The sequence below is a fragment of the Candidatus Nitrotoga sp. 1052 genome (assembly GCF_927312905.1).
In the GTDB taxonomy this organism is placed as follows: domain Bacteria; phylum Pseudomonadota; class Gammaproteobacteria; order Burkholderiales; family Gallionellaceae; genus Nitrotoga.
Genome location: NZ_CAKMHQ010000014.1, coordinates 1 through 115,343, shown reverse-complemented (window position 1 = coordinate 115,343; position 115,343 = coordinate 1). Strand labels below are relative to the sequence as shown.

General features: G+C 50.7%; 103 protein-coding genes, 1 tRNA gene and 3 pseudogenes. 44 read left to right on the top strand and 63 right to left on the bottom strand.

Features of this window, described 5'->3' with window-relative positions; genetic code table 11:
* The first annotated feature begins 475 nt into the window (after window positions 1-475).
* On the top strand, window positions 476-1,420 hold the full coding sequence (locus MJ768_RS03035) for an ice-binding family protein (RefSeq protein ID WP_239287877.1): 945 nt from the start codon (window positions 476-478) through the stop codon (window positions 1,418-1,420).
* Window positions 1,421-1,625: 205 nt separating this feature from the next.
* Here the strand turns inward: MJ768_RS03035 and MJ768_RS03030 are convergent.
* Window positions 1,626-1,943, bottom strand: a pseudogene (locus MJ768_RS03030) (IS21 family transposase); the annotation flags it as partial.
* 129 nt (window positions 1,944-2,072) lie between these two features.
* Here MJ768_RS03030 and MJ768_RS03025 point away from each other — a divergent pair.
* A complete protein-coding gene (locus MJ768_RS03025) occupies window positions 2,073-2,462 on the top strand; it encodes a hypothetical protein (RefSeq protein ID WP_239287876.1) in 390 nt (129 codons plus the stop codon).
* A gap of 387 nt (window positions 2,463-2,849) precedes the next feature.
* On the top strand, window positions 2,850-4,820 hold the full coding sequence (gene acs / locus MJ768_RS03020; protein WP_239287875.1) for an acetate--CoA ligase: 1,971 nt from the start codon (window positions 2,850-2,852) through the stop codon (window positions 4,818-4,820).
* A 37-nt stretch (window positions 4,821-4,857) separates the two neighbouring features.
* Here acs and MJ768_RS03015 read toward each other — a convergent pair whose 3' ends face one another.
* Both MJ768_RS03015 and MJ768_RS03010 read right to left on the bottom strand, forming a co-directional pair.
* The gene (locus tag MJ768_RS03015; RefSeq protein ID WP_239287874.1) at window positions 4,858-5,340 is read right to left on the bottom strand and encodes an FMN-binding protein; all 483 of its coding nucleotides are present in this window, start codon (window positions 5,338-5,340) and stop codon (window positions 4,858-4,860) included.
* 22 nt (window positions 5,341-5,362) lie between these two features.
* On the bottom strand, window positions 5,363-5,872 hold the full coding sequence (locus tag MJ768_RS03010) for a DUF2325 domain-containing protein (RefSeq protein WP_239287873.1): 510 nt from the start codon (window positions 5,870-5,872) through the stop codon (window positions 5,363-5,365).
* Window positions 5,873-6,180: 308 nt separating this feature from the next.
* Here MJ768_RS03010 and MJ768_RS03005 point away from each other — a divergent pair, with 308 nt between their 5' ends.
* The 3 genes and pseudogenes from MJ768_RS03005 to MJ768_RS02995 form a co-directional block, all read left to right on the top strand.
* Entirely contained in the window at window positions 6,181-6,993 is an 813-nt protein-coding gene (locus tag MJ768_RS03005; protein WP_239287872.1) for a class I SAM-dependent methyltransferase, read from the top strand.
* A gap of 92 nt (window positions 6,994-7,085) precedes the next feature.
* The gene (locus MJ768_RS03000) at window positions 7,086-8,018 is read left to right on the top strand and encodes a DUF1853 family protein (protein WP_239287871.1); all 933 of its coding nucleotides are present in this window, start codon (window positions 7,086-7,088) and stop codon (window positions 8,016-8,018) included.
* A 133-nt stretch (window positions 8,019-8,151) separates the two neighbouring features.
* A pseudogene (locus MJ768_RS02995) lies at window positions 8,152-8,486 on the top strand (transposase); the annotation flags it as partial.
* Window positions 8,487-8,557: 71 nt separating this feature from the next.
* Here MJ768_RS02995 and MJ768_RS02990 read toward each other — a convergent pair.
* From MJ768_RS02990 to glnE, 6 genes are all read right to left on the bottom strand, one after another.
* The gene (locus MJ768_RS02990) at window positions 8,558-8,926 is read right to left on the bottom strand and encodes a cytochrome b5 domain-containing protein (protein WP_239287870.1); all 369 of its coding nucleotides are present in this window, start codon (window positions 8,924-8,926) and stop codon (window positions 8,558-8,560) included.
* A complete protein-coding gene (locus tag MJ768_RS02985; RefSeq protein ID WP_239287868.1) occupies window positions 8,926-10,191 on the bottom strand; it encodes a ferredoxin reductase family protein in 1,266 nt (421 codons plus the stop codon). The genes MJ768_RS02990 and MJ768_RS02985 overlap by 1 nt, the downstream gene beginning before the upstream one ends.
* Before the next feature lie 139 nt (window positions 10,192-10,330).
* Window positions 10,331-11,191, bottom strand: coding sequence for a hypothetical protein (locus MJ768_RS02980; RefSeq protein WP_239287905.1), 861 nt, complete (start codon window positions 11,189-11,191; stop codon window positions 10,331-10,333).
* A gap of 41 nt (window positions 11,192-11,232) precedes the next feature.
* Window positions 11,233-11,754 (bottom strand): PEP-CTERM sorting domain-containing protein, encoded by a 522-nt coding sequence (locus tag MJ768_RS02975; protein WP_239287866.1) that lies wholly within the window; start codon window positions 11,752-11,754, stop codon window positions 11,233-11,235.
* 418 nt (window positions 11,755-12,172) lie between these two features.
* A complete protein-coding gene (locus MJ768_RS02970) occupies window positions 12,173-12,367 on the bottom strand; it encodes a hypothetical protein (protein ID WP_239287865.1) in 195 nt (64 codons plus the stop codon).
* Between the two features lie 446 nt (window positions 12,368-12,813).
* On the bottom strand, window positions 12,814-15,534 hold the full coding sequence (glnE, locus tag MJ768_RS02965; RefSeq protein WP_239287864.1) for a bifunctional [glutamate--ammonia ligase]-adenylyl-L-tyrosine phosphorylase/[glutamate--ammonia-ligase] adenylyltransferase: 2,721 nt from the start codon (window positions 15,532-15,534) through the stop codon (window positions 12,814-12,816).
* A gap of 116 nt (window positions 15,535-15,650) precedes the next feature.
* Here glnE and MJ768_RS02960 point away from each other — a divergent pair, with 116 nt between their 5' ends.
* The 3 genes from MJ768_RS02960 (at window position 15,651) to tldD (ending at window position 21,992) form a co-directional block, all read left to right on the top strand.
* Window positions 15,651-19,490, top strand: a complete 3,840-nt coding sequence (locus tag MJ768_RS02960; RefSeq protein ID WP_239287863.1) for a YhdP family protein — start codon at window positions 15,651-15,653, stop codon at window positions 19,488-19,490.
* 27 nt (window positions 19,491-19,517) lie between these two features.
* Entirely contained in the window at window positions 19,518-20,372 is an 855-nt protein-coding gene (locus tag MJ768_RS02955; protein ID WP_239287862.1) for a carbon-nitrogen hydrolase family protein, read from the top strand.
* Between the two features lie 174 nt (window positions 20,373-20,546).
* Complete coding sequence (tldD, locus tag MJ768_RS02950) at window positions 20,547-21,992, top strand: metalloprotease TldD (RefSeq protein ID WP_239287861.1); 1,446 nt, start codon at window positions 20,547-20,549, stop codon at window positions 21,990-21,992.
* A gap of 143 nt (window positions 21,993-22,135) precedes the next feature.
* Here tldD and ilvD read toward each other — a convergent pair whose 3' ends face one another.
* Window positions 22,136-23,812 (bottom strand): dihydroxy-acid dehydratase, encoded by a 1,677-nt coding sequence (gene ilvD, locus MJ768_RS02945; RefSeq protein WP_239287860.1) that lies wholly within the window; start codon window positions 23,810-23,812, stop codon window positions 22,136-22,138.
* Window positions 23,813-24,166: 354 nt separating this feature from the next.
* Between ilvD and MJ768_RS02940 the strand changes: the two genes are divergently transcribed.
* The gene (locus MJ768_RS02940; protein ID WP_239287859.1) at window positions 24,167-24,664 is read left to right on the top strand and encodes a hypothetical protein; all 498 of its coding nucleotides are present in this window, start codon (window positions 24,167-24,169) and stop codon (window positions 24,662-24,664) included.
* A 190-nt stretch (window positions 24,665-24,854) separates the two neighbouring features.
* On the opposite strand, the gene MJ768_RS02935 is transcribed toward MJ768_RS02940, so the two are convergent.
* Complete coding sequence (locus tag MJ768_RS02935) at window positions 24,855-25,667, bottom strand: response regulator (RefSeq protein WP_239287857.1); 813 nt, start codon at window positions 25,665-25,667, stop codon at window positions 24,855-24,857.
* Between the two features lie 221 nt (window positions 25,668-25,888).
* Here MJ768_RS02935 and MJ768_RS02930 point away from each other — a divergent pair, with 221 nt between their 5' ends.
* The 21 genes from MJ768_RS02930 to MJ768_RS02830 all read left to right on the top strand — a co-directional run bounded on the left by MJ768_RS02930 (window position 25,889) and on the right by MJ768_RS02830 (window position 49,265).
* Complete coding sequence (locus MJ768_RS02930; RefSeq protein WP_239287856.1) at window positions 25,889-29,215, top strand: DUF559 domain-containing protein; 3,327 nt, start codon at window positions 25,889-25,891, stop codon at window positions 29,213-29,215.
* A 249-nt stretch (window positions 29,216-29,464) separates the two neighbouring features.
* The gene (gene flgB, locus MJ768_RS02925) at window positions 29,465-29,869 is read left to right on the top strand and encodes a flagellar basal body rod protein FlgB (protein WP_239287855.1); all 405 of its coding nucleotides are present in this window, start codon (window positions 29,465-29,467) and stop codon (window positions 29,867-29,869) included.
* Window positions 29,870-29,874: 5 nt separating this feature from the next.
* On the top strand, window positions 29,875-30,279 hold the full coding sequence (gene flgC / locus MJ768_RS02920) for a flagellar basal body rod protein FlgC (RefSeq protein WP_239287854.1): 405 nt from the start codon (window positions 29,875-29,877) through the stop codon (window positions 30,277-30,279).
* A 14-nt stretch (window positions 30,280-30,293) separates the two neighbouring features.
* Window positions 30,294-30,977, top strand: a complete 684-nt coding sequence (locus MJ768_RS02915) for a flagellar hook assembly protein FlgD (RefSeq protein ID WP_239287853.1) — start codon at window positions 30,294-30,296, stop codon at window positions 30,975-30,977.
* Between the two features lie 15 nt (window positions 30,978-30,992).
* A complete protein-coding gene (gene flgE, locus MJ768_RS02910; protein WP_239287852.1) occupies window positions 30,993-32,255 on the top strand; it encodes a flagellar hook protein FlgE in 1,263 nt (420 codons plus the stop codon).
* A gap of 37 nt (window positions 32,256-32,292) precedes the next feature.
* Window positions 32,293-33,036: a flagellar basal-body rod protein FlgF gene (flgF, locus tag MJ768_RS02905; RefSeq protein WP_239287851.1), complete on the top strand. Its 744-nt coding sequence runs from the start codon at window positions 32,293-32,295 to the stop codon at window positions 33,034-33,036.
* A 49-nt stretch (window positions 33,037-33,085) separates the two neighbouring features.
* On the top strand, window positions 33,086-33,868 hold the full coding sequence (gene flgG / locus MJ768_RS02900; protein WP_239287850.1) for a flagellar basal-body rod protein FlgG: 783 nt from the start codon (window positions 33,086-33,088) through the stop codon (window positions 33,866-33,868).
* A gap of 17 nt (window positions 33,869-33,885) precedes the next feature.
* Complete coding sequence (locus MJ768_RS02895; RefSeq protein WP_239287849.1) at window positions 33,886-34,560, top strand: flagellar basal body L-ring protein FlgH; 675 nt, start codon at window positions 33,886-33,888, stop codon at window positions 34,558-34,560.
* Between the two features lie 14 nt (window positions 34,561-34,574).
* Window positions 34,575-35,699 (top strand): flagellar basal body P-ring protein FlgI, encoded by a 1,125-nt coding sequence (locus MJ768_RS02890; protein ID WP_239287848.1) that lies wholly within the window; start codon window positions 34,575-34,577, stop codon window positions 35,697-35,699.
* Window positions 35,700-35,784: 85 nt separating this feature from the next.
* Window positions 35,785-36,696 carry a flagellar assembly peptidoglycan hydrolase FlgJ gene (gene flgJ / locus MJ768_RS02885; protein ID WP_239287846.1) on the top strand — a complete coding sequence of 304 codons (912 nt, stop codon included), beginning with the start codon at window positions 35,785-35,787 and terminating at the stop codon, window positions 36,694-36,696.
* 298 nt (window positions 36,697-36,994) lie between these two features.
* Window positions 36,995-38,908 carry a flagellar hook-associated protein FlgK gene (gene flgK / locus MJ768_RS02880; protein WP_239287845.1) on the top strand — a complete coding sequence of 638 codons (1,914 nt, stop codon included), beginning with the start codon at window positions 36,995-36,997 and terminating at the stop codon, window positions 38,906-38,908.
* Between the two features lie 6 nt (window positions 38,909-38,914).
* Entirely contained in the window at window positions 38,915-40,141 is a 1,227-nt protein-coding gene (gene flgL / locus MJ768_RS02875) for a flagellar hook-associated protein FlgL (protein ID WP_239287844.1), read from the top strand.
* Between the two features lie 124 nt (window positions 40,142-40,265).
* Window positions 40,266-41,504 (top strand): methyl-accepting chemotaxis protein, encoded by a 1,239-nt coding sequence (locus MJ768_RS02870; protein WP_239287843.1) that lies wholly within the window; start codon window positions 40,266-40,268, stop codon window positions 41,502-41,504.
* Window positions 41,505-41,512: 8 nt separating this feature from the next.
* Window positions 41,513-41,881, top strand: a complete 369-nt coding sequence (locus MJ768_RS02865) for a response regulator (RefSeq protein ID WP_173051989.1) — start codon at window positions 41,513-41,515, stop codon at window positions 41,879-41,881.
* Window positions 41,882-41,914: 33 nt separating this feature from the next.
* Window positions 41,915-42,247, top strand: a complete 333-nt coding sequence (locus MJ768_RS02860) for an STAS domain-containing protein (RefSeq protein ID WP_239287842.1) — start codon at window positions 41,915-41,917, stop codon at window positions 42,245-42,247.
* 1 nt (window position 42,248) lies between these two features.
* Entirely contained in the window at window positions 42,249-44,438 is a 2,190-nt protein-coding gene (locus MJ768_RS02855; RefSeq protein WP_239287841.1) for a chemotaxis protein CheA, read from the top strand.
* Window positions 44,439-44,496: 58 nt separating this feature from the next.
* On the top strand, window positions 44,497-46,143 hold the full coding sequence (locus MJ768_RS02850; protein WP_239287902.1) for a methyl-accepting chemotaxis protein: 1,647 nt from the start codon (window positions 44,497-44,499) through the stop codon (window positions 46,141-46,143).
* A 12-nt stretch (window positions 46,144-46,155) separates the two neighbouring features.
* Complete coding sequence (locus MJ768_RS02845) at window positions 46,156-46,695, top strand: chemotaxis protein CheW (protein WP_239287840.1); 540 nt, start codon at window positions 46,156-46,158, stop codon at window positions 46,693-46,695.
* Window positions 46,696-46,842: 147 nt separating this feature from the next.
* Complete coding sequence (locus MJ768_RS02840; RefSeq protein WP_239287839.1) at window positions 46,843-47,649, top strand: CheR family methyltransferase; 807 nt, start codon at window positions 46,843-46,845, stop codon at window positions 47,647-47,649.
* On the top strand, window positions 47,646-48,176 hold the full coding sequence (locus MJ768_RS02835) for a chemotaxis protein CheD (protein ID WP_239287838.1): 531 nt from the start codon (window positions 47,646-47,648) through the stop codon (window positions 48,174-48,176). The genes MJ768_RS02840 and MJ768_RS02835 overlap by 4 nt, the downstream gene beginning before the upstream one ends.
* A 21-nt stretch (window positions 48,177-48,197) precedes the next feature.
* Entirely contained in the window at window positions 48,198-49,265 is a 1,068-nt protein-coding gene (locus MJ768_RS02830; RefSeq protein ID WP_239287836.1) for a protein-glutamate methylesterase/protein-glutamine glutaminase, read from the top strand.
* 175 nt (window positions 49,266-49,440) lie between these two features.
* Here MJ768_RS02830 and MJ768_RS02825 read toward each other — a convergent pair whose 3' ends face one another.
* The 4 genes from MJ768_RS02825 to MJ768_RS02810 are packed head-to-tail and all read right to left on the bottom strand — an operon-like array spanning window position 49,441 to window position 53,953.
* Window positions 49,441-49,788, bottom strand: a complete 348-nt coding sequence (locus MJ768_RS02825) for an Hpt domain-containing protein (protein ID WP_239287835.1) — start codon at window positions 49,786-49,788, stop codon at window positions 49,441-49,443.
* Window positions 49,781-50,170: a response regulator gene (locus MJ768_RS02820; protein WP_239287834.1), complete on the bottom strand. Its 390-nt coding sequence runs from the start codon at window positions 50,168-50,170 to the stop codon at window positions 49,781-49,783. The genes MJ768_RS02825 and MJ768_RS02820 overlap by 8 nt, the downstream gene beginning before the upstream one ends.
* Window positions 50,155-50,556, bottom strand: a complete 402-nt coding sequence (locus tag MJ768_RS02815) for a response regulator transcription factor (protein WP_239287833.1) — start codon at window positions 50,554-50,556, stop codon at window positions 50,155-50,157. The genes MJ768_RS02820 and MJ768_RS02815 overlap by 16 nt, the downstream gene beginning before the upstream one ends.
* Window position 50,557: 1 nt before the next feature.
* The gene (locus MJ768_RS02810; RefSeq protein ID WP_256449821.1) at window positions 50,558-53,953 is read right to left on the bottom strand and encodes a PAS domain S-box protein; all 3,396 of its coding nucleotides are present in this window, start codon (window positions 53,951-53,953) and stop codon (window positions 50,558-50,560) included.
* A 380-nt stretch (window positions 53,954-54,333) separates the two neighbouring features.
* Between MJ768_RS02810 and MJ768_RS15110 the strand changes: the two genes are divergently transcribed.
* Together MJ768_RS15110 and MJ768_RS02805 are read left to right on the top strand one after the other, a co-directional pair.
* Entirely contained in the window at window positions 54,334-54,456 is a 123-nt protein-coding gene (locus tag MJ768_RS15110; RefSeq protein ID WP_256449818.1) for a hypothetical protein, read from the top strand.
* Window positions 54,443-54,787 carry a hypothetical protein gene (locus tag MJ768_RS02805; protein WP_239287831.1) on the top strand — a complete coding sequence of 115 codons (345 nt, stop codon included), beginning with the start codon at window positions 54,443-54,445 and terminating at the stop codon, window positions 54,785-54,787. Before MJ768_RS15110 ends, MJ768_RS02805 begins: the two co-directional genes overlap by 14 nt.
* Here MJ768_RS02805 and fliR read toward each other — a convergent pair.
* From fliR to fliF, 13 genes are all read right to left on the bottom strand, one after another.
* Window positions 54,770-55,558, bottom strand: coding sequence for a flagellar biosynthetic protein FliR (fliR, locus tag MJ768_RS02800; protein ID WP_239287830.1), 789 nt, complete (start codon window positions 55,556-55,558; stop codon window positions 54,770-54,772). The genes MJ768_RS02805 and fliR overlap by 18 nt on opposite strands.
* A gap of 194 nt (window positions 55,559-55,752) precedes the next feature.
* Window positions 55,753-56,022: a flagellar biosynthesis protein FliQ gene (fliQ, locus tag MJ768_RS02795; RefSeq protein WP_239287829.1), complete on the bottom strand. Its 270-nt coding sequence runs from the start codon at window positions 56,020-56,022 to the stop codon at window positions 55,753-55,755.
* A gap of 12 nt (window positions 56,023-56,034) precedes the next feature.
* Window positions 56,035-56,781: a flagellar type III secretion system pore protein FliP gene (gene fliP / locus MJ768_RS02790; RefSeq protein WP_239287827.1), complete on the bottom strand. Its 747-nt coding sequence runs from the start codon at window positions 56,779-56,781 to the stop codon at window positions 56,035-56,037.
* Window positions 56,771-57,253 carry a flagellar biosynthetic protein FliO gene (fliO, locus tag MJ768_RS02785; protein ID WP_239287826.1) on the bottom strand — a complete coding sequence of 161 codons (483 nt, stop codon included), beginning with the start codon at window positions 57,251-57,253 and terminating at the stop codon, window positions 56,771-56,773. The genes fliP and fliO overlap by 11 nt, the downstream gene beginning before the upstream one ends.
* A gap of 1 nt (window position 57,254) precedes the next feature.
* Complete coding sequence (fliN, locus tag MJ768_RS02780; protein ID WP_445082962.1) at window positions 57,255-57,716, bottom strand: flagellar motor switch protein FliN; 462 nt, start codon at window positions 57,714-57,716, stop codon at window positions 57,255-57,257.
* Window positions 57,706-58,707 (bottom strand): flagellar motor switch protein FliM, encoded by a 1,002-nt coding sequence (fliM, locus tag MJ768_RS02775; RefSeq protein WP_239287825.1) that lies wholly within the window; start codon window positions 58,705-58,707, stop codon window positions 57,706-57,708. Before fliM ends, fliN begins: the two co-directional genes overlap by 11 nt.
* 4 nt (window positions 58,708-58,711) lie before the next feature.
* The gene (locus MJ768_RS02770) at window positions 58,712-59,398 is read right to left on the bottom strand and encodes a flagellar basal body-associated FliL family protein (protein ID WP_239287824.1); all 687 of its coding nucleotides are present in this window, start codon (window positions 59,396-59,398) and stop codon (window positions 58,712-58,714) included.
* A gap of 211 nt (window positions 59,399-59,609) precedes the next feature.
* Window positions 59,610-60,671 (bottom strand): flagellar hook-length control protein FliK, encoded by a 1,062-nt coding sequence (locus MJ768_RS02765; RefSeq protein WP_239287823.1) that lies wholly within the window; start codon window positions 60,669-60,671, stop codon window positions 59,610-59,612.
* Between the two features lie 14 nt (window positions 60,672-60,685).
* Window positions 60,686-61,147: a flagellar export protein FliJ gene (gene fliJ / locus MJ768_RS02760; RefSeq protein WP_239287822.1), complete on the bottom strand. Its 462-nt coding sequence runs from the start codon at window positions 61,145-61,147 to the stop codon at window positions 60,686-60,688.
* A 12-nt stretch (window positions 61,148-61,159) separates the two neighbouring features.
* Window positions 61,160-62,602, bottom strand: a complete 1,443-nt coding sequence (gene fliI / locus MJ768_RS02755; protein WP_445082961.1) for a flagellar protein export ATPase FliI — start codon at window positions 62,600-62,602, stop codon at window positions 61,160-61,162.
* The gene (locus MJ768_RS02750; protein ID WP_239287821.1) at window positions 62,599-63,219 is read right to left on the bottom strand and encodes a flagellar assembly protein FliH; all 621 of its coding nucleotides are present in this window, start codon (window positions 63,217-63,219) and stop codon (window positions 62,599-62,601) included. The genes fliI and MJ768_RS02750 overlap by 4 nt, the downstream gene beginning before the upstream one ends.
* Complete coding sequence (fliG, locus tag MJ768_RS02745) at window positions 63,212-64,210, bottom strand: flagellar motor switch protein FliG (RefSeq protein WP_239287820.1); 999 nt, start codon at window positions 64,208-64,210, stop codon at window positions 63,212-63,214. The genes MJ768_RS02750 and fliG overlap by 8 nt, the downstream gene beginning before the upstream one ends.
* Window positions 64,203-65,837, bottom strand: coding sequence for a flagellar basal-body MS-ring/collar protein FliF (gene fliF / locus MJ768_RS02740; protein ID WP_239287819.1), 1,635 nt, complete (start codon window positions 65,835-65,837; stop codon window positions 64,203-64,205). Before fliF ends, fliG begins: the two co-directional genes overlap by 8 nt.
* Before the next feature lie 264 nt (window positions 65,838-66,101).
* Here fliF and fliE point away from each other — a divergent pair, with 264 nt between their 5' ends.
* Window positions 66,102-66,422, top strand: a complete 321-nt coding sequence (fliE, locus tag MJ768_RS02735) for a flagellar hook-basal body complex protein FliE (RefSeq protein ID WP_445082960.1) — start codon at window positions 66,102-66,104, stop codon at window positions 66,420-66,422.
* Between the two features lie 206 nt (window positions 66,423-66,628).
* On the opposite strand, the gene MJ768_RS02730 is transcribed toward fliE, so the two are convergent.
* The 12 genes from MJ768_RS02730 to MJ768_RS02670 form a co-directional block, all read right to left on the bottom strand.
* Window positions 66,629-67,393 (bottom strand): flagellar brake protein, encoded by a 765-nt coding sequence (locus MJ768_RS02730; protein WP_239287817.1) that lies wholly within the window; start codon window positions 67,391-67,393, stop codon window positions 66,629-66,631.
* A 222-nt stretch (window positions 67,394-67,615) separates the two neighbouring features.
* Window positions 67,616-67,906 carry an EscU/YscU/HrcU family type III secretion system export apparatus switch protein gene (locus tag MJ768_RS02725; RefSeq protein WP_239287815.1) on the bottom strand — a complete coding sequence of 97 codons (291 nt, stop codon included), beginning with the start codon at window positions 67,904-67,906 and terminating at the stop codon, window positions 67,616-67,618.
* Window positions 67,890-68,927 carry a flagellar hook-length control protein FliK gene (gene fliK, locus MJ768_RS02720; RefSeq protein ID WP_239287813.1) on the bottom strand — a complete coding sequence of 346 codons (1,038 nt, stop codon included), beginning with the start codon at window positions 68,925-68,927 and terminating at the stop codon, window positions 67,890-67,892. Before fliK ends, MJ768_RS02725 begins: the two co-directional genes overlap by 17 nt.
* Window positions 68,928-69,004: 77 nt before the next feature.
* Window positions 69,005-69,328, bottom strand: coding sequence for a flagellar protein FliT (locus tag MJ768_RS02715; RefSeq protein ID WP_239287811.1), 324 nt, complete (start codon window positions 69,326-69,328; stop codon window positions 69,005-69,007).
* A 209-nt stretch (window positions 69,329-69,537) separates the two neighbouring features.
* Window positions 69,538-70,074: a flagellar export chaperone FliS gene (fliS, locus tag MJ768_RS02710; protein ID WP_320415718.1), complete on the bottom strand. Its 537-nt coding sequence runs from the start codon at window positions 70,072-70,074 to the stop codon at window positions 69,538-69,540.
* 15 nt (window positions 70,075-70,089) lie between these two features.
* Window positions 70,090-72,081 carry a flagellar filament capping protein FliD gene (gene fliD, locus MJ768_RS02705; RefSeq protein ID WP_239287809.1) on the bottom strand — a complete coding sequence of 664 codons (1,992 nt, stop codon included), beginning with the start codon at window positions 72,079-72,081 and terminating at the stop codon, window positions 70,090-70,092.
* Between the two features lie 13 nt (window positions 72,082-72,094).
* Window positions 72,095-72,508, bottom strand: coding sequence for a flagellar protein FlaG (locus tag MJ768_RS02700; protein ID WP_239287807.1), 414 nt, complete (start codon window positions 72,506-72,508; stop codon window positions 72,095-72,097).
* Between the two features lie 66 nt (window positions 72,509-72,574).
* The gene (locus MJ768_RS15230) at window positions 72,575-74,725 is read right to left on the bottom strand and encodes a flagellin N-terminal helical domain-containing protein (protein ID WP_305855906.1); all 2,151 of its coding nucleotides are present in this window, start codon (window positions 74,723-74,725) and stop codon (window positions 72,575-72,577) included.
* Between the two features lie 314 nt (window positions 74,726-75,039).
* Window positions 75,040-76,731, bottom strand: a complete 1,692-nt coding sequence (locus MJ768_RS02685; protein WP_239287805.1) for a diguanylate cyclase — start codon at window positions 76,729-76,731, stop codon at window positions 75,040-75,042.
* A gap of 460 nt (window positions 76,732-77,191) precedes the next feature.
* Window positions 77,192-78,160, bottom strand: coding sequence for an octaprenyl diphosphate synthase (ispB, locus tag MJ768_RS02680; protein WP_239287804.1), 969 nt, complete (start codon window positions 78,158-78,160; stop codon window positions 77,192-77,194).
* A gap of 224 nt (window positions 78,161-78,384) precedes the next feature.
* The gene (locus MJ768_RS02675; RefSeq protein WP_239287803.1) at window positions 78,385-79,881 is read right to left on the bottom strand and encodes a YifB family Mg chelatase-like AAA ATPase; all 1,497 of its coding nucleotides are present in this window, start codon (window positions 79,879-79,881) and stop codon (window positions 78,385-78,387) included.
* The gene (locus tag MJ768_RS02670; RefSeq protein WP_239287802.1) at window positions 79,882-80,145 is read right to left on the bottom strand and encodes an accessory factor UbiK family protein; all 264 of its coding nucleotides are present in this window, start codon (window positions 80,143-80,145) and stop codon (window positions 79,882-79,884) included.
* A 255-nt stretch (window positions 80,146-80,400) separates the two neighbouring features.
* Here MJ768_RS02670 and MJ768_RS02665 point away from each other — a divergent pair, with 255 nt between their 5' ends.
* Together MJ768_RS02665 and MJ768_RS02660 are read left to right on the top strand one after the other, a co-directional pair.
* Window positions 80,401-81,945 carry a bifunctional aminoglycoside phosphotransferase/ATP-binding protein gene (locus MJ768_RS02665; RefSeq protein WP_239287801.1) on the top strand — a complete coding sequence of 515 codons (1,545 nt, stop codon included), beginning with the start codon at window positions 80,401-80,403 and terminating at the stop codon, window positions 81,943-81,945.
* Window positions 81,946-82,064: 119 nt separating this feature from the next.
* Window positions 82,065-82,697: a phosphoribosyltransferase gene (locus tag MJ768_RS02660; RefSeq protein ID WP_239287800.1), complete on the top strand. Its 633-nt coding sequence runs from the start codon at window positions 82,065-82,067 to the stop codon at window positions 82,695-82,697.
* A 158-nt stretch (window positions 82,698-82,855) separates the two neighbouring features.
* Here the strand turns inward: MJ768_RS02660 and MJ768_RS02655 are convergent, their stop codons facing one another.
* From MJ768_RS02655 to MJ768_RS02620, 8 genes are all read right to left on the bottom strand, one after another.
* Window positions 82,856-83,329 carry a YbhB/YbcL family Raf kinase inhibitor-like protein gene (locus tag MJ768_RS02655; protein ID WP_239287799.1) on the bottom strand — a complete coding sequence of 158 codons (474 nt, stop codon included), beginning with the start codon at window positions 83,327-83,329 and terminating at the stop codon, window positions 82,856-82,858.
* A 132-nt stretch (window positions 83,330-83,461) separates the two neighbouring features.
* Window positions 83,462-83,965, bottom strand: a complete 504-nt coding sequence (locus tag MJ768_RS02650) for an Hsp20/alpha crystallin family protein (protein ID WP_239287798.1) — start codon at window positions 83,963-83,965, stop codon at window positions 83,462-83,464.
* A gap of 119 nt (window positions 83,966-84,084) precedes the next feature.
* Window positions 84,085-84,453 (bottom strand): ribosome hibernation-promoting factor, HPF/YfiA family, encoded by a 369-nt coding sequence (hpf, locus tag MJ768_RS02645; RefSeq protein ID WP_239287797.1) that lies wholly within the window; start codon window positions 84,451-84,453, stop codon window positions 84,085-84,087.
* A 33-nt stretch (window positions 84,454-84,486) separates the two neighbouring features.
* On the bottom strand, window positions 84,487-84,936 hold the full coding sequence (locus MJ768_RS02640) for a CBS domain-containing protein (RefSeq protein ID WP_239287795.1): 450 nt from the start codon (window positions 84,934-84,936) through the stop codon (window positions 84,487-84,489).
* Between the two features lie 108 nt (window positions 84,937-85,044).
* Window positions 85,045-85,290, bottom strand: coding sequence for a CBS domain-containing protein (locus MJ768_RS02635; RefSeq protein WP_239287794.1), 246 nt, complete (start codon window positions 85,288-85,290; stop codon window positions 85,045-85,047).
* Between the two features lie 61 nt (window positions 85,291-85,351).
* Window positions 85,352-85,855: a BCAM0308 family protein gene (locus tag MJ768_RS02630; RefSeq protein ID WP_239287793.1), complete on the bottom strand. Its 504-nt coding sequence runs from the start codon at window positions 85,853-85,855 to the stop codon at window positions 85,352-85,354.
* Between the two features lie 57 nt (window positions 85,856-85,912).
* The gene (gene groL, locus MJ768_RS02625; protein WP_239287792.1) at window positions 85,913-87,535 is read right to left on the bottom strand and encodes a chaperonin GroEL; all 1,623 of its coding nucleotides are present in this window, start codon (window positions 87,533-87,535) and stop codon (window positions 85,913-85,915) included.
* 228 nt (window positions 87,536-87,763) lie between these two features.
* On the bottom strand, window positions 87,764-88,213 hold the full coding sequence (locus MJ768_RS02620) for an Hsp20/alpha crystallin family protein (RefSeq protein WP_239287791.1): 450 nt from the start codon (window positions 88,211-88,213) through the stop codon (window positions 87,764-87,766).
* 260 nt (window positions 88,214-88,473) lie between these two features.
* Here MJ768_RS02620 and MJ768_RS02615 point away from each other — a divergent pair, with 260 nt between their 5' ends.
* Window positions 88,474-89,460, top strand: a complete 987-nt coding sequence (locus MJ768_RS02615; protein ID WP_239287790.1) for a zinc-dependent alcohol dehydrogenase family protein — start codon at window positions 88,474-88,476, stop codon at window positions 89,458-89,460.
* Window positions 89,461-89,523: 63 nt separating this feature from the next.
* On the opposite strand, the gene MJ768_RS02610 is transcribed toward MJ768_RS02615, so the two are convergent.
* Window positions 89,524-90,351, bottom strand: coding sequence for an alpha/beta hydrolase (locus tag MJ768_RS02610; RefSeq protein ID WP_239287789.1), 828 nt, complete (start codon window positions 90,349-90,351; stop codon window positions 89,524-89,526).
* A 227-nt stretch (window positions 90,352-90,578) separates the two neighbouring features.
* On the opposite strand from MJ768_RS02610, the gene MJ768_RS02605 reads away from it, so the two are divergent.
* The gene (locus tag MJ768_RS02605; RefSeq protein WP_239287788.1) at window positions 90,579-91,025 is read left to right on the top strand and encodes an NUDIX domain-containing protein; all 447 of its coding nucleotides are present in this window, start codon (window positions 90,579-90,581) and stop codon (window positions 91,023-91,025) included.
* A gap of 88 nt (window positions 91,026-91,113) precedes the next feature.
* Here the strand turns inward: MJ768_RS02605 and MJ768_RS02600 are convergent, their stop codons facing one another.
* The 6 genes from MJ768_RS02600 to MJ768_RS02575 form a co-directional block, all read right to left on the bottom strand.
* The gene (locus MJ768_RS02600; protein ID WP_239287787.1) at window positions 91,114-92,235 is read right to left on the bottom strand and encodes a CapA family protein; all 1,122 of its coding nucleotides are present in this window, start codon (window positions 92,233-92,235) and stop codon (window positions 91,114-91,116) included.
* A 151-nt stretch (window positions 92,236-92,386) separates the two neighbouring features.
* Window positions 92,387-94,141: an ABC1 kinase family protein gene (locus MJ768_RS02595; protein ID WP_239287786.1), complete on the bottom strand. Its 1,755-nt coding sequence runs from the start codon at window positions 94,139-94,141 to the stop codon at window positions 92,387-92,389.
* Entirely contained in the window at window positions 94,141-94,842 is a 702-nt protein-coding gene (locus tag MJ768_RS02590; RefSeq protein ID WP_239287784.1) for a DUF6781 family protein, read from the bottom strand. Before MJ768_RS02590 ends, MJ768_RS02595 begins: the two co-directional genes overlap by 1 nt.
* 279 nt (window positions 94,843-95,121) lie before the next feature.
* A complete protein-coding gene (mscL, locus tag MJ768_RS02585) occupies window positions 95,122-95,526 on the bottom strand; it encodes a large-conductance mechanosensitive channel protein MscL (RefSeq protein ID WP_239287782.1) in 405 nt (134 codons plus the stop codon).
* Between the two features lie 528 nt (window positions 95,527-96,054).
* Window positions 96,055-96,351 carry a hypothetical protein gene (locus tag MJ768_RS02580; protein ID WP_239287780.1) on the bottom strand — a complete coding sequence of 99 codons (297 nt, stop codon included), beginning with the start codon at window positions 96,349-96,351 and terminating at the stop codon, window positions 96,055-96,057.
* Between the two features lie 120 nt (window positions 96,352-96,471).
* Window positions 96,472-96,720, bottom strand: coding sequence for a hypothetical protein (locus tag MJ768_RS02575; protein WP_239287778.1), 249 nt, complete (start codon window positions 96,718-96,720; stop codon window positions 96,472-96,474).
* Window positions 96,721-97,088: 368 nt separating this feature from the next.
* Between MJ768_RS02575 and MJ768_RS02570 the strand changes: the two genes are divergently transcribed.
* Both MJ768_RS02570 and MJ768_RS02565 read left to right on the top strand, forming a co-directional pair.
* On the top strand, window positions 97,089-100,049 hold the full coding sequence (locus tag MJ768_RS02570) for a chemotaxis protein CheB (protein ID WP_239287776.1): 2,961 nt from the start codon (window positions 97,089-97,091) through the stop codon (window positions 100,047-100,049).
* A gap of 141 nt (window positions 100,050-100,190) precedes the next feature.
* Window positions 100,191-102,269, top strand: a complete 2,079-nt coding sequence (locus MJ768_RS02565) for a hybrid sensor histidine kinase/response regulator (RefSeq protein WP_239287775.1) — start codon at window positions 100,191-100,193, stop codon at window positions 102,267-102,269.
* A 61-nt stretch (window positions 102,270-102,330) separates the two neighbouring features.
* On the opposite strand, the gene MJ768_RS02560 is transcribed toward MJ768_RS02565, so the two are convergent.
* From MJ768_RS02560 to MJ768_RS02550, 3 genes are all read right to left on the bottom strand, one after another.
* Window positions 102,331-104,187 carry a patatin-like phospholipase family protein gene (locus MJ768_RS02560; protein WP_239287774.1) on the bottom strand — a complete coding sequence of 619 codons (1,857 nt, stop codon included), beginning with the start codon at window positions 104,185-104,187 and terminating at the stop codon, window positions 102,331-102,333.
* Between the two features lie 62 nt (window positions 104,188-104,249).
* A complete protein-coding gene (locus MJ768_RS02555; RefSeq protein ID WP_256449819.1) occupies window positions 104,250-104,555 on the bottom strand; it encodes an HPF/RaiA family ribosome-associated protein in 306 nt (101 codons plus the stop codon).
* 84 nt (window positions 104,556-104,639) lie between these two features.
* Window positions 104,640-105,089, bottom strand: coding sequence for an Hsp20/alpha crystallin family protein (locus MJ768_RS02550; RefSeq protein WP_239287772.1), 450 nt, complete (start codon window positions 105,087-105,089; stop codon window positions 104,640-104,642).
* Window positions 105,090-105,460: 371 nt separating this feature from the next.
* Here MJ768_RS02550 and MJ768_RS02545 point away from each other — a divergent pair, with 371 nt between their 5' ends.
* A complete protein-coding gene (locus MJ768_RS02545; RefSeq protein ID WP_239287771.1) occupies window positions 105,461-105,625 on the top strand; it encodes a hypothetical protein in 165 nt (54 codons plus the stop codon).
* Between the two features lie 235 nt (window positions 105,626-105,860).
* Complete coding sequence (locus MJ768_RS02540) at window positions 105,861-106,880, top strand: ribonuclease Z (protein ID WP_239287770.1); 1,020 nt, start codon at window positions 105,861-105,863, stop codon at window positions 106,878-106,880.
* A gap of 173 nt (window positions 106,881-107,053) precedes the next feature.
* On the opposite strand, the gene MJ768_RS02535 is transcribed toward MJ768_RS02540, so the two are convergent.
* The 5 genes from MJ768_RS02535 to MJ768_RS02515 all read right to left on the bottom strand — a co-directional run bounded on the left by MJ768_RS02535 (window position 107,054) and on the right by MJ768_RS02515 (window position 114,320).
* Window positions 107,054-110,128: an efflux RND transporter permease subunit gene (locus tag MJ768_RS02535; RefSeq protein WP_239287769.1), complete on the bottom strand. Its 3,075-nt coding sequence runs from the start codon at window positions 110,126-110,128 to the stop codon at window positions 107,054-107,056.
* Window positions 110,129-110,148: 20 nt separating this feature from the next.
* The gene (locus MJ768_RS02530; RefSeq protein ID WP_239287767.1) at window positions 110,149-111,291 is read right to left on the bottom strand and encodes an efflux RND transporter periplasmic adaptor subunit; all 1,143 of its coding nucleotides are present in this window, start codon (window positions 111,289-111,291) and stop codon (window positions 110,149-110,151) included.
* A 15-nt stretch (window positions 111,292-111,306) separates the two neighbouring features.
* Entirely contained in the window at window positions 111,307-112,827 is a 1,521-nt protein-coding gene (locus tag MJ768_RS02525; protein WP_256449817.1) for an efflux transporter outer membrane subunit, read from the bottom strand.
* A gap of 674 nt (window positions 112,828-113,501) precedes the next feature.
* Window positions 113,502-113,861 (bottom strand): transposase, encoded by a 360-nt coding sequence (locus MJ768_RS02520; protein WP_239287763.1) that lies wholly within the window; start codon window positions 113,859-113,861, stop codon window positions 113,502-113,504.
* A 150-nt stretch (window positions 113,862-114,011) separates the two neighbouring features.
* Window positions 114,012-114,320 carry a hypothetical protein gene (locus MJ768_RS02515; RefSeq protein WP_239287761.1) on the bottom strand — a complete coding sequence of 103 codons (309 nt, stop codon included), beginning with the start codon at window positions 114,318-114,320 and terminating at the stop codon, window positions 114,012-114,014.
* Between MJ768_RS02515 and MJ768_RS02510 the strand changes: the two are divergent.
* Window positions 114,315-114,659, top strand: a pseudogene (locus tag MJ768_RS02510) (transposase); the annotation flags it as partial. The gene MJ768_RS02515 and the pseudogene MJ768_RS02510 overlap by 6 nt on opposite strands.
* Window positions 114,660-115,194: 535 nt before the next feature.
* Window positions 115,195-115,268, top strand: a tRNA-Met gene (locus MJ768_RS02500).
* Window positions 115,269-115,343 lie beyond the last annotated feature (75 nt).

Sequence of the window (115,343 nt, the reverse complement as noted above, 5' to 3'; positions counted from 1 at the left end):
GAGTTTAAGACACACGAGATGGAAGTGTAAGTACCACGTAGTATTTATCCCGAATAAGCGCGAACAGATTTTCAGCTGACTATTCTTGCTGTTCATTTTGCAGTTGTCGAAAGATTGCACACTACTAATTACATAGAACCAAAATGTGGAAGCCGTTATTTGTTCAGCAGTTCCCTAATGGGCGATTACTTTCATGTTTATCCAGAATGGCTCGGAGAAAAAAGCCTCGACCCGGGTATCAGAATGGCTTTATCCGGGTATTTCTTCGCCTTCCATCTCATATAATTGGTACCTACTGATTTTTTATGTCGGTAATTTTTACACGTCTGGCCACATGCACCAAAAATTATTTCATAAGTAATTGATAAAAAATATAATATATTTGTGGCATGAATAATGCTTGTATTCTTGGTAGTGTTCATGATGGTTTGTCCAAACTTGATTGTTTTTTATTTAACCCCATACGGAGATCAGCATGAAAATCGCATCCAAATATGCAAGAAGTACACGCACTATCAGCTCACTTAAATCGTTGTCGATACTGTCATTGGCAGTGATTGGTGTGTTTTGCGGCTCCTCCCCTGCATGGGCCACGCCATTGTTGGGTTCGGCTCTGGCTAGCTTCGCGGTTCTGGGTGCCTCGTCGGTAACCAATACCGGTACTCTTCCGACCACCCTTGGCGGAAACCTTGGCGTCTCAAACAATTCCTCAACCACCGGTATAACGGGCTTTTTTGGAACTCTGGCTAATGAAGGTCCAGGAACCTTTACTGGATCCGATGCGTTTGCACACCAAAACGATGCGTTCGCGATTCTTGCTGATACTCAACTCGTCGGGGCGATCACGACTCTGAATCTCATGGGACCCGGCACCACTTTGAGTAACGGGGACCTGACTCTAGCTGGCACGCTCAATCCGGGCGTCTACACGGTACCCTTTGCGACGAGTAATTTGACGGGAGCGCTCACCCTCGACGGCCTGGGCGATCCCAACGCGGTGTGGGTGTTCCTGTTCCCGAGCTCGTCGCTGATCACATCGCCTAATTCGTCAGTGAACGTGATCAATGTAGGGTCCGGCGCCGGTGTCGGGCTGTATTGGAATGTTGGCAGCTCCGCGACCCTCGACGTAAACACTGCGTTCGCAGGAAATATTCTCGCAAGTACGAGCATCTTCATGAACGATGGGGTAACCAACCATTGTGGCAGAGCCTTGGCGCACACGGGGGCTGTGACGATGATTAACGACACCATCTCCATCGGCTGTACGGGTACCGGAATCCCGAACGCGACCGAAATTCAGAACAGCGGCGGTTTTGACCAAGCTGGAGCGCCTGGCCAAACCGTCCCGGAACCTGCAACCTTGGCGCTGCTGGGACTCGGACTTGCGGGACTTGGATTTGCTCGCCGCCGCCGCGGTTGAGATCAACAGTTCTCCGTGGCAGACGCGTATTCACGACTCTAATCCGGCGTGGAAGCGATGCGCAACTTCGCCTACGGCGTCGCGCGCGATCACCGCTTACTTCAATCTCTTTGGGTAAATTCCCCGTTGCTTGCAGCGAAGGCTGGCTATAGCCAGCAGCTTGAAGAGTGGTGTTAATACCCCGTAGCTCGCTGCGGGGTGCTTTATTTTCGTACTGAAAGCGCCTGGTGATGCCACCGAATGTTTGGAAGGTGTACTGGTGGCACGCGATCAGTGTTTCTACTTCATGTCGGTGAATTTAACAAAGCTCACCCAGCTGAACCTAGCGTCGCACAGAAAGCATAAAACGAATTTTTGCTTTTGCTAAACTCGACCCAGTCGACTTGCATCCGCTCGAACCGCACGACCGGAATCATCGGCAAGGTCGCTTAAGGTCGTGCATATAAGCGCGTAGCTGGCTGCGGCTTCCCCGCATATAGTCCAGCGCTACGATCTCGCGCAATAACACCGTTGCTGTTATCCACATCTCGGATGTGATTCTGCCCGCGTGAGGCCAGAATGTACTTGATAGCGCACTTAAAGTCATTGCTTCGGCGACGACGATTGAACAGTTACTACAAGCATAGACGGTTGTTTGTCATTTCAATACAGCATGAGTCTGGAGCAAACAGCCATCGAATTGTCTGAAAGTTGGGCGTGTCGTTTGCGCAACCAGTTCATTGCTGCGGGCGGAGCCGTAGGCGATAAAGGACAGTTAGTGCGCGTTTCACCCTTGAGCGCGAAGTTGAACTACTCAAACCGTTCATGGAGTCTGCCAGTATCGGCGGCATTTGGTGGTCAGCCAGATCAAGCCCCAATTCGAAATGGAGCTGGGGCGGGAGATGGCGCTGTCATCGGTTTACAAATGGTAGGACGCCAATTGAAGTATCGCCAACAAGTTTGGCCAATAAGGCAGAGGTTGGGAAATAATAAAGGTAGCATCTTCTTTTTTTTGAAAGTGGACCAGCGTGTAGTGTGTGGATGTTTATTGGCGGCGATGTAGCGGAACGCACGGAGTCGCAGGCTACACGCTTAATCTTGCGGGTCGATGGAAACAATGAAGCGCGCCGGATAATTCTTGGGAGCCAGTTTTCCACCGATGGCGGCAGCAGATAATTTGTATGACGATCTGCTGTAATAAATCCGATCATTTGCACCCTGTTTGTTGCGTTGCCGTGCCAACCGGTATTTTACTGGGCGGACAATTGATTTTCGAGAAATTGTCCGACAGACTTTCAGGGACTGAGTTAAACCGGACAATTCATGTGATATTAAGACCAGATAGATTATTTGCTTGCTACATCAGTGAGCTTTATTGTTGACGCTACCCGAAAAAAAATCTACATTGATCCCGCCAAATACGAAACATTAACCATACCGAGGGAGCACCATGCCCACCAGCATCAAATCAGTTTTGCAAGAAACCCGCGTTTTTCAGCCTGCCAATGCATTCGTCGAACAGGCTAATATTTCTGGCATGGCAGCGTACCAGGCCCTGTGCACGGAGGCGGCACAAAACTACGAAGGATATTGGGCACGGCTAGCACGCGAGCATATCGAATGGCACAAATCGTTCAATACGGTGTTGGATGAGAGTCGCGCGCCATTTTACGAGTGGTTTGCGGATGGCGAATTGAATGTTTCTTATAATTGCCTGGATAAGCATCTGGCGACGCAACCTGAAAAAACCGCGCTGATTTTCGAGGCGGACGACAGCCAGGTGACCAAGATTTCCTACCGCGAGTTACACGCCCGCGTGTGCCAGTTTGCCAATGCGCTAAAGTCGCGCAATATTCAGAAGGGCGATCGTGTAGTTATCTATATGCCCATGAGCATTGAGGTAGTGGTAGCGATGCAGGCATGCGCGCGCATTGGTGCAATCCATTCAGTCGTTTTTGGCGGCTTCTCTGCCAAAAGCCTGAACGAGCGTATCGAAAATGCGCAGGCGTGTGCCGTCATTACCGCCGATGCGCAACTCCGCGGCGGCAAAATGATGCCGCTCAAACCAGCCGTGGATGAGGCGCTCAGCATGGGCGGTTGCGGTGCAGTGCATAGCGTAATCGTATATAAACGCGCGGGCAATGATGTGCAGTGGAATGCGAAACATGACCTGTGGTGGCATGATCTGATCGCCGATCTCCCATTCACATGCGAACCGGAATGGGTGGGCGCGGAACATCCATTGTTCATTTTATATACCTCAGGTTCTACCGGAAAACCCAAAGGGGTGCAGCATTCCAGCGGCGGCTATCTGCTCGGCACCATGGTTTCCATGCAATGGGTATTTGACTATAAGCCTACTGATGTTTTTTGGTGCACCGCTGACGTGGGCTGGGTGACTGGTCACAGCTATGTGACATATGGCCCGCTGGCGATGGGTGCGACACAAGTGATATTCGAGGGCGTGCCCACTTGGCCCGATGCCGGGCGTTTCTGGAAGATGATTCAGGATCATCAGGTCACCACATTTTATACTGCGCCCACCGCCATCCGCTCGCTGATTAAATTAGGTGGCGAATTGCCGAAGCAATACAACCTTTCCAGTCTGCGTCTGCTCGGTAGCGTAGGCGAGCCGATCAATCCAGATGCATGGATGTGGTATTACACCGTAGTCGGCCAGTCGCGCTGTCCCATTGTGGACACCTGGTGGCAGACCGAAACCGGCTGCCACATGATTGCACCTCTGCCGGGAGCAATGGCAACCAAACCTGGTTCCTGCACCCTGCCGCTGCCCGGCATAATGGCCGCCATTGTCAACGAAGCAGGTGACGAAGTGCATGACCAACATGGGGGTTTTCTCGTCATCAAACGTTCTTTCCCGTCCCAAATCCGCACCATATGGGGCGATGATGAGCGCTATCGCACAGGCTATTTCCCAGATGAAATGAAAGGCGCTTACCTGGCGGGTGATTCAGCACACCGCAACGAAGACGGTTATTTCTGGATCCTGGGACGCATTGACGACGTACTGAAAGTATCCGGCCATCGCTTAGGCACTATGGAAATAGAATCTGCGCTGGCGTCAAATCCGCTGGTGGCCGAAGCCGCTGTAGTCGGCAAGCCGCATGATATAAAAGGAGAAGCCATAGTGGCATTTGTGGTGTTAAAAGGCTCGCGGCCGGAGGATGCCACAACCGCAAAACAAGTTTCGGAAAGTCTGCGTAACTGGGTCAGCAAGGAACTCGGCCCAATTGCCAAGCCAGACGAAATTCGCTTCGGTGACAACCTGCCCAAGACGCGCTCCGGCAAGATCATGCGTCGTTTGTTGCGCGCCATTGCCAAGGGTGAAGAAATAACGCAGGACATTTCGACGCTGGAAAACCCGGCGATTCTTGAACAACTAAAGAACGTAATTCAATAAACCAGGGATTGTGGTCAGCAATGCAATGGATTTGAACTCATTTGGTGCGGCTAAGTTTGTCAAAATACAGTGCTGCACGCGCCATGCGTTCCATGGCATGCACCGAAAGCGTGGCGCCGGAAATACCGTCAATTTGCCGATCAAGATTATTTCCACTGCTTAGAGAAACACCGGTGAATTGTTTCAAAAAAGCTGGAAAGCGCACTTCCATCCCCCTGTGCTCACGGTAAATCAATACCTTAGCCTGTTCGATTCGACGGTCTTTTACGACAAATCCTGCGGTAATTGGATCGTCTTTACCTATCTCTTCTAGAATCCATAACGTTCGCGCACCCTCACTCCAATATCGTTGACGCAACTGCCTGGGTGCATGGCCAAGAATGCGGGAAACCTCGGACTGCATATCTTTAGTCAACAATAGCAATTTTACGTTCGGCTTTACCTTAAATAATTCATCAATGAATTCTTCCGGCTGCGGGTAAACGTGTTCTACGGCTTGTGCTAAGCATGGCAATAGCATGAGCAAAAAAGCGATAAAAAAATCAGGGGTGGAATGGGCAATTTTGACATTTTGATTGATCTACTTTTCTATTAAAACAACATTCCAGCGACTGCGCCAAGCAGCTTGCAGATCGGCGGCAAGCGATAAAAGGTACACCTTGAGTTTGCGCCATGTTACGAAAATGGCGCATTACGTTATGCCCCAAGAAATCCGTGAATAATATCAAAAGTTCCGTATTCTTGGGCAATCCCTGTGGTTTCCGCTGATGTGACACATGCCGTCCAGTGATATGCCGGGTGATGTTTATATCCCAGTCAGAAAGAAGTTTCGGAATATTTCCCAAACTATCCGCACCAATTACCATTGCGTTCATGATTTTCCTTTTATGATTGATATGCATTGACCGGCAGCATTTGCTGTTTATTACCAAATGAGTGGGTAATATGGCCAGCTGCCAAGCTTTTATGCACTTAATTTCTGTTTGCTCTAAATCATGCTGATCAAGAACTGCTTTATATCTGATAACAGCTGTAATAATAATCGTTATCATTTGTAATGTAAATGTATTTGATAATTATTATCATCTAGTGCATCAGGGGCAAACAACAGGAGAGGCATTAATCACAGCATCATTGCGATGCAATTTGAAGAAATTTTTGTGCTCTGGCCAGTTGGAATACGTTATTGCAACCATGTAGTTGCGTCACAATATGGGCACCAACTTTAATATCGTTTTATATTTAATATAAATATATTCAATATGTTATATGATGTTTGTTCTTGCGATGAGCAACGTTCTGCGCTATAAAGGTGTTATCTTTACACCTAATTACCTAACGTGGGTAACGGTTAATGGATATGCAAGAACGAAAATATAAAATCAAAGAAACCTTCAATAATGCGGCAGAAGGTTATGACAAACCTGCGCTGCGCTTTTTTTCAGCGGCGGCAGAACATTTGGCGAACAGCATGAGGTTTACTGGAAATGAACATGTGTTGGATGTAGGTACTGGCACAGGTTCGGTTGCGCTGGCTTGTGCACAGCGGCTGGGCGCAGGGCATGTAACAGCCATTGATTTATCCGATGGAATGTTAGCGCAAGCCAAGGTTAAAGCTCAGGAACGGCAGTTAACCAATCTCGATTTTCTGTGCCTGGATATGGAGGCTTCGAATTATACCGACAACTTATTCGATGCCGCTTGTTGCGGTTTTGGCATTTTCTTTTTGCCTGATATGGAAGTCGGATTCAAGACGATCGCCAAACTTGTTAAACCCGGTGGCGCTATTGGAATCTCAAGTTTTACGGGTGCGGTTATGGAACCCCTGTCGCAAAAATTTATCGAGCGCATTCTGACCTATGGGGTAACTATGCCATCCTTGTCCTGGAAACGACTGGATAGTGTAGAGAAAATCCGCACTTTGTATCAATCAGCGAGACTGGAACGATTGCATACGCAAACATATCAGGTTGGATACCATCTTGCCGGGTTTGAAGAGTGGTGGGATATTTTATGGTACAGCGGCTTCCGTGGCTTATTGAGTCAGCTTTCTTCCTCTGATCTGGCACATTTCCGTCAAGCACATCAGGAAGAAACAGAATTACTTGTCGATGAGCAAGGCATTTGGCTGAATGTTGAAATTCTCATCAGCGTGGGCTATAGACCCGTATAGAGGAATGCCCTGCTGTTACCCAATTGCACTCACTCAGCCGCCATAGCCCAGCAATTTTAGTCTACATGTCTCCTCTCCCAAAAGATTCGTTCATGGACTCATTGCGCGACCCCATTGTTCGCGACCTCGCGTGGGCTATTGGTTCGCCTGGTTTGCTGGATGAAACTTGGGCCGCTTATGCCGGAGGCGTGGTGGACGATGCCTGGTGTCGCACGCAAATAAAAACATGTGCCCAGTGGCTGGCTGCATTGGATGCTGAGCCGCGCAGCTTGCATGACTTTATTACCCAGCGTCCAACACGTCGCCTTGGCCAATATTTTGAATCGCTTATCGCATTTTTGTTAGCGCACATACCTGATACGCAAATCATCGCCACCAATTTGCAGGTTCAAAATGCGCAACGCACCTTGGGTGAATACGATTTTTTGTTTCGTGATGCCGATGGAAATATTTGTCATTGGGAAACCGCCGTAAAGTTCTATCTGCAAGCGGAGCCATTGTCCGAGCAACATGCATTCATCGGCCTTGCGGTGCGCGACCGGCTCGATATTAAATTGGATCGCGTATTCCAGCATCAGCTTCAATTAGGTCACACACCCGCTGGGCGAGCAGCACTGCCCAAAGGATTAGTGCTGAAGAAAACACAGGCATTCATCAAAGGCTACTTGTTCTATCCTGCAACACAAGCAGGAAAGTATTTCATTCCTATCACCCCCATCCCTGGAGTATCTGACAACCATTTGTCTGGCTGGTGGATACGTCACCCGGTTGGCTCACTACCGCAAACAACACCGGATAGCTACTGGACTATACTGCCACGCTTACGTTTTCTGGCTCCGGTACGCTTGGATGCGGGAGCCAGTGTGATGCAGCAGACTGAGATATGCGCTGCACTCGATGCACATTTCGCGGTTTCCGACGAGTCTGTGCAAGTGGTCGAACTCCAGCGTGATATGGATAATAGCTGGCGCGAAGCGACACGCGGATTTGTGATGTGCAGTAAATGGCCAGGCATCAACACCTGAAATATGCTGAAAAAACTGGAGCGGACAATGATCAAACGGGAGCTGGCAGGTGATGAGGTTGCCGTTGGCATCATGAGTGATTGCGTTGCTGTTAATGACAATGTACTGGTTGAGACCGTTGACGCTGTGGGATCAAGAGTGGCGGTTTCTCAAAATGAGCGACCGCAAAACACAAAAGACAAAGGAACTGCACCTCATTGTGGACAACTACGCCACTCACAAACACCCGATGTTCAGGCATGGCTGGTCTAGCACCCTCGCTTTCATATGCATTTCACGCCTACCAGTGTTTCCTGGCTCAACATGGTCGAACGCTTCTTCCGCGATATCACCGACAAGCGCATCCGCCGCGGAGTGTTCACCAGCGTGGCTGACTTGGAGGCTGCCATCAAAGAATACATCGCTGCATACAATGCCAAACCGAAACCGTTCATCTGGACAGCAAAAGCCAGCGACATTCTCGCTTAGGTGATCCGTGCTCGCACTGCCTTGAATAAGAGCTCTTCTAATTGACGCACTACACTAGTGGCGGACAGCCATCAAGGTTTGCCCGAAGCCAATATTCCGATTCGGTATTTGACCAGTAATTCGTCAGCATAGGGGGAGTGCGGACGCCCTTTGGTCTTGGTGTTATAAGCGTCAGTCGCTTCCTTGCCACACCAGGGCAGAAGGATATCCGGCTGCGATGGATGTTCGGGCAAATAAGCGCTTAAATCATAGACATTACCGCGAATGGCCATCCAGCAGTTTTCTGGTGCTTTATGTTTGGCCAATTCAGTCGGTGAAATCGATTTGTCAACAGCGATAGCGGCGTTTTTCTCAGCAGGCGGCAACCACAGGCTCCCGGCCCAGAAAGCTGTCACCAGCAGCCAAAAAATAAGCGTAGCGGATAGGTAGAGTCGACGCATTATCGAAACTCAAATTTTTCAAAGTGAATTTGGTGGGGCGTAACGCCTCGGTTGTGCAGATCTTTTCTAAGTGCTGCAACCATGCCTCGCGGCCCGCACAGATAGCACTCGTAATTTGCAAGTCCTTGACTATCGGGAAGGAGGGAATTGAGATCCGGCGCTTTGTCGCCGGTAGCCAATGCCTTCAGGGAAAGCAGTTGATCCCCCTTGGCGATGAGTTGCAATTCATGTAAAAAAGCAGCGTCCATTTCGGCTCGATAAAGATAGAGGAGTGTCGTCGGCTGATTTACAGGGCCAGCCCGCAGCAAAGCCAGGAAGGGAATAATACCGATGCCGCCGGCTACCCAGAGTTGCGGAGTCGGTGGCCGGTCTGCCAGAAAAGTTCCGAACGCGCCATGCACCCGGACCATCGCGCCGGGCTCGACAGACTGGATGTGCCGCGTACAATCGCCTAGGGCTTTGACCACGATGCATATCTCATGATTGGCACCAATCGAGCTGACAGTGAATGGGTGGAATTCCCCGCAATCACGGAACGCCGGCCCCGAAAAGGCGACCAGAACAAACTGTCCCGGCGTTATGGCAGCAGGGTCTGCCAGAGGCTTCAGAGAAATTTCGACTATGTCTTCGGCAACTGACTTTACCGATCCCACGACGTATGGCCGCGCAGCCAAACCCAAGTCATCCCGAATAACTCGCCACCCCAAGAAAGAGACGGCAAGACCAAAAATCGGCAGAACGGGTTCACTGATACCGAGTAAAACGAGGTGAACCAAACCGAGGAGCACACCTACCCCCAGCCCGAAATGGAGCAAGCGCCAAATCTGATAGGGAATGCGCATTATGAAGGTGGCAGCCAACCCAAGCATCAGGAACAGCAACGACAGCCAACCCGCCCATATTGGCCAGCCCTGACTGAATGGAGAAAGCGTCTGCCATGCCAGCAGTCGAGAATTCGGCCAGACATCGGCAGCGAGCACTAGGGGGTGCGCCAGTAGCAGAACATAAGCGGTCGTGCCGGTCCAGTGATGCCATTGATACATCCTTTCCAGTCCACCTAGCCACTGGGCCAGCCAGGTTTCCCGAAGCATCAATAACAGGCTGGCAAGTAGGAGGCTGCAACCGGCCCAACCCAAGACAATACCCAAGGTCCGTGCCGTTGATAGCCCCTCAGGAAAGGCCCACCAAATAAGGCTGACCGTACAGGTCACGATCAGTAGTGGGATAGATAGGTTGCGCAGTATCGTCATGAGGCCTATAAGCACTCAAGCTTGCCAAGGGCTGGCAGGCCCTATTTTGGTTTTCAGGTGCTCACAAATGTCCTGCGATCCCCCGGGCAATAACATGCCCCGCTGCCTAGCTCGCCTTTCCATCAGCTGATGATGGATTATGTTGTCACAGCGCTTACTTGAATTTGTAGAAATTTTTGTTGAGATAGGCTGAGAGGTCTAGTTTTTCCTGTGTAGTAATCTGTGAGGAAAAATTAGCACGCACATTACGAGCGCATACTATAACTACTGCCGATAGTTGCTGCGGGTCCTTCACCTTGCTGCCGGGGCGCGTGAAAATGGCATTGCCGTTACCGCCCATCATGCCGTCGTGGCAACTGTTACATTTATATTTGTCGAATACTTTTTTACCAGCTTCAGGTTGACCATTGGCAAAGGGATCGGCTTGTGCTGTACCACACATTAATAAGAATATAGCAAAAAATTTCTTCATGGCTAGGCTCCTTGTAAAGTTTGTGATCGGGCAATACGCATCAGAGCAGATGGATGCGAGTCGTGAAATGCAGAGTACAACAGATCTGGCGTAACGACTAGGGGGCCTCTTCCGATATGAAATGAATCTAAAGGGCTGACGTATTTCCAATTGAGAAACTTCAGCCACCTCTGATGCCGGTGGAGTGGGTCGGTCATTGACAGCATCTTGCCATCCAGCATATTCAGTGCAGCAAACAGTGTTGTTATCTTGGTGGCTGGCATGCCCGTCTTTTGCCAGCCGCCGCGAGAAACCGGCTTTGATGGGCGACCAGCACAGCGGATAGTCGGCATTGCCCGGCGGCAAGCGCCGTGTCGCATGCAGGTGTTCGGGTAACGCCACAATCGCCAGGATAGCCAACGGATGCGCGTCTTTCACCGTTTTCATGACGGCACGCAAGTCATCGATATACCGCACCAATACATCGGAGCGCCGTTTGGACGGATTCACAGTGAGAAGATGTGCTTCCCGCTGCATCGGCACGTCGGTAACGCATGTGTTCATCCGTAGCCTGTGATGTTGGGCTTCATTTCATTCAGTACAACCTACCGGGCTATAGCCAACCGCCTCATACCAGTCAGTATCAGAATGCCTGTGCTCATGAGCAATATGATGTTCGGCTCGGGTATCGGGGACTCCGATACGGCAACGTCTATCGTAACTAATTTACCGTCATACAAGATAGTGATTGGGTCATTTGCATCACCCTGCGCGATGTCTGCCTTGCCCGCCTTCCCGCCAAGAGGATCGACGTAGTAAAGGGTGCCCAACAGGTTTGCGGTGTCATATTTGATTCCGGTCACAGTCAGATAGTGACCGTCAACATATATCTCCACGTCTTCCCAATCTCTGAGTTCTCCAAATATGAAATCGATGGTCGGGCCGTTGGGAAGGTTATCCTCCACCCACGACGGCTGGGGATGCGGCATGCCCGAATCGCCTACCCAATCGAACCTGCTTTGCGCCCTATAGGTAGTAGTGGGCGTAGATGACGTATAGTCAATGTATGTTGCTTTGCCGAACACGAACCAACTCCAGTACGTTCCCCTGAGTGGATTAGTATTCATGAATTCTTCGGTCATCAGAAGGTTAGCGATCCTCGCTTGTTCTTCAGTGGTCGGCTTATTGGGGTCGACCGATGGGACAAGTCTCGTATCGTAAACTGTGGGGTATTTTTTTTGCAGGAAGACGTACGAGTTCACCGCAGCCGTTGGGCCACACCCCTTCGCCGGGCATTTCGTCTTTGTTTGGTCGAGAGTTCCATACAACGAGGACGGAATCATTGCTTCAAGAATTTCCGCTCGCAAGATGTGTGGTGACAGACTCAGCAGTACCCCAGCCGCACAAGTAAAGAAAACTAGCTTGTCTACTCTCACGGCCTTGCCCTTTTCCGCGCCACCACAAAACCCTCCTGCCGTACTCGGTTAATACTCAGTAAGAAACCAAACATGACCCTTCCTCCTTTCGTTTCCCCTTCACCCGTGCCTACTGCGCCACCTGATACCGCTCAATCTTCTTCTTCCCCGCACTGGCCGAGACATACACGACGGCATCGTCCTCACGCTTGAGCTCCCCGTCGGGGGCGATAAGCTTGTGCCAGCCGGTAGTTTCGCGTTCCGGCAGGCGCTCGATGAGTGTGGTCATCTGGCCCTTCTTCACCTTGAGCACGAGTGTGATCAATGCTATACCCCCCTGGCAAAAAATAGAATAGGCAATTTCCTTATTTTCAGCGAGGTAAACTTGTGGCTATACCAACTGAATAACATGTGGACAGCCTAACGAATGTAAAGCTATGTGTATTCACTATGTGTATTCACAACTCCAATTCGAACAAGAAGATTTTCGGCTGCTCAGAATTTAAGCTAATTTCAGGGACTAATCCAATTTCCGGTTTTGGCACATTCCCGCGATTCACCAGTATCAGCTTCGGAGTGCCCAAAATTATTTGTTCAGTTTGAAATGAAAAGGCGCGCCCGGAGCGATTCGAACGCCCGACCCCTTTGTTCGTAGCAACATCTTGCGAGTAGATTGTGATAACGCGAGGTGCATGGTCGTGAGCGTCTCCATCTCGAAAAATCCGGGTTGGAGTCGGGTTGTCGTTGTGTTTGGCCTTTGTCAGGCGAGTGCTACTTTTTTTCTTGACGATGTGGCCCCAAGAGTTCTTCCCATAGCGTAATCACCGATGTGGTGTCGATTTCTTTCCTGTCAACCCGACAGGGTGATTGGTTATTCAGGCGCATTTTGTGTTGCAGTGCTCGTAGGGTGCGGTAGCAGTTGCTGGCCGCTTTCGCCAGCTCTACATTTATTAATCCTAATTCACCGGCGAGCATTAGTAGTGCCAAGTTGCCGCTGTTGGCAGTCAATTCTGGCTCGGTGTGAGCATGTGCCAGTATTAAGAATTGCACTATGAATTCGATATCCACCATGCCGCCGCGATCATGCTTGATATCAAATAAATCGCTGTCATTTGGATGGGTGTCCAGCATTTTCTGCCGCATTGCCACGATCTCCTGGCGCAGCACATTCAGATCACGCGGTTTGCACAATACGTTGTTGCGAATGATTTCAAATTGCTTGCCCACTTGCGCATCCCCGGCACAGAAGCGCGCTCGCGTCAGCGCCTGGTGTTCCCACACCCAAGCGTGATGCTGCTGATATTCGGCGAATGCGGGAATGGAGCTGACCAGCAAACCGCTAGCGCCATTCGGGCGCAGGCGCAAATCTATTTCATACAAACGGCCCGCTGAGGTATAGCTGCTTAACAAGGTATTGATGCGCTGAGCCAGCCGGGCATAGATTTCTGCTGCGTCGGGATGTTGATCGTCGTACAAAAAAATCAGGTCGAGATCGGCAGAATAGCCGAGTTCGCGACCACCCAGTTTGCCATAGGCAATAATGGCAAATTGCGCTTGCTGTTGATGCTTCTTGCGCGCATCACGCCAGCACAGTTGCAACACGTGACGCAAAATCAGGTCGGCCAAGTTGCTGAGGTGATCGCTTAGCGTTTCCAACGGCAACAGGCCTTGTAAATCCATTGCCAATAAATGGAATGTTTGGACATGCTGAAACTGACGAAGCACATCCATCTGGCGTTCTGTATCGGTATTGCAGTGATCGAGTTGCGTCAGCAGTTCAGTATCAAGAGCAAGCCAATCGGGCGCACGGTAGATTTCACGCGCATCGAGCAATTCATCCAGCAGAATGGGATGCTTAATTAAGTATTCGCATGCCCACTCACTGGCGCTGGCAAGTTCGACCAAACGTGGCAAAACCTTTGGATATTCGGCCAGAAAGGCCAGATAGGAGGCGCGTCGACTAATGCTTTCCAACAGATTTAGTATGCGCGGCAAGGTTTGGTCACGGTTGTTCGGCACTGCACATAGCGTGATGAACTGCGGGATCAGTTTATCCATGCGTTGGCGGCTTGTGTCCGGCAGTTGGCGGTAACGGCCGCTGTCACGGATATGCAACAGCCGTTCAGCCAAGGTGGTTGTGTCTGCATAACCTAATTTGCCAAGGTCATTTTGCAACTCTTCCGCGTTCAAATTTTCGCGCCAAAGCGCACTTGTTATTGTGTTATCTTGCTGAGTGCTGAAAATTTGGGCGAACTGTTCGCTTACCAACGAGCGATGGTGGTTTAATTTTTGCAACATGGCACAGTAATCCGGATAGCCCATGCCTTCGGCTAGTAACGCCTGATCTGCAATATTTTTCGGTAAATCCTGAGTTTGCTGGTCATCCAGATATTGCAGGCGATGTTCCAGATTACGTAAAAACACATAAGCTGCACTCAACCCGATTACGGTGTCTGGTGTAAGTTGGCCGTTTTCGCGCAGAAGTTGCAACACTTGCAAGGTGGGACGGATACGCAGGCTGGCATCGCGTCCACCCCGTATCAGTTGAAAAACTTGGGCTATGAACTCAATTTCGCGGATGCCACCTGGCCCCAGTTTGATATTATCAATTCGATCGCGGCGCTGCACTTCCTGGCTAATTTGCGCATGCAGTTTGCGCATGGATTCGAATGCGCCGAAGTCGAGATACTTGCGGAATATGAAGGGTTGCACGAGCTGCATGAGTTCTTGTGTAGCGGGATAATCTGTCGGAGAGATTACCCGAGCTTTAATCCAGGCGTAACGTTCCCATTCTCGACCTTGTTCTACCAGATATTCCTCCACTGCTGCGAAACTCATTACCAGTGGTCCGCTCTCACCATAAGGCCGTAAACGCATGTCCACGCGGAATACGTAGCCTTCTTGGGTTAGTTCGTTAATCAGGTTAATGAGGCGACGCCCCAGGCGGGTAAAAAAATCGTGGTTACTTATACTGCGAGAACCATTGCTGTTGCCGTCTTCCGGGTAGACGAAAATAAGATCAATATCAGAGGAAACATTGAGTTCCATGCCGCCCAGTTTGCCCATGCCAATTACCAGCAATTGTTGCGGCGTGCCGCTCAGTACACCTATCGGCTGGCCATACTGTTGTACCAGTGTTTCCATAATAAAATATTGCGCGCGTTGCACGACCAGCTCTGCCAGTGCAGACATGCAGGTCATTACTTCCTCCAGATTGGCCAGTCCGCCCAAATCGCGAGTCAGTAGCTTGAGCATGACGCGCTTGCGCAAGCAGCGTAGCGCGCGTGACAGCGATTCTTCGTTCGTTACTGGTATGGTGGCTAGCCATGCCGTCATTTCATCTATGTTGCAAGGTTGAGCATAGTGCGCGCGCAGCCACGGCAGTAGTTCGCCTTCGCTGTCGAGCAGTCGCTGTGCATATCGACTGCAGCGCAGGGCGCGCTGTAAAGCAATGTCAAAATTAACGGAAATGGGCGTGATGACGGTATTCATTGAGGGGGCTTAGGGTTAAACTGCTCATACTTCATGGTTCATTATAAATCTGCTATGCACGCCTTGGCTTGTTTGTTTACATCACGGGGCCATCCCATTTTATGTTGAGAGCTTGCTTGCGCTTTTTCGGGCGCTGCTGCAATCAATTAACACGATTCGCGCTGTTTGGTGCAGTGTTGCTGTTGTTCGTTGGCGGGGGATTGTTGTTGACATTGCGTTACTGGATATTGCCGGATATCGAACGCTATCACGACAACATCAGTGCTATGGCCAGTCACGTTGTCGGTCAGCCAGTGACTATTGGCAAGATTGAGGCAGACTGGCATGGCATTCGCCCGCATCTGTTGTTTACTGATGTGCTTATTCTGGATAAACAGGGGAAAACTTTGCTCGCATTGCAGCGAGTGGACAATGTGGTGTCGTGGATGACAGCTCTGACGGGCCAGGTACGACTATATAGCCTGGAGATTAACCAGCCGGATCTGTTGATCAAGCGGGACGCGCAAGGCTTGTTGCATATCGCTGGCATGACGATGTCGAGCAATATTCCCGGCCAGCCTGCGGATCACGGGCTGGCGGATTGGTTACTACACCAAAAACACATTGTGGTGCGTGATGCGCGCATTACTTGGCAGGACGAGCAGCGTGCTGCGCCCCCATTGATATTAAATCAAGTGAACATGCTCATTGAAAACAGAGGACGTCGTCACAGTTTTTCGATGCGAGCGGAACCTCCAGCGGAGTTGTCTGCGCAACTGGATCTGCGCGGTGATTTTTTCGGTACCAGCTTTGATAACTTCAATGCTTGGCGCGGGGAGTTGTATACCCAGCTTGACTATGTCGATGTTGCCGCATGGAATACGTGGTTACCGCTGCCCATTGCGCCCAAACGCGGCAGAGGTGCGTTACGCGGTTGGCTGGGTGTCGAGAAGGGAAAAATCAATCAGTTTACTGCTGATCTGGCGCTGGCAGATGTACAGACACAATTGGCCGATGATTTGCCGCTTCTCGATGTAATTAAGCTGCGCGGTCGTGTTGAATGGCACGACGTGGCTCGGGGCTTTGAGATTTCCACGCGAAAATTATCATTGCAGATGAATAATGACCTGGTGTTGCAGCCCATTGATTTATACCTGCGTTTTGCAGATGCTGCAGACAAACAACCTGCTAGCGGTGAGGTGCGTATCAATACGCTGGATATGGACAGATTCACCAACTTGACACATTTTCTGCCGTTGACGTCTAGTCTGAAGCAGCAGCTAACTAAATTCGCGCCTCAGGGACGAATTTCCGATGTGCAAGCAAAATGGCTGGGTGATTTTGACAAGTTATTGGATTACGAGATCAAGGCGCGTTTTGACGGACTATCCATACAGCGCGCGGGTAACATCCCAGGATTTACTCGATTGAGCGGCCAAGTGGATGGTAACGACGTCAATGGCACGCTGTCACTTAACTCGCGCAATTCTGCGGTGGATGCGCCACTGATCATGCCAGAGCCTTTGGCATTTGATTCGCTCATTGCACAGTTTAGTTGGAAAAAACATGACCGCGGGATGGAAGTCAAGTTTAACAAGGTTTCCATTGCTAACGCCGACCTTGCCGGGAATTTTTTTGGTAGCTATCAGTCACTACCTCAAGGCCCCGGTCTGATTGACTTGACTGTTCATCTGACGCGCGCCGCAGTGCGCCATACAGCTCGGTATATTCCGTTGGTTGCGTTGAATAGCGAAGCCCATAATTGGATACGAAATGCCTTGGTCGACGGGCAAGCAGATGATTTTAACCTGCGCCTGAAGGGTAATTTGAAGGATTTTCCATTTGATGGAAACCGTAATGGTTTGTTTCAGATCCGGGCGCGCGCAACTGGCGTGATAGTGGAGTACGCGAAAGGGTGGCCGCGCGTGGAAAATGCCGTTGCGAAATTGGTGATTCAGGGCAAACGGCTTGAGGTGACTGCTCCGACTGCTATGACTGTGGGCGGGTCTCTGAAAAATATTAGTGTGGTTCTACCTGATATAAAAAGCCCTGGCCTGCTCTTGCAAGTGCGGGGTGAGTCGGTGGGCGAAACGAAGTATGGTCTGGATTTTATTCGGCAAAGTCCTGTTCGCGGGTATATCGATGGTCTCACCGACAACATGACGTCGAGTGGTAATGGCAATCTGAATCTACAGGTGGACATACAATTGCGTGGTAGTAAGTCGGCAACGGTTTCTGGCCGTTACCATTTTCTCGACAATGAAGTGAGCTTGGGCAAGAGTGTGCCAATTTTACATAAAGTTAATGGCGAACTGCTGTTCAGTGAATCATCGGTACGCACGCAGAACGTCACTATGCTAGTTCTTGGAGGGCCTGCCACCCTAAAATTGCAGAGCAATAAAGGTAGCGCTGTAAATGCAAAGATAGTCGGTCGTGCAAATATAGATGCCTTGCGTGAGGTAGAGCCGCATTCGTTGCTAAATTATCTGCATGGTAGCAGCGATTGGGAGTCAGAAATTACGGTGTTAAAAAAGCAGATCAGTATGCAACTCACTTCCAATTTGGTCGGGCTGGCATCTGACCTGCCTGCGCCATTTGCAAAGCGCGCTAACGAGATTATTCCGCTGCGCTTCGAGATGAATAGCATGACTACGCAACAGGATCTGTTATCGGTGCAATATGGCAAGCTCTTCAGCGCGAAATTTTTGCGTTTGGATGAGGGTGGTGAGCGGATCGTCAAGCGTGGTACGGTAAACTTTGGCAATGTTGGCAAGTGGTTGGAAAAGGATGGCGTGTGGCTAGTCGGCACCATGCCGCAGTTATCGTTGGAAGGCTGGGGAGCGTTGGCTAGCGCGTCTGACGAGTTGACGCCGGTAAGTCTCGCAGGTGCTGATTTGCTGATCCAGAAAATCAGTGGATATGGCTATATGGCAGATGATGTCCGTATCAACGCACGTAATGTTAATGGTACGGTGGTTGCGCTACTGGCAGCTAAGTCAATTAATGGTGAAGTGAGCTGGCATCCGCAGGGTAACGGTAAGTTTGCCGCCCGCTTGAAAAACTTGTCTCTGGAACTGGATCGGGATGAAAGTGACAAAAAGAAAACTACTTTAACTCAATCTAATGCTATCAAAAAAAATATTGCTGGCATAAAACATCCTGCGCTCGACTTGGAGGTGGGCAGTATTACACTAAATGGCAAGAATCTGGGCAAGTTGGAATTATTTGCACAACAGCACGAGCGCGACTGGCTGTTGGAGAGTTTAATTATCACTAACCCAGATGGTGTGTTGACTGCGGATGGAAAATGGCAGATGGCCCCAAGTGGGGAACAGACTCAAGTCAACCTCAAGCTGGAAATCAGCGATGCGGGGAAAATTCTTGGCCGTTCCGGCTACCCAAATAGCGTGAAGGACGGCAGCGGAAAACTTGAAGGGACGTTTTCCTGGCCTGGCGCGCCAGCTGAATTCAGCTATGCCACATTGGATGGCACGCTCAAGCTGAGCACCGGTAAAGGACAGTTCCTGAAAATCGATCCGGGTATGGGTAAGCTGCTCAGCATCTTGAGCCTGCAAGCGCTGCCTAAGCGCGTTGCGCTGGATTTTACGGATATTTTCAGCACAGGTTTTAAATTTGATAGCATCAACGGAGTGGCGCAAGTCAAGAAGGGGGTTATGTTGACCGATGACTTTAAAATTGAAGGCTCGGCCGCCAAAGTGACTATGAGAGGGCAGGTGGACCTGAATCACGAAACGCAAAACTTGCGTGTGCGCATTCTGCCTACAGTGGGGAACACAGCATCGCTACTGAGCGCATTTGCCGCTGGTCCGGCAGTGGGCATTGGGGTCTTCATTGCCAACAAGTTATTGCGCGAACCGCTCGATAAGTTGGTGTCGTTTGAATACAATATTACGGGTGCATGGGCCAACCCGAATGTAGAAAAAGTGGGTGTAAGCAAATCTGTTGCGTCACCATAGAAGTAATACTATGAAAGAATTGAAAGTATGCAAGACAAAAATGTCACCCAACGACGTGTCGCTGCTCATGCGCAAACTAAGACTTTCAAGGTTGCTGCCGTGCAAATGGCTTCGGGGCCAAATGTTCTGGGTAACCTAAGCGAGGCACGCCGCCTGATCGAAAAAGCTGTGGATCAGGGAGCACGCCTGGTTGTATTACCGGAATACTTTCCCATCATGGGACTGAATGATACGGATAAACTGGCGGTGCGCGAGCAACCGGGTAGCGGCATGATCCAGTCTTTTCTGAGTGAGACTGCGCGTGCGCATAAAATCTGGCTGGTCGGCGGCTCCATTCCGCTGGTGGCGGATGCGCCGGACAAAATGCGTAATGCCTGTTTGGTGTATGACGATAATGGAGAACAGGTAGCGCGCTATGACAAAATCCATTTGTTCAATCTCGAGCTTGGCAATGAGCATTATCACGAGGGACGTACTATTGAGCCAGGTACGCAGGTAGTGGTGGTGGATAGTCCGTTCGGTCGCATTGGTTTGGCGATTTGTTACGATTTGCGTTTTCCTGAGTTGTTCCGTGCTATGCGCGATGTAAATATTATTGTGCTGCCTTCCGCCTTTACTGAGACCACTGGAAAAATGCATTGGGAGATATTGGTGCGCGCACGCGCCATCGAAAATCTGGCTTATGTTGTGGCCGCGGGGCAGGGCGGTTATCACATCAATGGCCGCGAAACACACGGCAATAGTATGATCGTCGATCCGTGGGGTAGGGTACTGGATCGATTGCCACGCGGCTCAGGAGTCGTGGTCGAGGAAATAAATCCATCCTATCATGCTAGCTTGCGCGCCAGCTTGCCAGCGCTGTCACACCGCATCCTTACCTGATGTTAGGTGTAAGACAGGTGAAGCGCCTGGCTCTTGATTTTCAGTGAGGAACGACTTTATGCGAAGCTTGTCTCAATGAAAAGTATTCTTTGTAATTTTGTACAGCTTCAAATACGCGCCTCATCAATGAGCTGAATTTTTTGTAATGATTTTTAAATTTATATGGGTTTGACAATGCAAAATAACGATACTGTATTTGCCCTTGCACAGCAGTCACTGCTTGCACCGCATGCGCTTGAAACTCGCCATCTGGAGCAAATGTTTTCCAAAATGCTGGCGAATAAAGTGGATTACGCTGACCTGTATTTTCAATACAGTCGCGCCGAGAGCTGGTCGCTTGAAGAAGGCATCGTCAAATCTGGCAGCTTCGGTATAGATCAAGGCGTAGGCGTGCGGGCGGTGAGCGGTGAAAAGACCGCTTTCGCGTATTCCGATGACATCAGTTTGGCAGCCTTGGAAAGTGCAGCACTGGCCACGCGCGCGATTGCACGGCAGGGCGGGACGCAAACTGTGCCGCTGTTACGCGCGAACAGCAACAAACATTTCTATCTACCACACGACCCTATCGCCAGTTTGAAAGATGCGGACAAGGTTGCGATGCTGGAACGCCTGGAGCGTTATGCGCGCGCCCTGGATCCACGTGTTACTCAGGTGATAGCTGGACTGGCAGGCGAATATGACGTGGTGCTGGTGGCGCGTAGCGATGGCTTGATGAATGCTGACATTCGCCCACTGGTGCGTCTGTCGGTGCAAGTTATTGTAGAAAGCAATGGTAAACGAGAGCAGGGTTCATCTGGCGGGGGCGGACGTTTCGACTATGCCTTTTTTACGGACGAAGTATTACACGATTACGCCGCCAAGGCGGTACATCAGGCAGTAATTAATCTGGATGCCAAGCCCGCGCCGGCGGGGAACATGACTGTGGTGCTTGGTTCCGGCTGGCCTGGTATTCTGCTGCATGAGGCCGTTGGCCACGGCCTGGAGGGTGATTTCAACCGTAAGGGCAGCTCCACTTTTTCCGGCCGCATCGGTGAACGGGTAGCAGCCGAGGGTGTGACGGTAGTGGACGATGGCACGATTGCTAACAGGCGTGGCTCGCTGCAAATGGATGATGAAGGCAATCCTACGCAACGCACGGTTTTGATCGAGGACGGCATTCTCATGGGCTATTTACAGGATACTTTGAATGCGCGCCTGATGGGCGTGCCAATCACCGGTAATGCTCGGCGCGAATCATTTGCGCATCTGCCGATGCCGCGCATGACCAACACCTATATGCTGAATGGCGATAAAGACCCAAAGGATATTATTGCTTCAGTCAAGCGCGGGCTATATGCCGCGAACTTTGGCGGGGGGCAGGTGGATATTACCAGCGGCAAATTTGTGTTTTCAACCTCTGAAGCATACATGATTGAAGACGGCAAAATAACCTACCCGGTAAAGGGTGCAACGCTGATCGGCAATGGCCCTGAGGCATTAACCCGTATCTCCATGATAGGCAACGACATGGCGCTCGATCCTGGTGTCGGCGTTTGTGGCAAGGAAGGCCAGAGCGTGCCGGTCGGGGTGGGTCAGCCAACGGTAAGAATAGATGGACTGACAGTGGGCGGTACTGCGTAGGGTGTATGCGCAGCGGGATGTGGGGTGCATAAATCGCACCTTACATCCCGCTACGCTTTTCATCCGTGATTACACATTAACTATTGCACTTCTATCAAAAATTATTCATTTGTTGAATAAAAATTGGATAAGCATGCCCATGTTTATGCGTCCGTAACCGCGCCTAAGCTTGCGCTAGATACCAGTCGTGCATATTTTGCTAATACGCCGCGTTTATAGTGTGGTGCCGGCGGTTGCCACAGGGCACGACGCCGCGCAAGTTCTTGGTCGCTCACATTCAGTTGTATCAGGCGTGCTTCAGCATCAATGGTAATGGAATCTCCTTCTTCGACCAGTGCTATGGTACCGCCCATTGCCGCTTCGGGTGCAACGTGTCCCACTACAAAGCCATAAGTGCCACCTGAAAAGCGACCGTCGGTAATAAGCGCGACGCTTTCGCCCATTCCGGCGCCTACCAAGGCTGCAGTGGGTGACAGCATTTCACGCATCCCTGGCCCCCCCTTCGGACCTTCGTAACGGATTACAAGCACTTCCCCAGCGTTGATTTTTTCTGCAAGAATCGCTTCCATGCAAGATTCTTCTGAATTGAACACGCGCGCGGGGCCGGTGATTTTCGGATTTTTAATGCCGCTGATTTTGGCCACCGAACCTTCCGGCGCCAGATTGCCTTTAAGAATCGCTAAATGTCCTTGTGAATATATTGGATTATTCCAAGCGCGGATCACGTCTTGATCAGAACGTGGTTCTGCGGGTATGTCTTTAAGTACCTCCGCGATAGTTTCGCCGGTGATAGTCAAGCAGTCGCCATGCAGCAAGCCGTGCACCAACAGCATCTTCATGATCTGCGGAATGCCGCCGGCTTTATGAAGGTCGGTTACCACGTAGCGCCCGGATGGTTTCATATCGGCAAAAACAGGGACGCGTTTCCGGATCGTTTCAAAATCATCAATGCTTAAGTCAACACCCATCGCATGCGCGATTGCCAGCAAATGCAAGACCGCATTAGTCGTGCCACCTACCGCCATAACCACGGAAATTGCGTTCTCGAAAGCCTTTTTCGTTAAAATTTGAGACGGTAATATTTGCTTCTGGATGGCCTGCACCAGCACTTCGGCTGACCGCGCTGCGCTGTCAGATTTTTCCGCGTCTTCTGCCGCCATGGTGGACGAATACGGCAGACTCATGCCCATCACTTCGAATGTTGATGACATGGTGTTAGCTGTAAACATTCCACCACAGGAACCAACACCGGGACAGGCTTTGCGCTCGACGGCCAGAAGCTCAGCTGCATCAATTTTATGCGCGATAAATTGACCCACTGCCTCGAAACTGCTGACTATGGTCAAATCACGTCCGTTGAGGTGACCCGGTTTGATGGTGCCACCATAAACAAAAATAGCAGGAATGTTCAAACGTGCGAAGGCAATCATGGCGCCCGGCATGTTTTTATCGCAGCCGCCGATGGCGAGTATGCCGTCCATGCTTTGACCACGACAGACCGTTTCGATTGAGTCAGCAATCACCTCGCGGCTCACCAGCGAGCATTTCATCCCTTCGGTACCCATCGAAATGCCGTCAGAAATTGTGATCGTTCCAAACATCTGTGGCATCGCACCAGCGGCGTGGGCCGCTTGCTCAGCCCGTGTCGCTAAAGTACCCAACCCAGCATTGCAGGGGGTAATAGTGCTATACGCATTGGCAATGCCTACAATAGGCTTGTTGAAATCACCATCGCCAAAACCTACAGCGCGCAACATGGCGCGGTTAGGTGAACGCTGCACACCTTGTGTGATGGCTTTACTGTGGATGTTGCTAGGCATGATGCTTCCTTTAAATAAATTATGTTGGTACTTGTTCTGCGCTGCGTAATTGGTGTTATTGAGGTCAAAAAGTGAAATTATCTTGTGGCGCAACGCATGACTAATGGTAGCAGAAATCAAGCTATATCATAGTCAGCAAGTAGCCAAAATGCAGCCATTTCTCATCGCTCTGGATAAATTTTGCGAATTTTTAAGTGCATATTTCATTCCCGGACACCCTTTATGTTTCGGTATGTACGGTCACACACAGACGGAATTTTAAGAATTAAATATACTTAAAAAGTAGATTGGTTATGACAAGTTTGGAAAGAGCGGCGGGCAAGCGCTATTCGTTAACGTGTCTTGGAGAACTCAGTGAACAACAACCTCACAAGCATAAAAGCTGGCCTTGCGTTGGTAATGCTTGGCTTGCTCTTCGGTATTGGTCTTGGCGTAAGCTTTGGGATCAACGAGGCTTTGTTTGAAACGTATGTAACTCAAGGAATCGCTGCGCACCCAGAACTTCATGACGCGAACAGCCCTGAAAAGATATGGCGCTATGTGCAGCGAGCGCACTTTCACGCCACAGGAATAGCCGCATTCTCGATTGGCTTATTGCTGCTTGTTTCAGCATCTAGCCTCAAGCAACGATTCAAAACGATTGCTGCAATATTCATCGGCCTTGGCGGCTGTTATCCGCTCGCGTGGCTGACAATGTTTATTGTCGCGCCGTCTATAGGCACAGGAGCGGCACATACTCACCCGGTGACAGAACTGCTTACCTATATTGGTGTCGGTGGGTTGCTGCTTGGTGTAGGTATCTTGTTTGCAAATCTTTTTTTTGGATTGTTCAGTGAGCGAAACGACACGTAACAGTCCATTTCAGCGACGCGCCGAAAGCGAGTCGCCCCTGAGTTTTGATGTTGGATGTGTAAACAACTTGTAAATCAGCGTCTAATATTTACCACTGCAAATGGACATTCGGCACGGTCTTGGAAAAATGTGATCAGAAACGGATAGTGTTGCCGGGAAATATTGGAATTATCCAGCCGGTGTAATTGGTTTAATGTGCAGACGTAAATATCTGCTCGATTAAGTTTTTAATATGCGATGGATCAAAAGGCTTGTCGCATATCGCTGAAACGCCCGCCTGCTTCACGGCGGCAAGCCGGTTCTCATCCTGTTCGCTGGTGATCATTATTATTGGCAGCGTATTTTGCCAGCTCTTGTTGCGAATAAATTCAACCAGTTCCCCTCCATCCATTTCTGGCATGTTGTAATCGGTAATGACCAGATCGAAGGAATGTCCCTGGACGATTTCCGCCCCCCGCTTGCCGTTTTCAGCTTCGGTAATATTCTTGATGCCGATATTTTTAAGCACCCTGATCAGGTAGGAACGTGCGCTGGAGCTGTCATCCACTACCAGAACATGCAGATTTTCAACGTCGAAGTCATCCTTTTCCAGCGCGAGGCTACCCGGACTGAGATAGTCGAGCGTCGTGAAGATAACTGCGCGTAAGTGTTTAAGTTCAAACGGTTTGGTCAGGATGGCGCAGGCGCCGGATTGACGCACGGGATCTAGGTAAAGCGGGTTGTCCTCGCTGGAAATCAGGATGAAAGCTATGTTAGTTAAGGCTTGATCGGCACGCATTATTTCAATCAGTTTTGAGCCAGACATATCATCCAGGTACATCGAGCTGATGGTTAGGTCAGGTTGTTGCATGCGCATGGCCTCAAGTGCTGAAGTTCCATCCTGGAAAATCTGTGTGTTCAATACACCAAGATCGCTGAGATATTTTTGGACAATGCGCGCCTGCAGGCCGGAAGGTTCGACCAGGAAAACTGAGAGTTCACTCGTGCTGATAGCAGATTTCATCGTGCACCCATTATTTATTGATATTTTGTTGGAGTTATAATCGGCCGTTGCACTCCGAACTTGAATTAGCCTTATTTAGAGCTGTTGTCGCTTGATCGAATTTAGGTTGACCAGAGCTTTGAACGGAACATTGTGCACCCAAGAAAACGGGCCGTAATTGAGTTTTCACACAGCCTCGGTATCCGTAGTACGATACGTCAGTTAAATAGCATGCCGAGCAAATGACTCCTCAACAGTTCATCCAGAAGTGGAAAGACAATCCTCTCAAAGAGCGCGCCAGCTACCAACTTCACTTTATTGACCTGTGCGCGCTAGTTGGCGTTCCTCACCCTTCACCATCCAGTCACGATACCTATTGCTTCGAGCGCGGGGCAACCCGCACCGGAGCCGGGCAAGGCTGGGCGGATGTGTGGAAGCAAGGCCATTTCGCGTTTGAATATAAAGCGATGCGGCGCAACTTGGGCGAAGCCCTGAAACAGTTGATGACCTACGCGCTGGCGTTGGACAATCCGCCGCTCTTGGTGGTTTGCGATACCAATATCATCGAAATCCACACTCACTTTACCAACGCGCCTTCCGAAGTTCATACCATCGCGCTGGAAGAAATCAGCGAACCCGCCAATCTCGACAAACTGCGCTGGCTGTTTACCGCCCCGGACAAGTTCCACCCGCAACGCACCATTTCTGAAATCACCGAAGAAGCGGCGGGCAAGTTCGCCGCCCTCGCGCAATCGTTGAACGCCAGAGGCCACGCGCCACAGACCGTGGCGCATTTTCTCAATCAATGCCTGTTTTGTTTGTTCGCCGAAGATGCCGAACTACTTCCCGGCAAGCTGTTCGAGCGCTTGCTGGATAAAAGCCAGACCGACCCCGTCAAACTTTCCACGCGCTTGGAAGAGTTATTTAACGCGATGCGCAAGGGGGGCGACTTTGCGTTAGAGGATATTCACTGGTTTAATGGCGGATTGTTCGAGAAGGTTGAAGTCCTGCCTATCGATACCGTCGAAATAAAAATCCTTCACGAAGCCGCCAAACTCGATTGGAGTGGCATTGAACCCTCCATATTCGGAACGCTATTTGAGCGCGGCCTGGATCCCAAGAAACGCTCCCAGCTTGGTGCGCACTACACCGACCAGAAATCCATTTTGCGCATCATCAACCCCGTCATCATCGAACCGCTGGCAGCGGAATGGGAAGTCGCGCGGGCCGCGATTGCTGCACACATCGCCAAGCGCAAGAAGAGTGGCGACAAGGCCGAACGCGACGCGCAAGCCGTGTTCATTACCTATCTCGAACGGCTCAAAGCCTTTCGCGTGCTGGATCCAGCGTGCGGGAGCGGAAACTTTCTTTACCTTGCTTTGCGCACACTGAAAGACCTCGAACACCGGGCAAATCTGGAAGCAGAAGCCTTGGGATTACAACGTCAAATCACCATCGAATGTTCGCCCGCCAATGTGCTGGGCATTGAAATCAATCCCTATGCCGCCGAACTCGCACGCGTCACCGTGTGGATTGGTGAAATCCAGTGGATGCTCAAACACGGCTATCCCATTCGCAAGAACCCCATCCTCCAACCGCTCGACCATATTGAAAATCGCGATGCGTTGCTTTCTTGCCCCTCGCCCTCTGGGAGAGGAGTTAAGGGTGAGGGTGCTGTTTGTAGTAATACAAATATTCCGCCCGAATTAAGAGCATTCGCCAGAGAGTTAAGAAAAAACCAGACTGACGCAGAAAATTTGCTTTGGATGTTGCTTAGAGACCGGCGATTTGCAGGTAAAAAATTTCGTCGTCAACATCCAGTGCCGCCTTATGTGATTGACTTCTATTGTCATGAGGCAAAACTCGCTGTTGAACTTGATGGCGGTCAGCATGCGGACAATATTGAATATGACGAAGCCAGAACAAAATTTATAGCAGAGCAGGGCATTCGTGTCATTCGCTATTGGAACAACCAAGTGTTGCAAGAAACAGAATCGGTTTTGCAAGATCTTTGGAATGAACTAGCTGCATCACCCTCACCCCTAGCCCCTCTCCCAGAGGGCGAGGGGAATAGAGTAAGAAGCAATTTGTTTGACGAAGCCCAATGGCCTGCCGTGAATGTCATCATCGGCAACCCGCCATTTTTGGGCGACAAGAAGATGCGTAGCGAGTTGGGCGATGAATATACTGAAGCACTGAGAAAGATTTACGCAGACCGCGTGCCGGGCGGTGCCGATTTGGTTACATATTGGTTTGAGAAATCGCGTGCACAAATTGAAGCGGGCAATTGTCAGCTTGCCGGATTGGTTGCCACACAATCTGTGCGCAAAGGCTCAAACCAAAAAGTGCTGGCGCGAATCTGTGATACCACCCGCATCTTCAATGCCTGGAGCGATGAAGAATGGATTAACGAAGGTGCTGCGGTGCGCGTGTCGCTGGTGTGCTTTGGTTCCCTCTCCCTTCGGGAGAGGGCGGAGGGTGAGGGCGCTGTGCTGGATGGCAAGGCCGTTGAGAACATCCACGCCGACCTGACCGCAGGTGAAGGGCTGAATCTCACGCAGGCTAAGCCGCTGAATGAGAATACGGGCGTGGCCTTTCAAGGTCCGGTCAAAGTCGGTTCATTCGACATTCCCGGTGAACTTGCGCGGCAATGGCTCAAACAACCCAATCCAAACAGTAAGCCGAACAGCGATGTGGTGCGACCGTGGGCGAACGGGCAGGATGTGACAGGCCGACCCTCTGATAATTGGATTATCGACTTTGGAACAAACCGCACAGAGCAAGAAGCCGCTCTCTTCGAGATGCCATTCGCTCTCGTATTGCGCGAGGTGAAGCCGATGCGTGATGCCGGTAATCGTGAAGGTCGTAAAAAATATTGGTGGAGGCACGGTGAGACTGTGCCAGCCTTACGCGCCGCATTCGCCCCGCTCAAACGCTACATCGCTACTCCACGCGTCGCCAAGCATAGGATGTTCACGTGGCTGGATGTTAGCGTGCTGCCGGATAGTCGCCTCTACGCTATCGCGCGCGAGGATGACGTGACCTTCGGCGTGCTTTCCTCGCGCATGCACGAAATCTGGGCATTAGCGAATGCGTCTATGCACGGAGTGGGTAACGACCCAACCTATAACGCCAAATCGTGTTTCGAGACATTCCCCTTTCCCGAAGGACTGACACCCAACCTCAAACCAGCCGATTACACCAACCCCTCATCCGCCGAGATTGCCACATCCGCGCAAGAGTTGGACAAACTGCGCGAGACCTGGCTTAACCCGCCAGAGTGGACGGACTGGGTGCGTACACCCGAGGAAGAAAAAGCAGGCTACCCAATGCGCCCCGTTGCCAAACTCGGTCACGAGGCCGACCTGAAAAAACGCACCCTCACCAACCTCTATAATGCCCGCCCCGCATGGCTGGATAATGCGCACAAAGTATTGGATGCGGCCGTCGCAAAAGCTTACGGCTGGAACGACTATGCATCGGAAATGCCCGACGAAGAAATCCTGCGCCGCTTGCTGGTAATGAATCTGGCGCGAGCGAGCTCTCTGCTTAAATCCCCCACAGTTTAATTACTGCGAATCAGCTGCAGAAGTCGCTCCGGAAATTCGGACAGGCTGATTACCCACTTTGATGTACGTCTCGTCTATCCGCTAACCTCCTCCCACAGGCATCTTGTGCCCGACGCTTAAATATTTTTGCATTTATAACGCGGAAATTAAGGCGGTTTCCCACGCTTATTCGTTCAATAGTCATAGCGCATTGGTGCTTAGTATGTGCGTCATGGAAGAAGTAAAAAAGTAATGAAGGAGATAAGCAGTATGGTCAGCAAAATTGATAGCGCATTACAGTTTAATCGAACCGTGCTGAACCTGCGCTCGGCGCGTCAGGAACTTATTGCTTCCAATATCGCTAATGTCGATACACCCAACTACAAGGCAAAAGATATTGATTTTGCCAAGACGTTGCAAGGCGCAATGTCAGGTAACGGGGCGAAGTTACAGATGGCGGGTACCGTGCCCCATCACTTGAGCAGTGGCACAGGTGAAAACGTAATGGGTGCGCCGGTAATGTTTCGCAATGTAGTGCAGCCTAGCGCGGACGGTAACACGGTGGATATGGATGTCGAGCGCGCGCAGTTTGCTGACAATGCCTTGCGTTATGAAGCCAGCGTGAAATTTGTGGACAACCAGATCAAAAGTGTATTAACCGCGTTGCAAGGATAATCATTATGTCGTTATTTAATATTTTTAACATTTCAGGTTCTGCAATGGCAGCGCAGTCGCAGCGTCTGAATGTGGTGGCAAGCAATCTGGCCAACGTCGACAGTACGACCAGTTCAAACGGCCAGCCCTATCGTGCCAAGCAGGTGATGTTTAGCGCCACGCCGATGGGAAGTGGAGGCGGTGCCGGTGTACAGGTGTCGGGGGTGGTTGAAAGTGCTGCACCGATGAAAATGCTTTACGACCCCAAGCATCCCATGGCCAATGAAAAGGGCTATGTCACGCTGCCCAATGTCAATGTGGTGGAAGAGATGGTGAACATGATTTCGTCTTCGCGTTCCTATCAAAATAACGTGGAGGTGATGAATACCTCCAAGAGTTTGTTGCTCAAAACTCTGTCCATAGGTCAGTAACGAAAGGATAAACCATGATTAGCGCAACTCAAGATGCTAGCCCCGCTTCCGCACTTATTTCTTCGCTTAATGCCAAGAGCAATTCTGCGTCGAAAACTGAAACCAGCGCCGCTGATACGGAGGATAGATTTTTGAAGCTGCTAGTTACCCAAATGAAGAATCAGGATCCTCTGAATCCGATGGATAACGCGCAGGTGACATCGCAGATGGCACAACTTAGCACGGTAAGCGGCATTGATAAGCTTAATGCTACCTTGCAGGCCCTAAGTGACAGTATGTCCATTGGACAGTCTTTATCAGCCACCAGCATGATAGGGCACGGGGTTTTGATTTCAGGCTCTTCAATTACCCTGAAAGATGGCAAGGCAATTGGTGGGATAGAACTGGCTCAGCCCGCTGACAGCGTAAAGGTGCTGATACAGGATGCTGCGGGTAACACTGTGAGTACATTGCAAATGGGACCGCAGAAGGCTGGTGTGAAGCCGCTGGCATGGGATGGTCAGACAGACGCGGGTACACCTGCCGTAAATGGAACCTACAAATTTTCGGTAGAAGCAATGCTGGCTGGAAATAAGATTGACGCGAATGCTTTGACCTTTGGCATGGTAAATGCTGTAACACCAGGAGCAAATGGAGCTACTTTGGATGTGGGTACGGCAGGTAGCGTTGCAATGTCTGCAGTAAAGCAAATTATCTAACGTAAGGAGAGTGTCATGGGATTTCAACAAGGATTAAGTGGATTAAATGCTGCGGCAAAGAGCCTGGACGTAATCGGCAATAACATTGCTAACGCGAGTACTGTCGGTTTTAAGCAATCGCAAGCCCAGTTTGCGGATGTGTATGCCAATACTATGGGCGGTTCAGGTGGCTCGGCAGCGGGGATTGGCACGAAAGTTTCAACTGTGGCTCAGCAATTTGGGCAAGGGAATGTCAGTGTAACCAACAACCCTCTGGATATAGCGATAAGCGGCCAGGGGTTTTATCAAATGGACAATAATGGCGTGGCATCTTATAGCCGAAATGGCCAATTTCAATTGGACAGGAACGGTTATATAGTGAACGCGCAGGGCCATAAGTTGACTGGTTTCGCGGCTAATCCGCTGACGGGAGCCATTTCACTGGGCAGTTCAGCGCCATTGCAAATATCTACTCAGGCTCTTACTCCCCAGGCTACTGCCACGTCATCAGTTGGCGTAAATCTGGATTCTCGTATGTTAGTGCCTGCCACGGCTGTTTTTAGCCCGACTGATTCAACCTCTTACAATAGTTCTACCGCATTGACGCTATATGACAGTTTGGGCAACAGCCATATTGCAACTCAGTATTTTGTGAAAAATGCGACTGCGAATACTTGGGATGTCCATATGACCGTCGACGACCGCGGTTTAGACGGAACTGCTGCGACTGCAGCGAATACCCTGTTAGGGACATCTCCAACCTTAACATTTAACACAACCGGTGCACTAATTACTCCAGCGACAGGGGCAGTTACCGTACCTGGTGGCATTGTTTATGCGACAGGTTCGACTACGCCTCAGCCTTTGACGTTCAATTTTCTTTCTTCCACGCAATTTGGTGCGACATTTGCAGTGAATCAGCTGGCTCAAAATGGTTATACATCCGGTCAGTTGAGTGGTTTTAGTACAAGTGCAAACGGTACCGTTATGGGACGCTATACCAATGGGCAATCCAAGGCATTGGGACAAATTTTACTCGCTAACTTTGCTAATCCGCAGGGCTTGCAGCCTTTGGGAAACAATGAATGGGATTCCTCTGCGAGCTCTGGCCCACCATTGATAGGTACGCCTGGTAGCTCAAGTTTGGGCGTGTTGCAGTCAAGCGCAGTGGAAGATTCCAACGTGGATATGACTGCCGAGTTGGTGAATATGATTGTGGCGCAGCGTGTATATCAGGCTAACGCACAATCCATCAAGACGCAGGACGCAGTGCTGCAAACGATTACCAACCTGCGCTAATTAGTTACCTGGCTGCTGGCTAACTGAGGAGAAGAGGGTGGACAGACTTATTTATACCGCCATGAGCGGGGCATCGCACACGCTGCAACAGCAAGCGACGGTGGGGCAAAATTTATCCAATGTCAACACTCCAGGTTATCGCGCTGCCGTTAATGCATTCCGTGCAGTGCCGATTGTTGGCGAAGGTTTGCCGACGCGTGCTTTTGTGGTGGATTCCACGGCCGGTGCCGATTTTTCACCAGGGGTAATGCAGCCAACCGGACGCAATCTGGACATGGCGGTACAGGGTAAAGGCTGGATTGCAGTGCAACTGGAAAACGGCAGTGAGGCCTATACCCGTAACGGCAGTTTCCACGTTTCGCCCGAAGGTATTCTGCAGACCCGTAACGGTTTGAATGTGGCAGGTGATACTGGCTCGATTACTATTCCGCCAAATACCGAAGTTACCGTAGCCAAGGATGGCACCATCTCCACCGTACTTAGCGGAATGCCACCTAATCAGGTTGTGGTGGTTGGGCGGATCAAGCTGGTGAATCCGGCGGAAGCGCAGATGGTGCGCGGTGATGACGGCTTGTTTCGCACCAGGGATGGCAAGCCTGTCGAGGCTGATATAGAGGTGACTGTAGCCCCCGGTAATCTGGAAAGCAGCAATGTGAATACTGTAGAAGTAATGGTTAACATGATTTCGCTGGCGCGGCAGTTCGATATGCAGATGAAGATGTTGCAGAGCGCTGACAACAATGCCAAGCAGGCTAGTCAATTGCTAAATATGAACGCTTGATTTCGGCGCGACTAATCGCGCTCCTATAAATTTTAAAAGGATAGTGACCATGATTCGTTCCTTATGGATTTCTAAAACGGGACTGGAAGCGCAGCAAACTCAGATGGACGTAATCGCTAACAATCTTGCGAACGTCAGCACCACCGGTTTCAAACGTTCGCGTGCGGTGTTCGAGGATCTGCTGTACCAGACTATACGTCAGCCTGGCGCGCAATCTTCGCAACAGACCCAGATTCCGTCCGGCTTGCAGATCGGCACCGGCGTGCGTCCGACTGCCTCCGAGCGCATTCAAACCCAGGGCAACCTGCAGCAAACCAGTAACCAGTTTGACATAGCAATACAAGGCGCGGGGTTTTTTCAGGTACTCATGCCGGATGGAACGACGGCTTACACTCGAAGCGGATCATTTCAGACTGACAGCCAGGGACAACTGGTGACTTCTAGCGGTTTTGTAGTGCAGCCTGCTATAACTATTCCTATCAATGCTACCAACGTTACCATAGGCCGCGACGGCACGGTGTCGGTAACGCAGCCCGGGGTTGCGGCACCGGTGCAGATCGGCAGCATGCAATTGGCTGTCTTCATTAATCCGGTTGGCCTGCAAAGCCAAGGAGAAAACCTGTATGTAGAAACCGCATCGTCCGGAACTCCCAACACCAATGTACCGGGCACCAATGGCGCCGGACTGCTGAATCAGGGCTATGTGGAAACCTCTAATGTGAACGTAGTTGAGGAGCTGGTTAATATGATACAGACGCAGCGTGCTTATGAAATCAACTCAAAGGCAATCACGGTTTCGGATCAGATGTTGCAAAAATTAACGCAGATGTAAGTGGAGTGAGATGCGCGATGTGGAACTTGTCTAGCTGGATTATGTGTGGAGTGATGTTAGTTCTTGCGGGTTGTGCGCATACCCCTTCGACCAACATTCATCAGCCGATGACTGCACGTGCGTCCGATAAAAAAGCAGGGGCTGATAACGGTGCCATTTTTCAAGCCGGGCAGAACGAGCGGCCACTGTATGAGGGGAAACGCGCGCGTAACGTGGGCGACATTCTCACCATTATCATTTCAGAAACGACCTCGGCTACCGGAAAATCCAGTAGCGGCGCGGAACACAAAGGAAGTATTTCTATGCAAACGCCTGTTATCACGCAAATTCCAGGTGCCGATTTGATGATGCATGGCATAGGCGTTGCTGGTAGTTCAAACGGCAGTTTGGCTAACAAAAGCAATAATGCGGGTGACAACACCTTTGCCGGCACCGTTACAGTGACTGTGGTTGAAGCGTTAACAAACGGCAATTTATTAGTCAGCGGTGAGAAGCAGGTAGCGATTAATCAAGCTAATGAATATATCCGGTTTTCCGGTGTAGTCAATCCGTACACCATAACTGGCAGCAATACCGTGTTATCCACCCAAGTGGCAGATGCGCATATTGAATACAAGGGTGCCAATCATATTGATATGTCTGTAGTCATGAGCATGCTGGGACGCGTCTTTTTGTCTGTATTGCCGTTCTGAAAAGGGCTAATGCAATGGATATATTACAAATTATTATTCGAATTGCCAAAATAATATTACTGACACTGCTAGTTGCTGTGCCTGCTTCCTCATACGCTGAGCGCATCAAGGACCTCGCCAGCATTCAGGGTGTGCGAGAAAACCAGTTGCTTGGTTACGGCTTGGTTGTTGGCCTAGATGGCAGCGGTGACATGACCACACAAACGCCATTTACCGTTCAAAGCGTGATCAGTATGTTGACGCAAATGGGAGTAAGTCTGCCGCCCAATATCACCCTGCAATTGAAAAATGTGGCGGCGGTAATGGTGACGGCAATGCTCCCACCCTTCGCGCGTCCCGGACAGGCCATGGACGTCACAGTTTCTTCGATGGGTAATGCAAAAAGCCTGCGCGGAGGAACACTTTTAATGACGCCACTCAAAGGTGCAGACGGACAGGTGTATGCCATGTCGCAGGGCAATTTGCTGGTTGGTGGTGTGGGGGCGGCAGCCCCCAATGCCAAGGTGCAGATCAATCACTTGAGTGTCGGGCGCATTCCCGGTGGGGCAACAGTAGAACGATCCGTGCCGACAGTATTGGGGCAGGGCGATTACATCCATCTGGAATTAAAGACCATGGATTTCACTACTGCAACTCGCCTTGCCGCTGCAATCAATTCTGCACTCTCGCCGACTACGGAAATTGCTGCTGCATTGGATGGTCGTACTATTCAGGTGCGCGCGCCAATAGGCAGCTCGCGCGTGGCTTTCGTTTCTCAGGTCGAAAATTTGCAGGTTGACCCTGCGCAGGGTGGGGCGCGCGTGATTGTAAATGCACGCACCGGTTCGGTCGTTATGAATCAGATGGTGACGTTGGATAATTGCGCGATCTCCCATGGCAACCTGACGGTGGTGATCAGTACCGATGTCATGGTGAGTCAACCCCCCCCATTCTCCCAAGGTAAAACTGTGCAGATCGCTAAATCCACAATCGACATTCAGTCCGATAAAGGGGGGTTGGTCATGCTGAATAAAGGCGTGTCGTTGGGCGAAGTGGTGAAGGCATTGAATTCGATAGGTGCAACTCCGCAGGATCTGCTGGCTATCTTGCAGGCGATGAAGTCTGCCGGGGCGTTGCGCGCTGAACTCGAGATCATTTAATGAACATCTCTATAAACGCAACAACACCTGTGTTGCATCAACTATCTATCATTTTTAGAACCTTGAATGCATTGAGATACTGATAATGATCAACCCAATCGATATTTCTGGCAGGGCCGATGTTTCCGGCAGCTTGGCGGTGAGTGCGCAAAGCTTGGACAAGCTGCGTATGCAGGCCAAACAGTCGCCCGACCAGGCACTAAAACTGGTTGCGCAACAGTTCGAAACAGTATTTATGAACATGATGCTGAAATCCATGCGTGATGCTACACCGCAAGACGGCATGTTTGATAGCGAACAGACCAAAATGTTTACCGGAATGCTGGATCAGCAATTGGTGCAGAGCATGTCCAGCCGAGGGGTGGGTTTGGCTGACATCATGATAAAACAGTTGAGCCGGCCGGCCAGCTCTAATGCTGCTCAGGCAAGTCCAGAAACTGTTTTGGCTACGCCAGCGCGCTCTGCCAGTGCGATGCCTGTGCCGGTTGGTGACAGTCTTGCGAATGGGATCAAAAACAGTCCATCCCAGCCCACCCCGTTTCAGCAAGATTTTGTGCGTCGCATGAGACCTCACGCCGTGCAAGCGAGCCAGGAAACCGGTGTGCCGACGCATCTGGTAATGGGGCAGGCTGCGCTGGAAAGTGGCTGGGGCCGGCGGGAGATACGTCTGTCTGATGGCAGCACCAGTTTCAACCTGTTCGGTATCAAGGCTGGTGGTAACTGGAATGGAAAGGTAGCGGAAGTGGTAACTACCGAGTACCACAATGGAATAGCAAGCAAGCAGGTAGAAAAATTCCGTGCTTACTCATCCTATACCGAAGCATTCAGCGATTATGCACATCTGTTACGAGATAATCCCCGCTACGCTCAAGTACTGCAGTCAGGGCAGGGGAGCCCCGAGTTAGCCCATGCCTTACAGCGAGCGGGTTATGCGACTGATCCTGATTATGCGGACAAATTGGTGAAAGTCATGAATCGGATTAATACGGTAAGTTAATGGTGTCGCTAAATTCAAGAAATTTTCCGGGGCGCCGATAATTTGTAAAACGTCCTGCAACTATTCAGGTTAACGTGAAACTCGCGCAGCGATTCATCTGCACCCTCTCCCACCGGGAGAGGGTGAGGGAAGCGGGCATGGGGAGTTTTATCATCGGGGGCGGCATCATTGCCATGCACGTTAGATGGAGCATTCTCTTTCTCGCAAATGAGGGGAAAAATAGTGATTATTTATCACCCTTCATTCTGGGCTGAGTACATACGATAAGTTTAAACACGCAAAGTGTGGCAAGGAATTTATGGGAATCGGTATTTTCGGAAGTGGGGTCAGTGCATTGAATGCAGCCCAAATTGGGTTGTTGACTACTGAGCACAACATTGCCAATGCAAATACGCCCGGCTTTAATCGGCAGGAGATCGTGCTGGGCACACGCTTACCCCAGGCGACTGGCGCAGGGTTTATTGGCCAGGGAGTAGAGGTCAGCACTGTCAAACGAATATATAACGAATTTCTGTCTAATCAGGTTATGCAAGGGCAGGCGCAGGCCAGCCAATTGGAAACCTATTATCAGCAGATCGGACAGATCAACAATATGCTGGCCGATTCCGATGCCGGTTTGTCGCCTGCATTGCAGGAGCTTTTCAGCGCGGTAAATAATGTTGCCAGCTCGCCCGAGTCGCAAGCCGCGCGGCAAGCCATGCTGGGTAGTGCACAGTTTCTGGTGTCGCGATTTCAGTCGTTAAATCAGCGCATGAGCGACATTAATAGCAGCATCAATGGCCAGATTAGCAGCAGCGTAACAACCATAAATAGCTATGCGCAGCAGATTGCATCAATGAACAAGAATATCGTGCTGGCACAAGCGGCATTCAATGGGCAGACGCCTAACGATTTGCTGGACCAGCGTGACCAGCTCGTATCGCAGTTGAATAAGGAAATCAAGGCGAATGTAGTTAAGCAAAGCGATGGCACTTTCAACGTATTCATCGGAGCGGGCCAATCACTGGTGGTGGGGGAGCAGACCATTACTTTGCAGGCCGTTCAATCGTCTAGTGATCCCTTCAGGCTTGAAGTGGCGTATGGCTCAGGTGCAAGCGTTATTCGCGCGCAGCAAAATAGTTTTCAGGGTGGAAATTTGGGGGGGCTTTTAGCCTTCCGTAGCGAGTCGCTGGATGTTGAACAAAATGCCTTGGGCCGGGTGGCCTTGGTATTGGCAGATACATTTAATCAACAGCACAAGCTCGGGCAGGATCTGAATGGCGCTCTGGGCGGTAATTTCTTTGCTCAGCCTGTGCCTTTAGTCAATTCCAATACTGCAAATACTGGTACCGCTACCATTAGCGCCAGCGTTGTCAGTACTTCAGCGTTGACCGGCAGCGATTATTCGTTGCGGTTTAACGGGGGAACTGCTTATACGTTGACGCGTCTTTCGGATAATACGGTTACGGCTTTCGCTACTTTGCCACAAACAGTGGACGGTCTTACGATAGCCACCACTGCGGGAGCAATAACGGGCGATAGCTACATGATACGCCCGACCATAAATGGAGCACGTGACATTGCTGTTGCCATCAGTGATACCTCCAAGATCGCAGCAGCGGTGCCAATTCGTACCAATGCATCATTGGCAAATATCGGCTCGGGGCGCATTAGCGAGGGCACGGTCAATGCAGCTTTTCCTGTCAATGCCAACTTGCAGCAACCAGTCAGCATTGTTTTCGATAGTCCACCGACTACATATACTGTGACAGGTACAGGGATACCGGGCTCCCCGGTTGCAGGCGTGGCTTATACCGTGGGCACCGCTATCACCTATAACGGCTGGACCATGCAGATCACCGGTGCCCCAGCCGCTGGGGATACCTTTACGGTGGCAAGCAACACCAATGCTACAGCTGACAATCGTAATGCGCTGCTGCTGGCAAACTTGCAAACCAAAAATACAATGGCGGGTGGAACTGCCTCTTATCAGGGCGCTTATGCGCAATTGGTCAGTCAAGTTGGTAATAAAACTCGCGAATTGGAATTAACCAGTCAGGCGCAAACCAGCATGGTTAATCAGATTATTCAAACGCAACAATCGATCTCCGGAGTGAATCTGGATGAGGAAGCGGCCAACCTGATGCGTTATCAGCGTGCCTATCAAGCTGCGGGTAAGGTGATTCAAATTGCCAATTCCTTGTTTGATACTTTGTTAAGTTTAGGGGAGTAGCCAGCCATGCGTATTAGCACTAGCAGCCTTTACAATGCCAACGTAAGTTTGCTTAATCAACAGCAGGCCCAGCTGTTGCACACCCAACAGCAGATTGCCACTCAGCGGCGCATCCTCACTCCGGCAGATGATCCGATTGCTTCAGCGCGCGCTCTGGAAGTATCTCAATCGGACGCTTCCAATTCACAATATGCGATCAATCGAAATGCTGTGCAGCATTCCGCCTCGTTGGCTGAGAGCGTTTTGCAAAGCGTAACGGATTTGCTGCAGGACGTCAGAACGGTAGCGGTTAATGCCGGTAATGGGGGGATAAATAATTCTGATAAGCAAACCTTTGCGACGGATTTGAGTGGACGTCTGGAAGAATTACTGACGTTGGCAAATAGCACAGATGGAATAGGTAATTACCTGTTTTCTGGTTTTCAGGGCAGAACACAACCTTTTGCCAACAACAATGCTGGTGTCCAGTATCAGACTGATGATGGTCAGCGCATGATTCAGGTCAGCAGCTCCAGGCAATTGGCGGCCAGCGATTCCGGCGCAGACATTTTTATGCGCGTCAAAAATGGCAATGGAACGTTTAATGTCCAGGCGGCAGCTCCGAATACCGGGAGTGGCATTGTCAGCTCAGGGGTGGTTACTAATCCGGCGTTGCTTACTGGGAATAATTATCAGGTGACGTTCAGTGTGGCAGCTGGTGTGACAACTTATGGTGTGACAAATATTACGCCGGGGGCATTGGTGCCAGTACCAGTAGCAGCAGGTACTCCTTACGTCAGCGGACAGGTAATCAGCTTTGATGGCTTGCAGCTTGATATCACAGGGGCGCCAGCTAGCGGAGATGTCTTCACCGTAGCGCCCAGCTCCAACGAAAGCATATTCAAGACCATCGCTGATTTGATTACTGCGCTGAGAACGCCTAATCCACTGGGGGGGGCGGTAGCAGCAGCGGAATTTACCAACAGTCGCAACAAGGCGTTAAATAATCTGGATCGCAGCATCGATAATGTGCTGACAGTGCGCGCATCGTTGGGGACACGCCTGAGCGAGCTGGATGCTCTGCAAAATGCTGGTGAAAGTATGGGGGTGCAGTACAAAGAGACGTTATCGCAATTGCAGGATGTGGATTTCAACAAGGCGATCAGCGATCTAAACCAGCAAAAAACCAGCCTGGAAGCTGCGCAGAAATCTTTTATGGCTGTGTCTGGACTGTCTCTCTTCAACTATATGTAGAAACTCTGTATCCAAGTTCCTACATTGTCAATTTTAGCATTAAAGTTTATTGAGAAATCGCCGCTAAATATTTGACGATTTCATTTTTAAATAAAAGCTGAAAAGAAAGTGGGGGGACGAAATTATGGCCGCAAAAAAAGTTAATTCAGTAGCACACAAAGCTACCGCAGCATTCTGTTGGGGAATTGCTTTGGGAGTTGGTATTGCCGGCGCTTCGCTGTTGCTTATTCTGGGTGGATTGGGCTGGGCTAACATTGTGTCTGCTGTAGTCCTTGTTGGAATATCGGCTGCTGTCGGAGAGTGGGGAGTTCGCCGCCATCGCACTTTGCTTAAGTTGGCCGTAGCACAAGAGCTGGACAATGCCAAAGCAAGATTTGAAATCGAGCTTGCGAATGCTGATGCGGGTGGCTTGGAAGATGTCTGCACGGAGGTGGTGCCTATCTGGTCCAGACAAGTTGAAACTACTCGGAATCAGACCGAAACAGCCATCATGGACTTGGCCAATCGTTTTGTCGGTATTAACGCAAAACTGGAGGCGTCGGTCCGTGCTTCGCAAAGCGCCGCTAATGACTTAGCAGGTAGTACAGAGGGCGGGGCAGTGGCGGTAATGACGCAAAGCGAGTTATCGCTGAACAGCGTGATCGATTCCCTCAGGGAGGCGCAGCATAGTCGCAACGACATGCTGGAACAAGTTAGAAGCCTCAATGATTACACCGGTGAACTGAGAGCTATGGCCGTCAAGGTGGCGGAGATTGCCGCTCAAACAAACTTGCTCGCTTTAAATGCCGCGATCGAAGCTGCGCGTGCCGGAGAAGCAGGGCGCGGGTTCGCTGTGGTGGCGGACGAAGTGCGCAAATTATCCAGTCTTTCCAGTGAAACCGGTAAAAAAATGTCAGGTACAGTGGATATTATCAGCAACGCCATCGCCAGCGTATTCAAGATTGCTGAAAGCTCTTCCGAACATGATCTCAAATCAGTTGCGAATTCTGAATTGATTATTCAACAGGTACTGCAAAGCTTTACTAACGTCACTTCGCATTTGTCAGACTCCGCTGACCAGCTACAACAGGAAAGCGCAGGTATTCGCGACGAATTATCTGACGTGCTGGTTTCACTTCAATTCCAGGATCGTGTCAGCCAGATATTAGTTCATGTGCGCAACAACATGGAAAAGCTGCATCAGCACTTGAAGCAATTCAAGCAGGATAGAGCGGCATCCGTCCCGGTTAAGCACCTCAATATCAAAACATGGTTAGCTGAGATGGAGGCACTCTATGCCACTCAGGAACAAGTCCACACTCATCGCGGGATTCAATCCAGCGAGGCCACGAAAGCCACGAAACAAGAAATCACATTTTTTTAGGAGGGAATATGGGCAAGGCAATACTGATAGTTGACGATTCCGCAAGCGTGAGGCAGGTCGTCGGCATCGCATTAAAAGGTGCAGGTTATGACGTGATTGAGGGATGTGACGGCAAGGATGCGCTGACAAAACTGAACGGGCAAAAAATCCACCTTATTATCAGCGACGTGAACATGCCCAACATGGATGGGATTACCTTCGTCAAAGAGGTAAAAAAACTACCTAATTACAAATTCACGCCGATCATCATGCTCACTACCGAGTCTCAGGAAGGAAAAAAACAGGAAGGCCAGGCAGCGGGTGCCAAGGCTTGGGTAGTTAAACCGTTTCAGCCGGCGCAAATGCTTACTGCGGTGGCCAAATTGATATTGCCTTAGAACCTGGCAATGAGGACTAAATAAGGAAATACCATGCCTATCAGCTCAACAAATAAAAATGGACAGTCATTACTGCATATGGAAGGTGACATGACTATCTACACTGCCGCCGACATGAAGAATGAACTGATGACCCATATGGCTCAACCGTGCGAGCGAGAAATTGATTTGTCAGAGGTCAGTGAGATGGATAGCGCTGGCCTGCAAATTCTTATCTTGGCTAAGCGCGAAGCCGAAAAGCACGGAACAAGTTTGCGATTAACCGGGCACAGCCGTGCGGTGCTCGATGTGCTGGATATGTGCAACTTGGCGTCTTATTTCGGCGATCCGGTGGTGCTTTCTTGCAATGAGAACAAAGGACAATAAAATGAGTTTAGATCTCGATCAAGCACTGCAAACTTACATCGCCGAAGCACGCGAGCTTCTGCAAGATATGGAGGACTCGCTGTTGCGGCTTGAAGTTGATCCGAATGATGCCGATACGATCGGCGCCATATTCCGCGCCGCGCATACCATCAAGGGGTCAGCCGGTTTGTTCGGATTGGATCCCATCGTCAGTTTCACTCATATTGTTGAAGACGTGCTGGACCGAGTACGCGATGGAGACGTTGTTATTGAGGCCAATCTGATCGCAGTATTGCTCGAAAGCGGCGATCACATGTTGCACCTGGTTGACGTAGTCGCCGCCCAAGGCGGGCAATTGGATGCAGAAGCCATTGCCCGAGAAAGTGGTTTGCGTGTTCGGTTGCAGGCTTACCAAGATGATTCGGAGATGAGTCATGCCGTTCAAGTGGAGACAGAAATTCCATTGCAATCCAGCGGCGGTGGTTTGGTAGAGACGGACAATTGGCACATCTCCTTGCGCTTCGGCCAGAACGTAATGAGAGATGGAATGGATCCGCTTTCTTTCCTCCGCTATTTGTCTACACTCGGAGAAATCGTCTCTATCACCACCATGTTTGATGCTCTGCCGCCTGCCGATGAAATGGATGCGGAATCGTGTTACCTCGGTTTCGAAATTGATTTTAAGTCAGATGCGGACAAGGCGACAATAGCGGGAGTGTTCGAATTCGCACGGGAAGGCAGCCTAATCCATATTCTGCCACCCCACAGCAAGCTGACGGAATACATCGAATTAATCCGCTCGTTGCCGGAAAGTGAAACGCGTTTAGGCGAAATTCTGGTGACCACTGGAGCACTCACCCAACAGGAACTGGAAGCTGGGCTAAGCGAACAGCAAACCAGTGCCCGTCCGGACGGTTCGACAACGCCACTGGGCGAAATTTTGGTAGAACAACGTTCGGTTGAACATGAAGTTGTGCAAGCGGCCCTGGATAAGCAAACTCAGTCCAAGGATAGTAAAAACAAGGAAAACCGCTACATCCGCGTGCATGCCGACAAACTGGACGAATTGATCAATATGGTGGGTGAGTTGGTCATAGCCGGAGCTGGCGTAAGTTTGCTTGCTCAGCGCGTTAGCGATAACGGACTACAGGAAGCCACCTCAGTGATGTCGGGGCTAGTGGAGGAAATACGCGATGGGGCACTGCGCCTGCGCATGGTTCCAATTGGTGAAACCTTCAACCGTTTTCAACGCGTGGTGCGTGATGTAGGCCGCGAACTCGGCAAGGATATTGAACTGGTAATTACCGGTGCAGATACCGAGCTGGACAAGACCGTTGTGGAAAAGATTGGAGATCCACTCATGCATCTGGTGCGTAATGCCATGGATCACGGTATCGAGTCGGCTTCAATTCGACAGTCAAGGGGTAAGTCAGCCAAAGGCACTCTGCGGCTTAACGCCTATCACGATTCGGGCAGCATCGTGATTGAGATTGTCGATGATGGAGGTGGTCTTAACCGTGACCGAATTCTGCAAAAGGCCAGGGAACGCGGCCTGATTGCCCCTAACGTAACGCCGCCTGATCATGAAATCTTCAACATGATTTTTGAAGCAGGATTCTCTACCGCGGAAGCTGTAACCAGTATCTCAGGTCGAGGCGTAGGGATGGACGTGGTTAAACGCAACATCACCGCACTGCGCGGTACCGTGAATTTGGACAGCGCGGTAGGCCAGGGCACTACAGTCAGTATTCGTTTGCCGCTTACCCTCGCGATTATCGACGGTTTTCTGGTTGGTGTCGGCAAATCCAGTTATATAGTGCCGCTGGACATGGTACAGGAATGCATTGAGCTGACCGAAAATGACCGCCAGTTAACGCGCGAGCGCAGCTATCTCAATCTGCGCGGCGAGGTATTACCTTTTGTAATGCTGCGCGATCATTTCGAAGTTGAGGGTGCCGGGGCGCGGCGCGAGAACGTGGTCGTGGTGACCTGTGCAGGTCAAAAAGCAGGGCTGGTGGTAGACGAGCTAATGGGTGAATTCCAGACCGTAATCAAACCACTGGGCAAGATATTCAGTACCCTGCGCGGCATCAGTGGCTCCACCATACTCGGTAGCGGCGAAGTAGCGCTCATTTTGGATGTGCCATCATTGGTTCAACAGGCAGTCAATCGGGAAACACATCAAGTTTCAACCAGGCAACTTACTCATTAATTATCGTGTCGCTAAATTTTACAACCTTTACTTAGAATAATCACTTGGAGAATAAATGATGTTTAAAAATATGAAAATAGGTATGCGTTTAGGATTGGGTTTTGGCCTTGTGGGGATTTTGCTGTTAATCATCGCGGCCTTAGCTATTTCGCGGCTTTCGCAGCAAAACACAATGCTGGATGTGGTAGTTAATGATCGATATATGAAAACGGCTTTGATCACTGAGATCAAGGGCGAAACCACTGCCATTGCTATTATGCTAAGAAACATGATGCTCACTGATAGTCGCGATGACATGAAGAAGCAAGAAGCAAAAATTCTTGAGTCGAAGAATAAAATTGGAGAAAGCGTAGAGAAATTGCAAAAAATTGTTGTTCTGCCAAAAGGTAAGGAATTGTTGCAGCAGGTTTTGGATAATCGAACAAAATATGTAGATGGCTACAAGACCTTGATAAATCTTACTAATGAAGGGAAGAAGGATGAATCACGGGCATTCTTGCAAAATGTTCTGCGTCCCATCCTGGGCGCTTATCAGGCTAGCTTGAATACACTGAACAGTTACTTTGTAGATTTAATGCAGGTAGCCGCTAAGGAAGCCGCCGAAAGCTATAACATGGCACGCAACGTGATGCTGGCGCTGGTAGGGATTGCCTTGGTATTGGCTGCAGGTATTGCCTTCTGGGTCACGCGCAGCATTACCGGGCCGTTGAATATCGCCTTGAACGTATCAAACCAGTTGGCCGAAGGAAATCTGACTGCAAATATCGAGGTGACTTCTAAAGATGAAACCGGCCAACTGCTCGCAGCCATGCAAAACATGGTGAACAAATTGTCGCAGGTTGTCACCGAAGTACGCAGCGCCTCGGACAGTCTTTCAAGCGCTTCTGAAGAAGTAAGCGCGACCGCACAATCCATGAGTCAAGCCACTAGCGAACAAGCAGCCAGTGTGGAAGAAACCAGCGCATCGGTCGAGCAAATGAGTGCTTCCATTAATCAGAATACCGAAAATGCTAAAGTCACAGACGGTATGGCCAGCAAAGCTGCCAAAGAAGCTACCGAGGGTGGCGAATCAGTGCAGCAGACAGTGTCTGCCATGAAAGAAATCGCCAAAAAAATCGGCATTATTGATGATATTGCCTATCAGACTAATTTGCTGGCGCTCAATGCCGCTATCGAAGCAGCACGTGCGGGTGAGCATGGCAAGGGTTTCGCAGTGGTGGCGGCGGAGGTACGTAAACTGGCAGAACGCAGCCAGGTAGCGGCGCAGGAAATTGGCGAGCTGGCCTCCAGCAGCGTAGGGATGGCGGAGAAGGCCGGCAAACTGTTGGACGAAATGGTGCCTTCCATTAACAAGACTTCTGACCTGGTACAAGAGATCAGCGCCGCATCGGAAGAACAATCTTCTGGTGTAAGTCAGATCAATACCGCCATGAGTCAGTTGAGCCAGATCACCCAGCAGAACGCATCTGCATCTGAAGAGCTGGCTGCTACCGCTGAGGAAATGAGCGGCCAGGCGGAGCAACTGCAACAGACGATGGAATTCTTTAAAGTCGAAACGAATGCCAGCAGCAGTCAACGCAAGACTGTCGTGAGCAGGGTGGTGGCCGATATTAGCAAAGCGACGCGTCCGGCCAAGGCCAAGACAAAGTCTGCCATGCATGCCCTCGCTGGCATCCCAAATGAAGCTGAATTTGCCCGATTTTAATAGGAGACAGCCATGGGCGCACTAATTAAAAAAGAAATTCATGCGGCCGTTTCGCAGCAGGAAGAGGGGCAGTATCTAACCTTCCTGATCGGAGGCGAAATGTTCGCCATCAGCATCCTCGGCATCAAGGAGATCATCGAATACGGTAACCTTACTACCGTACCAATGATGCCGGATTTCATCCGTGGAGTGATTAACCTGCGGGGCGCAGTTGTGCCGGTGGTAGATATGTCGGCGCGCTTCGGTCGCACAGCATCCGAAGTAACGCGGCGTAGCTGCATTGTCATAATTGAAGTCGAAGCGGATGATGAAAAGCAGGATGTTGGAGTAGTAGTAGACTCGGTATCAGAAGTGCTGGAAATACCTGCCGCTGAAATTGAGCCGGCACCGAGCTTCGGTGCCAGGATCCGGGCTGACTTTATCAGCGGCATGGGTAAAGTGAACGGCAAGTTCGTCATTATTCTCAATGCTGACCGTGTGCTGTCGGTGGATGAAATGGCCATGCTTTCAGGGGCAAGCAGTACTGAGATTGCTCAGGCAGAATTGGTGTAAGCAAGCAGGAAACGCAAGGTGAACGATGGATGGGAGAAGGCTGGCGTAATTTACCAAAATTCTCCCATCCTGATGTTCTCCACTCCGGCAGTTTTGCACATCCCTGGTAGACCAAACATTTACAATAAACGGTAGAACAAAAAATCAATGAATGCCGAAACTCTTAGAGATGATGAGTTTAACCAGTTCCGGACATGGTTGCATCGTACCGCCGGGATTAATCTTTCCGATGCAAAGAAAGCGTTGGTTTCTGGTCGTCTGTCTAAGCGGCTGAAGCATCATGATTTGTCTAGCTACGGTGATTATTTCCGGCTGATTACTCAGAGTACCGAAGCAGCGGAATTACAGATTGCACTGGATCTGCTTACCACCAACGAGACCTATTTTTTTCGTGAGCCCAAACATTTCGATTTTCTGCGAGGGCAGATTTTGCCCAAGGCGCATACAGGCAAAACATTTCGTTTATGGAGTGCAGCCAGCTCGTCCGGCGAGGAACCTTACAGTCTCGCCATGACACTTGCCGACGGCCTGCCTCGCACGCCATGGGAAATCGTCGCTTCCGACATCAGCACTCGCGTTCTCGAAAAAGCCCGCTCTGGCCACTATGACATGGAACGGGCGCACAATATTCCGCAGCCTCTGCTCTCTAAGCATTGTCTGAAGGGCAACGGCTCCCAAGACGGCACTTTCATGATTGAGCGCAGCCTGCGCAGTCGCGTGCAATTCATGCAAATCAACCTGAATACAACGCTGCCGAAGCTAGGCGAATTTGACGTTATTTTTCTGCGCAATGTAATGATTTATTTTGATATAGATACAAAACGTCAGGTTGTCGCACGAATGTTGCCGTTATTGAAGCCAGATGGTTACTTTATTGTCAGTCATTCTGAAAGCCTCAACGGAATCACCGATGGCCTGAAATTAGTCGCACCGTCTATATACCGCAAGCCATGAATCAACCTGAAAGTTTTACCGAGATATTTTTACAGCCCGGAGATTTTTATTTCGGTGATGTGAATACTCGCCTTCGCACCCTTCTGGGATCATGTGTATCTATTACTATGTGGCATCCGACAAGATTGATAGGCGGCATGTGTCACTACCTGTTGCCATCCCGGGAAAGCGCATCGGTGACTCCTCTCGATGGTCGTTACGCGAAGGAAGCCATGCAAATGTTCGCGCATGAAATTCGAGCAGCAAAAACGCACCCTTCAGAATATTGCGTGAAATTATTCGGGGCGGGCAACATGTTTCCTGGTATAAAAAAAAATAATCCATGTGATTCTAATGGCTGCGAAAATAATATTAATGCATGCAAAAGCGTACCCTGCAAAAACATGGCCATTGCCCGATCGCTGGTTGCTTCGCACGGATTCGTGGTCGCAGCCGAAGATTTAGGAGGGAATAGCCATCGGCAGATTGTATTTGATATTTATAACGGTTATGTCTGGGTGCGCAAACCCGGTCCAATCCATGCATGATTTAAGAGCGTCACTAAATAAATGAAAAAAATTAAAGTCTTATTAGTCGACGACTCGGCTGTAGTGCGACAGGTGTTGCAGGCTGTATTGGATCAGGAGCCGGACATTCATGTAATTGGCGCAGCATCCGATCCTATTTTTGCCATGGAAAAGCTTACTCGCGAATGGCCGGATGTAATCGTGCTGGACGTGGAGATGCCGCGCATGGACGGCATCACCTTCCTAAAAAAAATTATGGCTGAACACCCCACACCGGTGGTGATCTGTTCTACGCTTACGGAAAAAGGTGCGGAAACCACCATGCAGGCGCTTGCCGCTGGGGCAGTTGAAATTATTACCAAGCCCAAAGTCGGGTTGAAAAGTTTTTTGCTAGAATCATCTAACGATCTAGTGGGTGCAGTCAGGGCGGCTGCCCAAGCCAATGTCAGGCGTCAGGTCAGAGCGGCAGCACCGCTACCGCAAGTGGCTGGAAAACTTAATGCCGATGCTATTCTTTCTGCTGCCACTGCTCACTCCATGGCACAAACCACTGAACGCATTGTTGCCATCGGCACCTCGACTGGAGGCACACAGGCTCTGGAAGCCGTGCTGACAGCACTGCCGCGAGTTTGCCCCGGCATTGTTATCGTGCAGCATATGCCTGAAAAATTTACTGCTTTATTCGCCGAACGCCTCAACGGCCTGTGCCAAATAGAAGTGAGAGAGGCAAAAAATAACGATCGAGTTATTCCAGGTCTCGCCCTGATTGCTCCCGGTGGCAAGCATATGCTTCTTAAGCGCAGTGGCGCGTACTACCATGTTGAAGTGGTGGATGGCCCCCTGGTTAACCGCCATCGCCCGTCAGTGGATGTGCTATTCCGCTCGGTAGCCAAGTTTGCGGGAAAAAATGCCACTGGCATCATCATGACCGGCATGGGCGACGATGGTGCACGCGGCCTGAAAGAAATGCTGGACGCTGGTGCTCCCACGGTGGCGCAGGATGAAGCTACGTGTGTTGTGTTTGGTATGCCCAAGGAAGCCATTAAGCTGGGCGCCGCAAAAAAGGTGGTGCCATTGCATGAAATGCACTGGGCCATTTTGGGGAAATGAACACAACTGCTCGGTATTGAGTTTAATCTCTGCGGGTTCAATTCCCATCCCTCTGGGCGAAAGCTGGTTGAAAACCAGCAGATTGAAGAGCGCAGTTAATACTCCGCTGCATGTGGTGGGGTATTTTATTGGCACTTCCGTTTCAAGTTTAACAAAACGTTGGTGCCCATTTTTCTCAGCTTACCTCATCCCTGTGCAAGGTTACTTGGTGCAGCTCACTTATCAACCCATGGATGTGGCTACGTTGTTGATCACTCAATGCAGTTTTTGCTTGTGCAAGCTGCTTGAGATGATCTTCCAGGTTGCGTGCCACGTCACTGAGCAAGGAAAACCCGAAGGTCTTTCCCGATCCGGTTAGGCTATGCACCATGCAATGCAAGGTTTGAAAGCCTTCCTCATCCCAACTATCCTGGGGCAACTGCTCCCACACCTGTTCGAGGTGTTTCAGTTTTACAGGCAATTGCGCGGCATAGGTATTGCATAGAATTTTTAGTGTTGCTTGCAGTTCGTTCGAATCAGCCATGACAACGTTCCCATATATCCTGCACCCTGCTTGCCAGGGTCATCGGATCGAAAGGCTTGGGAATGACATCGACTGCTCCGAGGTCCTTGTAGCCAGCAACTTCACCGGGCTGAACCTTGGCGGTCATGAAAATTACTGGTGTGTAGGAAAACTGAGGTAGTGCACGCAGCATCTTGAGCGTGCTCGGCCCATCCATACCCGGCATCATCACATCCAGCAAAAACAACTGTGGTTTAAAACCAGGTGCTCGTTGCAGAGCCTCATCACCCGAGCTGCATATTTCCACGGTAAACCCGCCCAGTGCTTCCAAGGCGAGCCGCGCCACCATTTGGATATCAGGCTCATCTTCTACATACAAAATGCGCGTCAGATTGTCTGCCATTGCTGTCCTTTTCTCTTAAGACACATCGCTATATTGTCCAGAACGCTGGCAGAATTAAGCGGCTTAACCACGAAGCCATCCGCTCCTTTTTTTATCGCTTCACGGACTTTATCCATCGTTGCCTCGGCACTCACCATCAGCACAATCGTTGCCGGGCTTATTTTGCGAATTTCTTCCAGCGCTTGTAAACCATCCATTTTTGGCATATTGATGTCGAGCAACACTAGGTCGGGCTTCTTTCTCGCACATAGCGCGATTGCATCGTGGCCGTTGGATGCTTCGCCAATAACCGGATAATCCTCGCTACGCAGGATGAACTTCAGCATCTCTCGCATCATGTTGTCGTCATCTACCACTATTACCGAATGCTTTTCTGATTTCTCCATGTTATTCAACTCCGATCAATCGTTTTATGGTTGCCAGCAGCTGTGCATCGCTGGTGCGCGACTTCACCAGAGCTGAAGCCACGTTCTGGATTTCCTCCCGTTCCATTTCACGGGCTGAAAATACCATAACCGGGATCGGCGGCGTCGCGCCATTCAACAATGACAGAAGCTCCTGGCCCGAACCATCCGGCAAGGTGAGATCGAGAATTACCAAGTCGTAGCGGCACCGCTCAAGTAATTGCCTCGCCTCGGTAAGCATGCCTGCATGGTCGAGATCTGCGGTATCTCCTACTATGCCGTGCATCACCTGAAAGATATCAGGGTCGTCTTCGACGTGCAGTACACGAGGGCGTATGTCAGAAAACTGTCCAACTGCCCGTCTTACTGCCAACACCATATGCTCCTGGTTGATCGGCTTGGTGATCCAGTCAATCACGCTGTACGCCTCGCCGTTCAATTCCAGGCGACCCTCAATCGCCCTGGCCGAAACCACTATGATGGGCAAACTCGCGGTTTTCTTTTCCATGCGAAGTTCACGGATAAATGCGATGCCGTTCTGGTCAGGCAGCGCCAGATCTAGCGTCATTGCCGCATAGTTGCTCTGTGCCAGCATTTGTTTTGCCTGTTCTGTATCGTAGGCGATATCGGCCACCTGCCCATCCTGTTCCAGCATCAAGCGCAGTAACGCGGCGATGTCGTGGTCATCTTCACAAATCAGTACCCGCTTGCCTTTTCCTTCATTCTTGCCAAAAGTAGTAACGACAGTTTCTTCCCATATCGGAAATTCGATGAAGAAAGTGGTCAATACATTGGGTTCTGAACTGAAACCTATGTTACCGCCCATTTTTTCGACAATCGCCCGAGTGATGGAGAGACCCAACCCAGTGCCGCCTTTCTTGCGGGTATCAGAGGAATCGCCTTGGGCGAATTTCTGGAAAATCTGGCTGCGGAATTGCTCAGAGATGCCGCTGCCCTGATCCTTCACTGCCACTCGAACTTGCTTGCCACTGACAATAACGGCAACCGTCACCTTGTCGCCGGCGGACGAAAACTTGGCGGCATTGGAGAGCAGGTTGGTCAGAACCTGCATCAAGCGGTTGGCATCCACGTTCACCATGATGCCTGGCAGATCGTTTTCCAGTTCGTAGCTCACATTGAACTGCCTGCCATAGGCGCAGTTTGCTTCCAATGCCTGATGCAAAAGAGGCATCAGCTCAACCGGTTTGAATTGAAGCTCCATCTTGCCGGCCTCGATTTTTTCCATATCGAGGATGTCGTTGACTAGTAGAATCAGGCGCTCGCTGTTCTTGTGCGCAATGTCCACCAGCATCTTCGCTTGCGGTGGCAATTCACCCGCCACTCCGCCGACGATAAGTCCGAGGGCGCCGCGGATCGAGGTCAGCGGCGTACGCAGCTCATGGCTGACAGTAGAAATTAACTCGCTTTTCATGCGTTCGATATTTTTGCGCTCGGTGATGTCTTGGATGATAGCGACAAATACCGGCGGGAATTCATTAGCTGACAAGTGCATGCAAATCTCTATGGGGTAGAGGCTCTTGTCCTTCCTTTGGTGTTCAACCTCGTATGTCACAACGTCCTTCTCTCCACGCCTGAGAGGACCGATACGCTGCTCGAACATTTCATGCGTAAGATTGGGTTCGAGATTGAGCTCCGTCATTCCCCTGAGTTCATCCATGGAGAAATTGAGGTTGCGCTGCGCCCTTGCACTGACCATGGTGAAATGCAACGACTGCGCATCGAACACGTAAATTTCGTTTAACGACTCGTCGAGAACACGCCCTAAGCGGATCAATTCATGCTCACCTTGCTTGCGTTTCGTTATGTCAACTCTGACCGAGATGTAACGTTCAATCTTCCCATCTGCATCCTTTACTGGCACGATAGCGCTATCCACCCAATACAACTCGCCGCTCTTTGCGCGGTTACAAATTTCATCGCGCCAGATATAGCCACGGGTGATAGTGGCCCACATCTCGGCGAAGAAAGCGCTTGAATGCGTCCCGGAATTTACCATGCGATGATCATGACCAAGTATCTCATCCCGGCGGTAGCCGCTGATTTCACAAAACTTATCATTGGTCTGAATGATGCGCCCGGAAGGGTCAGCGACAGAAACGATGGCGTGCTGGTCAATCGCGTGGATATAGCTAGTTAACTCTGCGGAAATCCGCTTGGCGTCTTCTATGGCATGCAGTAATGCGTTCTCAGATTCCTTGCGTGCAGTCAAATCCCTTGTCACAGCAATAACAAGACGTTTTGTATTTATACAGACTTCATTTGCCTTGTATCCCAGCGGAAAATGCGTGCCGTTCTTGCGCACGCCGACCACTTCCCTGCGCACTCCAGGAATCGTGGGTTTATCCAATTCCTGATGTTGTTCAAGAGAGTCATTATGCTGACCTTGACCTGGCTCCTGCGTCAGCAGACTGATATTTTGACCAATAATCTCGTTTCTTGTGTAGCCAAAAATCTGTTCCGCGGCCGGGTTGAAGATTTCAATCACACCGCCTTCGTTAATTGCAATGATGCCTTCATCCACGTTGTCCAGCACTGCACGGGTACGCGCTTCGCTGTCGCGCACTTGGCCGATGACCTTCACCAAGTTATCGTGTATTTCCTTCAGGGCTTTCATCAGCTGGCCAATCTCATTTGTTGAGCGAACTTCGATTAGCTGCGTCAAATTGCCTGCGGCAACGCCTCGGGCAATCCTCACTACGTCCTCCAGCGGCCGGGAAATGGCACGGACAAGCAAAAAGCCAATCCATAAAGCCAATCCCAAGCCAATGATTGCCGTAGCGATGATAATGTTGCGAATAGTCTCGTAACGACGCTGTACATCTTCGTACTCCTGCTTAGTCACAGTTAATTGCAGCTTGCCAAGTTTCTTGATACCTTCCCCAACTGGTTGATAGAGGGGGCGGATAGCTTCCACGACGATTCGGTTTGCCTTCTTAATTTCATTTGCCCGTAAAGCGGCCACTGCTGGATTCAAACCCCGGGTAACTAATTTATTGCGGTCATCGACAAATTTAGCCGCCAGTGTCTTTTCTTCGGTTATGAGAAATGTGGCCATATAGGCTTCCCATATCCTTTCAATTTCCGTGATGTTTTTTTCGATCTTTGCGGTATTAATGCTAATTTCATCGGGCGTCGGCGTTACAAGGCTAGCCGCTATGGCGAGGCGGTTTTGCAATATCAACGATTCAATGTCCGTCAATTGATCGAGTGCAATGATGCGATCCTCATAAACGGTTTTTAGACTGTCTCTCGCCTTGCTCATTCCAAACAGGGCACCTGTCTCGACTCCAAGCAGGATGACTGCCATGAAACAAAAGAAAAAGATTAAACGCGATTTAATAGTCAAATTTTTAAACATATTTTTAGATGGGTAATGCTGCATGTGGTGGCGATGCATAAGAATTGGTAAAGGCTCCTTGAGTTGGCTCCTTCTTGCGAATTATTTTGCTCGGCGAAAAAACGTGTGCCTCTAAATATCTGGTTGAGAACCACTTCCACCAGCTTTTTTACAGCAGTTTGCGGGCTCAATGTCATAATTACACTTGGATATTACGACAAATAGCAGAAACACTTTAGGGCTCAACTAATTAAGCCCACCGTCCCCGGCAAACCAGCTCCGATCTGGCCGACCTGGAAGCTGCGCTGGAAATGCAGGACCGTTTAGCGTCTGTGCGCATTGCACATCACATGATGGGCGTGAGACTGGTTGTAGGTGCGTGCGAGCTGGCGACCACTTGAATGGTGATTGATAATTCGGTGCGACTTGTAAATCCGGAGAGTGTGGATACAGTGATGGCATCGCTAGAACGGCTCGTGGCGTACCTTGCCGAGGCGGCCGGCAAGAATAATGACCTTGGCTAAGAACATGGCCGTTATTACCGCGCATCAATTACAAGCGGGGTTCTGGTTGGTCAATTGCCTGTTGCGTTGCAGGCAATTGAGCGTTACGGTCAAAAGATGTCACTATGCATCAACGCAGCCTGATTATGCTACCTTCAGTGTGCTGAATGGAGCTGGCTTTACCCTTTTGCACCATGATTACTCGTTGCATCCGTCGAACAGCGTGATCGCTTTATCCACAGTTGTTGGTTCAAAAAACAGCGACCGGCTCTGGGACCGGCTCTGGGTCAATATTCAGTCTGCACAAACATGTAATTACCCGGCCTTGAGTTTCTTACGATTTGCCAAATAGTTGCATGACGCGCAGCACAGTGCCCAAGCTGGAGTGAATGATGTTTTCCAGTAGCGGAATGATGTGAGGCAGTAGCAGCATCACCGTTGCAAAACCGATTGCCAAAGTAACCGGGAAGCCGACCGCGAAGATATTAAGTTGTGGGGCGCTACGCGTTAGGATGCCAAGTGCCAAATTGGAAATTAACAGCGCTCCGATCACTGGCATGCTCAGTTGTAGTGCGTTAGAGAAAATGCTACCGCCCCATGAGGCCAGAGTATGCAGCGCAATTGCCGCAGGGATTGTGCTATTAACGGGAAAGGCGCGGAAGCTGTCTGCTAGCGCTTCCAGCATTATGAGATGTCCATTCATGCTGAGAAAAACGAGTGCGGCGAGGATGCCTAATAATTGCGCTATCACTGGCGTGTAGGACGAGTTCTGCGGGTCATAGAAAATAGCGAAACCTAGCCCCATTTGAATCCCGATAATATCCCCGGCCATTTCTATTGCGGTAAAAATCAAGCGCATGGTGAAACCTATTGCAATACCGGCTAAAAGTTGTTGAATAATAACTAAAAATCCAATAGCTGAAGCTGGGTCAATATTGGGCTGCACGGTCAAGGTAGGCGCAATAATTATGGTTAATAGTACGGACAAGCCGATCTTGATGCGCACCGGAGTTTGCTTGTTGCCCAGTATTGGTGCACTGGCGATCATGGCTAGGATGCGCACAAACGGAAAGACAAACAGTGCGAGCCACGATGATAACTGGGCGCTGGTGACGGTTATCATTGAGATTATTTAACTGATGAAATCGTAATTTAAAATCAATAAATGCAGAGCGTCATCTCTCCCCGCTTTAGGAGAGAGGATGGGCCCAGACTGACCATCTTGCCGTAGGAAGAAGAGGTGAAAGACATAATGATTTCAAGCCGGAATTGGAATAATGACGGGATCATGGCGTTGTGCGTTTGTCTAGAACTTCATTACCCAACCAACCAGGGAATGCTGCTGAACAGGCGCTGGATATAATCCAACATCATGCCCACCATCCACGGGCCGGTGATGATTAGCACACCGAACATGCCGATCAGTTTTGGAATAAATGACAGGGTCATTTCATTGATTTGGGTAGCGGCCTGGAAAATGCTGATCAGCAGCCCGATGATTAGAGCCGTCAGTAGTACCGGGGCCGATACCATCAGGGTCAGCTCCAGTGCTTGGCGACCAAGTGTCATTACGCTTTCGGGGGTCATCGTTGTTTGGCCTCAGGTATAAAAACTATGCACTAGCGACCCGATCAGCAGATTCCAGCCATCTGCCAGCACGAATAGCATGATCTTGAATGGCAATGAAATCATCGCTGGCGATACCATCATCATACCCATAGACATCAGAATGCTGGCCACCACCATGTCGATGATAAGGAATGGGATAAATATTACGAAACCAATCTGGAAGGCGGTTTTTAGTTCGCTGATGACATAGGCTGGCACCAGGATTTTTAGGGGTACCTGGTCCGCGCTTTGCAGTGGCTCGCTATTGGAAATTTGAACGAAAAGGGCAAGATCCTTTTCACGCGTTTGTCGCAGCATAAATGCCTTGAGCGGTACGCTGCCGGTATCGAATGCTTGTGCCAGCGTAAGTTTGTTCTCGCTGAATGGCAGGTAGGCGTCAGTATAAATTTTATCCAGCACCGGCGACATAACGAAGAAAGTGAGAAACAAGGCTAGTCCGACCAGTACCTGATTGGGCGGAGAGGAGGGCGTGCCGAGAGCGGAGCGTAACAGCGACAGTACGATAATAATGCGGGTGAAACTGGTCATCAGCAGCATTACGGCCGGTAAAAAACTTAACGAGGTGAGCAGAAGTAGAGTTTGCAAGCTAAGCGAGTAGGTCTGCCCACCACCTGCTGTGGCGGTGCTTGTAAAAGCAGGTAGGCCAGGATCGGCCGCAAATGCTGCGGGGATCAGGCCAAGTAGCAGAGTTGCCACTAGAAACGAACTACGGCGCATTACGCTTTTCCATCATATGTTTCAGCCAATCCTGGAATTTTCCATTTGTACTTGTAGTCATACTCATTTGTGTTTCGCGTAACTCGGCTTTGGGCATGCTGTGCAAGGCGCGTACCTGTCCGGGAGCAACGCCTACCACTAGCCAGGTGTCATTGATTTCCACCAGCACGATGCGTTCACGTTGGCCTACCGCCACTGTAGCTTGCACTTTAAGCAGGTTACCTGCGGCATGTTGAGGCAGATTGATGCGTTTTAATATCCATGCAACTAGTACTACTGCTGCCAATACCAGTAGTAAGCTGAAAATGACCTGCAGTATGCTTCCGGATGACATTGCTGCAGGTGGTGGAGGGGTGTATGCAGGGCGTGTATTTTGCGCTGTTGCGAGCAGTGGCGTGTATAAGCTGGCAATGAGGCAGAGACGCGCGCAGATGAAATTTGGTTTGGTAAACCAGTTGCCGGAAATTTTCATTTCAACGGCTGAGGCGGCGTAAACGCTCAGATGGGGTGATAACGTCGGTGAGGCGGATACCGATCTTTTCGTTCACTACGACAACTTCGCCTTGCGCGATCAGAAAGCCGTTGATCATTACATCGAGCGGTTCTCCTGCCTGGCCGGTCAGTTCCACAACTGATCCTTGCGCCAGTTGTAGCAGATTTTTGATGGGCATCTTGGTGCGGCCAAGCTCAACCGTTAGTTGAACCGGGATGTCCATGATCATATCGAGATCGTTGTGCACGGCTGTGCCAGTCGCGCTGGCGAATTGCGCGAATGCATGCGGTTGAGCAGCAGGTTGGGATGGCGTGCTGGTAGCCTGTTCAGCCATTGCTGCACCCCAGTCATCGGCTTGGGATGGTGTGCTGGTAGCCTGTTCAGCCATTGCTGCACCCCAGTCATCGGCGCTAATTTCATCTGTATTTTCGTCAGTCATCATCGTCTCCATTAGCCAAATCGCCACTTGTGTTGCCCAATATTTTTTCCACTTTAAGGGCATACTGGTTGTTGAAAATGCCGTACTTGCATTTCATTACGGGCACTTCATCCACTAGCGCCGTGATGCTGTCTGCAATTTCTAACGGGATAAAATCGCCGTTGCGCATTCCCAGTACCTGTTCAAATTTAATTTGAGCGTGACCGAGAACTGCAGTCAATTCAATTTCTGCGGACTGGATCTGTTTGGACAGCGTGCGCAGCCAGCGCTTGTCTACAACCATATGGTCGCCCTGCATGGTGCTATAGAGCAGCTCGCGGATTGGCTCTATCATGGAATAGGGTAATAACACATGAAATGCACCGCCTACGCCGCCGAATTCAATGTCGAAAGTGGTGGTTACAACTACTTCGTTCGGCGTGGCAATATTGGCGAACTGAGGGTTCAATTCCGAACGTACAAACTCAAATTTCAACGCATATACCGCTTGCCAAGCTTTGTTATAAGACTCGAATACGGCAGCCAGTAGTTGCTGGATGATGCGCTGCTCGGTCTGGGTGAATTCGCGTCCCTCGACCCGGGTGTGAAAGCGCCCATCACCACCAAACATGTTGTCGACTACCAAAAAAACCAGGTTGGGATCGAAGATAAACAGAGCATTGCCACGTAAAGGTTTGGCTTGCACGATGTTGATGTTGGCAGGTATAGGCAGATTGCGAAGGAATTCACTGAATTTCTGCACGCGTATGGGTCCCACTGAAATTTCCGCAGTGCGCCTAATCAAGTTGAATAAAGTAATTCTGAACAGACGCGCAAAACGTTCATTGAGGATTTCCATCGTGGGCATGCGCCCACGCACGATACGTTCCTGCGTACCCATGTTATATGAGCGCACAGTGCCTGCTGGTTCGATTGGCGCAGCTACCTCATCCGGCTCCCCGGTTACTCCTTTGAGCAGCGAGTCAACTTCGTCCTGAGAGAGAAAATCGCTCATAATCTTACTGGATGATAAAAGAGGTAAACAGAACGTCCACGATGCTGCTCTCCTTTTCGCCGTTGGGCTTGGCGGATTCCTCTGTTGAATCTGATGTCACGGATGATTCTTCGGAACTTGTGGCGTCTACTGAACTAGCTGCTTTCACTGAACTAGCTGCTTCCACGCTGGATACAACACCGGATTTGGCACTTGCATCAGCAATCGAATTGAGGAGGGTGGGTGCAGTGCGCAGGCCAAGCACGATCTCGGTTTCAGCAATAATTTCATTGACGAGCTTTTTTTTGCCTTTGGACGCAGTCAGTTCTGAAGGGTATTTACCGGACAGCAATACCAACAGGCGGCTGCGAATTTCAGGCAGATTTTGCTTAATTTTTTCTTCCAGCTCTGGCTGAACGATTTTTAGTGTGATGCCGATTTGTAAAAATTGGTCAGCTGTCTCGCGTTGCAGGTTAACCGTAAAAGGCTCCAATGCAATAAATTTTGGCTGTTCGGATAATTTTGAAATCTTTTTGGCGCTTTTGCCATTGTGATTTTCGCCCTTGGTAAAATACCATCCTGCGCCGCCTGCAATCCCTAAAATCAAGACGCTACTCATAATGATTAGCAACATTTTTTTGTTTTTAAATTTTGACTTGACTTCAGTTGGCACGGGATCCGACTCTTCTTTTTTTTCTATTGGTTTTGCCATTGCTGCTCCTTATTTTCTGAGTTGAATTATCAGAGAAATTTAATCGGTGTGATTAATGGAATAAGGCAGAGAATCACCCCCAACTTGACATTTAGTAATGATCTGGTTTGGTAGCGCGGTTATCTTTTCTGTTGAGAGGGGCAATACCGTAACTATTTCTAACTTCCCAAAATTTGGACTGGCATAATTACTGTATTTATTGCGATGTCCATCAGGCAAACGTATCCACTAATCCCTGATGGTGACGCCCGGACCTGACTTGGGTGCCGCCGATGACGATAGCTTGATCCATTTTTGCTTGCCAGCCTTCCCTCTTTTGCTGCTGGTCAGTCTGTTTAGTTTGTTGTTCTCTGGGAGATTGGTCGCTTACTGTGGCATTCCCCAGCATAATTCCGTTATCGGCCAGCATTTCACGAAGCTTAGGCAGTGCCTGTTCAATCGCATCGCGTACAACGGCATGCGGTGAAGTGAAGAGCGCAGTAGCTTGGTCACCGTTAACTTTTATTAATACATCAAGCGGGCCGAGTTGCGGCGGATTCAGGTGCAGCTCTGCACTTTGTCCGTGCTGAGTAGCCACCCAAGTGATTTTCTGGCTAAAATCATCAGCCCATGCGTTATTTGTCACTGGCATGTCTATGGAAAGTGATATCGGTGAATGCAGATTCGCGGCACTTAACACTTGGGCTTGTAACGCAACGAGAGCCGTTGCATTAGACGGTGGCGCGTTGAGCTGCGTGGAGGATTCAGGTGTGAGTTTTGAATCTTCCAATAATGTCATGCTTTTGCTGCTATGACCGGTATTCAAGATTTCCAGTGCAGTGGCAGGGGTGTCGTACTCCAAGGACGCTTTTGCAATGGCGGGCGCATCGTACCCCAAGGACACTTTACTTGTAGTGATAGATTGTGCTCGATTGTGTGAGTCAGCTTCTGGTTGAGTAGGCTGCGTGCGGCTCATTGATATTTGCGTGGCAATGTTAGGCGGCAACAATGCTGCCAGCATATCGCTGGGTAATGCGCTGACACTATCCGGTGTGGGTACTTGCAGTTCGATAGGCTGCTCATTGCTGACAGTTAAGGTAAGAATGTTATCTGTGGCGGCAGTTATAGGCAGGCCGGTGTCGGAAGTATTGGTTTCGCCAAGCTGGACACTATCAGCGAGTTGACGCGCCAGCACGTTGCCGAAAAGCTCTGTCTGCGCTGTGCTGTTGTCCACTACTGTGGGCGTATATGCCGACACGGCAGGTGAGGTCACTGGGATGACTGTGTTTTGCATGATGTCTCCTGAGGTTAGATTTCGTCTTGTGCGGCCCTTGCCTTGAGTGCAGAGTGGCGTCCTGTGTGTTCGTCCTGTTGTCGCTGTTCTAATTTGTCTTCCAGTTTCTTTTCGCTTTCTAGATGACGCTGTGCCAGCGTATCGAAGGATTTCATGTTGCGCTGCGTATTTGCCAGTTCGTTGCGACCAGCTTGCATCAAGTGGTGCATTTGTTCAATGGCATTTAGTTGTTGTGCAACTGCTTCGTCCAGACGGCGGATGAAATCTTGAAAATTGCGCAAGCTAGTTTGATCAATGCCGTTTCTTACTGCTTGCTGCAAGCGCGTCTGGTAGTCTTCGCGATATTGTTCCAAGGTATGCAGCTTGGTTTGTGCGGCCTGCTGTTGCTGGATTAGCTGGCCGAATTTTCGGGTGGCATCATCATTTTTCTGATGTGCTAAATGTACTAATGGTTGCATGGAAAATATTTTGGCCATGATTTAGCTGCCTCAGTGTAAATTCTCAAATAGATGGCTAAAGGCGGTGACGCCACTTGAGTAGGATTCACGCTCGAACATGCCTTGCTTGAGGAAACTTTCCATATATGGATAGAGTGCAAGCCCTTCGTCCAATAGCGGATCGCTGCCGCTGACATATGCGCCAACACTGATTAAATCGTGGTTGCGTTGGTAATGTGCATACAAGTGTTTGAAGCGGTGTACCAGTGTGAAGTGCTGTTCTGAAACAAGGCTGCTCATAGCGCGGCTAATGGAGGCCTCGATGTCTATGGCCGGATAATGACCTTGTTCAGCCAAGCGGCGCGACAACACGATGTGGCCATCCAAAATGGCACGTGCGCTATCAGCGATGGGGTCTTGTTGGTCGTCGCCTTCAGTTAGTACAGTATAAAACGCGGTGATTGAGCCGCCACCTTCCGTGCCGTTACCGGCACGCTCCACCAACTGAGGCAGCTTGGCGAATACCGACGGCGGGTAGCCCTTGGTGGCGGGCGGTTCGCCAATCGCCAGTGCAATTTCACGCTGCGCCATGGCATAACGGGTGAGCGAATCCATAATCAGCAATACATGCTTGCCCTGACCACGAAAATATTCGGCGATCGTTGTGGCATAGGCGGCACCTTGCAAGCGCATCAGTGGGCTGGTGTCGGCGGGGGCTGCGACTACAACTGAACGCGCCATGCCTTCTGGCCCCAGAATATTAGTAATGAATTCCTTCACCTCGCGCCCGCGCTCGCCGATTAATCCCACCACGATTACATCGGCGCTGGTGTACCTTGCCATCATGCCGAGCAACACGCTTTTCCCTACTCCACTGCCAGCGAAGAGTCCCATGCGTTGGCCGCGTCCGACAGTGAGCAGATTATTAATAGCTCGCACGCCAACATCCAGCACGTCCTTGATCGGTGCGCGGTTCAGTGGATTGATGGGACGGCTTTGCGAGGGTGCGGTTGTTGCTGCCACTAGCGGCCCGAACTGATCCAGTGGACGACCAGCTCCATCCAGCACTCGGCCCAGCAACTTGTCACCTACCGGCAGGTGGCGTGTGTGATCAGTCGCACGCCGCCGGAATGTACGCTGTTTACTTCCCAGCAGTGGTGTACTCACCGGTTCTAGCGGCACTACCCGCGCGCCGGGTATCAGGCCATGCACATCGTTTTCCGGCATGAGAAATATTTTTTCCCCAGAGAATCCGACAACTTCCGCTTCGACTCGATTGTTGGGTAATTCGATAACACAAGTGCTGCCAACCGCCATCTTCAAACCGACGGCTTCCATTACTAGCCCGGTGACCTTGGTCAAGCGGCCACTGATTAACAAAAGTTTGCTCTGTGCGATTAATTCCTGGTTGTCTTGCAGGCAGGCTTGCCAATGCTGGGCATGGTCGCCCATGGGAGCCAGAATGGCTGAGGGGATTTGGGTAGGGGAGGTCATGATTCCAGCCATGCGTTGTCTTGTCCGATAGAGGCGACGACTCGTTGCCAGCGTTTGGGCAAAGTAGCGTCAATCTGGCTATGTGCTGTTTCCACACGGCAACCCCCGCGTTCAATTTGGTTATCCTCGAAAATTTTCCAACCGGTATGGTGCAGCTGCTCACCCATGCTTGTGCGCAGTAGTTTTGCATCGTCAGAATGCAATACAAGATGGGCATTTTGATTGAAATACGGCAGTTCATTAATAGCTGCGCGTACCACGCTTAGCAGCAGCTCGGGCTTGATTTTGAGTGCTTGTTGAAGCATCTGTTTAGCAATTTCTAATGCCAGGTTCAGCAAGTCCTGTGCGATCTGCTGATCCACTTGCTGCAATTCTTTGTTCAGTGATTCCAGCATCTTTGCCATGCGCTGCGCTTCAGTGCCGGCCTGTTTTTTGCCCTCGGCATAACCAGCCTGATAGCCTTCTTCATGCGCCTGTATATGGATATGTTCAAGCTGGGCTGCAGTGGGCAAGTCGATCGTGGGCGTTGTACCCGCCTTCTTAACCATATCGAAGGCGGGCAGCTCCCAGCGCTGATAGGCGGTGAGTTGTTCCTTGGGGGTGACAGCGTCAGACATAGGATTCTTCTCCCCCTTTTCCACCTAGAGCGATCTGCCCTTCGTCCGCAAGGCGGTGTACTATCCTGAGGATTTCTTTTTGTTCCGCTTCTACTTCACTGACCTTGACTGGACCTTTTCCACTCAAATCTTCGCGCAGCATTTCGCCAGCACGTTGGGACATATTTTTGAATATTTTTTCACGTAGTTCTTCGCTCGCGCCTTTAAGTGCAACAATTAAAGATTCGGACTGGACCTCACGCAGAATGAGCTGAATACCGCGGTCATCCACTTCCAGCAGGTTTTCAAAGACGAACATTTCATCAAGAATTTTTTGCGCCAAGTCGGCGTCATGACTGCGGACAATTTCAATGACGACACCTTCCTGCACGCTGCCCATGAAGTTGAGGATTTTAGCTGCGGTGCGAACGCCGCCCTTGATGCGCTTCTTGTTGACCGCGTTGCCAGTCAACAGCTTGGTTAATACATCGTTCAGTTCACGTAATGCGGTGGGCTGTACCCCATCCAGTGTGGCAATGCGCAATAGTACGTCGCTGCGCGTACGTTCGGTCAATAAACCCAGGATGCTGGCAGCCATATCCGGTTCGAGATGCACGAGGATGGCGGCTATGATCTGCGGGTGTTCATTGCAGACCAGTTCGGCGACCGATGCCGGATCCATCCACTTCAGACTTTCAATACCGCTAGTGTCGCTATTGTGCAAGATGCGATCGAGCAAGCCGGCCGCCTTGTCGTCGCCCAGCGCCTTGGTCAGCATGCTGCGGATATAATCGCTGGCGTCCATGCCGATGGTTGTTTTTTGTGAGGCAATCTCGTGAAATTCATCGAAAACATTGCTAACCTGTTCGCGTGTCAGGTTCTTGAGCGATATCATCGCTGAACTGATCTTCTGCACTTCCCTGGGTTCGAGATATTTAAGCACCTCTGCTGCCTCGCTCTCGCCGAGTGTCATCAGCAGAATCGCGCTTTTAGTAATTCCTGCATCACTCATTACTATTCACCCATTCCTGAACTACTGATGCCACGATCTTTGGATCTTGTCCCGCTATTTTTTTTGCGATCTCTAAATTATTTTCATAGGAGTTATTTGCCTGCTGTACTGCGTATTGCGCTGCGCTACGTTCCTGAGCCGCAGCTTGCGGGACATTATTAGTTTTGCTCGCCACTGCTGCTGCAGACGTGGCGGAAAAATTTCTAAAAGCTGGGCGAATGACACCGAACAGCAGGTACAGCCCAATGCCTGCGATCAATAGATATTTCAGTAAGTCCTTCGCCAACGCGATCATTTCTGGCTGTTTCCAGAAGGGTTCTTCTGGAGTTATAGTTTCTTTTTCAACATTGAAGGCGCTGTTCAGAACGTTCAGACTGTCACCGCGGCTGACGTTGAAGCCCATGGCGTCTTTCACCAGTGCGGTGATTTGCTCCTTCTCGCTATCGTTAAGCGGTTTGGAGCTTTTCTTTCCATTTTTGTCGGTAACGGTGCGATTGTTTAGTACCACTGCAACTGACAAGCGCTTAATGCTGCCTACAGGCAATTTTGTGTGGCGGATGGTGCGATCCACTTCATAATTGACGGTGGACTCCTTGAGAGAGCTCGTCACACCACCAGTTGCAACTGCCACTGCGCTGGACGGGGCGACGATGGGTGCGGTGGCAGGGACTGGCGGCTGATTCGATAACGCACCTGGTACTCCAGACGCATTTTGGCCGCCGGCATTCGTCGAAGCCATGGTTTGCTGACTGCGCAAAGTGGATTCTTTTGGATCTTGGTTGGGTTTGTAACTTTCGGCAGTCTGCTCGGTTTGCGCGAAATCGACGTCTGCCGTAACTTGCGCTCGTACATTGTTAGCGCCGATCAATGGCGCGATGATGGCTTCAATACGATTGATATAGGCCTGTTCAATTTGCCGCACGTAACTTATTTGAGTAGCGTCCATCTGCCCATTACTGCCCTCTTTGGCAGAGCTTAGCAACGCGCCGCTTTGGTCTACCACGGTAACATTTTTGGCGGGCATATTTGGTACGCTGCTGGAAATCAGGTGCACGATGCCGCTTATCTGGCTGCCATCCAAAGTGCGGCCAGGATGCAGTGTCAACACCACGGAGGCGCCCGGTTGCTGCTGCTCTTTCACAAATACCGTCGGCTTGGGTATGGCCAGATGCACGCGTGCGCTTTGCACCGAAGCCAGCGTTTGTACCGACCGCGCTAATTCACCTTCCAAAGCACGTTGGTAATTCATCTGTTCGAGAAATTGGCTGGTGCCGAACTTTTGATTTTCCATCAATTCGAACCCGACCAAGCTACCTTTGGGCAGGCCCTGTGAAGCCATGCGCAGGCGCACCTCATGCACCTGGTCGGCGGGGACCAGCAGGGCACCGCCGCCTTCAGCGAATTTATAAGGCACGTTCATTTGTTGCAGCGATTCGATGATAGCCCCGCCATCGCGATCGGAAAGATTGCCATACAACACGCGGTAATCAGGAGTTTTACCCCACATCCACATGCCGAAGAGCAGCGCGGCCATGGCCGCAGCGGCGACCAATAGACCTATGCTTTGCTTGCTGTTGAACCCTGCCAGCGATTGCATCAACGTAGGGGTTAGATTTTGCTCTGCCATTTTATTCGCCGAATTTTTTGCTTAATCGATTATGGAACAAAAGGTGAAATATCATTAGTTGTGCAAGCACTTAAGGTAACAAAGTGGTGTGCAAGTGCTCGCTGTAAATATTTGAATTATTAATTTAGTAACACGCATGCCATGCATTATCACCAGACGCTTCAGACGCGGTACTGTGAAAAGCGGGAAGATCCTCCTGCTTTTCTGGCGCTAAAATTTTGAGAGTGGGTGATAAGGTGCATGTTCAAATAGTAGAGGTGAATCATGAATGTCTCTGGAGTGGATAGTTTGCTGTCTGAAATGCGCGCTGCAATGGCCGTCGCGCAAGGCGGGGCTGCACCGAAAGCCGCCGCGATTACAACGACAGATTTCGCCAGTGTGCTGAAATCTTCACTGGATGGTGTAGCTCAGGCGCAGAACCACGCCGAAACCATGCAAAAGGAATTTGTACTGGGTAATGATAAGGTTAGCTTGAGCGACGTAATGATAGATATGCAAAAGGCGAACATTTCCTTCCAGGCTACTGTGCAGGTTCGCAACAAGGTGATCGCTGCCTATAACGATATTATGAACATGCAGGTGTAGCACTTAAAGAGCGCAGCATGAGTTTGATCTGATCGGTGCAGCTTGAGTATTTGTAAGAGCGATATGCGGCCATCCAGTAAAATTCCATCATGCAATTTTGGTGCGAGGGTATATCTTGCAGCAACTTGGTAACTCAGAAATTTATTATTGTTCAGTTTTCTAAGCAACGAAGCTGCATGAAAATGGTTCATGAAAGTACGCGCTATTTATAGCCGCTGTGTCAGATTTTCGCTTTGCAGTTGGGTAAGATAGCGTTGTAGCAGGATGGCCATCGTGCCATTCAAGTGGATGAATTCGCAGCCTGCACGTTTCCTGATCTCGCCATTGTGCATGGTAATTATAAAAATATTTTTTACTAGAATCGTAGTAGTCAGCATGCCAATATTCGGCAGATGAATATTGCAGACTGAATAAACCTTCCCCGGCCGAAATTCGGTGTCGTGCTCTTGGCATTCCAATGCCAAGCCTCCGCCACTTATATCCATGATGGTTGGACAGTTCTTGAGAATTGGCGCGCCCGGCTTGGCTGGAATGACACAAGTGAGAGGTTTTTTTACGGGGACGAGCAAGCGGAAATAATCGCGTCGCTGTAAGTGCAACAGGCTATTGGGCATCGGCAAACAAAATGCTTTTTTATTTTTGAACGAAGTGTACTCGATGCGGTGTGCTATGAACTGCACTTTCACCTGTAGGTGCGAACTGACGAAGATTAATTTATGGCTCGGCAGAATGCGCCGATTGTCTGTCTCCCTGGGGCTTACATCCAGCCACACATTTTGCTCGTCTACTCCAAGCAGCGTGGTTAGGATAAAATCATTTCCATCGTCGTAGTACAGTGCCGCGAGCGAGCTTGCCCTCGCAATGCCGCGCAGGATGGACTGAATTTCCTTATTCGAGTGTATGCGGAATTCACTATCCTCACCATCGGAAAGCAGCTCAATTTTTAACGGAATTTCTTTTTCTTTGGCCATGCTGCACCTAATTAAAAATCAAAATCAACACATCGCTTAATTCTACAGGGACGTTTTTTTCGGTAATGCTTAAATAAACGGTAGTTTTTTTATGCTCCAAATAGAATAGTCAAATGAAGAGTTTTGCTACGGCCAAGGTAGAGTCGCGGCAATAGGTATTGATTCAGTTCCACTTGAATCACCTGAACCACCACGTTTCTCGATTTACGGACATATACATTTTCAATCAGGTTTTAAATTGGCGGGAATTTCCCCATGTTCCAAGCGGTATAGCCAGGCTAGTAGTTCCGCCACAGCTAAATAAAGCTGCGGTGGAATGTGCTGATCCAGCTCAACCTGCATCAGTAATCCCACCAGATCCTCCGATTCATGCACAAACACACCGTGTTCTTTGGCGCGTTTTATTATTGCCTGCGCGATCAAGCCCCGCCCCTGTGCCACAACTCTAGGAGCTGATTCGTGACCTTGATAAGCTAGTGCGACAGCCATTTGGCGTTTATTGGGTGGGTTCATGTTGAGTGACTAGCGTACTGACAATTGGAATTCCACGGTCGGACATGGTGGCGACCAGTTGCGAACTGGCATTGCCTAGTGCAGTACGTGTTGCCGTGGTACTTGCATTCAGAGTTAGGCTCAGGCCCGCACTATTGAAACTTAACGTGGCGGAGACTCTGCCCAGATTGGGCAGATCAAGATGGATTTGTGTGGTCCATTTCTGCTGGTCTTCAGTAGCAGGAGTTTGTGAAGTTTGTTCGTGAATTTCCCATTGCATGGCCTGGTTTGGCCAGATGTTGCCTTGCCATAGCACCTGCCGTGTTTCAAGTGCATTGATTTGCTGCTGTACAAGTGGTTGCAGGTGGTCAGGAATAATTGGCATTTTTCCTTCCGTTGAAGCTGCCGTATCCAGTTGACTTGCAGGGGAAATATTGCCGCTTGGTATAGATGATGCTTCCATGTTTGTTGAAGGATTTGCTCTTGTGGAATTCTGTGGTTCTTGCAGAAGTTGTGAAGTGCTACGCGCACCCTCCAGCCATTGAGCCTGGTGTGATTCGTAGAACAGACCGCTGTTACCCAAAGCCTCGTGTAACAGTCCGGCCAATTGCACGCTTTGCATGTTCTGCGGCGTTGTCCATAGCGGTGTGCTTTGCATGGCGCGCATATCGGATTTTTCGCGCGGTTGCTGTGACAGGGAAGACAGCAGTCGTGCAACCGAACTTAATTGCTCATCTGTGGATAACGGGTTGGTCGAAGCGGACATGCTGAAGGTCAGGCGGGGAGTCGTGGCGATGACTTGCAGCTTGATTGTGTCGCCAGTGCGGATAAAAGCAGGAAGTGGCATTTGGGTAAGCTGCTCGCCAATACGCACATTGAACAAACCGGGGGATACCTGGGTTTGCACAATGCCCTGAATTTTTTGTCCCGGCTCAAGCTGCCCCGTTTTGGGCGTAGCGTCAGTTGTAGCAGCAGGAAGTGTTTTTTGCGCTAATGCAAGTACCTTGAGTGTGTTCAGGAGTTTGACAGGCAGCATGTGCATTTGGCATGTTATGCAGAGTGCTGCAGCATTACGCCAGGTTCCTGAAGTACAGTCATGTTCGCGCGCACTCTAAATTGTTAATATTCGCTGGAGTAGGTTTGCTGCAAACGGCGCTCTTGCCCCGTGCTATGCATAATGCGTTGTAATTGAGCCACCCACGGTTCAGTATGGTTACGGATTTCAGCATCGTCTGCAAGAATTTTACGGATCAATTCCATTTTACGCAATCGTGTGTTCTCGTCAGGAGGGATACCTACATCTTGAGTTTTCATGATTTCTACATGCCGGCTACACTCTTTTTCCAATTCCACTAACTGATCCCACTGGCCGTGTGTGGCGGCCACGCGCATCTGGGCAGTGATGGATGAAAGAAATTCATAATTTTCAATGACTGGATCCATGGTTTACATCCTTTAATCTTGGTTTGTCGATCGCGGTACTGTGTCGCTGACCGTTTCGATTTGTCTTATGTTGTAGGTACAATCAAGCGTCGCTATTCAGCATATCGAGTAGAGTTTCGATAGCTGTGGCTTGGTTCCAAGCATTTTTTCATCTTCATTCCATAATATGTAAGAGGGAGGAAGTAAGCGAGTAGGCACTTGTTCACTACTTATACACTTCCATAAGCTGACATTGCATGTCTGCCGATTGCTGACTGTAGCGGCGTGGTTATTGTTGTTTGGGCGATGAGTACTTGCGACTTAACAGTAGGGATAGCCTGTTGGCGGACGATGGCGGGGGTAGTGGGCAAGGTAGATGGGACTACCGAACGTATGCTTTCCCACGCCCCTTTTAGTTCGGCCAGCAATTGGCTTACTTCGTCCAGGATGTCGGTGTCGCTTTTCAGATTGGCAATCAACAGGCGCTGGTTCATGTAGTCATACAGGGAGGAGAGATTCAGCGCCAGCTCGCCACCGGCGTTCTTGTCGAGGCAGGCTTTCAGCCCTTCGTCAATAATCGTGATGGCCTTGGAAATGGATGCGCCCTTTGCGGCGGTTTCCTCGCGCAAAATTTGGTTCTTGGCCGATATTATCGCCAGTAATGCACCTTGATATAGCATCAAAATGAGCTTGTGCGGGTCAGCGGCATTCACGCCTGATTCGATATCAACTTTATTGTAGGCCTTGATTGCAGTAGTGGTGTTCATGGTAATTCTCCCAAGTTATAGTTTGGCGATTTGTGCAAGTTGTTGGGTTAAATAATTGCTGGTTTGATTCATGCTGCTCAGCAGCATATCCAGCGATGAAAATTGGGCGCGATAGCGCTTTTCGATGCCTAGTAAACGGGTTTCCATTGCAGTGCGGCGGCTGCCTACGTCCTTGATGGAGGTGTTAATTCCATCAGTGCGACTGGCGAGCGCGCCGTCGGTTGTCAATACTGAGCTTGCCCATTTGTCGAGTGAGAATGCATAGCCATTCGAAAAATTCAAGCTTCCACGGTTGCCTAATGCGCCGCCGTTAATGGTGATATTCAAACCTTGCGAGTCGCTCAATATCTGGCCGGAACCGATGCCGATTGCCCCACCGATGGATCCTGCAACGTCAACTCCAGCGGTTTGCGTGGGAATCGCGCCGAGCAAGTCACTCACACCAGCCCCGCCGACAGCAACGCTGGAGGTGGAGCCATAGCTGGACGAGGTTACTGATAACACACCGCTACTTTGCGTAACCGCAACCGTAATACCCGAACTGCTAAATGTGCCAGCACCATTTATTTTGGCTTGCAATTCGGCAGCCAATGTTTGAGCTGTGTAAACTCCCACATTCAACGTCACTGAAGTGCTGACACCATTGACGGTCAAGTCCAGTGCTTTATTTGCATTTGTGATGGTGGTGTTGGCCGCAGCATTTCCAACGGTATTGCCTTGAGTGGCAATTTGGGCCACATTTACTGCATAGCTACCGGCCTTGGTGTTGCTGGTTACGGAGTTATAACTGACCAAACTATCCGTTCCCTTGCCGACAGCGGTAAATAAACTGGCAATGTCGCTGACATTATTGGCTATTGCGCTATTGAGCTTGTTGTTGTCCAGCCCGAGGGAGCCATCCTTTTGGAAAGAAATGCCTATCTGGGATAGCGTAGTCAGCGCGCCGGAAGCCCCCGCAACTGGTGATCCAAGCGCGTTTCGCAACTGCGATTGCAGTGAACGCACGGTGCTATCGCCCTGCAAAATCGCCGCTTGTTTGGTTGAAGGGTTGTAAGCAGAAATATCTTTTAATGTTTTGGCAAGGTCGTTGTAAGCTTTCACAAAGCCCGAGACCGAGTTGCTTACAGAGGCATTGTCATGAGCTACGGTCAAAGTTGTCGGTGACGTGGTGATTTTTTTCAGATTGAGCGTAACTCCCTGTATCACATCGGAGACAGAGTTTGAGGTCTTGCTGACTGATACGCCATTCACCTTGAAGTCGGCATTTTTTGCGGTGACAGTCTCGGACAGATTTTGCGTAGCCGCAGGATCGTGCGCCAGCAGGTTACTCACGCTTGCATCGCCGCTTACGGAAATTTTCAGGCTATTGCTCACGCCATTGCTGTCCGATGACAGCGCAAGGCGGTAAGGTGCAGAGCCGCCATCGTTGATGATGGTCGCCGTTACTCCCATCTTGGCAGCGTTGATGGCATCGCGTATGCCTTGCAGAGAATTATTGCTGCTGTCTATGGTGATGCTCTTGGTGCCATTGCCGTTTGAGCCGAACGAGGTAACACCGGTATATTTTTGGGTTACCGGATCCAGCGTCCCGCCGTTAATGGTGCCAAAATCGAAAGTGACCGTAGTCGCAGTACCATCGCCGATGGCAGCAGAGCTACTGGCTTGCCCAGTGGCGACAAGTTTTTGCGCCTGGGCCAGGCTGGTCACTTCCAAAGAATAAGTGCCCGCCACCGCGATACTACTGGCAGTAGCGGACAAAATGGTGTCATCAGAAGGAATGGCATCGAGATTGGTAAACTTGCTCGCGCTGCTCAAACTCTGCATTGCAGTTTGAAAGCCGGCCACTGCCCCTTTTATGCTGCCGTAGGCGGAAAGCCTGGTTTGGTAGCCCGCTTCCTTGACGTTGAGTTTGTTAATTGGTTGCCGCTCGACCGTCATCAACTGACTTACAATGCTATTGACGTCCAGATTGGTTGACGAGGTAGCTGATGTGGCTGCGGTTGCCATGATTTGTCTCTCCTTAGGCCTTTTGTTTCAGCAATACGCCCTGCTGAAACTGGTCTATTGCGCTGGAAATAGCCAACATTTCTTCCGTGGGATATTGACGAATCAAATCACCGGTGTCTGTCTCTATCAGTTTGACTATAGGCTTTTGAGTGCCAGTGTCCACACTGAACTCCAAATTCTTGTTTGACTGCTTCAGTACCTTGTTGATGTTGTCTGCAGCATTTCGCAATTGAGAAGAAGAGGCTTGTTCTTCGGCAATCTGCACTGCTGCTACCTGGGGTAATTCAAGTGACACGCCAAGCTTGACTGCACTATCAGAAGATGGGGCTGAAACGACAATAGGCTTGCCATCGTTGGCGAGCCCGTTGCTTGAAATTTTGCCAGACGGTGAAGCCTGAGCCATGTTGCTAGTACTCTGGATAAGCATTTTGCCTCTCCTTTCCTGTTAAAGGCCCGGCCGAATTTCTTCAGCCGGGATTAATCACCTAACTTATTATCTCAACAGAGACAATACGTTGTTTGGCAACTGATTGGCTTGTGCCAGCATTGCCGTACCCGCTTGTTGCAGGATCTGGTTGCGGGTCAGTTGCGCAGTCTCTGCCGCAAAATCCGCATCTAAAATCCGGCTGCGCGCAGAAGAGAGATTCTCTGACGATGCAGACAGACTGGATACCACGCTTGAAAAGCGGTTTTGCAAGGCACCCATGCTGCCGCGTATCGTGCTGACCTGACTTAGCGCACCGTCAATCAGCGAAATCGCATTATTTGCACCTGCAAGCGTCGAAATATCCACAGTGTTAATTGCAGTCAGACCAACATTTGCTCCACTCAAGCCCGCAGCAGCGGGAGATGTTCCGCCAATGCTGAACGTGTTGGCAGAGTTAAGTGTCAATGTTCCCTTGGTGCTGCTGCTGGCATAGACCCCACTCACGCCCGCCGTATCAACGCTGGCCACTGCACCAGCGGTGCCGAGGGTTACCGGTTCCGTCGGTGCTGCCACGACACCAGCGGTGCCGTACAAAGTGTTGGTCACGGTAACCGCACCAGCGGTTCTGGAGGTGAACCCCACCGTGCCATTGCCCGCAGCCTGCTGGGCGGAGACGGCTGCAGCAAGGTTGGTGGCCGTCAGAATATCGTCATCGGTGCTAGCAGTGCCGCCAGTACCCAGTTTTACCTGGATGTTGCCTGCGGTAGCCACAGCGGTCGCATTGTGCCGCGTGAATTCGTAAGTAAGGCCACCGACTTTCAAGGTGTCGCCAATTGCAACCCCTCCACCTGCTGTACCTTGAGCCCATGCGCCCGCATTGGCGGTTGCCGCTGCAGAAGCCAAGCCGTCGGAATATGCAGTCGACTTCACATTGCTTTTTGCCGTCAGAATAGCGTCTGTTGTCGCGCCAGTAATAGTGAAGGCGTCCGTTACCGTGCTGTTCAAGGCAAGTGCGGCTCTGACATTGGCTCCTTGGGTATTCGCTACACCGCTGATTTGAATGTTGGTAGCACTGTTGGCTCCCGCGCTATAGGTGAAAGTAACACCGGCCACAGTCAATGTGTCGGCGGCAGTGGATGTGGCAGTTGAAGTATGGGTGACTACTTGGCGGGCACCTGCGGCAACGGTGATGACGCTGTTGCCAAATGTTTTCGCGACACTCGCTAATTCCAACCCGGTGGCATTTTCCACCCGGGTAGCACCGTCAGCCGTTGTGGCTGCATTGGTGGTAATGTCAATAGTTTTGCCGGTGTTGGAAGTGAGTGTCAGCGCACCAGTACCGCCGTTGGCTGCTGCTGTCACGCCGGTTTGGGTCGATACAGCATTGATTGCGGCAGCGACGTTGCTGCCTTGTGTCGCAACGTTGCTGGAGCCTGCAACCGCACCAATGCTCACGCCATTAATGACCAAGTCGCCGGATTGCAGCGATTGGTTGCGTAGCAAAGGATTGGATACAGAGCTGGTTACTACAGTGGAGGCTGAAGAGGACACGCCGGTTTGGTTAGTTACACCGTTGATGGCAGCAGAAATCGCTTCGGCTGAACCTGAAGTTGAGCTACCCACATCAATGCCGTTGAGCGTCAATTGACCCGCTGTGAGTGCAGTGCCGCTTACCGCCGAAATACTGTTGCTGGCGACCTGATAAGAGCCAAGCGCTGACGTTTGAGAATTTCCCGTACTGGCAGTAATAGTTTGATTGGCGTTCGCGCCGACCTGGAACTGGGCTGCAGTGAACGTGCCATCAAGTATGTTCTGACCGTTAAATTGGGAAGTGGTCGCTACACGCTGTATTTCCGCAAGTAATTGTGTAACTTCAGCGTTAAGCGAAGTACGGTCAGATGCAGAATTAGTCGAATTGGCAGATTGAATGGCCAGTTCGCGGATACGTTGCAGGTTGTTGCCAACCTCTGACAATCCACCTTCAGCGGTTTGTGCCAAAGAGACGCCGTCGTTGGCATTACGCGAAGCTTGATTGAGGCCGCGAATTTGTGATGTCATCCGTTCAGTAATCGCCATACCAGCTGCATCGTCTTTGGCGCTGTTGATGCGCAGGCCAGAAGATAAACGTTGCAAAGAGGTTTGCAATGCGCTTTGTGAAGAGTTCAAGTTGCGTTGTGCATTCAGGGATGCAACGTTGGTATTAATAACTGCAGGCATATTAATTCTCCTTTAACTGGTTTTTTTTACGGCGTGATTGCCGTTTACTTTGGTTTGCCTTGTTTTACCAGGCTAATCAACCGTAGTTAGTTCAGTTAACGGAATGAGTGGAAAAAACTTTAGTGCCCACTTGATTTTTTGTATGATGCGTAGAATGCTTTATAACAATTGGCCTCGGTCTTTCCGCGAATAGAGTAATTCAGATGCATGAAATTACGCCAGATTCCCGCCTTAGTGGGAAGGCTGAACGCACTATTCGATGGTGGACTTCATATAATAAGTACACGCCTGCCAACCTGAATCACACTTCCTTGTCAATCGGCCGCGAATACACGATTCTTACCAGCCCGCTTGGCTTTGTACATGGCTCCGTCTGCACGCCCGATTGTTGATTCAGGATCTTCGCCGCTAGTATGTAGCGCGACCCCGGCGCTAAAGGTTATCAGCTGTCGATTATTGTTATGCAGGAAAAGATTTTTGGTGAGCTCGCGCTGCAGGCGTATTACGGTCGTCATTGCCTCTTCCAGGCTGGTATCTATCAGGATAATCAGGAATTCTTCACCGCCATAACGTGCTACTTCATCGGTCGGGCGCAGGGCATTTTTAATTACCTGGATTAAATGCACTAGTGCCTGGTCACCGGTCTGATGGCCCAAGGTATCGTTAAGTTGCTTGAAGTTATCAATGTCGAGCAGCACAATGCTGACAGGCGTCTGCTGTCGGTCAGCGCGTTTTATTTCGCGATCCAGCACATCATCGAGGCCGCGCCGGTTGAGTGCTCCAGTAAGTTGGTCTTCGCGTACTAATTCGCTTACTTGTTCCAGTTCTTGCTCCAGTTGCTTGACACGTTCTTCGGCAATGTGCGCTTGTTGTCGTGTGCTGACCAGCTCTTCGTGTGAGCGCATTGAGCTAGCCTGGATAATGCGCGTATCTTGCATGATGTCAGACAGGATGTGGCTTAACTCAGTGAGGTTATCGGCCTGCCCGATTTTCAGGCTGTAAGCTTCAATTTTAGTGTGATATGCACCAGTACTGTCGGTCATTTCACTCAGGCGATCGATGAAGCTGGTCATCAGGCTTTTAAGAGTGGTCTTGGCATCGATCATGTTTTGTCTTAGCAAACTTTGCTTGATGATCGTGCTGCGCAGGTTGCGTTCTGCATTGGCGATTGTGTGTTTACTGATGGGATGCTCGATGATTTCTTGCAGGTTAAGAATCTGGTCGTGCAGCCACTTGTCTTCGGTTACCAGTTCGCCGACGTTTTCTACCAACAGGCGTAACAGGCGCATCAATCCTTCCTGGATGTTAAAATTGTCGCCGCTGCGTAATTCCAGCTTGACCCAGAATTGGCGCAGTTGCTTACTCAGCTTAGTGGCCTGACCATAATTGCTGATGGCGCGTGCTTGTTGCGCCAATGTCTGAATTTCACTTGTCAGCTCAGGTTCTTTGCTGAGTGTGCTTTCCAGAGTTTGCGCCAGCTGCTCGCGCAGCTGTTCTACCAGTTTAATATCTATTGTGGTATCAATGGCTATGTCAGGAATGCCAGTAATGTTTACTGAGGCAGGGGATATGATATTTTTCGCTGCTTCTGATTCCAGTTTTGCCGGGATTGGTTCATCAGGATTGGGCGTAGTTGTATTTCCCCAAGAATCTATTAACCCCTGCAATTTTGAGAATAAAATATTAGAGTCATCGTTGAATTTGTTCAGTACGGTTCCCACGCCTTGTTTTTTGCGCGTAATAGTGATGCCCTTATGCGAAGTTTCCAGTTGTGTGAGCAGGTTACGGATTAGGTTCGGCCATGCTAGTTTCAATTTGCCGTCGGTTGATTCCTGAAGAGGTTGCGCCTCCAATGCCAAAATTTGGTCCGCACTATTGGCATCTGGTTTGCCGCTAATTTCCTGATACAGGCGCGCATAGTTATCCGGTGTTGGAGCGATCTTGCGTGCGGCCAAGGTGCTCAGGGTTTTTTTCGCGATTTCAGAAGAGGTGATGTCATTAATCATAATTTTATTTAAAAATTAAATAGACGAAAAAATTTCTCTCTCACAGTTCTCTCTGGAGGAATCGGGAGAATGTTTGTGTTAGCGTGCGAGTGAAAATTTAAATCGAAAAGCGTCATAAAACACTGTTGGTTATCATCGGATGGTGCCCATTGTAGGTTATGCAGTGGGTGATTTAAGCTATGATTAAAAGCTGTTTTCCGTTGTTATTTACCCTGACTGTTTTACAAGTTCGCGTGATGATCATGCATCAATCTTGTGGAATGGATAGCTTAAGGCGTCAGTTTTGCCGCTGGCGAGAGGTTCTTGCGATTTTGTTAAATTTTTTGGGAATTGTCAGCTGCAGAATTCGGATCCGCGAGATGGGAGACACTAAATAGTTCAGTATTTGTTCAAAGATGGGACGAGTAACAGCGAAATCCCGTGTGCAACATTCGGGGTAATTTACCCAAGATTAGCCTAATCAAAATTGCCGTGTGGCGGCAAAATCAGCTAATTGCAGTAAAGATTGCTTGTAAGCCGTATCTGGCAAGATGGATAGTGCCGCACATGCCGCATCTGATTCTCTTTGTGCCTGCTGCCGGGTATATTCCAGGGCACCGGTTTGTTTGATCACCTGCAATACTTCGGCAAAACCTTCGATGTTGCCTTGCTCAATGGCTAGCTTTACCGTCGCAGCTTGGCTGGTGTCACCGTGCTGCATGGCATAAATAAGCGGTAATGTGGGTTTGCCCTCAGATAGGTCGTCGCCTAAGTTTTTGCCGGTTGCTTGCTCGTCACCAGAATAATCCAGAGTATCGTCCACCAATTGGAATGCTGTTCCCAAGTGCATGCCATATTTCGCCACAGCTTCTTCGGTGGCGCTGTCAACCTGCGCCAGGATAGCGCCGAGCCGCATCGCCGCCTCGAATAGTTTGGCTGTTTTGCAATAGATCACGCGCAAATAACTGGCTGCATCCACACTCGCGTCATGACAGCTCAACAATTGCAATACTTCACCTTCTGCAATTGTGTTGGTAGCGTCAGCCAACGTTTGCATCACACGCATGTTATTTACTTCGACCATCATTTGAAAAGCGCGCGAATATAAAAAATCGCCAACCAGTACACTCGCTGCATTGCCAAATAAGGCGCTGGCAGTTGCTTGTCCACGGCGCAGCTCTGATTCATCCACCACGTCGTCGTGCAGCAACGTGGCGGTATGAATGAACTCTACCACTGCCGCCAGGCCGTGATGATATTCGCCGGTGTAACCTAATGCCTTGGCGGATAACACCACCAATGCCGGGCGCAGCCGTTTGCCGCCATTATTGATAATGTACTCGCTCATCTGATTGACCAGTGCCACATCTGAATGTAAGCGGGTACGTATAATTTTGTCCACAACGGACATATCTGAGGCAAGAGATTGTTTTATAGCTTCAAACGACACAACAAACCCCCAATGATGGCAATTAAACAAACGGTGGTAATTAACAAAAGTCCGCGATGGTATGGACTGTATTGATGCCATGTCAAGCAAACATGATTTTGCGATAGCATTCTTGCATGGAATCACGTGCCAGAATTTACTATGGAAAATTCATTGCGAACTCCATTTGATGATGTTTATACCAGCCGAAAATGAGACTTGAGGTATAGATCTGCTGTTCCCAACTATCCCTGTCTGCCCATCCTGCGATACTGTACAGCCTCAGCGATGTGAGAAGCAAGAATGTTCTCGTTGCCTGCCAGATCGGCAACAGTGCGCGCCACTTTGAGTACGCGGTGATAAGCTCGTGCAGATAAATTCAGGCGGCTGATGGCTTGCTGCAACAGTGCGGCACCTTGTGCATCGGGCGCACAGAGAACGTCAATCTCGCTTACCGTGAGTTGTGCATTCGGCTTGTTCTGGCGGGTTAATGCACGTTGCCGCGCTACGTTCACACGCGCTTGAATATCACTATTTGTTTCACCATCAGCCTGTTTAAGCAAGGTTTCCTGTGGCACTGCGGGAACTTCGATCTGAATGTCTATGCGATCTAACAGCGGACCAGAAATTTTGCCGCGATAGCGTGCAATTTGATCGGGTGTGCAACGGCACTTGCCGTTGTAATGGCCAAGATAGCCGCACGGGCAAGGGTTCATTGCAGCAAGTAACTGAAATTGCGCGCGGAAATCGGCGCGGCGCGCAGCGCGAGAGATGGTGATGCGTCCACTCTCCAGCGGCTCGCGCAGCACTTCTAGTACATGGCGTTCAAATTCCGGCAATTCATCAAGAAACAGTACGCCGTGCATTGCGATAGAGATTTCACCGGGACGCGGATTGCTGCCGCCGCCGACCATAGCTACTGCTGATGCAGTGTGATGCGGTGATCGGTAAGGTCTTATTTTCCAGCGGCTTACATCAAACATGCCGCCTAACGATTGCATGGCTGCGCTTTCCAATGCTTCAGCTTCAGTCATTTGCGGCAGGATGCCGGGGAAACGCGCCGCCAGCATCGATTTGCCGGTGCCGGGCGGGCCGCTCATCAGCACGCTATGACCGCCAGCGGCGGCAATCTCCAGCGCGCGCTTGGCCTGCCCTTGACCCTTGACTTCGCGCATTTCCGGATAGTCCGGCATAACAGGTTGTGCACTGGCGACTTGACGGGTGAGTGAAGCGCGACCAGATAAATGTGCTGCCACCTGCAACAAAGATTGCGCTGGATATACTGCTGCATCTTCTACCAGCGCCGCTTCGACAGCATTTATTTCAGGAAGGATAAATGCCCGTCCGTTGGACGCTGCGTGATAGGTCATTGCAAGCGCACCACGTATCGGTCGTAGCTCCCCGGTAAGCGCCAGTTCACCGGCGAACTCATATTCGGCAAGGCGGTTTGAGGGAATCTGTCCAGATGCGGCGAGAATGCCTAGCGCGATGGGTAAGTCAAAACGTCCGCTTTCCTTGGGTAGGTCCGCAGGTGCGAGATTAACCGTGATGCGGCGGCTGGGAAATTCAAACTGGCAAGTCAGCAAAGCCGCACGGACGCGGTCCTTGCTTTCTTTCACTTCGGTCTCAGGCAGGCCGACAATGGTAAAACTGGGCAGGCCATTGGCGAGATGCACTTCGACAGTGACCAGCGCGGCATCCATGCCGGAGAGGGCGCGGCTATATAAAACCGCGAGGCTCATTTATTGAGGGGTTGCTTGTGCTTCTTTTGGGGTTGCTTGTGCTTCAAGGGCGGCGACCCGTGCTTCCAGTGCCGTCAATTTTTCAATTGTGTGTGATAACAGCTGGGTTTGCACATCGAATTCTTCGCGTGTCACCAGATCCAGCTTGGTAAAACCTTGCGCCAGCAAGGCGCGGGCATTCTTCTCAACATCTCTTGCCGGGCTGTTAGCCACCGCTTTGCTTAATTTGTCGGAAATTTCATCAAAGAATTTTGCATTGAACATCGTGTATCTCCATACCTACGCATTAGGCATATAGTGTAGCAAACTTTGCTTGGGTTGTAGTTGAGTCTGATAGCGCAAGTACAAACAATGCCGCATGAAATGGTATGCCGCTTCAGCTAGTTACTTTGTTTATAACAACCAATTGTTTAATTGTGACAAAGTCAGGTAGCATGAAATTTGTTTGCGGTCATCGCACTAGCCGTTGCAGACAGAGCACAGTCTGAATGATAAAGCAGCTCCCCACTTGTACAGGCGATGAGTAAATTAGAGAAACTGCCAACGCTCATTCGCGCGCTGATCAGCCCGGCCTGCTATGACCACGCAGTTGAAAAAGTGCAGTTGATCGAAACGCATATTTCCTGGGTGTTACTCACGGGAGAGTATGCTTACAAGCTTAAAAAGCCGCTGAATCTGGGATTTTTAAATTTTAGCACGCTGGAGCAACGGCAGCAGGCTTGTGCCGAAGAGGTGCGTTTGAATCGTCGGCTGGCAGCAGACATTTATATTGGCGTGGTTGCCATCACCGGCAGCTTGGATAAACCGCGTATCGGAGGCCAAGGCGAGATCATCGAATATGCCGTGAAAATGCGCCAGTTTCCTTTCGGTGCAACCCTTGATTCTATTGATGAACGCGGTAAACTGGCCACTGTGCAAATAGACCAACTTGCCGCACGGCTGGCGCATTTCCACCTTGCTGAATGTGCCCGCGCATCCGCGGATAGTCTGTGGGGTGAGCCAGGTACGATAGCACAATCAGTCGTAGAAAATTTTCAACACTTGACCGGTCTATTGGAGGGTACGGCGGAAAGCCAGCGTTTGGCGGATTTGCAATGCTGGAGTGTTGCCGAACACGGCCGACTTACACCATTGATGCGCGAACGCAAGCGTGATGGCTGGGTCCGTGAGTGTCATGGCGATCTGCATTTGGGCAATCTGGCGTGGGTGAACGGCCAGTTACTGATTTTCGACTGTATTGAATTTAATTCAGCCTTGCGCTGGATTGATGTCATCTCTGAAGTTGCATTTTGTTTTATGGATTTGCTGCATCGCCAGCACCGTGACTTGGCCATGCGTTTTCTCAATGCCTGGTTGGAGATCAGCGGCGACTATGAGGGCATGGCGCTGTTGCGTTATTACGCCGTATACCGCGCATTGGTGCGCGCTAAAGTCGCGGCTCTGCGCGCCAAGCAGTCGGATGACGACAATGCCGGAACAAGCAGCGCCGAAGTTAGTACCTTTTTGCAACTGGCCGAAAATCTGACTCAAAATATACCGGTTCAACTCTGGATTACACACGGCCTGTCAGGTTCCGGTAAGACCACGCTCACACAGTCACTGCTGCAAGATAAAGGAATGATTCGCTTGCGTTCCGATATCGAACGCAAGCGTCTGGCCGGTTTGGATGCTCTGGCGCGCAGTAGCAGTGGAATAGGAGAGGCATTGTATTCGGAGGAAGCTAGCTTCCGTACTTATACCCACTTGGTGCGTCTAGCAGAGAGTTTGTTGTGCGCAGGCTATCCGGTAATCGTCGATGCAGCTTTCCTCGCATACTGGCAACGTGACTTGTTCAGGAAGATTGCACAACGGCGCGGTGTGTGTTTTCGTATACTGGATATACAGGTGGATCTCGCCACGTTACGCGATCGCATCAGCCACCGTGCTGCACAGGGAAAAGATGCTTCGGAGGCGAATTTGCGTGTCCTGCAACATCAGATCGAAACCGCCCAGTTGTTGGGTGCAGACGAGCTAAACGTGGTGACACGAATATCTGGAACGACTGAATCGACCGATCTAATTTAAGTTTAAATTTATATTTAACCCGTCATGCGTTCGTCGGCATGACCAACCCAGATTTTAATATCTCAGCAATAAGTGGCATCATGGTTTTCAGGCGTGCATTAACATAAGGAGGAAGAACTATGTTGTTTCGTGATCGTAACGATGCTGCAACCAAACTTGTAGAGCAACTGTCCCAATATCGCGGCCAGCATCCGCTGGTGCTGGCAATTCCGCGTGGCGCGGTACCAATGGCAAAAATTATTGCCGATGCGCTGGATGGTGAAGTGGATGTGGTGCTGGTGCGCAAGCTGCGCGCACCGGCCAACCCGGAATTTGCCATCGGCTCAGTGGATGAAACAGGTTGGGTCTATCTCACTGAATATGCTGAGCGGGTAGCGGGAAGCCAGCAATATATCGAATCCGAAAAGGCCACTCAGCTTGAGGTGATGCGCCAGCGACGCGCCAGCTACACGCCGGTGCGTCCGCCGCTTGACCCGGCGGGGCGCATAGTTATCGTTGTGGACGATGGTTTGGCTACTGGCTCCACGATGATCGCTGCACTGCATGCATTGCGTGCCAAGCATCCGCAAAAACTGATTTGCGCCGTGCCGGTGGCGCCGCCAGATACATTAGCCAAGGTGACACCTTACGCCGATAAAGTGGTGTGTTTGACTGCGCCGGAACAGTTTTATGCGGTGGGACAGTTTTATCAATCCTTCCCTCAAGTAAGTGACGAAGAAGTGATAGCGCTGCTAGGGGAAGTTACTAAATGATCACCGCGCAGAACCGCAACTGTTGAATTAGATGTGTCCATGGGCCTGATGCGTAAATTGAGGCATCTTGGCAAAAAAGCTAGTGAACCAGCTATTCCTGTTCCCAAGCTACTTACAATCTAGTCAAAATGCTACCCGCACGATTACCGAACTGACGATTAATGCCGCTGATATCGCCCGATCAGTTCAGCATGTGCAATAACGTGGCCTCGCATCGCCTTTTCCAGCATTGCCTTGGTTGAATTTTTCACGTCCGGCAGAATGGTATTTAAGGCATAGAGCTTATGAAAGTATCGATGGCTGCCCACCGGCGGACACGGCCCGCCATAGCCGGTGCGCGACCAGTCGTTAATTCCTTGCAAGGTTCCTGATGGGAGTTTTCTTGCCTCCACGCCCTCAGGCAAACCGTTAACATTTGGAGGGAGGTTGTACAACACCCAGTGTACCCACGTCATTTTGGGAGCAGCCGGATCGGGGGCGTCTGGGTCATCGACGATTAAGACCAAGCTTTTGGTGCCATCAGGTATATCTGTCCAGGTAAGTGCTGGTGAAATATCCTGACCATCGCATGTATGGCGAGCCGGAATGGTGCCATTGTGAGAGAAAGACGATGATGTGATGGTTAGTGACATAATAATGGTTCCTCTTTATCGCTAACGAGTGAGTCCGTTCGGCTACTTCAGCTAAGCATAGAGATGAGAAAAAGATCCCCAGCAGAATCGCAACGTGCGTCTAGCAAATGGTGTGATATTTTTTTAAAGGCATCATGTTAATGGAATAGTTTTGGCATTTTTTCCAGCAACCTTTGGCAGGCGGACGGTCATCACCCCATTCTTGTAGCTCGCCTCGGCTTTGTCTGTATCCACATTGCGCGGCAAGGGGATAGTGCGCTGGAAAGCGCCATAGGCACGTTCCATGATATGGTAGGTGCTATCGTTCCTTTCGCGTTCAAAGTGCTTCTCACCGGAGAGGTAGAGCATGTTGTTCTCGATCGTGATATGGCAGTCTTTTTTTTCCATTCCCGGAACCTCTATATGCACCAGTATCTCTTTGTCCGTTTCCTCAACTTCTCCGGCTAACAGGCTCCAACGCGGTAAGGTCGAGAGAGTGGTGCCTGTTTTCTGCTCCTCATCCTTGCTTCGGGCAAAATGAGTAAGCGCGTCGTTACCTCGACCGAGTAGCTCGCGCCAGCCTTCCGCAAGGCTCTCCCATGTACGGCCAAGCCCATGTCCAATATTTTTTCCTGCCTGTTTCAAGGAATCCAGCATGCTCACGCTCCTTTTTCTTTTCTATAACCAGTACTTGCCACATCATGACAAAAAAATTGTGGCTATACAGCCTCTATAACAACCGGTTGCCGCTACGATTCGATCGAACCGTCATCCATTCACTCTAGAACTGAATCGTTGCGTTCTTCCGAGCGCTTCGGCTCGTGAGTTTTGACATCCCCACGCGTTTTGCGCGCGTAGTCCTCAAGTTGGCGTTTAGCGGCATCAAAGGCATCGCGCAAGGCGACATAAACATCTTCGTGATGATCACGGTTAACCACAATCTCATTACCGGGCACACCAATGTCGATGCGCACATTAAATTGCTTGCCCTGATGATGATGCTTGTGCGGCGCCTCGACTACGACACGACAGGACATGATATGTTTGAAGAACTCTTCGAGTTTTTGCGCCTTGTCACGAATACGTGTTTCCAGTGCCTCTGAATGTTCAACATCGCGGATGGTGATTTGTAATGGTGTCTGCACGGTTTTCTCCCCTAAAATTAAATACAAGTCTGACTAACGACGGCTTCTTGTTTCCTTTTGTTGCTCATTTCTCACCAGCTTGGCAATCTCGAGCAATTCTTCCGATAGCAGCTCCAAGAGGTCATCCAACGTAAGGATCCCGATCAACCCTCCACTATCATTGACTATCGGCAAGCGCCGCACAGCCTTCTGGCGCATATACTGAATCGCCTCGAATATGCCCGTGCTCCCTTTCACCGTAACCAGCTCCTGCGTCATGATGTCGCCCACTGTAATGACCGTATCATCGAGTTCCGGAGCCATGATTTCCATTATCAGATCGCGGTCGGTGACGATCCCCACCGGAACCCGAATGCCGTTGCGATCTTCCACGACCAGTACATCGCCAACATGATGCTGGCGCATGAGTTTGGCTGCTTCCAGGGCAGTATCGTTACGCTCCACAACAACAACTTCCCGATTGCAAATTTCACTGACAGGCATCTTGTTCTCCATCTTGGGTTACAAATTTTCAGGACCAGGCATCTTGCTTTTTGAGGAATATTATTGATTTAATGACTGGCATCATTGTAAACAACAAACACTCCGGCGCTAAACCGCATGCAGGTCAATGATATCGCCCACCGTGATGACCATATAATCGAGTTCCGGAGCCATGATCTCCACCACGAGATCGTGGTCGGTGATGATCCCCACCGCGACCATCTCTCCGTCGCGATTTTCGATGACTTGCACATCCTTGACATGATGCTGGCGCATGAGCTTGGCCGCTTCCAGAACAGTGTCGTCCCGCTGCAACAAGACGGCTTCGCGATTGCAAATATCTTCAATAGGCATGACAGCCTCCTTGTTTACAAACACATCGGAGCCAAGTTGCATGATTTACGGGGCGCTCAGGTTAATGAGTCCAACTCACGCGCAACAGATTTTGTTCCGGGTTGTAGTGGAAATCCAGTTCGCCCTGGTAGGCATGATGCAACGCCTCACCTATGCCCCTGGCCAGATGGATGTCGGTGGTGGTCACCAATGTCGCGCCTTCTTTTTCTTCTTCAGCCATGATGCGTTGGAGCGGATGCTCCTTCCGTTCGCGTTGTTCATGGTTGTGCACCAGGTGCATGATTTCCTCGCGATGGGCGCGGAAGAACTCACCCTTCATGGTAAGGAAGCCGGCGGGATAATGGTCGTGGATGCGATGGCAGGCCGGGCATTGCAGGCTATGTGCATTTGCCGGCGCTTGCAGCCACTGCCAGCGCCCTTCATGAAATACGGCGCCACACTGCGAGCAGACGGACGGCTCCAGCGGCTTGCCCTTGGATTTGTAGGCATCGTGCACGCGTTCCTTGAAAAGACCGTCGTGCCGGGAAATTTGGCGGAAATTGGGGGGAGTGCTTTGAGTACCCATGGTAAGTAGTATCCTTTGGTAATAGTTAACAGAATTTGTCGGGTCAGTCGGTTTTCGCTACATTTCCATCCCGCCCATCTCGCCGGGCATCATTTGTTTCTTTTCAGGCAATTCCGCGATCATGGCGTCAGCGGTGAGAATAAGGCTGGCAATCGAAGCGGCATTCTGCAACGCAGAACGAGTGACCTTGGTGGGGTCGAGGATACCCATTTCAATGAGATTGCCATATTCCTCGGTGGCTGCGTTGTAACCAAAGCTATCTTTGCCCTCCAGCACCTTGGCGAGCACCACCGAAGGCTCTCCGCCGGCATTGGCAACAATCTGCCGTAACGGCTCTTCCAATGCCCGCAGCACGATCGTGATGCCCGCATCCTGTTCGTCATTGCCGCCCTTCAGTGTGCTGAGTGCCGCTCTGGCCCGCAGCAACGCCACACCGCCGCCTGGCAGGATTCCCTCTTCGACTGCAGCACGGGTTGCATGCATCGCGTCTTCAATTCGGGTTTTCTTCTCCTTCATCCCTGTTTCGGTCGCAGCGCCAACCTTGATTACCGCGACACCGCCAGCGAGCTTGGCTGCGCGCTCCTGCAGTTTTTCCTTGTCGTAATTGCTGGTGGATTTTTCGGCTTCATCATGGATTTGCTTGATGCGGTTCTGGATCTTTTCGGCATCGCCTGCACCGCTGATAAGCGTGGTATTGTCCTTGCCGACTTCGACGCGTTTGGCCTTGCCGAGATCTTCCAGTGTGACCTTCTCCAGGGTAAGGCCGACTTCCTCGGCGATCACCGTGCCGCCGGTGAGAATGGCAATATCTTCCAGCATGGCACGGCGCCGATCACCAAAGCCTGGGGTCTTGACGGCAACAGCTTTCAAAGTGCCGCGGAGGTTATTGATCACCAAGGTCGCCAGCGCCTCTCCTTCAACATCCTCGGCGATAATGAGCAGCGAGCGACCAGCCTGGGCGATTTGTTCCAGCAACGGCAGCAAATCGTGGATGTTGCTGATCTTCTTGTCATACAAGAGGATGCATGGTTCATCCAGCGCGACGATCTGCTTGTCGGGATTGTTGATGAAATAGGGAGACAGGTAGCCACGGTCAAACTGCATCCCTTCCACTATCTCCAACTCGTTTTGCAGACTCTTGCCATCTTCAATTGTGATCACGCCTTCCTTGCCTACCTTGTCCATGGCTTGAGCAATGATCTCGCCAACAGAAGTGTCGGCATTGGCGGAAATAGCGCCGACCTGAGCAATTTCTTTACTGGTCGTACAGGGCTTAGAAACCTTTTTGAGTTCTTCGATGGTGGCGGCAACCGCCATATCAATGCCGCGCTTCAAATCCATCGGGTTCATTCCGGCTGCGACAAACTTCATCCCTTCGCGGACGATCGCCTGTGCCAGTACCGTAGCGGTAGTAGTGCCATCTCCCGCCACGTCGGATGTTTTGCTGGCGACTTCCTTCACCATCTGCGCACCCATATTCTCGAACTTGTCTTCAAGCTCGATTTCTTTTGCCACGATGACACCGGAGTTAGCCACAAGAGGCGGGCCAAAGGCACGCTCCAGAATGACGTTGCGGCCTCTGGGGCCGAGGGTCATCTTGACCGCATCCGCTAAAATGTTCACGCCTTCGACAATTTTGACACGGGCGGCATTGTGAAACAGGATTTGCTTTGCCGACATGAAAACCTCCAGATAGGGTGCAGCCCGGGGTCAGACTTCTATCACTGCCACGGCTATGTTGTTTTTATTGCATGGAGAACGGTTTTTCTCTCATGATTTTATGGTTTGGCTGACGCATCCACCGGGCAGTGCCGTGCCGGGAAGACCAGTACTTCATGAATCGAGCCTTTACACACAGGGTAAAGGCTCGATTATGATTTCTCTCTTTAAAAAAAAAGACTGGCCAGGTTATTTAATTTCGAGCTGCTTGGCAGTTTTTCCGTTTTTCTTCGGCAATGTCAATTCCAGCACGCCGTTTTCAAATTTGGCCTGGGCTTTGCTCTCGTCCACATCGCTGCCCAGAGTAAAGCTCCGATAGCTTGATCCTTGATAGCGCTCGCGGCAAATGACCCTTTCGCCTTCCTTTTCCTCTTTTTCCTGCTTGGTCTCGGCACTGATGGAAACACGATTGCCATCCACTTGCACCTTGACGTCCTCTTTCTTCATTCCGGGGATTTCCGCGCGCACAGTATAGGTCGTGTCATTTTCGGTTAAATCAATCTTGATCAGGGAAGGGGTCTCCGTTTCCATGGAAAACGGACGCATCCCGAACCCTTTGAACAATTCGTCAATATTTGTGAATGGATCGAAGCGAGCGATATTGCTTAACAGGGGAGAACGCGGAATGATATTCAACATGATATTTCTCCATTAAAGTGATTTAAATTTCTTTTAAATACTGCAGTTACACTTCATCGCTGACAGTCTTGCAGACTTGCTCACTTTGTCACATAAAGCAATTCGGACAAGTCCAATCGCCAAGAATTAAACATTCCGATGATATGCTACATAATAAAAGTAACACTAAAATCGGTCGGTGCGGTATCGAACATATCTAAATATTTTGGATAGTTGCTTATAGTAAGCTTCGCTTATCGGATAATGAAAAGAGGCACAGCATGCGTGCAATGGTTCTGGAAGCACCCGGATCGCCCCTGCAACAAGTCGAGTTGCCGCAGCCTGAATGCGGCGCTGATGAAGTTCTGCTAAAAGTGAGCGCCTGCGGCGTATGCCGTACTGACCTGCACATACAGGACGGTGAACTTTCCGGGCCGAAGCTGCCACTGATACCCGGTCATGAGATCGTCGGCGTCGTTGCATCCAAGGGTGAGCGGGTCGAGCGGTTTGCCATCGGGCAAAGGTTGGGCGTGCCGTGGCTGGGCCACACTTGCGGGCATTGCCGCTATTGCAGCAGCGGGCGCGAAAATTTGTGCGATAACGCGCGTTTCACTGGGTACACGCTGAATGGAGGTTATGCGGAATACGCCGTGGCTGACCAGCGCTATTGCTTTATTTTGCCGGAAGGTTATACCGATGCTGAAGCTGCCCCTCTGCTTTGCGCGGGGTTGATCGGGTATCGCGCACTGGTTGCCACCGGCGATGCGGAGCGGATCGGCATTTATGGTTTCGGCGCCGCGGCCCACATAATTGTCCAGCTGGCCCGTTGGCAAGGGCGTACGGTCTTTGCTTTCACCAAGCCGGGCGACTTGGCCGGGCAGCGCTTCGCCAAAGAGCTTGGCGCAACATGGGCAGGTGATTCCACAGCAGCGCCACCCGATGAAATGGATGCCGCCATCCTGTTCGCACCCGTCGGCGCACTGGTACCGGAGGCGCTTCGTCACACCGCCAAAGGCGGGACTGTTGTTTGTGCCGGCATTCACATGAGCGATGTGCCCGGATTCCCCTATTCCATCCTGTGGGGGGAGCGCACTATTCGATCCATTGCCAATCTCACTCGCCGCGATGGCGAGGAATTCCTTAATATCGCCCCAAAGGCTGGCATCAGGACAGCGGTCGAAACCTTCCGATTAGAGCAGGCCAACGAGGCCCTTGATCGACTTCGAAATGGCAGCATACGCGGCGCAGCCGTGCTGGTCATGGCATAGAGAAACCTGAAGCCGTGCAGCAGGGTGCGCCGGATTCGGCATACTGATTTAAAGATACGTGCTTCACTGGATACAAGCCGCATCTATCCGCTCACCAAGAAAATCGCCCAACACCTTGATCCATGATTCACGCATAAAAATGAAACCGTCGTTATGGCCGCCGGCGAGTTCGAGAAACTGCTTGGGTGGATTGGCCGCAGCAAAGAGCGCATGCCCGTGCTCGAATGGAACGATTTCATCTTCCGGGCTGTGGGCGATCAGCACCGGCGCGGTAACAGTCCGCAGATATTCCCGCGTATCGTAATGGATACGCGCCAGCCATCGTACCGGGAGATATGGATAGATGTGATGCGCAAGATCGGGCACGGAAGTGAAGCCGGAAGCGATCACCAATGCACCCGGCTTTTGGTGGGCGGCCAACTGCGCGGCAACGGCACCGCCCATTGATTCTCCGAACAACACGATGCGGCATGAAGGGATGTGCCGTTGTTCGGCCAGGTGGCGCCATGCGGCCTCGGCATCAAGATAGGTGCCCTGCTCGGTGGGCGTGCCGCCGCTGTTCCCGTAACCGCGATAATCGAAGATCAGCGTGCTATAGCCCAGACGATGAAACATCCGCACTGAATCGAGCCGGTGGGAAATGTTTCCTGCGTTGCCATGCAAAAATAGCACTGTGCCACGCGGCTGCGCGGCAGGGACATACCAGCCGTGTAAACTGATGCCATCGGAAGTTTTCAGATGGATATCTTCGTATGGCAAACCAACCTGAGCAGGAGTGGCAGTCATCTCGCGTCCGGTTCCCGGATAGAAGACCAACTGCGACTGAAAAGAATATAGTGCCAGCGCGAGTCCACCATAGGCCGCTGCCAGAATACCCAGAACGTGCCACATCAGGCGCACCCGGCTCCCTGTTTGAGCTTCATTTTTGTGTTGACGATTTTATGGTAAATCAATCTCAACAACGGTCCATAACATTGTTCCGAGTTTCCCATCTGGCATCCTCCATAGAACCAGCCATTAATAACGAGCGTTCAACTTGCCGCCAATTGCGCGCAGCCTTGGCAATATACACATATACTTCTTGCTGTTTGCTGAACGTATTCTAAAGCTTGCGGAACATGACTGCTAAACTTCAAACGCCAATGCGCTCAAAGCCTGTGTGCTTCTCTGCCGGAGTGGTTGTCGTCCGCCGGGAAAGCACCGGCTGGCGCCTGCTGATGCTGCGTTCATACCAACACTGGGACTTTCCAAAAGGCATGGTGGAGCCGGGCGAAGCGCTGCTGGATGCGGCCATCCGGGAAACGGCGGAGGAAACCTCCATCACTGACCTCGCCTTCCGTTGGGGTGAGCACTATTGCGAGACCGAACCTTATGGCCGCGGCAAAGTGGCGCGCTACTACCTGGCCGAAACTGCCACCAAGACCATAGTCTTGCCGGTATCGCCGCAGATCGGGCGGCCGGAGCACGACGAATGGCGCTGGGTGAGCTTCGGGGAAGCGGCACACTTGCTGCCGCCGCGCCTGCAGCCTGTCCTGGTCTGGGCGCGGAAGCTGTTGGAGACCTGAATACGACCTGCCTTTCATCCTTTTCTCGTCAACCTTCCGGTGCGCATTGCGCCGCAGGAAAAGTGGAGGAGGTGGGATTACTCACAACCTACTGCCAATGAAGCAACAAATCCTGCTCCGCCAGTCTGGTCACCTGCGTGCCGAACTGACGTCCCTCCCGATTCAGCGTCGCCATCAGCCAGCGCACTCCCGCCTCCGGGGCAGCGTTTACTTGGAGACGGCGGGTCTGGGTGGGAATCATGGCGAAGCGGGTCAGTCGGCCCTCTTCCAAGGTAGGAAAATACATCAGGGCCAGGTCGCCCCGGTATTGTTCGTAACCGGTGATACCTTCGTAGTCATTCAGAAAGTCGCCGCAGCCGTAAAGAATAGGTTTGTCCCGGTAGACCTCAATGCCCTTCACGTGGTGGGAGGAGTGGCCATGCACCACGTCTACCCCGGCCGCATCGATGAGACGGTGGGCGAATGCACGCTGTTCCGTTGTGACAACGAAGCCCCAGTTGCCACCCCAGTGGATGGAGGCCACCACCAGGTCGCCAGGCCGTTTCACGGCATGCACCTGCTGGGTGATGGTCTCCAAGCTGCGGGCCGTTAGATCGGCCAGTAAGTTCACGCCGGGCCGACTCTCGCCTGCGGCCCATTCCCGGGGCACGCCACTGTCTTCCGTGCCCCAAGCAAAGACTAGCACCCGACCCTTGTCCGGTATGTTCAGTATGGCTGGCGCTGCGGCCTCGGCGGCGTCGCGGCCGGCACCGCAGGTGCCGATGCCGGCCCGGTGCAGGCTATCCAAGGTCTCAGCTAGACCTTTGTAGCCCCAGTCCATAACGTGGTTGTTGGCGAGCACGCAGCAGTCGATGCCGGCTGCGGTAAGGCAGGGAAGATTGGCAGGGTGCATGCGGTAATGGATGCCTTTGTTGGGCCAGGCATCCTCGCTGGCGGTCACCGCGGTCTCCAGATTAATGATGCGCAAATCCGGCGCCGCACGCTGGAAAGCGCCCAGGGCGTCGCCCCAGATATAGGCAAAATCCACCGGGTGCCGGATGCGGCCATTCACCTTTTCGGCGAGTTCCACGTAGCCCAGTGCCGAACGCATGTAGGATTCAAAGAGATGGGGCTTTCCGGGGTGAGGCAGTATCTGGTCGACGCCCCGGCCGGTCATGACGTCACCGCACAGAAACAGAGTGATGCGGCGCGAGGGTTTTTCCGTGTGCATGACTCGATGCTCCTTAACGTGTGAGCCTAGGGCAAAGCCAGGCTGTGTTCCAAGAAGACCGGCCAGAAATGATTTTCCCGTGCAAGCCAGGAAGCGCCGCCGGTCCATCATCCACCCTGTCCCAGAGCGGCAGGCTTACCCGTCATTGCTGTCACTCCCGATCCGCTCTGTTACTCTTCCAGATCGACAGCAGCAGCCATACGCCGCCGACCACCGCACCGAGGTAACCGATCGTGCCAAAGAAGGGTAGCCCCAGCAAGCTGGGGCCGCCTGGCACGGTCATGACGATGGAAGAACCGATGATGAGCGAAGCGACGACGATGCCGACCACCAGCCGGTTGGCGGCGGTGTCGAGCTGATTGCCGACACGCTTCAAGTGCGTAACATCAATGTGGATTTCCAGCCGACCGCGCCGGGCGGCACGCAGTAGCTGGGAGAGGTCGTGGGGCAAGTCGGCGACAAGTGCCAGAGCCTCACTGGTTGCCCGCCAGCCGCGTTTGATGAGTGCGGCTGGCGTATATCGTGCACGCAGCGCCTGCTCCAGCAAGGGCATCGCCTCGCCAGCCATGTCAAAATCTGGGTCGAGCTCGCGACCCATGCCCTCGAGCGAGATGAAGGCTTTGACCAGCAGCGCCAGATCGGCCGGCAGTGATAACTGGTGCTGGCGAAGGATGGCCACCAAGTTGGAGAGCATGGCGCCCAACTTTAGCTGCTTCAACGCCACCCCGTGGTATTGATCGACGAAGGTCTGGATTTCCAGTATCAGACCATTCTCATCCACCGCGCCGTCGCCCGTCCAGTCGAGCAGCACATCGGCGACGCGCGCAGGTTCATGTTCGACCAATCCCAGCAGAAGGCGGATCAATTGGTCGCGGCGCTCCTCGGTGAGCCTTCCAACCATACCAAAGTCGATAAAGGCGATGCGGTTGCCAGGGAGATAAAACACGTTACCGGGGTGCGGGTCGGCGTGGAAAAAGCCGTCTTCAACGATCATTTTCAACACCGCGTGCGCCCCGCGTCGAGCGAGTATCCTGCGGTCGAGGCCAGCCTGATCGACGGCGGAAAGCTTGCGGCCGGGAATGCCGTCGATGAATTCCTGCACGCACACCCGCTCGCCGGTCCACTGCCAATGGACGCGGGGGATGATGATGATTGGGAGCGCCGGAGGCAATTCAGGCGCCGCTTCGGGTATGGCGACCTCGGCGGACTTGTCTTTGTCGGCATAACCGGCAAAATTCTCCGCGATGCGCTGGGCATTGCGGCATTCGCTGGCGAAATCGAGTTCGCGCCGCAACGACTGGACAAACTGGCGCACCACTTCCTGCGGGTGAAAACTGCGCAGTTCCGGGCTTTCCTTTTCGGCTAGTTCCGCCAATCGCATGAGCCAGCGCAGGTCGGCCTCAATGATCGGCCGAATGCCAGGTCGGCGCACCTTTACCACTACTTCGCTGCCGTCTTCGAGGCGGGCGCGATGCACCTGCGCAATGGAAGCGGCCGCCAGCGGCTCGGGATCAAAGGCGGAAAATATTTCCTCGGGAGGAGCACCCAAGTCTTCGGTCAGCTGCTGGCGTATTTCGGCATAGGGTGCAGCAGGCGCGCTGTCCTGCAATTTGGCGAATTCGGCGATCCATTCCGGTTCGAACAGGTCCACGCGAGTGGCCAGCATCTGGCCAAGCTTGACGAAAGCTGGCCCCATTTCCTCCAGTGCCCGTCGTACCCGCGCGGGTGAGGGCAGGTGGGCGAACTCTTCAGCGTTGTTCCAGTGCAATGCCCGCCCGGCGCGCTCCAGCGCATTGGCCAGTCCCATTCGGCGCACCATGTCGCCAAAACCATAGCGGACCAGGATCGAGGCGATGTCATACAGGCGGCCGAGGTCGCGCACTGCTGTCAGCGCCTGCCACAGCATCAGTCTTCCTTGCTTTGGGTATGGCCGGGTTTGATGCGATCTGCCAAGCCGATAAGCACGCCGGCAGTAATTTTACGCAACAGGTCGGAAGTGGCTTGTGCCAGATGCAACCCGGTCACAACCTGGAGACGTCCCGCCGCGCCAAGCTGGTGCGTAATGACGGCCAGGGTTTCCTTCAACTGCGCCCCCACGGCGGAACCATAGGTGCGGGCGTGCGCAGCCAGGTCGTACAGGATTTCTCCCGCAACATCCTTGGCACCCGAGGTCGAGCTTTGCAGGGTTTCCAGGAACATCGCTTCCAGGCTTTCCAGATCGGTACGCGCGCGGGCGAGGTCCTCACTGGAAAATGATTGCGCCCGGCCCGCCGCTTCTTCCAACGCTAGTTTAGAGGCTTCAGCAAACTGCGCTAGCGCCGCATCCAGCCCGGATACGGCCTGTTTCAGGCGTTCACGTGTAATTTCGTTTTGTGCCGCCGACTGGTGCATTTCCTTTTGCGCGCCTGCCCGCGCACCGTTCAGTACGGCACTCGCAATCTGCCGCAAGGATTCGATATCGAGCGATCGCGCGCTGATCGTGTGCAAGGTGAGCTTCCGCACCATTTCTTGTACATCGTGACCCTGCTCGACCGCACTACGCACTTCAGCTTCGAGCAAGGCTGTGTCATTACCGCCGCCAATATTGTTGCCTGTTGCATTTTGCATGATGGTGATCCTCCTGAAGTGGTGACTTGAACAACTAGATGTCCTGGCAGTGCCTCGTATTGAAAATTAGCCCCGCCGGGGTGGGCCGCGATGAGCATAGCCTTATGTGCGATGCCAGCGTGGGAACGCGTCGCCACAGGAAATCTGTCGCATTAGCATTGCCCATGTTAAAAATTCTACTACGGATTTGATCTTGGCTATGCCATAACCATGCGCCATCGTTATGTATGGCGCAAGTGTCAAGTTCGCTGGTCTTGAAGGTCCATTACAATATTCAGCTTACTTTCGTTCCTTAAGCAAGTCACGAATTTCTGTAAGGAGCACTTCTTCATTTGAAATTTTTGGCTGTTCTGCCGGTTTCTCTTCCGATTGCCTCTTTAATGAATTTATGCCTTTTATAGCCACAAATATTGCAAAGGCAATAATCGTAAAATCAATCATTGTCTGGATGAACTTCCCGTAGCTGATCACAACAGCTGGTGCTTCTCCCCTGGCTTCCTGAACGGTGAACGCCAAGTTGGAAAAATCAACCCCGCCTAAGAGGACTCCAATTGGAGGCATAATTATATCGCCAACAAAAGACGAGACAATTTTACCAAACGCAGCTCCAATAATAATGCCTACGGCCATGTCGATAACATTACCCTTGACGGCAAACTCCTTAAATTCTTTCATCATACCCATAGCATTTCTCCTTCATATAAGGGCACCTCTAAAAATCCAATTTTCGTCACAATACGGTGTTACTTGAAAAAAATTATCGCTTATATATCAACTATATGCCGCGCTCAAATTTTTTACTCGTGCCTTGTCTTGCTTAGAAACTTGAATTTTTAGAGGCGCCCATAAGGTGATTAAATATATTGAAATTATGATTTAGAGCTCAATTTTCATTAGTTTTACCAAGGACACCTCCGTTTCTTGGATCAAGTTTCCTCTAAACATGCCTTCAAACCCATTTGGTTGATGGGTTCTAAAGTTTGAATTTAATATCCGATGAAGGCGGTCTGGCACAACGAAGGGAAATCCGTAGCTCTTCCAAACTTATTGTGTCTACAATTTTTTATTGGAACATATTCAATTCTTAAGAGCTCTGTCTGTTTGGTACCGTACATTGCAATGCAATAAACAAAGGAAGAGCCTGCTGTTTTATAAAAATGCGTCTGATTGCAGAAATTGAGGTCGGCACTATTGCAGTGTCTGCTTTGAAAGTTACCTGGTTGTGTCATTCGCATTTTGCGAGCCGCCACTTTGCCGCTTGTCTGCTTGCACCGCTTCCTTGGCAAGTTTGGTGCGAATTTCCTCGAGTTTTCCATGGAAGTTATCTGCCTCACCATAGTTCAGAAAACGTTCATAGCGCGAATGCGCACTGAGGATTTTGCGTGCATGCTTGATCGGGCAAAAATATTCTTCGGTGCGTGCCGTAATTTCACGTGCATAGGCGAGCAACCCGACAGCATATGAGCAATACATGCAGTGCATTTTTTCAATGATATTCAGGTATGCCAAGTGTTGATGATCCAATACAAAATAGTCTGCGCGCCTTACTCTGGATATTCTGTAGACAGGAAAACAGGTTAACTGATAGAGGCTGATGCATAAGTCGAAAAAGAGTAGAGGGATAGCCAATCAGTAAATGATGGGCATGGTGAGATAGTTTTGTGGGCGGACAGTCAGAAACCAGCGCAGTACGCCTAGTTTGGCAAGCTGGTGTACATCCTTGATTTCTCGCTCGAATATGACGCGTTTGCCTTCGAGTTGATAACGCAGGCGACCACTCTGTTCTTCGATAGCCGTACTTAGTTCATTTTCGAGAGCGGTTATCTGGTCGCAAATCTTGCGAATCTTGTTGTTGCTCATGGCGACCCTTTCTGGCATGTGCGGACGAAATGCGCCTTAACGCTTGCAGGAGGAGAGTATAAGCACAATCGGTCATATTTGATGCCCGGGCACCTCTAAAAATTCAGATTTCGTCACAATACTTTGTTGCTCACAAAAAATGTTTCCTTACATATCAATTATATGCTGCGTCAACATTTTTTATTCGTGCCTAGTCTTGTTTAGAACTCTGAATTTTTAGAGGTGCCCGCCTGCTTAAGGTGGCGGATTCAAGTTCGAAGTGCAATATGTTGCCAAAAAATGCCCGGATCGGACCATAAACTGATCACGATCGGAAAAAATGTGCTCGAACCTTCGATAAAGTGATACTCTTTTAAACTTATATTAATCAGGCTGGTAGTTGCCGCATGCCGACTAACAAGTCAACAAAGAAGACCAAGCCCAAGTCAAAATCTCCGATGATCCTGGCCAGCTCCGTCGCTTCGGCAAAAAATGTCCCGAACGCGCCATTTCCGATTGTCGGCATGGGTGCATCCGCCGGCGGTCTGGAAGCCTTCGAACAGTTCTTCCGCAGTGTTCCGCCCGACAGCGGCATGGCCTTCGTGCTGGTGTCGCATCTCGACCCTAGTCACGTCAGCATTCTCACCGAAATCTTGCAGCGCACCACAGCCATGCCGGTGGTCGAGGTACAGGACCAGATGGCCGTGGCACCCAACGGCGTCTATGTCATCCCGCCCAACCGCGACATGTCCATCTTCCACGGCGTGCTGCAACTGAGCGTACCGGAGCAGCCGCGCGGACTACGCATGCCGATTGACGCTTTCCTGCGTTCCCTGGCCGATGACCAAGGAGAAAATGCAATTGGAATCATCCTGTCCGGCACCGGCACCGACGGCACGCTGGGTCTGCGCGCCATCCTCGGCGCCGGCGGGGTCTCGCTGGTGCAGGAACCGGCCACGGCAAAATACGACGGAATGCCGGTCAGTGCCATCCGGGCCGGCTACGCCACCCATGTCCTGCCGGTGGAAAAAATGGCGAAGGTATTATTGGCCGGCATGCACACCTTGGCCGTCCGCCAGGAAACGCCACCCGCCCCGGCTGCGGTGAGCGGCATGAATCGCATCCTGATGCTGTTACGTTCCGGCACCGGCCACGACTTCTCGGCCTATAAAAAGAGCACGATCGGCCGCCGCATCGAGCGGCGCATGTCGCAGCACAACATCGAGGACACGGAAACCTATGCCCGCTACCTCAAGGAGAATCCCGCCGAGGTGAAATTGCTGTTCAAGGAATTGCTAATCAATGTCACCAGCTTTTTCCGCGACGCCGAGGCCTTCGCCACACTCAAGCGCGACATCCTGCCGTTGTTGTTCGAGGGCAAACCCGAAGATTACGTATTCCGCGTCTGGGTGGCGGGCTGCGCCACGGGCGAGGAGACCTACTCCATCGCCATGCTGCTGCGCGAATTTATGGACGAGACCCGGCAGGAATTGAAAGTCCAGATCTACAGCACCGACCTCGACGATGACGCCATTGCCGTGGCACGCGCCGGCGTCTATCCGCCCAATATTGCCCAGGATATCGATCCGGAGCGGCTGCGCCGCTTCTTCGTCAAGGAAGAAGCGGGCTACCGCGTGAAGAAGGACGTCCGCGAGATGGTGGTGTTCGCCACCCAAAACGTCATCAAGGACCCGCCCTTCACCAGGCTCGACCTGCTCAGTTGCCGCAACGTCATGATCTACCTGGAACCGGAACTGCAAAACCGCCTCATCCCGGCTTTTCATTATGCCCTCAAGCCGGGTGGCGTGCTGTTCCTCTCGCCTTCGGAGAGTATCGGCAACCATACCGACCTATTTACGCCGCTCAGCCGCAAGTGGAAATTCTTCCGCGCCACCGGCACCGTCGCCTCCACCCGCGCAGTGCTATCCGGCGGATTGTTATGGACCAGGAACCCCAACGCAAAAGAGCCCGCTGAAGTGGCAAAAAAGACCAAGGAAACCGACTTCGCCGAGCTGACGAAGCGGGTGCTGCTCCAGTCCTTTGCGCCCGCTGCAGTGGTAACCGACCTGAAGGGCAACATTGTTTTCGTGCATGGCGACACCGGCAAATATCTGCGCCCGGCACCCGGCCAGGCAACGCTCAACGTGGTGGACATGGCGCGCGATGGCCTGCAATTGGAGTTGCGCGCCATCTTGAACAGTACCGGCAAAGGTGAGTCGACCGTGAGCCGGGAAGTGTCAGTCAAGAGCAACGGCGATTTCCACGCTGTGAGAATCAGCCTGCACCCGATGGTCGCCCAGGGTGCCAGCGGGAAATTGCTGCTTATAAGCTTCCAGGATATGGCGCATCCGGCACCCGGCAAACCGGGACGCCGCAAAGGTGCCGTCCCAGGGCACGGCGAACTGCGGCGCGTCGAAGAACTGGAGCACGAGTTGGCCTATGCCAAGGAGAACCTGCAGGCCACCATCGAGGAACAGCAGGCCTCCAACGAAGAATTGAAATCCACCAACGAAGAGTTGCAATCCACCAACGAGGAACTCCAATCCACCAATGAAGAATTGGAAACCTCCAAAGAGGAACTGCAATCCGTCAATGAAGAACTGATCACCGTCAATTCCGAATTGCAGGCGAAAATCGAGCAGCTGTTCGGGATGCAGAACGACATGAAGAACCTGATCGACAACATCAACGGCGGCACCATCTTTCTCGACGAGCACCTGAAAATCAAACGCTTCACTCGTGAGGCTATGCAGATCTATCGCCTGGTCGCATCGGACTTGGGCCGGCCATTGTGCGATATCAAGTCGAACATCCAGGACGAAAACCTGCTCGCTGAAGCTCAAGCCGTGCTGGATTCCCTGACGCCGCAGGAGCACGAGGTGCGTACCGTCGGCGGTGCGTGGTACCTGGCGCGCATTCAACCCTACCGGACACTGGAGAATGTAATCGATGGTGTGGTGCTGACCTTCATCGACATCAGCAAGCGTATCGCTGCCGAGGCGGCGGAAAAATTAGCGCTAAAACTGGCCGAGGGCATCGTTGATACGGTGCGCGAGCCGCTGATCGTACTGGATGAAAAACTGAAAATCATATCCGCCAGCCGCTCGTTCTACCGCGACTTCCAAACCACACCAGAAGACACCGTGGGTCGCCCGATCTACAGCCTGGGCAATAAACAATGGGACATCCCGAAATTGCGCGAACTACTGGAAAACATCCTGCCGCACAACCAGAGTTTCGAGGGCTACGAGGTGGAACACGATTTTCCCGTCATTGGTCATCACCGCATGCTGCTCAACGCCCGCCGCATCGTCGACAATGCCGGCGATACGAAGATGATCTTGCTGGCGATGGAAAAGGTTTTATAGGAGCGGCCAATGGAATTGGACAAGTGCTGGTTCACCTCGCAGAGGATCTTCTGCCCTGAGGGTATCCACATAAAATGGGCGTATACTAGGCGAATTCGCCCCTACGTAAAACCTGATTTAATCGGGCTATCAGGAAACCACATGAGCAAAAAACCAAACGAGCCAGACCAGTTACGCACGAAAGCTGAAATGCAATTTGGCCGCGCATCAGCGATGAATGGGTTGCCACGCCCTGCCGAGGAAATTCTGCACGAGCTCCAGCTATATAAGGTTGAACTGGAGATGCAGAACGAGGAGTTGCGGCAGTCGCAGGTTGCGCTGGAAGAGTCCAGAGACCTCTATGTAGATTTTTATGATTTCTCCCCCGTCGGCTATATCACCCTCAACCAAGATGCCATGATCGACGAAATCAATCTCACCGGTGCCAAGCTGCTGGGAATCGAGCGCAAGAAACTGCTGCACCGCCGTTTTGCCCCTTTCATTGCCCCCGAAGACCGCGACCGTTGGTATCGCTATTTTCTGTCTGTGCTAAAACACGACAATAGGCAGGTTTGTGAATTTTTACTCAAGCGCAACGACGGATCATACTTCTTCGCCCAGTTGCATTGCTTGCGTCTGGAAGATAATGGAGAGAAATCAGCGGTGCGCGCTGTATTGACTGACATCACCGAGCGTAAACAATCCGAGGTTGATCTTCGCATCGCCTCTGTTGCCTTCGAGTCGCAAGAAAGCTTGATGATCACCGATGCTGACGGTGTGATCATGCGGGTCAACAAGGCGTTTACCGATACCACCGGTTATACAGCCGAAGAAGCCGTGGGCCAGACACCGCGCCTGCTCCAGTCTGGCCGCCACGATGCGGACTTCTATCGTGAGATGTGGGAGGTCATCCGCCGCACTGGAACATGGCATGGAGAAGTCTGGGGTAGACGCAAAAATGGTGAGTCATATCTCAAATGGCTGACCATCTCCGCCGTAAAAGGGGTCGACGGAGCCATAACCCATTATGTCGGAACAGAAATCGACATTACGGAATTAAGTAATGCCAAAATTGCCGCTGAAAAAGCGAATCGTGTAAAATCAGAGTTTATTTCCAGCATGAGCCATGAACTGCGCACTCCGCTCAATGCCATCCTCGGTTTTGCCCAATTGTTGGAGTTGAGTTCCCCCGCGCCAACTCCCACTCAAATGATCAAGCTTAAAGAAATCATTCGTGGTGGATGGTATTTGCTGGACTTGATCAATGCAATCCTTGACCTTGCATCGATCGAATCCGGCAACATGTCGCTGTCGCCAGAGTGCGTGTCACTGCAAGAAATTCTGCTCGAATGCAAAACCATGATGGAACCGCAAGCGCAACAGCGTAACATCCAATTGAATTTTCCCCCGCTCGACCATTCACTGATTGTTTATGCCGATCGAACTCGGGTAAAACAAGTCTTGATTAATCTGCTGTCCAATGCGATTAAATATAACCGCGAGCATGGAACAGTTGAGGTGACATGCAGCGCAAATGCCCTGAAGCACGTTCGTATCAGCGTCAAGGATACCGGCGAGGGATTACCTCCAGAACAATTTGCTCAACTGTTCCAGCCATTTAATCGTCTCGGACAAGAATCCAGTGCAGTCGAAGGGACAGGCATCGGTCTGGTGGTGTCCAAGAAATTAATAGAACAGATGGGTGGCAATATCGGTGTGGAAAGCACAGTAGGTGCGGGAAGCGTGTTCTGGTTTGAATTGCCTGTGGCCGATGAGTTACAGCTTGCAGACGTTCGCGGCGAATCCGTAACGCTTGCAACAAACGTTTATGACCAATCTCAACAGCGCACCCTGATGTATATTGAAGACAACCCGGCCAACTTGTCGCTGGTTGAGCATATCATTAAGGGTCGCCCTGATATTCGCCTGTTGAGTGCGATGAACGGCAATGTCGGTATCGAGGTGGCAGGCGCCCATCTGCCGGACGTTATCCTGATGGACATTAATCTGCCGGGCATCAGTGGTGTCGACGTTCTGAGAATTTTGCGCAGTGATCCGTTAACGAAACACATTCCCATCATTGCCCTGAGTGCAAATGCCATGCCCCACGATATTGTGAATACCATGGAAGCAGGGTTCTTTCGTTACCTTACTAAACCCATCAAACTCAATTATTTTATGAATGCGATCGACGAGGCGTTTGAATTGGCAGAAGGGCGATCAAAAATAGAAGCAGCGTAGAAGTTTTGGGTTAACGTATCCCTTGATGGCTGGCTTTATAGCTGGTCATCTATATTCTTAATCAGAGTGGGGGGCGTACTCGTAGCTCTGGTTCTGGAATCGGCTGAAAGTGGAATTGATTCGCCTGCACTCTCACATCGTCCGAAAAATTGATCATGCAGCGGATGATATCTTTTAATGCATCAGCTTCAGCCACAGACAGCGGCTGACTGTAACCAGGTGGTGTGTTCACTAAAGCATCATTTATCATCGACTCGAAATCCTTGGCATGGGGAACGTTTGGATTAGAGGCTATCTTAATAGGGGGCAGCTGTTTCTCAAACATGCGAATCAGAACTCTAAGACGCACCCAGCGCTGCTCATCCCAGCCCTCGGTTGATGTGGCACTTGCCTTAGGAACAAATCGTTCAATGAGATATTTTGCCGCGTCCTGACCGCGCGCGGATACAGCATCAATCAGGTCATTTGGCATGTTTAGATTCATACCGCCTTCATTTTTATTCAAGCGTACTCGAACGACCCTGTCTCGAACACCGGGCATGCGTGATAGTGCCGTATCGTTCCAGTTTTGCATCGTGTTAACGATAGCAGCCAAAAAACCACCAAAACGACTACTGGAGTTCTGGTTTTCATCGAATCGCTCCCAACGCTCGCCGTAGCCTTCTTCGTAACTTTGCGGTAAATACACCATATTGGTTCGGGAACGCAATTTGGGCTCAAGTTGAATACCAAATGTAGGCCACAGGGGAATCAGTCCATCGAAAAGATGCATTGGGAAATTGGAGCTGATTCCTCCATCAGAGAATTGACAGCGCTGAAATCCACGCTTTCCGGATTTATAGTCTGTGTCATAGTCAATTGCCCACAATGGGATTGTTGAAAAAAGCAACGGAAAACTTAGGCTCATCCGAGCTGCCAATAGAATAGGAAAGTTTTCTGGTGGCGGGAGCTCAAACAATCCAGCCCCTGTCGCTAAGCTCGGGTCAAATTTTTCACGACCTGGGCGAGGAGCATAGGATTTGGCATGCGTCTTGATCCAGTCCATCACTGAATCCGGTAAATACTTTGCCAACTCTTTTTCTCTGAAATAAAGCTGGGACGTAGGATCATCAAAAGGCAGAACATAGGGGCGTCCATGCGAAAGGTTGGTGGTGTACATGACCAAGTTTATGGATCGAACCATGGATTGTTTCGGCAACACAAGCCATGCTGGGGGAAAGCCTGGAGCTTTCCATAAATCTCCAAATGTTAATGGAGCGTCATCCAGATTTCGTCCGGCAGCTTCCTGAATTTTTCTATGCAGCCACGGCGTAAGTGCTTCTTGCTTGTTCATGGTCATTCCGCTACACAGGCCATAGTTGTTGGCCACCATCTTTTGCGTAATATCGCGATATAAGAAATAAGCGATGAATACAATTATCGTGACAAACAAAGAGAGTCCTGTTGCAACCAAACTGAAAGTAATTTTCCAAATCGCCGCAGAAACAACAAGGCCAATTATTGTTGCCACCCAATAGTTGCGCAAAAACCCAAGGAAAATTGATCCAATTCTGCCGTATGTAGAGCTGTTGTTAAGTGCACTGATCAGGACATTGAATAATCTTTTAGTTGATGGATGTGGCTGGAATAAACTTAGTAGTAAACTTTGATTTTTTTCAGACGTTGTGGCACCAAGTTCTTCCGGTAGCTTTGCCAACTGGATAAAGCCGGACATACTGCCACTACTACGGCGCTGATACTCGGCCGCAGCGGTTAATGACGCTGCGATAGCACCCGCAGACGTTCCTCCTATGTTTTTAAACATGTATTCATGAGCCAATTCATCAATGGCTTTGGGGTACACGACACCACTCGTGATGCCCCCCTTCATAACAAGATCACAGAACTTATCTGACAATGGAGATTCTTGATCCGACATTTATCCTCCCGCGCCGCTACACCAACTGTTTGCCGCTACGGTTCCATTGAACCGTCATCCATTCACTCTGAAATTGAATTGTCGCGTTCTTCCGTGCGCTTCGGCTCGTGAGTTTTGACATCCCCACGCGTTTTGCGCGCGTAGTCCTCAAGTTGGCGTTTAGCGGCATCAAAGGCATCGCGCAAGGCGACATAAACATCTTCGTGATGATCACGGTTAACCACAATCTCATTACCGGGCACACCAATGTCGATGCGCACATTAAATTGCTTGCCCTGATGATGATGCTTGTGCGGCGCCTCGACCACGACACGACAGGACATGATATGTTTGAAGAATTCTTCAAGTTTTAGCGCCTTGTCACGAATACCGGCAGTACTATACGAATCGAGCCCTTACACAATGTAAAGGCTCGAGTATGATTTCTCTCTTTAAAAAGAAGGCTGGCCAAGTTATTTAATTTCGAGCTGCTTGGAAGTTTTTCCGCTTTTCTTCGGCAGTGTCAGTTCCAGCACGCCGTTTTCAAATTTGGCCTGGGCTTTGCTCTCGTCCACATCGCTGCCCAGAGTAAAGCTCCGATAGCTTGATCCTTGATAGCGCTCGCGGCAAATGACCCTTTCGCCTTCCTTTTCCTCTTTTTCCTGCTTGGTCTCGGCACTGATGGAAACACGATTGCCATCCACTTGCACCTTGACGTCCTCTTTCTTCATTCCGGGGATTTCCGCGCGCACAGTATAGGTCGTGTCATTTTCGGTTAAATCAATCTTGATCAGGGAAGGGGTCTCCGTTTCCATGGAGAACGGACGCATCCCGAACCCTTTGAACCATTCATCAACATTTGTGAATGGATCGGAACGAGCAATATTGCTTAGCAGGGAGGAACGCGGAATGATATTAAACATGATAATTCTCCATTAAAGTGAGTTAATTATTTTCAACTACTGTAGTTACATTTCATCACTGACGGACTTGCTAGCTTTGTCAGAAAAAGCAATTCGGACAAGCCTAATCGCCAAAAATTAAATATTTAGATGATGTGACTCATATTAATGAAATTCTAAAATCGGTCAGTGCGGTACCGAACATAATTGATGTATTCGTTTAATACAGCGGGCGTATAAATAATTTAGGCGCCAGAAGCCCGTTCAGACTTGCACATTCATTCAGTTACTTTATTTCGGGACAATGCACAGGGAGATTCAGTTCGCTGACATTTTGTTGGTTCAAGTCTACAATTGGCGCTCTACATCCATAAAAGAGTTTCCTTATAGCCATGATCAAGAACCCTCGTACCAAACGAATCTTATCTATCTCGCTGCTTAGCTTGGGTGGAATTCTGATGTTCTTGGCGCCAGAAGATATCTGGATTGGCGCAATAATTTTCGCCCTGGGTCTTGGCGTAGAAATTGCAGGCTTAGTGCTCGGACATCGCAAGTAATGAGAAATCTCACTGCAGTACAAATGCTATCAGCGTAGTGATCGTTGGATTAAGGATTACTCGATGCCGCGAAAAGTCTGGGCTTAATTGACGATGACTCCGACCCACCTGATCCTGGCATTCCAAAAATGACATGAGTGTACTGGGTGCTGTGCAGCAACCCACGCAATATCAGCGGCTTGCCCATAGTGAAAATGCCACATAATATTTAAACGCAATTTCAAACGGCGGTAACATGCGTCCGATTTTTCATCCCGACTTGGTAAATGGTTCTGTTGGAGACCCCGTGCTGTTTGTCGATTGCATGTTCGAACAACGCGCTTTGTTGTTTGATCTGGGCGACATTCGGGCGTTGGCCCCACGTAAATTGTTGCGCGTCAGCCATATATTTGTCAGCCATGCACATATGGATCACTTTATCGGATTCGATTGGCTGCTACGAATTCTGCTGGGGCGTGAAAAGGATTTGCAGTTGTTTGGTCCGCCCGGCTTTCTGGTACAGGTAGAGCACAAACTGCGCGCTTACACCTGGAATCTTGTGCATAACTACACGTCCAATCTTACTTTACACGTCACTGAATTGAATGGAAATGAAGCTGGGCTGCGCGCCAGCTTCCACTGCCGCAATGCGTTTCGTCGCGAAAATGAAACAAGCTTGCTTTGTCCGGGGAATGTGTTGCTGAACGAACCAGCCATGCAGGTGCGCTGCGCCTTGCTTGATCATGGCGGCATCCCTTGTTTGGCTTATGCATTGGAAGAACAGGCTCACATCAATGTATGGAAGAACCGTCTGCAGGAACTCGGCTTGCCACTGGGGCCATGGCTGCGTGACCTGAAGCAGGCAGTGTTGCGCAACGACCCGGAACAGCGGCAGATACGCGTGGCATGGCGTGAGGATGGTATGGAGCAAGAGCGGATGTTGCCGCTAGCCGAATTGAAGTCAGCTCTACGTATTGTGCCGGGCCAGAAAATTGTTTACGTCACCGATGTCGCATGGCTTGAAGATAACATAAGGGATATTACTGAATTGGCGCGCAACGCAAACATGCTGTTTATCGAGGCGGTTTTCATGGAGCGTGATGCCGAACATGGACGACGCAAATTCCACCTGACTGCGCGTCAGGCAGGTGAACTTGCCCATGCTGCGGGAGTCGGTTGCGTCATTCCGTTGCATTTTTCGTCGCGCTACAGGGACAATGATCGCCCATTGTTGCGCGCGGAAGTGGCGGCGGCATTTGGTGGTACGGTGCTTTAAGGCAACGTTGAACAAGCGCGAATTTTTAAAATCTCACTGACGATAACAGCGTCATTCGATTGCAGATTCCTATAAATGCTTGATAGGTGCTTTTTTTCAGGTGAGTCAGCTAGATGCAACGGTATTGAATGACGTGGATGCGCAACATGCGCTGGAGTTAGGTCCGCATAGCTTTAAATTTTGACATTCGACCCTGATACTGTTGTTTCATGACTACGTTCAGTAGCAAGTAACATGTACATGCCAGGCACGACAAACAGGGTAAACAATGTGCCTATCGATAAGCCGCTTGCAATCACAATACCCATGTTAATACGGCTCACTGCACCGGCACCGCTGGCGGTGATAAGCGGCAAAACGCCCAGTACCATGGCGGCAGTGGTCATCAGTATCGGTCGCAGGCGTAAACCAGCTGCTTTTTCTATGGCATCTCGCTTGTTTAACCCTGATAGCTGCAAATTATTGGCGAATTCCACAATTAAAATACCATGCTTCGAGATAAGGGCAATGAGTGTTATCAAGCCAACTTCAGTGTAAATATTGAGAATGGTGTGTCCAATTCCGAGATTGATAAAAATCAATGCTCCTAGAATGGACATGGGCACAGAAACTAAAATAATAATGGGGTCGCGGAAGCTCTCAAACTGGGCTGCGAGAGCCAGGAAAATAATAACAATCGCAAAGAAAAAGGTTAGCATGAGTCCGCCGGATTCCTGTACAAACTGTCTGGAAGATCCTGCATAGTCATAGCTGTATCCTGCAGGCAGGTTTTTTTCGGCTAAAGTTTTGAGCTGTTTCAGCACCTGGCCTTGCGAGGAAGTGGGGAAAGCCACCCCCTGTATAGTCGCCATGTTTTGTTGCTGGAAATGATTGATGGTTTCTGGTTCAGTACTGGTTTCCATATGCGCTACGGTGGATAGCGGCACCATCTCTCCACTTGCAGCACGTAGATAATAATGCGAGAGTTGATCAACATTCAGGCGAAAGCGCTGGGCTACCTGAGGAATAACTTTATAAGACCGACCTTCCAATTCAAAATAGTTTACATAGCCTCCGCCCAGCATGGCCGAGAGTCCAGCGCCAATTTCTTGCATATTTAAACCTAGCTGCGATGCCATATTGCGGTCAATCACCACTTTGGTTTGCGGCAAATCAATACGCAAATCTGTCTGTACAAAAATAAATTCACCTGTTTTCTCAGCCTCCTGCAAGAACTTCAGCGCTACCTCGTACAGCCTGGGGAAGGATTCTGTGGTAGTAATTACAAACTGGATTGGCATGCCACGTGCGCCAGGTAGCGGGGGCGGCTGAAAAAGAGCATTTTGCGTGCCGGAAATTTTCCCTAATTCTACTTGCACTTCAGGTAGCAGTTGCATGGAGGTTTTAACACGCTCATCCCAGGGCTTGAGCACCAAGCCGGTGATAACTTGTGACGGCATATTTAGCTGGAATGTGTGATCTGTTTCGGGGTGTGACTTAAACGTATTCTGAACTTGTTCACCAAATAGCTCCCGTTGCTGTAGCGTCGCATCCGGTGCGTTAAAAGAAGCAGCAATCAGCACGCCCTGGTCTTCCTGTGGAGCAAGCTCGGACATTGAGGTGATATAAAGAAAATAGATGCCTCCGATCACCACGAACGCAAATATGGCGATTACCGGGACGAAATTAAGCGTGCCGTGCAGGGTTCTTTCATAACGACCATGTAAGCGAACAAATTGCCGATCCAGCCATAATTGCATGCGATCCTGCCAGCTTCCGCCCTCCCGGTTAGGTGTGCGTAGAAGATGCGAACACATCATAGGTGAGAGTGTCAGTGCGATTACCGCTGAGATAGTCACGGCGCCCACCAGGGTAAAAGCAAACTCGGTAAACAGCGCACCGGTTAGGCCGCTCATAAAACCTATCGGAACATATACCGCAACCAGCACGATAGTCATGGCAATAATGGGATTGGCTAGCTCACGCGCCGCTTGTATAGATGATTCGAAGGGTGACAGGCCATTTTCCAGATGACGGTTTACATTTTCTACGACGATAATGGCATCGTCCACCACTAGCCCGATAGCGAGAACCAAGGCCAGGAGAGTGAGCAGATTAATGGAGTAGCCCAGGGCCAGCATCACAGTGAAAGTTCCTACCAGTGAAAGTGGAATCGCAATTACCGGGATCAGCACCGAGCGTAGTGAACCCAAAAACACAAACACCACGACCGTGACGATCAGGACGGCTTCCACCAGGGTTTTAATTACCTCGTTGATAGATGAATTGACAAATTTAGTCGAGTCATAAACGATATTGCTGTTCAACCCCTGCGGTAGCTGTGCCTGGATTCCAGGCATGGCTTCGCGTACCCTGGCGATCACTTCCAGAAGATTGGCGCCCGGTGCAATCTGAATGCCCACGTACACAGCTTTTTTACCGTCGAAAGACACACTGTTTTCATAGTCATCGGCGCCCAGAGTAACATTCGCTACATCTTCCAGGCGCACTACCGAATTGCCTTGCTGCTTGACAACCATCTGTTTGAATTCATCTACTGAATGCAGTGAGGTAGATAAATTCAGGTTAATCTGCACCATTTGTCCCTTGGACTGGCCGCTGGATGAGAGAAAGTTATTTGCAGCCAAAAGACTATGCACATCGGCAGCGGTAAGACCAACAGCGGCGAGTTTGTGAGGGTCAAGCCATGCCCGCAGGGCAAAGTTTTTTGCACCCAGTAACTCGGCGACCTGCACGCCTTCGATTGCTTGAAGCTTGGGTTGTACCGAGCGCACGAGATAGTCAGTAACCTGGTTGGGTTTGAGAACATCACTGTAGAAGCCGATATACATCGCATCGATGGTCTGTCCAATGCTGACGGAAAGTGTGGGGTGTTGCGCCTGGGGCGGCAATTGATTAAGGACTGCATTAACCTTGGTGTTGATTTCGGTCATTGCCTTGGCCGGATCATGATTTAGCCGAAGATTGGCCGTAATGACGCTTACTCCCTGGCTGCTGCTGGAAGTCATGTAATCAATACCGTCAGCCTGGGCTACGGAATTTTCCAGTGGAGTAGTAATGAAACTTGCCACCAGATTGGCATCGGCTCCTGGATAAGAAGTGTTGACCGTAACCACGGCATTTTGAGTATAGGGGAATTGCAATATCGGCAATGAACCAAGCGAGCGCAGTCCCAGAACCAGTATTACCAGACTGATTACGGTTGCCAGAACTGGGCGTTCGACGAAAATGTCCGTAAACTTTCTCATCGCAGCTCTAGCAGCGTTGTTCATTCGTCTTTAACCTCAGGATTGGGATGATTAGACGGCTGTACGCTATTATTTACAAATACCGGAGTGCCATTGCGTAGCTTCAGTTGACCGGAAGTAACCACAGTCTCATTCACTTTCAAGCCTGAAAGCACGGCTACCTGATCGCCACGTGTGGCGCCGGTAGTGACAAAACGCTGTTCTACCACCAGCTGCGGCTTGCCATCGGCCCCTTTCCCTTTATTGTTCACTATAAAGATCGTACTTCCATAAGGATTATAGGCAATGACTGAATTCGGAAGAGTAATGTACTGTTTTTGATCCCCCCTGTTCACCCGCACGGTGGCGAATAATCCAGGAAGCAACTCATTGTTGGGATTGGCAATACTGGCTCGCACTTTAAGATTACGCGTGCTGATCTCAACCTGTGGTTCAATCGCCGAAATGGTGCCAGTGAAAACCTTGTTCGGAAATGCACTGGTTTGAATCGTGACTTTCTCGCCGACGCGAGCCATGTCCATCTGAGCCTGGGGTACGGAAAAGTCCAGATACATGGGGTCAAGTTTTTGCAGATTTACCAGGGCAGTACCTGGCGCCAGATATTGGCCAAGATCAACTTGGCGTATACCCAGCCGGCCAGAAAATGGGGCGCGAATACTTCTCTGGGCAATGACAGCTTCCTGCATGGTTACCTGGGCCAGGGCACTTTTTAAATTGGCGGCAGAAATTTCTACAGCAGCCTTGCTGACCGCCTCTACCTTATACTGTGCAACATCACGATCATAACTTTGTTTGGCAAGTCTTGCGGTGGCCTTGAGCTGTTCTAGCTGGGCTTTGAACGGAGCCGCATTCAGTTCCAATAGCAGCTGCCCGGCTTCCACCGTGGCTCCGGAGTCAAAATGTATTGCGGTAACCAGACCACTGACCTCGGCTGCCAGACTGGTTCCATTCGAAGCGCGCAGGTTCCCTACCGCTTCGAATGTAGGTTGCCAGGAGGATAATTGTGCCACGGTGGTAGAAACACTTTGCGGTGGGTTAGCACGTCCCTTGATGGACTGCTGGATCATTTTGTTGCGAAATTGCTGAAATGCATAAATTCCGCCAAACACCATTGCGGCTAGCAGCAGCATGATGATCATGCGTTTGGTCGTTCCCTTAGTCATGCATTTACTCCATGCTCAATTGTGGTTTAAAAGTTGCGCCACAAAATATTGATGCTCCGTATCCTGCGCGGCTGATTGAGTAGTCTGGGCCAGCGGTCCCGCCTCTTTATTCGAAGCGGCAACCCAGCCACCACCCATAGCCTGATAAAGCGCTGCCGTATCCGTCAAACGCTGAACCTGTGCGGCAATCAAGCTAATCTCGGCATTGCGTGCCTGTGTTTGCGCGATCAGCAGCGGCAAATAACCCACTCCGCCCAATGAAAATTGCTGCTGGGTCATATTCAGTGACGCTTGTGCCGCGGCATTAGCAGCAGCTCGCGCTTGCAATATTTGTGCGTCATTGTCCAGAGTATGCAGCACGTCCGCAACATCTCGAAAAGCTTGCAGCAAGGTTTGGCGGTAATTTGCTGCGGCTACATTGAAACCGGATTTAGCCGCTTTAACACCGTCTTTAAGACCAAGATTGATCAGCGGCTGCACTGCCTGAGCCACAATATTCCAGATCAGTGATTCAGCCGCAAACAAGCCGGATGTAGACACTGCTAGTGAACTCAAAGCACCAGACAGATCAATTTTTGGATAAAGCGTGGACACCGCCACCCCATATTGCGCATTGGCTACATGCAGCAAAGCTTCCGATGCCTGAATGTCTGGTCGCTGGCGCACCAGGTTTGAAGGGATCACAACAGGAAGCTCGGTTGGGAGAGTAAAATCCGACAATGCAAATTTTGGTATTTGCGCCGTTCCAGGGGGCTGACCCACTAACACGGCAAGCAAATTACTGGCTTTCTCGAGGTTGGTTCGCAAAAACGGAATACTGGCGCGGGTTTGCTCTAATTGGGCTAACAAGGCATATTCGTCACCACGCGGCACGGCCCCCAGTTTGAAGCGCTGCCTGGTAATATCAAGCTGCTTTTGCTGGTCTGCCAAAATGGCTACGGTTGCCTTTACCTGTTCGGCAAACTGCGCCTGGGACATGGCAGCCGTAACGATATTGGCAGCCAGGGCAAGTCGCGCACCTTCAAACTGGTAACGCTGATAATCTGCCTGTGCAGCTAAAGATTCAAGGGCACGGCGGTTACCCCCGAAAAGATCAAGGTTATAGCTGACCGTTACTCCGGCATTATACAAATCGAATATTTTGGCCTTGCCCGGCTGACCAAAGATTGCAGGATTAAACTCCTGACGCTGTGCATTCAGCTTGGCGTTCACTTGAGGGAATAGCGTGGAACCCTTTTGCGCAGCATAGGTTTGTTGTGCTTGCAGCAGGGTTGCTTGCGCAGCTTCTAAAGTCGGGCTGGCGAGCAAGGCCTGTTTGATCAGGGCATCCAGTTTGGCCGAGCCAAAATTCTTCCACCATTCCACCTGAACATTCTTTTCGACTACAAAACGCTGTGCCTCTCCTAATTTAACTTGGGCAGATTCCGTTTGCTTCGGTAATTTTTGCGCAGTGTAGCCTGTCACATTGGGAGGATCAGGTTGCTTAAAATCAGGCCCTACATTAGTACAACCAAACAGCGATAGGGTGCCTCCCAATAGCAACCCTGCGGTTAGCCGTGAAAAAAACTGTATAAAGACTGGACAGCACTTTATATATAATTTTTTATTTTTGATTTGCAAAATTTGGATTGTTATTGTTAACGCTATTTAATAATAGCAGATTTTGGAAATCATCAAGATTGACAGCCTCTTCCAGTAATGGGAGGTTTACCGCATTGGATGTAATCCAAAAGCCGGCGCGAGAGTGGAAGTACCCGCGACTACATTTCTAGACAGGGAAAGAGTTCAGGAAGCTTGTAAGCGAAGCTGCCTAACTTGTACCATCAAACCAAGGCAATAATTGCTCCAGCTTCTATTTGTTTAGCGCTAAATATTTTTCAGCTGTCAGCGTGATAATTAACCATAGAACATTTCTACTACATTGTTTAACATTAGCATTGGGTTTTAAATCTGGTTAAAATGGGTGCAAAAAGTGGTAAATACTAGGCACTGTTTTACAGCTTGTAACATTAATTAAAATCCACTCAGGAAGAACAAAATGGCTTACCTACCTAACAAAGTTTATCGGCATCTTCCGGACCTTTACGTGGTTGCAGGGGTTTATGTATTACTTAAAATTGATCATCCAATTGGATTTTTTAGTGGCATATTATTGGTTGCCGCAGGGCTTTTCGTTTTCCACTTCCGTTTGAGTCAAAGTAATTCAATTTCTAATTCAATAAAGCACTAACAATCCATTCCCAAGCCACAATGGACTTGACCATTGGCGCATTGTTCTCGAAGGTGTGCAGGGCCACTTCGAGCTGATCCTCCAGTGCATCAAGACTATCGAAGACGCGGTTATGGAAGTGCTTCTCACGCAATTCGTCCCACGCATGTTCGACTGGATTGAGCTCATGAGCATAGGGTGGCAAAGGTAACAGTTTCATGTTCTGTGGCGGTTTGAGTAACCGGCTGGAATGCCAGCCGGCGCCATCGAGCACCATTATGATTTTGTCGCTGGAGTGGCGCGCACCGGCCTCATCGAGAAACAACTGCATGCAGTCGGTATTGACGTGCAGCAAGATCAAAGAATCGAGCTCTCCACTTTTGGCCCCCACCGCCGCGTACGCGTAGGTGTACTCGTGGGGTCATAGCTTGACATTGCGGTCGCACGGGCTTGGGAACCCAACACCGACGCACGTCTTTGATGCGCCCAAAACGCGCCTCGTCCTGAAACATCAGTCGGATCGGTTCGTTTTTGGCCCAGTCCTGGCGGATTTCGGCGAGCGTTTCGGGGAGTTTTTTGCAGTCTTCCTGTGCCACAGGATTGCTTTGCGGATGCCTTTGTCCGGTGCGAGTTTGCGCCAGTTGTGCCGATGCAGCAATTTGTACACCGATGACAGCGCCATCTCCCGTCCCAGCGCCATTTCGAGTTGGGGCTTGATCTGGTTGACCACCAAAATGCCGCCGATACTGGCAGACTCCAGGAACGGTTTGAGTAGTTCGGCTTCGCGCTCAGGGGTGAAGCGCTCTCTGTGCCGAAACATCCCCCGCCTGATTTGTTGCATGGCCATGAGCAGCGCGTTTATGGTGATAGCGCCTATTCCAGTCAGATGGATTTGATCCACAGCAAAGCGCCCAAGGCCCGCGACTTCACCAACTGTCGCACCCGTAAGGCTGGCGGCGAGGTCGATGAGGTCAAGCGCCGCAAGAACCGCAACAAGTCAAAAATAAGAGCCCGCGTCGAACATGTCTTTGCCGTGATCAAACGACTGTGGGGTTTTTCCAAAGTGCGCTACCGTGGTTTAGTCAAGAATGCCGGTCGCGCATTTACCGCGCTGGCATTGGTGTCTCGAAATCGATTGATGGCAAAGGTGCGCCCTTAGCGGGCGAATGGCGGGCGAAAAGCCCAAGGAGCAGCCCGAAAAGACAAAACAAAGCGGGTCGAACTTGCCTTATTGCATAATCAAGCATATTTCGTAATTGAAATCTTGGAAATGCGAGGCTTGTTCAGCGTAACCTTATTATAAAAAAATAGATGGCGCGATTTAATGGTGTAGCCACGCATTATCTCGAAAGCTATCTTGACTAGCACAGAATGATTTACCGCCTCGGACAAAGTGTCACGCCAACTAAGGGTTTGCTCTCATCTATCGGAAGGGCAAGGCAGTTTCAACAGGCAATTGCGACATAGCCAAAATTTATCGTAACGAAATGTGACGCGTTCCATTTGTCAGAAATATTGGAGGCGGATTCAAGAGGCGCCCATAAGAAGCTTACGAGAATTAATTTTGTTCTATCAAAAATGTATACAAACGATCGCATGCTGCCGCATTTGCGTTTAATGTAGCTTCAATGAATAACATTGAATAATGTTTGACGAGCCCTACCTATTTTGCTATAGTTCCACTTCTTAGCTGACGCGGGGTGGAGCAGTCTGGCAGCTCGTCGGGCTCATAACCCGAAGGTCGTAGGTTCAAATCCTGCCCCCGCAACCCTAGTGCAAATGTATTTAGGCAGCCCGTTCTTTAAAAGTTTACAGACAACCGACGAGTGTGGGTACATGCGCT

Coding starts and splice junctions, on each gene's coding strand:
- MJ768_RS03035 (WP_239287877.1), top strand. CDS start 476: ATGAAAATCGCATCCAAATATGCAAGAAGTACACGCACTATCAGCTCA.
- MJ768_RS03025 (WP_239287876.1), top strand. CDS start 2,073: ATGAGTCTGGAGCAAACAGCCATCGAATTGTCTGAAAGTTGGGCGTGT.
- acs (WP_239287875.1), top strand. CDS start 2,850: ATGCCCACCAGCATCAAATCAGTTTTGCAAGAAACCCGCGTTTTTCAG.
- MJ768_RS03015 (WP_239287874.1), bottom strand. CDS start 5,340: ATGCTATTGCCATGCTTAGCACAAGCCGTAGAACACGTTTACCCGCAG.
- MJ768_RS03010 (WP_239287873.1), bottom strand. CDS start 5,872: ATGATAACGATTATTATTACAGCTGTTATCAGATATAAAGCAGTTCTT.
- MJ768_RS03005 (WP_239287872.1), top strand. CDS start 6,181: ATGCAAGAACGAAAATATAAAATCAAAGAAACCTTCAATAATGCGGCA.
- MJ768_RS03000 (WP_239287871.1), top strand. CDS start 7,086: ATGGACTCATTGCGCGACCCCATTGTTCGCGACCTCGCGTGGGCTATT.
- MJ768_RS02990 (WP_239287870.1), bottom strand. CDS start 8,926: ATGCGTCGACTCTACCTATCCGCTACGCTTATTTTTTGGCTGCTGGTG.
- MJ768_RS02980 (WP_239287905.1), bottom strand. CDS start 11,191: ATGAACACATGCGTTACCGACGTGCCGATGCAGCGGGAAGCACATCTT.
- MJ768_RS02975 (WP_239287866.1), bottom strand. CDS start 11,754: ATGAATACTAATCCACTCAGGGGAACGTACTGGAGTTGGTTCGTGTTC.
- glnE (WP_239287864.1), bottom strand. CDS start 15,534: ATGAATACCGTCATCACGCCCATTTCCGTTAATTTTGACATTGCTTTA.
- MJ768_RS02955 (WP_239287862.1), top strand. CDS start 19,518: ATGCAAGACAAAAATGTCACCCAACGACGTGTCGCTGCTCATGCGCAA.
- tldD (WP_239287861.1), top strand. CDS start 20,547: ATGCAAAATAACGATACTGTATTTGCCCTTGCACAGCAGTCACTGCTT.
- ilvD (WP_239287860.1), bottom strand. CDS start 23,812: ATGCCTAGCAACATCCACAGTAAAGCCATCACACAAGGTGTGCAGCGT.
- MJ768_RS02935 (WP_239287857.1), bottom strand. CDS start 25,667: ATGAAATCTGCTATCAGCACGAGTGAACTCTCAGTTTTCCTGGTCGAA.
- MJ768_RS02930 (WP_239287856.1), top strand. CDS start 25,889: ATGACTCCTCAACAGTTCATCCAGAAGTGGAAAGACAATCCTCTCAAA.
- flgB (WP_239287855.1), top strand. CDS start 29,465: ATGGTCAGCAAAATTGATAGCGCATTACAGTTTAATCGAACCGTGCTG.
- flgC (WP_239287854.1), top strand. CDS start 29,875: ATGTCGTTATTTAATATTTTTAACATTTCAGGTTCTGCAATGGCAGCG.
- MJ768_RS02915 (WP_239287853.1), top strand. CDS start 30,294: ATGATTAGCGCAACTCAAGATGCTAGCCCCGCTTCCGCACTTATTTCT.
- flgE (WP_239287852.1), top strand. CDS start 30,993: ATGGGATTTCAACAAGGATTAAGTGGATTAAATGCTGCGGCAAAGAGC.
- flgG (WP_239287850.1), top strand. CDS start 33,086: ATGATTCGTTCCTTATGGATTTCTAAAACGGGACTGGAAGCGCAGCAA.
- MJ768_RS02895 (WP_239287849.1), top strand. CDS start 33,886: ATGTGGAACTTGTCTAGCTGGATTATGTGTGGAGTGATGTTAGTTCTT.
- MJ768_RS02890 (WP_239287848.1), top strand. CDS start 34,575: ATGGATATATTACAAATTATTATTCGAATTGCCAAAATAATATTACTG.
- flgJ (WP_239287846.1), top strand. CDS start 35,785: ATGATCAACCCAATCGATATTTCTGGCAGGGCCGATGTTTCCGGCAGC.
- flgK (WP_239287845.1), top strand. CDS start 36,995: ATGGGAATCGGTATTTTCGGAAGTGGGGTCAGTGCATTGAATGCAGCC.
- flgL (WP_239287844.1), top strand. CDS start 38,915: ATGCGTATTAGCACTAGCAGCCTTTACAATGCCAACGTAAGTTTGCTT.
- MJ768_RS02870 (WP_239287843.1), top strand. CDS start 40,266: ATGGCCGCAAAAAAAGTTAATTCAGTAGCACACAAAGCTACCGCAGCA.
- MJ768_RS02865 (WP_173051989.1), top strand. CDS start 41,513: ATGGGCAAGGCAATACTGATAGTTGACGATTCCGCAAGCGTGAGGCAG.
- MJ768_RS02860 (WP_239287842.1), top strand. CDS start 41,915: ATGCCTATCAGCTCAACAAATAAAAATGGACAGTCATTACTGCATATG.
- MJ768_RS02855 (WP_239287841.1), top strand. CDS start 42,249: ATGAGTTTAGATCTCGATCAAGCACTGCAAACTTACATCGCCGAAGCA.
- MJ768_RS02850 (WP_239287902.1), top strand. CDS start 44,497: ATGTTTAAAAATATGAAAATAGGTATGCGTTTAGGATTGGGTTTTGGC.
- MJ768_RS02845 (WP_239287840.1), top strand. CDS start 46,156: ATGGGCGCACTAATTAAAAAAGAAATTCATGCGGCCGTTTCGCAGCAG.
- MJ768_RS02840 (WP_239287839.1), top strand. CDS start 46,843: ATGAATGCCGAAACTCTTAGAGATGATGAGTTTAACCAGTTCCGGACA.
- MJ768_RS02835 (WP_239287838.1), top strand. CDS start 47,646: ATGAATCAACCTGAAAGTTTTACCGAGATATTTTTACAGCCCGGAGAT.
- MJ768_RS02830 (WP_239287836.1), top strand. CDS start 48,198: ATGAAAAAAATTAAAGTCTTATTAGTCGACGACTCGGCTGTAGTGCGA.
- MJ768_RS02825 (WP_239287835.1), bottom strand. CDS start 49,788: ATGGCTGATTCGAACGAACTGCAAGCAACACTAAAAATTCTATGCAAT.
- MJ768_RS02820 (WP_239287834.1), bottom strand. CDS start 50,170: ATGGCAGACAATCTGACGCGCATTTTGTATGTAGAAGATGAGCCTGAT.
- MJ768_RS02815 (WP_239287833.1), bottom strand. CDS start 50,556: ATGGAGAAATCAGAAAAGCATTCGGTAATAGTGGTAGATGACGACAAC.
- MJ768_RS02810 (WP_256449821.1), bottom strand. CDS start 53,953: ATGTTTAAAAATTTGACTATTAAATCGCGTTTAATCTTTTTCTTTTGT.
- MJ768_RS15110 (WP_256449818.1), top strand. CDS start 54,334: ATGGTGATTGATAATTCGGTGCGACTTGTAAATCCGGAGAGTGTGGAT.
- MJ768_RS02805 (WP_239287831.1), top strand. CDS start 54,443: ATGACCTTGGCTAAGAACATGGCCGTTATTACCGCGCATCAATTACAA.
- fliR (WP_239287830.1), bottom strand. CDS start 55,558: ATGATAACCGTCACCAGCGCCCAGTTATCATCGTGGCTCGCACTGTTT.
- fliQ (WP_239287829.1), bottom strand. CDS start 56,022: ATGACCCCCGAAAGCGTAATGACACTTGGTCGCCAAGCACTGGAGCTG.
- fliP (WP_239287827.1), bottom strand. CDS start 56,781: ATGCGCCGTAGTTCGTTTCTAGTGGCAACTCTGCTACTTGGCCTGATC.
- fliO (WP_239287826.1), bottom strand. CDS start 57,253: ATGAAAATTTCCGGCAACTGGTTTACCAAACCAAATTTCATCTGCGCG.
- fliN (WP_445082962.1), bottom strand. CDS start 57,716: ATGATGACTGACGAAAATACAGATGAAATTAGCGCCGATGACTGGGGT.
- fliM (WP_239287825.1), bottom strand. CDS start 58,707: ATGAGCGATTTTCTCTCTCAGGACGAAGTTGACTCGCTGCTCAAAGGA.
- MJ768_RS02770 (WP_239287824.1), bottom strand. CDS start 59,398: ATGGCAAAACCAATAGAAAAAAAAGAAGAGTCGGATCCCGTGCCAACT.
- MJ768_RS02765 (WP_239287823.1), bottom strand. CDS start 60,671: ATGCAAAACACAGTCATCCCAGTGACCTCACCTGCCGTGTCGGCATAT.
- fliJ (WP_239287822.1), bottom strand. CDS start 61,147: ATGGCCAAAATATTTTCCATGCAACCATTAGTACATTTAGCACATCAG.
- fliI (WP_445082961.1), bottom strand. CDS start 62,602: ATGACCTCCCCTACCCAAATCCCCTCAGCCATTCTGGCTCCCATGGGC.
- MJ768_RS02750 (WP_239287821.1), bottom strand. CDS start 63,219: ATGTCTGACGCTGTCACCCCCAAGGAACAACTCACCGCCTATCAGCGC.
- fliG (WP_239287820.1), bottom strand. CDS start 64,210: ATGAGTGATGCAGGAATTACTAAAAGCGCGATTCTGCTGATGACACTC.
- fliF (WP_239287819.1), bottom strand. CDS start 65,837: ATGGCAGAGCAAAATCTAACCCCTACGTTGATGCAATCGCTGGCAGGG.
- fliE (WP_445082960.1), top strand. CDS start 66,102: ATGAATGTCTCTGGAGTGGATAGTTTGCTGTCTGAAATGCGCGCTGCA.
- MJ768_RS02730 (WP_239287817.1), bottom strand. CDS start 67,393: ATGGCCAAAGAAAAAGAAATTCCGTTAAAAATTGAGCTGCTTTCCGAT.
- MJ768_RS02725 (WP_239287815.1), bottom strand. CDS start 67,906: ATGAACCCACCCAATAAACGCCAAATGGCTGTCGCACTAGCTTATCAA.
- fliK (WP_239287813.1), bottom strand. CDS start 68,927: ATGCACATGCTGCCTGTCAAACTCCTGAACACACTCAAGGTACTTGCA.
- MJ768_RS02715 (WP_239287811.1), bottom strand. CDS start 69,328: ATGGATCCAGTCATTGAAAATTATGAATTTCTTTCATCCATCACTGCC.
- fliS (WP_320415718.1), bottom strand. CDS start 70,074: ATGAACACCACTACTGCAATCAAGGCCTACAATAAAGTTGATATCGAA.
- fliD (WP_239287809.1), bottom strand. CDS start 72,081: ATGGCAACCGCAGCCACATCAGCTACCTCGTCAACCAATCTGGACGTC.
- MJ768_RS02700 (WP_239287807.1), bottom strand. CDS start 72,508: ATGCTTATCCAGAGTACTAGCAACATGGCTCAGGCTTCACCGTCTGGC.
- MJ768_RS15230 (WP_305855906.1), bottom strand. CDS start 74,725: ATGCCTGCAGTTATTAATACCAACGTTGCATCCCTGAATGCACAACGC.
- MJ768_RS02685 (WP_239287805.1), bottom strand. CDS start 76,731: ATGATTAATGACATCACCTCTTCTGAAATCGCGAAAAAAACCCTGAGC.
- MJ768_RS02675 (WP_239287803.1), bottom strand. CDS start 79,881: ATGAGCCTCGCGGTTTTATATAGCCGCGCCCTCTCCGGCATGGATGCC.
- MJ768_RS02670 (WP_239287802.1), bottom strand. CDS start 80,145: ATGTTCAATGCAAAATTCTTTGATGAAATTTCCGACAAATTAAGCAAA.
- MJ768_RS02665 (WP_239287801.1), top strand. CDS start 80,401: ATGAGTAAATTAGAGAAACTGCCAACGCTCATTCGCGCGCTGATCAGC.
- MJ768_RS02660 (WP_239287800.1), top strand. CDS start 82,065: ATGTTGTTTCGTGATCGTAACGATGCTGCAACCAAACTTGTAGAGCAA.
- MJ768_RS02655 (WP_239287799.1), bottom strand. CDS start 83,329: ATGTCACTAACCATCACATCATCGTCTTTCTCTCACAATGGCACCATT.
- MJ768_RS02650 (WP_239287798.1), bottom strand. CDS start 83,965: ATGCTGGATTCCTTGAAACAGGCAGGAAAAAATATTGGACATGGGCTT.
- MJ768_RS02640 (WP_239287795.1), bottom strand. CDS start 84,936: ATGCCTGTCAGTGAAATTTGCAATCGGGAAGTTGTTGTTGTGGAGCGT.
- MJ768_RS02635 (WP_239287794.1), bottom strand. CDS start 85,290: ATGCCTATTGAAGATATTTGCAATCGCGAAGCCGTCTTGTTGCAGCGG.
- MJ768_RS02630 (WP_239287793.1), bottom strand. CDS start 85,855: ATGGGTACTCAAAGCACTCCCCCCAATTTCCGCCAAATTTCCCGGCAC.
- groL (WP_239287792.1), bottom strand. CDS start 87,535: ATGTCGGCAAAGCAAATCCTGTTTCACAATGCCGCCCGTGTCAAAATT.
- MJ768_RS02620 (WP_239287791.1), bottom strand. CDS start 88,213: ATGTTGAATATCATTCCGCGTTCTCCCCTGTTAAGCAATATCGCTCGC.
- MJ768_RS02615 (WP_239287790.1), top strand. CDS start 88,474: ATGCGTGCAATGGTTCTGGAAGCACCCGGATCGCCCCTGCAACAAGTC.
- MJ768_RS02610 (WP_239287789.1), bottom strand. CDS start 90,351: ATGTGGCACGTTCTGGGTATTCTGGCAGCGGCCTATGGTGGACTCGCG.
- MJ768_RS02605 (WP_239287788.1), top strand. CDS start 90,579: ATGACTGCTAAACTTCAAACGCCAATGCGCTCAAAGCCTGTGTGCTTC.
- MJ768_RS02600 (WP_239287787.1), bottom strand. CDS start 92,235: ATGCACACGGAAAAACCCTCGCGCCGCATCACTCTGTTTCTGTGCGGT.
- MJ768_RS02595 (WP_239287786.1), bottom strand. CDS start 94,141: ATGCTGTGGCAGGCGCTGACAGCAGTGCGCGACCTCGGCCGCCTGTAT.
- MJ768_RS02590 (WP_239287784.1), bottom strand. CDS start 94,842: ATGCAAAATGCAACAGGCAACAATATTGGCGGCGGTAATGACACAGCC.
- mscL (WP_239287782.1), bottom strand. CDS start 95,526: ATGGGTATGATGAAAGAATTTAAGGAGTTTGCCGTCAAGGGTAATGTT.
- MJ768_RS02575 (WP_239287778.1), bottom strand. CDS start 96,720: ATGCCAGAAAGGGTCGCCATGAGCAACAACAAGATTCGCAAGATTTGC.
- MJ768_RS02570 (WP_239287776.1), top strand. CDS start 97,089: ATGCCGACTAACAAGTCAACAAAGAAGACCAAGCCCAAGTCAAAATCT.
- MJ768_RS02565 (WP_239287775.1), top strand. CDS start 100,191: ATGAGCAAAAAACCAAACGAGCCAGACCAGTTACGCACGAAAGCTGAA.
- MJ768_RS02560 (WP_239287774.1), bottom strand. CDS start 104,187: ATGTCGGATCAAGAATCTCCATTGTCAGATAAGTTCTGTGATCTTGTT.
- MJ768_RS02550 (WP_239287772.1), bottom strand. CDS start 105,089: ATGTTTAATATCATTCCGCGTTCCTCCCTGCTAAGCAATATTGCTCGT.
- MJ768_RS02545 (WP_239287771.1), top strand. CDS start 105,461: ATGATCAAGAACCCTCGTACCAAACGAATCTTATCTATCTCGCTGCTT.
- MJ768_RS02540 (WP_239287770.1), top strand. CDS start 105,861: ATGCGTCCGATTTTTCATCCCGACTTGGTAAATGGTTCTGTTGGAGAC.
- MJ768_RS02535 (WP_239287769.1), bottom strand. CDS start 110,128: ATGAGAAAGTTTACGGACATTTTCGTCGAACGCCCAGTTCTGGCAACC.
- MJ768_RS02530 (WP_239287767.1), bottom strand. CDS start 111,291: ATGACTAAGGGAACGACCAAACGCATGATCATCATGCTGCTGCTAGCC.
- MJ768_RS02515 (WP_239287761.1), bottom strand. CDS start 114,320: ATGTTTCGGCACAGAGAGCGCTTCACCCCTGAGCGCGAAGCCGAACTA.